The 115,343-nt window shown below is 35.0% G+C and carries 113 protein-coding genes, 3 tRNA genes and 2 pseudogenes (2 of these 118 only partly in view); 80 read left to right on the top strand and 38 right to left on the bottom strand.

Annotated features, from left to right (window positions below):
• The 5 genes and pseudogenes from ACQVD9_RS08685 to ACQVD9_RS08665 form a co-directional block, all read right to left on the bottom strand.
• Positions 1–289, bottom strand: the 5' end (the start) of a protein-coding gene (locus ACQVD9_RS08685) for a RuvC family protein (RefSeq protein ID WP_264745651.1). Its footprint begins 353 nt before the window's first position; 289 of the gene's 642 nt are visible here — the first part of the coding sequence; its start codon is at positions 287–289; the stop codon falls past the left edge of the window.
• On the bottom strand, positions 273–479 hold the full coding sequence (locus ACQVD9_RS08680) for a hypothetical protein (RefSeq protein WP_264745650.1): 207 nt from the start codon (positions 477–479) through the stop codon (positions 273–275). Before ACQVD9_RS08680 ends, ACQVD9_RS08685 begins: the two co-directional genes overlap by 17 nt.
• 32 nt (positions 480–511) lie before the next feature.
• A pseudogene (locus ACQVD9_RS08675) lies at positions 512–768 on the bottom strand (DUF1364 domain-containing protein).
• Positions 765–1,220, bottom strand: coding sequence for a recombination protein NinB (locus ACQVD9_RS08670; RefSeq protein WP_264745649.1), 456 nt, complete (start codon positions 1,218–1,220; stop codon positions 765–767). The pseudogene ACQVD9_RS08675 and the gene ACQVD9_RS08670 overlap by 4 nt, the downstream one beginning before the upstream one ends.
• A gap of 5 nt (positions 1,221–1,225) precedes the next feature.
• Positions 1,226–2,290, bottom strand: coding sequence for a replicative DNA helicase (locus ACQVD9_RS08665; RefSeq protein WP_264745648.1), 1,065 nt, complete (start codon positions 2,288–2,290; stop codon positions 1,226–1,228).
• 263 nt (positions 2,291–2,553) lie between these two features.
• Between ACQVD9_RS08665 and ACQVD9_RS08660 the strand changes: the two genes are divergently transcribed.
• The 7 genes from ACQVD9_RS08660 to ACQVD9_RS08630 all read left to right on the top strand — a co-directional run bounded on the left by ACQVD9_RS08660 (position 2,554) and on the right by ACQVD9_RS08630 (position 6,974).
• Positions 2,554–3,171: a lambda exonuclease family protein gene (locus tag ACQVD9_RS08660; RefSeq protein ID WP_264745647.1), complete on the top strand. Its 618-nt coding sequence runs from the start codon at positions 2,554–2,556 to the stop codon at positions 3,169–3,171.
• A 258-nt stretch (positions 3,172–3,429) separates the two neighbouring features.
• The gene (locus tag ACQVD9_RS08655) at positions 3,430–3,774 is read left to right on the top strand and encodes a hypothetical protein (protein ID WP_264745646.1); all 345 of its coding nucleotides are present in this window, start codon (positions 3,430–3,432) and stop codon (positions 3,772–3,774) included.
• Between the two features lie 322 nt (positions 3,775–4,096).
• On the top strand, positions 4,097–4,975 hold the full coding sequence (locus tag ACQVD9_RS08650; protein WP_264745645.1) for a DNA cytosine methyltransferase: 879 nt from the start codon (positions 4,097–4,099) through the stop codon (positions 4,973–4,975).
• A gap of 12 nt (positions 4,976–4,987) precedes the next feature.
• Positions 4,988–5,278, top strand: coding sequence for a helix-turn-helix transcriptional regulator (locus tag ACQVD9_RS08645; RefSeq protein ID WP_264745644.1), 291 nt, complete (start codon positions 4,988–4,990; stop codon positions 5,276–5,278).
• 137 nt (positions 5,279–5,415) lie between these two features.
• Positions 5,416–5,688: a hypothetical protein gene (locus ACQVD9_RS08640; protein WP_264745643.1), complete on the top strand. Its 273-nt coding sequence runs from the start codon at positions 5,416–5,418 to the stop codon at positions 5,686–5,688.
• Complete coding sequence (locus ACQVD9_RS08635; protein ID WP_264745642.1) at positions 5,681–5,908, top strand: DUF4224 domain-containing protein; 228 nt, start codon at positions 5,681–5,683, stop codon at positions 5,906–5,908. Before ACQVD9_RS08640 ends, ACQVD9_RS08635 begins: the two co-directional genes overlap by 8 nt.
• A gap of 1 nt (position 5,909) precedes the next feature.
• Positions 5,910–6,974: a tyrosine-type recombinase/integrase gene (locus ACQVD9_RS08630; RefSeq protein ID WP_264745641.1), complete on the top strand. Its 1,065-nt coding sequence runs from the start codon at positions 5,910–5,912 to the stop codon at positions 6,972–6,974.
• A gap of 94 nt (positions 6,975–7,068) precedes the next feature.
• Here the strand turns inward: ACQVD9_RS08630 and ACQVD9_RS08625 are convergent.
• The 6 genes from ACQVD9_RS08625 to prmB all read right to left on the bottom strand — a co-directional run bounded on the left by ACQVD9_RS08625 (position 7,069) and on the right by prmB (position 12,717).
• Positions 7,069–7,145: transfer RNA gene (locus tag ACQVD9_RS08625), tRNA-Ile, on the bottom strand.
• Positions 7,146–7,203: 58 nt separating this feature from the next.
• Positions 7,204–9,051 (bottom strand): RNA polymerase sigma factor RpoD, encoded by a 1,848-nt coding sequence (gene rpoD, locus ACQVD9_RS08620; RefSeq protein WP_264745640.1) that lies wholly within the window; start codon positions 9,049–9,051, stop codon positions 7,204–7,206.
• An 84-nt stretch (positions 9,052–9,135) separates the two neighbouring features.
• Positions 9,136–10,926, bottom strand: a complete 1,791-nt coding sequence (gene dnaG, locus ACQVD9_RS08615; RefSeq protein ID WP_264745639.1) for a DNA primase — start codon at positions 10,924–10,926, stop codon at positions 9,136–9,138.
• 115 nt (positions 10,927–11,041) lie between these two features.
• A complete protein-coding gene (gene rpsU / locus ACQVD9_RS08610; protein ID WP_109702367.1) occupies positions 11,042–11,257 on the bottom strand; it encodes a 30S ribosomal protein S21 in 216 nt (71 codons plus the stop codon).
• Between the two features lie 117 nt (positions 11,258–11,374).
• Complete coding sequence (locus ACQVD9_RS08605; protein ID WP_264745638.1) at positions 11,375–11,776, bottom strand: DUF4345 domain-containing protein; 402 nt, start codon at positions 11,774–11,776, stop codon at positions 11,375–11,377.
• A 26-nt stretch (positions 11,777–11,802) separates the two neighbouring features.
• Entirely contained in the window at positions 11,803–12,717 is a 915-nt protein-coding gene (prmB, locus tag ACQVD9_RS08600) for a 50S ribosomal protein L3 N(5)-glutamine methyltransferase (RefSeq protein ID WP_264745637.1), read from the bottom strand.
• Positions 12,718–12,867: 150 nt separating this feature from the next.
• On the opposite strand from prmB, the gene pyrC reads away from it, so the two are divergent.
• Both pyrC and rnt read left to right on the top strand, forming a co-directional pair.
• Positions 12,868–13,923, top strand: a complete 1,056-nt coding sequence (pyrC, locus tag ACQVD9_RS08595; RefSeq protein ID WP_264745636.1) for a dihydroorotase — start codon at positions 12,868–12,870, stop codon at positions 13,921–13,923.
• Positions 13,913–14,581, top strand: a complete 669-nt coding sequence (gene rnt, locus ACQVD9_RS08590) for a ribonuclease T (protein WP_264745635.1) — start codon at positions 13,913–13,915, stop codon at positions 14,579–14,581. The genes pyrC and rnt overlap by 11 nt, the downstream gene beginning before the upstream one ends.
• 60 nt (positions 14,582–14,641) lie before the next feature.
• Here the strand turns inward: rnt and ACQVD9_RS08585 are convergent, their stop codons facing one another.
• Positions 14,642–15,013, bottom strand: coding sequence for a DnaJ family domain-containing protein (locus ACQVD9_RS08585; protein WP_264745634.1), 372 nt, complete (start codon positions 15,011–15,013; stop codon positions 14,642–14,644).
• Between the two features lie 9 nt (positions 15,014–15,022).
• A complete protein-coding gene (locus ACQVD9_RS08580) occupies positions 15,023–15,631 on the bottom strand; it encodes an HAD family hydrolase (RefSeq protein ID WP_264745633.1) in 609 nt (202 codons plus the stop codon).
• Between the two features lie 112 nt (positions 15,632–15,743).
• On the opposite strand from ACQVD9_RS08580, the gene ACQVD9_RS08575 reads away from it, so the two are divergent.
• From ACQVD9_RS08575 to ACQVD9_RS08550, 6 genes are all read left to right on the top strand, one after another.
• Complete coding sequence (locus ACQVD9_RS08575; RefSeq protein ID WP_264745632.1) at positions 15,744–16,604, top strand: carboxylate/amino acid/amine transporter; 861 nt, start codon at positions 15,744–15,746, stop codon at positions 16,602–16,604.
• Positions 16,604–17,518 (top strand): EamA family transporter RarD, encoded by a 915-nt coding sequence (gene rarD / locus ACQVD9_RS08570; RefSeq protein WP_264745631.1) that lies wholly within the window; start codon positions 16,604–16,606, stop codon positions 17,516–17,518. The genes ACQVD9_RS08575 and rarD overlap by 1 nt, the downstream gene beginning before the upstream one ends.
• A 107-nt stretch (positions 17,519–17,625) precedes the next feature.
• The gene (locus tag ACQVD9_RS08565; protein ID WP_264745630.1) at positions 17,626–19,380 is read left to right on the top strand and encodes a penicillin-binding protein activator; all 1,755 of its coding nucleotides are present in this window, start codon (positions 17,626–17,628) and stop codon (positions 19,378–19,380) included.
• Positions 19,380–19,745 carry a YraN family protein gene (locus ACQVD9_RS08560; protein ID WP_264745629.1) on the top strand — a complete coding sequence of 122 codons (366 nt, stop codon included), beginning with the start codon at positions 19,380–19,382 and terminating at the stop codon, positions 19,743–19,745. The genes ACQVD9_RS08565 and ACQVD9_RS08560 overlap by 1 nt, the downstream gene beginning before the upstream one ends.
• An 18-nt stretch (positions 19,746–19,763) precedes the next feature.
• Positions 19,764–20,345 (top strand): SIS domain-containing protein, encoded by a 582-nt coding sequence (locus ACQVD9_RS08555; protein WP_264745628.1) that lies wholly within the window; start codon positions 19,764–19,766, stop codon positions 20,343–20,345.
• The gene (locus ACQVD9_RS08550; protein ID WP_264745627.1) at positions 20,345–20,926 is read left to right on the top strand and encodes a BON domain-containing protein; all 582 of its coding nucleotides are present in this window, start codon (positions 20,345–20,347) and stop codon (positions 20,924–20,926) included. Before ACQVD9_RS08555 ends, ACQVD9_RS08550 begins: the two co-directional genes overlap by 1 nt.
• Before the next feature lie 55 nt (positions 20,927–20,981).
• On the opposite strand, the gene ACQVD9_RS08545 is transcribed toward ACQVD9_RS08550, so the two are convergent.
• The 3 genes from ACQVD9_RS08545 to metH all read right to left on the bottom strand — a co-directional run bounded on the left by ACQVD9_RS08545 (position 20,982) and on the right by metH (position 25,834).
• Positions 20,982–21,260, bottom strand: a complete 279-nt coding sequence (locus ACQVD9_RS08545) for a DksA/TraR family C4-type zinc finger protein (protein ID WP_264745626.1) — start codon at positions 21,258–21,260, stop codon at positions 20,982–20,984.
• A 129-nt stretch (positions 21,261–21,389) separates the two neighbouring features.
• Positions 21,390–21,971 carry a YceI family protein gene (locus tag ACQVD9_RS08540; RefSeq protein ID WP_264745625.1) on the bottom strand — a complete coding sequence of 194 codons (582 nt, stop codon included), beginning with the start codon at positions 21,969–21,971 and terminating at the stop codon, positions 21,390–21,392.
• Between the two features lie 170 nt (positions 21,972–22,141).
• Entirely contained in the window at positions 22,142–25,834 is a 3,693-nt protein-coding gene (gene metH, locus ACQVD9_RS08535) for a methionine synthase (RefSeq protein ID WP_264745624.1), read from the bottom strand.
• Positions 25,835–26,093: 259 nt separating this feature from the next.
• Here metH and ACQVD9_RS08530 point away from each other — a divergent pair, with 259 nt between their 5' ends.
• Positions 26,094–26,393, top strand: coding sequence for a DUF5339 domain-containing protein (locus tag ACQVD9_RS08530; protein ID WP_264745623.1), 300 nt, complete (start codon positions 26,094–26,096; stop codon positions 26,391–26,393).
• A gap of 107 nt (positions 26,394–26,500) precedes the next feature.
• Here the strand turns inward: ACQVD9_RS08530 and ACQVD9_RS08525 are convergent, their stop codons facing one another.
• The gene (locus tag ACQVD9_RS08525) at positions 26,501–27,190 is read right to left on the bottom strand and encodes an LrgB family protein (RefSeq protein ID WP_264745622.1); all 690 of its coding nucleotides are present in this window, start codon (positions 27,188–27,190) and stop codon (positions 26,501–26,503) included.
• The gene (locus ACQVD9_RS08520) at positions 27,180–27,584 is read right to left on the bottom strand and encodes a CidA/LrgA family protein (protein ID WP_264745621.1); all 405 of its coding nucleotides are present in this window, start codon (positions 27,582–27,584) and stop codon (positions 27,180–27,182) included. Before ACQVD9_RS08520 ends, ACQVD9_RS08525 begins: the two co-directional genes overlap by 11 nt.
• Positions 27,585–27,976: 392 nt before the next feature.
• On the opposite strand from ACQVD9_RS08520, the gene gltP reads away from it, so the two are divergent.
• Positions 27,977–29,335: a glutamate/aspartate:proton symporter GltP gene (gene gltP, locus ACQVD9_RS08515; protein ID WP_319804732.1), complete on the top strand. Its 1,359-nt coding sequence runs from the start codon at positions 27,977–27,979 to the stop codon at positions 29,333–29,335.
• A 183-nt stretch (positions 29,336–29,518) separates the two neighbouring features.
• On the opposite strand, the gene ACQVD9_RS08510 is transcribed toward gltP, so the two are convergent.
• The 3 genes from ACQVD9_RS08510 to ACQVD9_RS08500 all read right to left on the bottom strand — a co-directional run bounded on the left by ACQVD9_RS08510 (position 29,519) and on the right by ACQVD9_RS08500 (position 33,142).
• Positions 29,519–30,265: an SAM-dependent methyltransferase gene (locus ACQVD9_RS08510; protein WP_264745620.1), complete on the bottom strand. Its 747-nt coding sequence runs from the start codon at positions 30,263–30,265 to the stop codon at positions 29,519–29,521.
• A gap of 119 nt (positions 30,266–30,384) precedes the next feature.
• A complete protein-coding gene (locus ACQVD9_RS08505; RefSeq protein ID WP_264745619.1) occupies positions 30,385–31,764 on the bottom strand; it encodes a DUF3482 domain-containing protein in 1,380 nt (459 codons plus the stop codon).
• Positions 31,757–33,142: a DUF2868 domain-containing protein gene (locus ACQVD9_RS08500; protein ID WP_264745618.1), complete on the bottom strand. Its 1,386-nt coding sequence runs from the start codon at positions 33,140–33,142 to the stop codon at positions 31,757–31,759. Before ACQVD9_RS08500 ends, ACQVD9_RS08505 begins: the two co-directional genes overlap by 8 nt.
• Positions 33,143–33,385: 243 nt before the next feature.
• Between ACQVD9_RS08500 and ACQVD9_RS08495 the strand changes: the two genes are divergently transcribed.
• A complete protein-coding gene (locus ACQVD9_RS08495) occupies positions 33,386–33,643 on the top strand; it encodes a hypothetical protein (protein WP_264745617.1) in 258 nt (85 codons plus the stop codon).
• 135 nt (positions 33,644–33,778) lie between these two features.
• Here the strand turns inward: ACQVD9_RS08495 and ACQVD9_RS08490 are convergent, their stop codons facing one another.
• Positions 33,779–34,321, bottom strand: a complete 543-nt coding sequence (locus tag ACQVD9_RS08490) for a carboxymuconolactone decarboxylase family protein (protein WP_264745616.1) — start codon at positions 34,319–34,321, stop codon at positions 33,779–33,781.
• Positions 34,322–34,715: 394 nt separating this feature from the next.
• On the opposite strand from ACQVD9_RS08490, the gene ACQVD9_RS08485 reads away from it, so the two are divergent.
• Positions 34,716–34,940, top strand: a complete 225-nt coding sequence (locus ACQVD9_RS08485; protein WP_264745615.1) for a hypothetical protein — start codon at positions 34,716–34,718, stop codon at positions 34,938–34,940.
• 80 nt (positions 34,941–35,020) lie between these two features.
• Here ACQVD9_RS08485 and ACQVD9_RS08480 read toward each other — a convergent pair whose 3' ends face one another.
• Positions 35,021–39,088 carry a calcium-binding protein gene (locus tag ACQVD9_RS08480; protein ID WP_492088763.1) on the bottom strand — a complete coding sequence of 1,356 codons (4,068 nt, stop codon included), beginning with the start codon at positions 39,086–39,088 and terminating at the stop codon, positions 35,021–35,023.
• 588 nt (positions 39,089–39,676) lie between these two features.
• On the opposite strand from ACQVD9_RS08480, the gene ACQVD9_RS08475 reads away from it, so the two are divergent.
• The 6 genes from ACQVD9_RS08475 (at position 39,677) to ACQVD9_RS08450 (ending at position 51,899) form a co-directional block, all read left to right on the top strand.
• Complete coding sequence (locus ACQVD9_RS08475) at positions 39,677–41,782, top strand: SdrD B-like domain-containing protein (RefSeq protein ID WP_264745613.1); 2,106 nt, start codon at positions 39,677–39,679, stop codon at positions 41,780–41,782.
• 14 nt (positions 41,783–41,796) lie between these two features.
• Positions 41,797–42,657 carry a rhodanese-like domain-containing protein gene (locus ACQVD9_RS08470; RefSeq protein ID WP_264745612.1) on the top strand — a complete coding sequence of 287 codons (861 nt, stop codon included), beginning with the start codon at positions 41,797–41,799 and terminating at the stop codon, positions 42,655–42,657.
• A 31-nt stretch (positions 42,658–42,688) separates the two neighbouring features.
• Entirely contained in the window at positions 42,689–46,495 is a 3,807-nt protein-coding gene (locus tag ACQVD9_RS08465; RefSeq protein ID WP_264745611.1) for an Ig-like domain-containing protein, read from the top strand.
• Between the two features lie 15 nt (positions 46,496–46,510).
• Positions 46,511–50,641, top strand: a complete 4,131-nt coding sequence (locus ACQVD9_RS08460; RefSeq protein ID WP_264745610.1) for an RHS repeat-associated core domain-containing protein — start codon at positions 46,511–46,513, stop codon at positions 50,639–50,641.
• Positions 50,642–51,094: 453 nt separating this feature from the next.
• Positions 51,095–51,520, top strand: coding sequence for a hypothetical protein (locus ACQVD9_RS08455; RefSeq protein ID WP_264745609.1), 426 nt, complete (start codon positions 51,095–51,097; stop codon positions 51,518–51,520).
• Positions 51,521–51,680: 160 nt separating this feature from the next.
• Positions 51,681–51,899 carry a hypothetical protein gene (locus tag ACQVD9_RS08450; protein WP_264745608.1) on the top strand — a complete coding sequence of 73 codons (219 nt, stop codon included), beginning with the start codon at positions 51,681–51,683 and terminating at the stop codon, positions 51,897–51,899.
• Between the two features lie 113 nt (positions 51,900–52,012).
• On the opposite strand, the gene ACQVD9_RS08445 is transcribed toward ACQVD9_RS08450, so the two are convergent.
• From ACQVD9_RS08445 to ACQVD9_RS08420, 6 genes are all read right to left on the bottom strand, one after another.
• Positions 52,013–52,753 (bottom strand): class I SAM-dependent methyltransferase, encoded by a 741-nt coding sequence (locus ACQVD9_RS08445; protein WP_264745607.1) that lies wholly within the window; start codon positions 52,751–52,753, stop codon positions 52,013–52,015.
• Positions 52,754–52,846: 93 nt separating this feature from the next.
• A complete protein-coding gene (locus ACQVD9_RS08440; protein WP_264745606.1) occupies positions 52,847–56,497 on the bottom strand; it encodes an autotransporter outer membrane beta-barrel domain-containing protein in 3,651 nt (1,216 codons plus the stop codon).
• Between the two features lie 698 nt (positions 56,498–57,195).
• A complete protein-coding gene (locus tag ACQVD9_RS08435; protein WP_264745605.1) occupies positions 57,196–57,429 on the bottom strand; it encodes a hypothetical protein in 234 nt (77 codons plus the stop codon).
• 1,040 nt (positions 57,430–58,469) lie between these two features.
• Positions 58,470–59,558: a WD40 repeat domain-containing protein gene (locus ACQVD9_RS08430; protein ID WP_264745604.1), complete on the bottom strand. Its 1,089-nt coding sequence runs from the start codon at positions 59,556–59,558 to the stop codon at positions 58,470–58,472.
• Positions 59,559–59,680: 122 nt separating this feature from the next.
• Entirely contained in the window at positions 59,681–61,033 is a 1,353-nt protein-coding gene (locus tag ACQVD9_RS08425) for an SWIM zinc finger family protein (protein ID WP_264745603.1), read from the bottom strand.
• Complete coding sequence (locus ACQVD9_RS08420; protein WP_264745602.1) at positions 61,033–64,197, bottom strand: WGR domain-containing protein; 3,165 nt, start codon at positions 64,195–64,197, stop codon at positions 61,033–61,035. The genes ACQVD9_RS08425 and ACQVD9_RS08420 overlap by 1 nt, the downstream gene beginning before the upstream one ends.
• 327 nt (positions 64,198–64,524) lie before the next feature.
• Here ACQVD9_RS08420 and ACQVD9_RS08415 point away from each other — a divergent pair, with 327 nt between their 5' ends.
• Positions 64,525–64,755, top strand: a complete 231-nt coding sequence (locus ACQVD9_RS08415; RefSeq protein WP_264745601.1) for a thermonuclease family protein — start codon at positions 64,525–64,527, stop codon at positions 64,753–64,755.
• A 34-nt stretch (positions 64,756–64,789) separates the two neighbouring features.
• Here the strand turns inward: ACQVD9_RS08415 and ACQVD9_RS08410 are convergent, their stop codons facing one another.
• On the bottom strand, positions 64,790–64,987 hold the full coding sequence (locus ACQVD9_RS08410; protein ID WP_264745600.1) for a hypothetical protein: 198 nt from the start codon (positions 64,985–64,987) through the stop codon (positions 64,790–64,792).
• An 11-nt stretch (positions 64,988–64,998) separates the two neighbouring features.
• Positions 64,999–65,559 (bottom strand): hypothetical protein, encoded by a 561-nt coding sequence (locus tag ACQVD9_RS08405; RefSeq protein ID WP_264745599.1) that lies wholly within the window; start codon positions 65,557–65,559, stop codon positions 64,999–65,001.
• 127 nt (positions 65,560–65,686) lie between these two features.
• On the opposite strand from ACQVD9_RS08405, the gene ACQVD9_RS08400 reads away from it, so the two are divergent.
• The 5 genes from ACQVD9_RS08400 (at position 65,687) to ACQVD9_RS08380 (ending at position 71,269) form a co-directional block, all read left to right on the top strand.
• Positions 65,687–68,197 carry a type VI secretion system Vgr family protein gene (locus ACQVD9_RS08400; protein WP_492088755.1) on the top strand — a complete coding sequence of 837 codons (2,511 nt, stop codon included), beginning with the start codon at positions 65,687–65,689 and terminating at the stop codon, positions 68,195–68,197.
• A gap of 3 nt (positions 68,198–68,200) precedes the next feature.
• Positions 68,201–69,121, top strand: a complete 921-nt coding sequence (locus ACQVD9_RS08395; RefSeq protein ID WP_264745597.1) for a hypothetical protein — start codon at positions 68,201–68,203, stop codon at positions 69,119–69,121.
• A gap of 69 nt (positions 69,122–69,190) precedes the next feature.
• The gene (locus ACQVD9_RS08390; RefSeq protein WP_264745596.1) at positions 69,191–69,853 is read left to right on the top strand and encodes a hypothetical protein; all 663 of its coding nucleotides are present in this window, start codon (positions 69,191–69,193) and stop codon (positions 69,851–69,853) included.
• A 28-nt stretch (positions 69,854–69,881) separates the two neighbouring features.
• Positions 69,882–70,793: a hypothetical protein gene (locus ACQVD9_RS08385; RefSeq protein ID WP_264745595.1), complete on the top strand. Its 912-nt coding sequence runs from the start codon at positions 69,882–69,884 to the stop codon at positions 70,791–70,793.
• On the top strand, positions 70,793–71,269 hold the full coding sequence (locus ACQVD9_RS08380; protein ID WP_264745594.1) for a DUF943 family protein: 477 nt from the start codon (positions 70,793–70,795) through the stop codon (positions 71,267–71,269). Before ACQVD9_RS08385 ends, ACQVD9_RS08380 begins: the two co-directional genes overlap by 1 nt.
• Positions 71,270–71,480: 211 nt before the next feature.
• Here the strand turns inward: ACQVD9_RS08380 and ACQVD9_RS08375 are convergent, their stop codons facing one another.
• From ACQVD9_RS08375 to ACQVD9_RS08365, 3 genes are all read right to left on the bottom strand, one after another.
• The gene (locus ACQVD9_RS08375; RefSeq protein ID WP_264745593.1) at positions 71,481–71,891 is read right to left on the bottom strand and encodes a hypothetical protein; all 411 of its coding nucleotides are present in this window, start codon (positions 71,889–71,891) and stop codon (positions 71,481–71,483) included.
• Positions 71,892–71,900: 9 nt separating this feature from the next.
• Complete coding sequence (locus ACQVD9_RS08370; protein ID WP_264745592.1) at positions 71,901–72,590, bottom strand: hypothetical protein; 690 nt, start codon at positions 72,588–72,590, stop codon at positions 71,901–71,903.
• Positions 72,591–72,680: 90 nt separating this feature from the next.
• The gene (locus tag ACQVD9_RS08365) at positions 72,681–73,451 is read right to left on the bottom strand and encodes a hypothetical protein (protein WP_264745591.1); all 771 of its coding nucleotides are present in this window, start codon (positions 73,449–73,451) and stop codon (positions 72,681–72,683) included.
• On the opposite strand from ACQVD9_RS08365, the gene ACQVD9_RS08360 reads away from it, so the two are divergent.
• Both ACQVD9_RS08360 and ACQVD9_RS08355 read left to right on the top strand, forming a co-directional pair.
• Entirely contained in the window at positions 73,429–74,031 is a 603-nt protein-coding gene (locus tag ACQVD9_RS08360) for a conjugal transfer nickase/helicase domain-containing protein (RefSeq protein ID WP_264745590.1), read from the top strand. The genes ACQVD9_RS08365 and ACQVD9_RS08360 overlap by 23 nt on opposite strands.
• 430 nt (positions 74,032–74,461) lie before the next feature.
• On the top strand, positions 74,462–75,439 hold the full coding sequence (locus tag ACQVD9_RS08355; protein ID WP_264745589.1) for a tyrosine-type recombinase/integrase: 978 nt from the start codon (positions 74,462–74,464) through the stop codon (positions 75,437–75,439).
• Positions 75,440–75,665: 226 nt separating this feature from the next.
• On the opposite strand, the gene ACQVD9_RS08350 is transcribed toward ACQVD9_RS08355, so the two are convergent.
• Both ACQVD9_RS08350 and ACQVD9_RS08345 read right to left on the bottom strand, forming a co-directional pair.
• Positions 75,666–75,741 (bottom strand) — tRNA-Lys (locus ACQVD9_RS08350).
• A gap of 15 nt (positions 75,742–75,756) precedes the next feature.
• A tRNA-Pro gene (locus ACQVD9_RS08345) sits at positions 75,757–75,832 on the bottom strand.
• Positions 75,833–75,982: 150 nt separating this feature from the next.
• Between ACQVD9_RS08345 and ACQVD9_RS08340 the strand changes: the two genes are divergently transcribed.
• The 35 genes and pseudogenes from ACQVD9_RS08340 to ACQVD9_RS08170 all read left to right on the top strand — a co-directional run bounded on the left by ACQVD9_RS08340 (position 75,983) and on the right by ACQVD9_RS08170 (position 104,136).
• A complete protein-coding gene (locus tag ACQVD9_RS08340) occupies positions 75,983–76,891 on the top strand; it encodes a ParA family protein (RefSeq protein ID WP_264745588.1) in 909 nt (302 codons plus the stop codon).
• A gap of 9 nt (positions 76,892–76,900) precedes the next feature.
• Positions 76,901–77,509 (top strand): hypothetical protein, encoded by a 609-nt coding sequence (locus ACQVD9_RS08335; RefSeq protein WP_264745587.1) that lies wholly within the window; start codon positions 76,901–76,903, stop codon positions 77,507–77,509.
• Complete coding sequence (gene dnaB / locus ACQVD9_RS08330) at positions 77,506–78,948, top strand: replicative DNA helicase (RefSeq protein ID WP_264745586.1); 1,443 nt, start codon at positions 77,506–77,508, stop codon at positions 78,946–78,948. Before ACQVD9_RS08335 ends, dnaB begins: the two co-directional genes overlap by 4 nt.
• On the top strand, positions 78,949–79,146 hold the full coding sequence (locus tag ACQVD9_RS08325) for a hypothetical protein (protein ID WP_264745585.1): 198 nt from the start codon (positions 78,949–78,951) through the stop codon (positions 79,144–79,146). It begins immediately after the preceding gene.
• Complete coding sequence (locus ACQVD9_RS08320; RefSeq protein WP_264745584.1) at positions 79,139–79,375, top strand: hypothetical protein; 237 nt, start codon at positions 79,139–79,141, stop codon at positions 79,373–79,375. The genes ACQVD9_RS08325 and ACQVD9_RS08320 overlap by 8 nt, the downstream gene beginning before the upstream one ends.
• 5 nt (positions 79,376–79,380) lie before the next feature.
• Positions 79,381–79,710, top strand: a complete 330-nt coding sequence (locus ACQVD9_RS08315) for a hypothetical protein (RefSeq protein ID WP_264745583.1) — start codon at positions 79,381–79,383, stop codon at positions 79,708–79,710.
• Positions 79,707–80,108, top strand: coding sequence for a hypothetical protein (locus tag ACQVD9_RS08310; RefSeq protein WP_264745582.1), 402 nt, complete (start codon positions 79,707–79,709; stop codon positions 80,106–80,108). The genes ACQVD9_RS08315 and ACQVD9_RS08310 overlap by 4 nt, the downstream gene beginning before the upstream one ends.
• Positions 80,105–80,842, top strand: a complete 738-nt coding sequence (locus ACQVD9_RS08305; protein WP_264745581.1) for a DUF2786 domain-containing protein — start codon at positions 80,105–80,107, stop codon at positions 80,840–80,842. The genes ACQVD9_RS08310 and ACQVD9_RS08305 overlap by 4 nt, the downstream gene beginning before the upstream one ends.
• Before the next feature lie 22 nt (positions 80,843–80,864).
• A pseudogene (locus ACQVD9_RS08300) lies at positions 80,865–80,972 on the top strand (carbon storage regulator); the annotation flags it as partial.
• Between the two features lie 63 nt (positions 80,973–81,035).
• A complete protein-coding gene (gene csrA, locus ACQVD9_RS08295; RefSeq protein ID WP_264747875.1) occupies positions 81,036–81,218 on the top strand; it encodes a carbon storage regulator CsrA in 183 nt (60 codons plus the stop codon).
• Positions 81,202–81,549: a hypothetical protein gene (locus ACQVD9_RS08290; protein WP_264745580.1), complete on the top strand. Its 348-nt coding sequence runs from the start codon at positions 81,202–81,204 to the stop codon at positions 81,547–81,549. Before csrA ends, ACQVD9_RS08290 begins: the two co-directional genes overlap by 17 nt.
• A 68-nt stretch (positions 81,550–81,617) precedes the next feature.
• On the top strand, positions 81,618–83,372 hold the full coding sequence (locus tag ACQVD9_RS08285) for a ParB family protein (protein WP_264745579.1): 1,755 nt from the start codon (positions 81,618–81,620) through the stop codon (positions 83,370–83,372).
• 14 nt (positions 83,373–83,386) lie between these two features.
• Complete coding sequence (locus ACQVD9_RS08280) at positions 83,387–84,307, top strand: STY4526/YPO1902 family pathogenicity island replication protein (protein ID WP_264745578.1); 921 nt, start codon at positions 83,387–83,389, stop codon at positions 84,305–84,307.
• The gene (locus tag ACQVD9_RS08275) at positions 84,307–85,536 is read left to right on the top strand and encodes an STY4528 family pathogenicity island replication protein (protein WP_264745577.1); all 1,230 of its coding nucleotides are present in this window, start codon (positions 84,307–84,309) and stop codon (positions 85,534–85,536) included. The genes ACQVD9_RS08280 and ACQVD9_RS08275 overlap by 1 nt, the downstream gene beginning before the upstream one ends.
• Before the next feature lie 154 nt (positions 85,537–85,690).
• On the top strand, positions 85,691–86,116 hold the full coding sequence (locus tag ACQVD9_RS08270) for a hypothetical protein (protein ID WP_264745576.1): 426 nt from the start codon (positions 85,691–85,693) through the stop codon (positions 86,114–86,116).
• A gap of 379 nt (positions 86,117–86,495) precedes the next feature.
• Positions 86,496–86,744 carry a hypothetical protein gene (locus ACQVD9_RS08265; RefSeq protein ID WP_264745575.1) on the top strand — a complete coding sequence of 83 codons (249 nt, stop codon included), beginning with the start codon at positions 86,496–86,498 and terminating at the stop codon, positions 86,742–86,744.
• A 161-nt stretch (positions 86,745–86,905) separates the two neighbouring features.
• Complete coding sequence (locus tag ACQVD9_RS08260) at positions 86,906–87,682, top strand: PFL_4669 family integrating conjugative element protein (protein ID WP_264745574.1); 777 nt, start codon at positions 86,906–86,908, stop codon at positions 87,680–87,682.
• 9 nt (positions 87,683–87,691) lie between these two features.
• A complete protein-coding gene (locus tag ACQVD9_RS08255) occupies positions 87,692–88,219 on the top strand; it encodes a DUF3158 family protein (RefSeq protein WP_264745573.1) in 528 nt (175 codons plus the stop codon).
• Between the two features lie 61 nt (positions 88,220–88,280).
• Positions 88,281–88,757: a single-stranded DNA-binding protein gene (locus ACQVD9_RS08250; protein WP_264745572.1), complete on the top strand. Its 477-nt coding sequence runs from the start codon at positions 88,281–88,283 to the stop codon at positions 88,755–88,757.
• A gap of 130 nt (positions 88,758–88,887) precedes the next feature.
• On the top strand, positions 88,888–89,406 hold the full coding sequence (locus tag ACQVD9_RS08245; protein WP_264745571.1) for a hypothetical protein: 519 nt from the start codon (positions 88,888–88,890) through the stop codon (positions 89,404–89,406).
• Positions 89,407–89,523: 117 nt separating this feature from the next.
• Positions 89,524–89,796, top strand: a complete 273-nt coding sequence (locus ACQVD9_RS08240) for a hypothetical protein (protein WP_264745570.1) — start codon at positions 89,524–89,526, stop codon at positions 89,794–89,796.
• 187 nt (positions 89,797–89,983) lie between these two features.
• A complete protein-coding gene (locus tag ACQVD9_RS08235) occupies positions 89,984–92,017 on the top strand; it encodes a DNA topoisomerase III (protein WP_264745569.1) in 2,034 nt (677 codons plus the stop codon).
• Between the two features lie 965 nt (positions 92,018–92,982).
• Positions 92,983–93,558 (top strand): DUF3577 domain-containing protein, encoded by a 576-nt coding sequence (locus ACQVD9_RS08230; RefSeq protein WP_264745568.1) that lies wholly within the window; start codon positions 92,983–92,985, stop codon positions 93,556–93,558.
• 228 nt (positions 93,559–93,786) lie between these two features.
• Positions 93,787–94,305, top strand: a complete 519-nt coding sequence (locus tag ACQVD9_RS08225) for a hypothetical protein (protein WP_264745567.1) — start codon at positions 93,787–93,789, stop codon at positions 94,303–94,305.
• 132 nt (positions 94,306–94,437) lie between these two features.
• Positions 94,438–95,136: a hypothetical protein gene (locus tag ACQVD9_RS08220; RefSeq protein ID WP_264745566.1), complete on the top strand. Its 699-nt coding sequence runs from the start codon at positions 94,438–94,440 to the stop codon at positions 95,134–95,136.
• A gap of 122 nt (positions 95,137–95,258) precedes the next feature.
• The gene (locus tag ACQVD9_RS08215; protein WP_413774147.1) at positions 95,259–95,591 is read left to right on the top strand and encodes a hypothetical protein; all 333 of its coding nucleotides are present in this window, start codon (positions 95,259–95,261) and stop codon (positions 95,589–95,591) included.
• A gap of 133 nt (positions 95,592–95,724) precedes the next feature.
• Complete coding sequence (locus ACQVD9_RS08210; protein ID WP_264745565.1) at positions 95,725–97,680, top strand: PcfJ domain-containing protein; 1,956 nt, start codon at positions 95,725–95,727, stop codon at positions 97,678–97,680.
• 86 nt (positions 97,681–97,766) lie between these two features.
• The gene (gene pilL2 / locus ACQVD9_RS08205) at positions 97,767–98,387 is read left to right on the top strand and encodes a PFGI-1 class ICE element type IV pilus protein PilL2 (RefSeq protein WP_264745564.1); all 621 of its coding nucleotides are present in this window, start codon (positions 97,767–97,769) and stop codon (positions 98,385–98,387) included.
• Positions 98,388–99,134, top strand: a complete 747-nt coding sequence (locus ACQVD9_RS08200; RefSeq protein ID WP_264745563.1) for a hypothetical protein — start codon at positions 98,388–98,390, stop codon at positions 99,132–99,134.
• Between the two features lie 12 nt (positions 99,135–99,146).
• Positions 99,147–99,926: a TIGR03759 family integrating conjugative element protein gene (locus ACQVD9_RS08195; protein WP_264745562.1), complete on the top strand. Its 780-nt coding sequence runs from the start codon at positions 99,147–99,149 to the stop codon at positions 99,924–99,926.
• 122 nt (positions 99,927–100,048) lie between these two features.
• Complete coding sequence (locus ACQVD9_RS08190; protein WP_264745561.1) at positions 100,049–100,519, top strand: integrating conjugative element protein; 471 nt, start codon at positions 100,049–100,051, stop codon at positions 100,517–100,519.
• Positions 100,520–100,548: 29 nt separating this feature from the next.
• The gene (traD, locus tag ACQVD9_RS08185; protein WP_264745560.1) at positions 100,549–102,765 is read left to right on the top strand and encodes a type IV conjugative transfer system coupling protein TraD; all 2,217 of its coding nucleotides are present in this window, start codon (positions 100,549–100,551) and stop codon (positions 102,763–102,765) included.
• Positions 102,766–102,776: 11 nt separating this feature from the next.
• Entirely contained in the window at positions 102,777–103,085 is a 309-nt protein-coding gene (locus ACQVD9_RS08180; RefSeq protein ID WP_264745559.1) for a hypothetical protein, read from the top strand.
• A 9-nt stretch (positions 103,086–103,094) separates the two neighbouring features.
• Complete coding sequence (locus tag ACQVD9_RS08175; RefSeq protein ID WP_264745558.1) at positions 103,095–103,829, top strand: TIGR03747 family integrating conjugative element membrane protein; 735 nt, start codon at positions 103,095–103,097, stop codon at positions 103,827–103,829.
• 10 nt (positions 103,830–103,839) lie between these two features.
• Complete coding sequence (locus tag ACQVD9_RS08170; protein ID WP_264745557.1) at positions 103,840–104,136, top strand: hypothetical protein; 297 nt, start codon at positions 103,840–103,842, stop codon at positions 104,134–104,136.
• On the opposite strand, the gene ACQVD9_RS08165 is transcribed toward ACQVD9_RS08170, so the two are convergent.
• Together ACQVD9_RS08165 and ACQVD9_RS08160 are read right to left on the bottom strand one after the other, a co-directional pair.
• Complete coding sequence (locus tag ACQVD9_RS08165) at positions 104,129–105,046, bottom strand: hypothetical protein (RefSeq protein ID WP_264745556.1); 918 nt, start codon at positions 105,044–105,046, stop codon at positions 104,129–104,131. The genes ACQVD9_RS08170 and ACQVD9_RS08165 overlap by 8 nt on opposite strands.
• 17 nt (positions 105,047–105,063) lie before the next feature.
• On the bottom strand, positions 105,064–106,008 hold the full coding sequence (locus ACQVD9_RS08160) for a hypothetical protein (RefSeq protein ID WP_264745555.1): 945 nt from the start codon (positions 106,006–106,008) through the stop codon (positions 105,064–105,066).
• 176 nt (positions 106,009–106,184) lie between these two features.
• On the opposite strand from ACQVD9_RS08160, the gene ACQVD9_RS08155 reads away from it, so the two are divergent.
• From ACQVD9_RS08155 to ACQVD9_RS08100, 12 genes are all read left to right on the top strand, one after another.
• Complete coding sequence (locus tag ACQVD9_RS08155; RefSeq protein ID WP_264745554.1) at positions 106,185–106,511, top strand: integrative conjugative element protein, RAQPRD family; 327 nt, start codon at positions 106,185–106,187, stop codon at positions 106,509–106,511.
• On the top strand, positions 106,504–106,734 hold the full coding sequence (locus ACQVD9_RS08150) for a TIGR03758 family integrating conjugative element protein (protein WP_264745553.1): 231 nt from the start codon (positions 106,504–106,506) through the stop codon (positions 106,732–106,734). Before ACQVD9_RS08155 ends, ACQVD9_RS08150 begins: the two co-directional genes overlap by 8 nt.
• A 12-nt stretch (positions 106,735–106,746) precedes the next feature.
• The gene (locus tag ACQVD9_RS08145; RefSeq protein WP_264745552.1) at positions 106,747–107,100 is read left to right on the top strand and encodes a TIGR03745 family integrating conjugative element membrane protein; all 354 of its coding nucleotides are present in this window, start codon (positions 106,747–106,749) and stop codon (positions 107,098–107,100) included.
• A gap of 12 nt (positions 107,101–107,112) precedes the next feature.
• Positions 107,113–107,559, top strand: coding sequence for a TIGR03750 family conjugal transfer protein (locus tag ACQVD9_RS08140; protein ID WP_264745551.1), 447 nt, complete (start codon positions 107,113–107,115; stop codon positions 107,557–107,559).
• Positions 107,552–108,190, top strand: a complete 639-nt coding sequence (locus ACQVD9_RS08135) for a PFL_4703 family integrating conjugative element protein (RefSeq protein ID WP_264745550.1) — start codon at positions 107,552–107,554, stop codon at positions 108,188–108,190. Before ACQVD9_RS08140 ends, ACQVD9_RS08135 begins: the two co-directional genes overlap by 8 nt.
• 3 nt (positions 108,191–108,193) lie before the next feature.
• Complete coding sequence (locus ACQVD9_RS08130) at positions 108,194–109,045, top strand: TIGR03749 family integrating conjugative element protein (protein ID WP_413774146.1); 852 nt, start codon at positions 108,194–108,196, stop codon at positions 109,043–109,045.
• A 7-nt stretch (positions 109,046–109,052) separates the two neighbouring features.
• Positions 109,053–110,534: a TIGR03752 family integrating conjugative element protein gene (locus ACQVD9_RS08125; RefSeq protein ID WP_264745549.1), complete on the top strand. Its 1,482-nt coding sequence runs from the start codon at positions 109,053–109,055 to the stop codon at positions 110,532–110,534.
• Positions 110,500–110,898 (top strand): TIGR03751 family conjugal transfer lipoprotein, encoded by a 399-nt coding sequence (locus ACQVD9_RS08120; RefSeq protein ID WP_264745548.1) that lies wholly within the window; start codon positions 110,500–110,502, stop codon positions 110,896–110,898. The genes ACQVD9_RS08125 and ACQVD9_RS08120 overlap by 35 nt, the downstream gene beginning before the upstream one ends.
• Positions 110,899–113,790 (top strand): conjugative transfer ATPase, encoded by a 2,892-nt coding sequence (locus tag ACQVD9_RS08115; RefSeq protein ID WP_264745547.1) that lies wholly within the window; start codon positions 110,899–110,901, stop codon positions 113,788–113,790.
• A gap of 90 nt (positions 113,791–113,880) precedes the next feature.
• On the top strand, positions 113,881–114,600 hold the full coding sequence (locus tag ACQVD9_RS08110) for a hypothetical protein (RefSeq protein WP_264745546.1): 720 nt from the start codon (positions 113,881–113,883) through the stop codon (positions 114,598–114,600).
• Positions 114,601–114,659: 59 nt separating this feature from the next.
• Positions 114,660–114,971 (top strand): HU family DNA-binding protein, encoded by a 312-nt coding sequence (locus tag ACQVD9_RS08105; protein ID WP_264745545.1) that lies wholly within the window; start codon positions 114,660–114,662, stop codon positions 114,969–114,971.
• A gap of 79 nt (positions 114,972–115,050) precedes the next feature.
• On the top strand, positions 115,051–115,343 hold the 5' portion of the coding sequence (locus ACQVD9_RS08100; RefSeq protein ID WP_264745544.1) for a hypothetical protein. Its footprint extends 109 nt past the window's final position; only the first 293 of its 402 coding nucleotides appear in the window; it begins with the start codon at positions 115,051–115,053; the stop codon falls past the right edge of the window.

Genomic DNA, 115,343 nt, shown 5'->3' with positions numbered 1-115,343 from the left:
GTGCAGTTTCTAATTTATCTTTAATTTCATTATACTTTTCTTGCAGTTCATTCTTGTCTTGAATATTTTCTTCCGTAAGATCTCCAATAAGTTTATCTAACTCATTAAAAGCATCATCATATTGATTTAGAAATGAGGCTACTTCTGCACCGTTTACCCTGCTACTCTTACCCGTTTTAAAGGTAGGCATTAGCAGATGACTAACGTAACTAAGATTTTTTTCTAAAACAACAATTGAGCCTGAACAGCTAGGATCAATACCTATTATCTTTCTATCGTTTGTTTGCATTCTCATGTTCCTCGTAGGCTTCTCGTGCTTTTTTATTGCAATCAAATAATGAGCCAATAGGCTGATAATCAATGTCACCTTTTTTTGATGTAAATGCTCTATACTTCCAATCATCACCCGCTTTGAATTTGGCTACTTTGTAGCCTTTATCAGAAACAAGATGATAGTCACTAACTTCAGCCCATTTCATAGTTTTATCAGCCCTTTTTTAATTAACTTGAGCTAAGTACGCATAACGCCTTCAGCGTGATATTGTTTAGCTGTTTGTTGATCTCTATAAAGTGTGTTCTTCTATCTACTTCATCGTGACAAGAGCTACAAGCATAAGCCCCTTGTGTGTCTTTTGGTTTTTTACCCATTCCACAAGTACCAGCAAGCCTATAATGTGCAAATACAGTAGTTTCTGGATTGTGATTGCACACAGCAGGGATTCTAACTAAACATTCTTCTCCGCGTGCTGATTCAGTAATTTTGCTCATGCTGCTTCTTCCCAAAAAATAAAATCAGTTTTAGGTGCTGACCATTTGATATTGTGTTCAGCTCCAAATGCGTGCATTAACTCGATCAGATCAGTCATTTCTTTAACTGACATTTGACTAGTACGTTTACCTAGAAAAACCATACCGCCATTAATTCCTTGAGTTACTTTCATTTCTTGATCTAATGCAGCATTCAATATATCTTTCCATTCAGCAGGCTTTATTGTTTGTAATACGCCATTGATAACCCATTGCTTTTGATTTGCTATATCTGTGAGCATAGCCCACATTTTTGCATTCTGTTCTAATGTCCTTTTTGATTTAGCTGGTCGAACAATTAACTGTACCGCATCATGTTCTGCCAGTTTTTGAGCAAATAAATAAGCCATTGAGAAAATTTTTTTAGCTTTATCTAGTGAGTGAATAACATAGCTTTGCTTTACTTTGTCCATGATTATTATTTCCTGTATCTACTTGAAAAGTTGGCTACATTGCTTTCTTCTGGCTCTGGCTGCCATCCTTTAGCAAGTAAGTCAAAGCGACTCATAGAGCCATTAAAAGCTGTGTATATTGTGCCTGGTTCGCCATTACGTAGCTTTCCAAGAATTACTTCTGCAATTCCTTTGTATTTGCTGTTTTCTTGGTTATATACTTCGTCTCTGTAAAGAAATATGATTGCATCAGCATCTTGTTCAATTGCGCCTGATTCTCTTAAATCGCTCATCACGGGTCGTCTATTTGATCTTTGCTCTAATGCTCTGTTTAATTGAGATAATAGGATTACAGGGATATTTAACTCGCGGGCTAGTAGCTTGCATTCTCTTGACATTTCGCTTACTTCATTTACTCTGTTTTCATTTTTTCCTGACCCCTGCATTAGCTGAAGGTAGTCAACTACTAATAAATCAAGACCATGTTTTAATTTATGCCTGCGAGCAATAGAGCGTAATTGCATAATATTTAAGTTAGGGCGATCAGCCATAAATAGCTTTGATTTATTGATAGCATCAGCAGCACAAGCCAACTGAGAAGGATAATTGCAAGCAACTTGACCTGTTTTTATTTCTGATAGTGGGATACTCCCTACTGAGGCCAGTAATCTATCCATCAGTACACCGTTAGTCATTTCTAAACTAACAACTAGCACAGATTTGTTTTGATTTACTGCATTGTGACTAGCAATGTTCATTGCAAAGGCTGTTTTACCCATTGCAGGCCTTCCAGCTACTACATATAGCTCACCACCTTTTAAACCCATTAAACGCTTATCAATATCTTCATTACCTGTTGAAAGCCCGTCAATTTCTCCACCAAGAGCAAAACGTCTTTGTATTTCTTCTACATGGTTTATGAGTACATCACTAGCATGTACTACATCGTGCATATTTGATGATGAATCAAGTGATAGTGCTTTGCTTTGAATGGCTGCTATTTTGTCAGGTAGCTCTTGTTTTGTTTGAGCTATTTCAATAGCGTCATGACCTAACTTGACTAGCTCTCTGCAAACTGCTTTTTCTCGCACAATTTGAGCATAACCTTTTGCATTGGCTACGCTATATCAGAGTAACTATCTATGTTGATAGCAATGTTAGGTTTGGTCGTGACACTGTAGAAAGTTTAAGAATAAGCCCATTCACACCGAAAAGCCAGAATTAACATCAGCACATACTAATCAATGGGCTAATGCTAAAACTGCTTATAAACGTGATGGCAACCTAGATAAAGTATTATCAAGAGTAACCATGTCAAAACAACATTTAAACCGGCTCATAGAGGAATACAATAGTGAGATGGCACAACGTTCAGCAGAACAGTGAGGAATGGGAAAAACTTCGACTAGGTAAAGCGACAGCTTCTAATTTTGGCTTAATAATGGCTAATGATGGTAATGCTTTTGGTGAACCTGCTAAACGTTATGCATTACAACTTGCACTAGAAATTATTAATAACCAGAAAGCCGAATTTAGTTTTAGTAATCAACACATGGAAAGAGGACACGAGCAGGAACCAATAGCAAGGATGCTATACGAAAACCAATATTTTGTTGATGTTACTAATGGCGGCTTTTTTGATCTTGTCGATTATGGTGATTCACCAGATGGATTAGTAAATGATGATGGTGTCATTGAGGTAAAGTCAGTTATTGCACCTACTCACTACGCCACATTAAAACGTAATTCGTTCGATCCTTCATATCGATGGCAACTCATAGGACACTTGGATTGCACTAATAGAGAGTGGGTAGACTTTATCAGTTACTGTTCAGAATTTCCACCAGATACACAATTAATAGTTCATAGGTTAAATAGAAATGACTATTTAGAAGATATTAACAAATTAAGAAATAGACGAGCTGATTTTATTCAGCTAGTACAAAAGACACTTACAACTATTCAGAGATAGGTAAATGAGAAAAGAACATTTTAAACAGCCTATTACAGAAAGGCTTAAAAGGCACTATAGCATTAATCAAAAAATAGGATGCTGGATGTTAAGTATTGTGTAAAAATGCACCAAGTTTGTATAAGAATATAGTGAACGCACTCAGAATTGCTTTAGATATTGGAAACTATCTGTTTTTTAGGTAAAATAAAACTTTGACTACAAGTTTGTTTGATGGCGGAATAGGACTTAAATAGAGCTATTAAAATGGAAGTGAAAATGAAGAAAATAATTGTACCAATATTTCTTGGTTTAGTATTAGCTGGTTGTGCCGCGCTAAACGAACGAAGGGAAACGTTAAATGATGTGATGCAAGCATGGGTTGGTTCTAATGAGAGTAAGCTAGTCGCTAGATGGGGAGCCCCCTCCTCTTCATATCAAAATCGAGATGGTTCAACAGTGCTGACTTGGAAGTCAATCACTGATGTAGGTGGTATTTGCAGTAAAACATTTGCCGTAAATGCTAGAGGAATTATCACTGGTTGGAGTTATAACGGCTGTTACAAACACACAGGTAGAATGGGAATTCCACTAGGAACACCTATTCCAGAATCGACACTTTAATAAGTTACTAGGTATTGTTGCAGATATTATTAACACTAGTAGTCAAAGCAATATGTCTACTATTATGCAAGAATTTGTACCTATTGAACTTATACCCACTTTGATGGAAATAGGTCTTAAAAGGTTATTAAGAAGAATTAACTAACTATTAGCCCCTTTAATTAGGGGCTTTTACTAGATTAAATTCTAATCTACCTAATATAACCTAGTCATACCCTACGACTAATAGCCTTACTCAACACTTACTAACATTCTTATTCACAGATATTGTGGATAAATACCCTACTCTTTAACTTATCGTTTTAACTAATGAGGAATTATCGTGCATGATATTAATGTATTAAGCCTGTTCGATGGAATTTCAGTCGGTCGTTTAGCATTAGATCGCGCAGGTATTTCCGTTAAAAACTACTATGCTAGCGAGATAGATAAATATGCTATAAAAGTTAGTGAGAATAACTATCCCGATATTATCAGACTTGGCGATATTAATAACTGGCAACAATGGAATGTTGATTGGTCTAGTATTGATTTAATTCTTGCTGGTTCGCCTTGCCAATCATTTTCAATAGCTGGTAAGCAATTAGCCTTTGATGATCCAAGAGGTAAGTTATTTTTTGTTTTTGTAAACATTCTAAATCACGTTAAAAAGTTTAATCAAAGCGTTAAATTCTTACTTGAAAATGTAAGAATGAAAAAAGAGTTTATTAAAGTTATTAGTGACTATTTAAACGTAGACCAGGTAGTCATTGATAGCGCATTATTAAGCGCACAAAGTAGAAAAAGACTATATTGGTGTAACTGGCAAATAACACAACCAGAAGATAAAGGAATATTACTAAAAGATATTATTGAACATGGGTTTGTGGATAGGGATAAATCATACTGCATTGATGCAAACTATCACAAAGGATCAAATTTTAATAATTATTTTGAAAAATCACGTAGGCAGATGGTCTTTTTAGACAAAGAATATAAAGATTTCAGAATATTAACACCTATCGAGTGTGAACGCCTACAAACTCTCCCTGTTGGATTTACTGATGGCATTAGCAATACTCAACGATACCGTTGTTTAGGTAATGGCTGGACAGTTGATGTAATAGCACACATTTTAAAATGTTTAGTAGATCAGCCAGAAATATCAAATCAACCAGTAGTTACTATTCCTAAATCTAATCAATTATCACTTTTTAACTAATGAGGTGTTTATATGCCTTTAAATAACTTATTAAACAAACTAACTAAAAGAGAAAGAGAAATTTGTATTTTGTTAATCAATGGTTATCCAGCAAAACAAGTTGGTTTTGAGTTGGGAATTGCAGAACCAACCGTAAAAAGTCTTACGACAAACATATTTAATAAGCTAGGTATTAACAATAAAACACAGTTAGTCAGCTTTGTATTTACAGATTTTATTAAGAATATCGCTAATAACTCTTTTAGTGATCCAGTAGAAGCAGCTAATCAGTTCTTAATTAGTTTACAGGTAAAGCCTACTTAGGGCGTGGAGTGATTATGAGCATATTTAAAAATATTCAAGAAGAAAATGATTTTTGTAATACTCAATGTGCTAACTGTATGGCAGATATGAGAGAAGATTGTAATATTTTTGATGATGATGAAAAAGCATAAAAAAGAGTGGATGGCAAGGTCATTTGTACAGTATCAGAACCTATACCAGATGGTTTATTGCCTAATCAAGATGATCAAAATACTTTTCCTATGTTCAATAACTGGAAACCAGATATTGAAGTATCAGAATCCACTTTAAAAGAATTTATATTTTTTTGGACTAACAAACCAGATATTAAGAAAACTAATGAACAATGGCTACAAGCATTAGCACAATCTCAACAATATGCAGATAGTAGAAATGAATACTATCGTAGTAAAGGTGGTCAAGATGAGTGAAGTATTAACAGATGAAGAAGTGGCAGAAATCACTGGATTTATAAGGTCCAAACAACAAAAAGAATGGTTAATTAAAAATAATTGGCCTTTCTCAGTTAAAAAGAATGGCAGGCCCTCTGTACATAGACTAGTTATGCGCATGAAGTTAGGTGTGCCTATTGAAAACACACAAACAGATAAAGAAGAAGAATTTATATTAGATTTAACTAAGGTAGGATGATATGCGACCTAAGAGTCCTGAAAATAGAGAATTACCAGTAAGAATGATAAAAAGAGTAAGGACCTTAAAAAACGGGAAAAAACTAACATATTATTTCTATAACGCCAAAGGTACAACATCAAAACAAAAAGAAATCCCACTAGGGCCTGACTTAGATGAAGCAAAAATAAAATGGGCCGAATTTGAACAAACAAAAGAGCCTTTAATATTGAAAAATAGAAACAAATTGGGTTATCTATTTGATAGATATGAAAGAGAAATAGTACCAACCAAAGCACCAAGGACCCAAAAAGATAACTTAGCAGAATTAAAACAACTAAGAAAAGCATTTGAAGATGCACCAACTAATGCTGTAAAACCGCATCATATAGCACAATACAGGGACGCTAGGACCGCGAAAACTAGGGCGAATAGAGAAATGGCCCTACTTTCTCATATCTATAAATATGCTATTGAATGGGGAATTGCAAAAGAAAACCCTGTAGCTGGTGTTCGTAAGAATAAAGAAAAAAGCAGGTCCTACTATGCTGATGATGAAGTATTTTATTCAGTATATAAATATGCGGACCAAGCATTAAAAGATATGATGATGGTTGCTTATTTAACGGGCCAACGCCCTGCTGATGTTCTTAGCATTAGAATGGCTAATATAACTAATGAACATTTACTCATAGGACAGAATAAAACAGGCCATAAATTACGAATTAGGCTTATCAATGATGATGGTCCTACAGGCTTAGGAATGTTAATCAACAACATTATTTCAAGAAAACAAGAAGGTGGGCCTTATTTAATATCTGTTAATGGTAAAGGTATAACCTACTCTATGTTAAGAAACAGGTTTGAAAATGCTAGGATTGATGCAATGAATGAAGCATTATCAAATAAAGATCAGGACCTAGCGGATAGAATTAAACAATTTCAATTTAGAGATACCAGGTCCAAAGCAGCTAGCGACATGAATGATATTAGTGCAGCTAGCAAACTTCTAGGTCATAGCAAAGAGAAAATAACTAGAGACGTTTATATTCGCATTGGTCAAGAGGTGGACCCACTCGAACGCTAATTATTACGGAAATGATATTAATCCATTACGGAAACATACATTTACTATAGGCAATAAAAAAGCCAGCAATCTTTTACAATTACTAGCTTTTAAATGGTGGGCCCAGCAGGACTCGAACCTGCGACCAACGGATTATGAGTCCGCTGCTCTAACCAACTGAGCTATAGGCCCTTAGTGGGGGCAAATTATACAGATAGAAAGTAAATTCGCCAACCTATTTTTAAGAAAATTATTCGTCTAAGAACGAACGCAGATGCTCACTGCGTGTTGGATGACGTAGTTTTCTTAAAGCCTTAGCTTCAATTTGACGTATCCGCTCACGGGTTACATCGAACTGTCTACCAACCTCTTCTAATGTGTGGTCAGTATTCATATCAATACCAAAGCGCATTCTTAGTACTTTTGCTTCACGAGCAGTTAAGCCTGACAATACTTCTCGAGTCGCTTCTTTTAAACTTTCAGAAGTTGCCACATCAACAGGTAATTGCATTGTTGCGTCTTCAATAAAGTCGCCAAGATGTGAATCTTCATCATCGCCAATGGGTGTTTCCATTGAGATAGGTTCTTTGGCAATTTTTAGTACCTTACGGATTTTATCCTCAGGCATATCCATGCGCTCACCTAACTCTTCAGGTGTTGGCTCACGTCCCATTTCTTGTAGCATTTGACGTGAAATACGATTTAGTTTGTTAATCGTTTCAATCATATGCACAGGAATACGAATGGTTCTAGCTTGGTCTGCAATCGAGCGAGTAATCGCTTGACGAATCCACCAAGTAGCATAGGTTGAGAACTTATAACCACGACGATATTCGAACTTATCTACCGCTTTCATTAGGCCGATATTACCTTCTTGAATAAGGTCTAAGAATTGTAAGCCTCGATTAGTATATTTCTTAGCAATAGAAATAACTAAACGTAAGTTTGCTTCCACCATCTCTTTCTTAGCACGACGTGTTTTAGCTTCGCCAATAGAAACACGACGGTTAATATCTTTAACTTCAGAGATTTTTAGGCCTAAGTTTTCTTCAATATCCAATAGCTCTTGTTGTAAAGCTTGAATATTTTCTACCTGCTCAGCCATTGCTTCAGCATATTTACTTTTACCACTAGCAATTTTAGCAGCCCAACTAACATTGGTTTCATTACTAGGGAAATGGCGTAAAAAGTCAGTACGTGGCATTTTGGCATTACGTACACAGGCTTGCATAATTAAACGTTCACGTTTACGCACTTCACTTAATGCCTGACGCACCATACCAATCACAATATCATATTGTTTAGGTACTAGTTTAATAGGCATTAAGATATCAGCTAACGTCTGTAATTGCTCTTGTACTTTGGCTGATTTACGAGAGCTCTTTTTCATTAATTTTTGTACAGCTGCAAATTGCTCTGCTACCGCTGTAAAACGAATCCGCGCCTCTTCTGGATCTGGTCCACTTTCGCCATCACCATCGTCTGAATCTGATGCTTCTTCATCTTCATCATCGTCTAAATCATCATCTTTGGCAGCGACTTCTTTTTCTTTAATTTCTAATGGGATTTCTTCAGCAGATAAGTCACCATTTTCCGCATCAATATAACCAATGAGCAGATCAGATAAACGACCATTCTCTGTAGTAATACGTTCATATTCAGCTAGAACATGTTCTACAGGACCTGGAAAATGCACAATAGCACTCATTACATCGCGAATACCTTCTTCAATACGCTTCGCGATTTCAATTTCACCCTCACGGGTTAACAGATCAACCGTCCCCATTTCTCGCATATACATGCGCACAGGGTCTGTAGTACGACCAATATCACTTTCAACAGCCGCTAATACAGCAGCAGCTTCTTCAGCTGCTACTTCATCAGTATTGGCATCTGATAGTAGTAAAGAATCTTCATCAGGGGCTACTTCGTAAACGTTAATCCCCATATCATTAATCATTCTAATGATATCTTCGACCTGCTCTGGATCTGAAATATCCTCAGGCAAATGATCATTAACATCCGCATAAGTCAAATAGCCTTGTTCACGGCCACGACTAATCAATTCTTTTAAACGGGATTGCTGGTTTTCAGACATAGGACTCTATCCAAGGTAGATCTATAGCAAAAAGAAAATTAGCTGAACAGTATAGCAGAAAATAGCCTACTAAACCAATACTAATCACTTCGTCTTAGCTTTATTAGCAAGTAATTCTGTTAATTGGCTCTTTTCTTCATCTGTTAAAGCACTGCCTTTTTTAAGCAACCTATCTAACTGGGTTTCACTTTGTTGCTTAATTAGCATTAATATGGTGTCTATAAACTCTTTTTCAAGGTTTTCTTCATTGTTAACTAATGGTTCTTCATTTAATAAATTAGCTAATAGCCCCTCTTTATCATAACTAGCTAACTTACCCATCAATTGGAAGTTATTTAAATGAGGCTCTTTAGCTAATAAGGCAATTGTTTTTAACAATAGCTTACCATAACTACCCTCAACCTCTTTAAGATCAATAATATTATCTAATTTAGTTATTAAGATTGGTCGTTGTAATAAGTGGCGTAATGCAAGCATTGCAGGTGCTAATTTAATCTTCTTAGTACCTTTATTAATGGCTATTTCAGGTACAGCACTAACATTATAAGGATTTTTTACAGGTTGTTTTGAAATGGGCTTAATAGCTAATAAATGACTTTGATCTAACCCTGTTAAATCTTCTAGCTTCTGGTACATAAGTGTTTTTAAGCCACTATTGGGCATTTTACTCAATAATGGTGTTACCACAGAGGCAAGGTGAGCCTTTCCCTCCAAGCTATTAGGTGCAGCATCCTCCATTAAATGAGTAAAGAAATAATCCGTCAAGGATTGTGCTTGCTGACTGATACGCGCCCGAAAAGCATCCTCGCCCTCTGCCCGAATTAAACTATCAGGGTCTTCCCCATCAGGTAAAAATAAAAATCTGATCTTTCGACCATCTTGCAAATGAGGCAAGGCAGACTCTAAGGCTCGCCAAGCAGCTTTACGCCCTGCCGTATCACCATCAAAGCAAAATAATATGTTGTTAACAATACGAAATAATCGCTTTACATGCTCCTCTGATGTAGCCGTACCCAGAGTAGCTACGCCATTGGTAAAACCAAACTGAGCCATAGCAATGACATCCATATAGCCTTCTAATACTATAATCTCGTCTAAATGGCGATTATTTTTTCTGACTTCATATAATCCATAAAGCACTTCACTTTTGTGGAAAATAGGTGTTTCTGGGGAGTTAAGGTATTTAGGTTTATCATCTCCTAAAACCCTGCCGCCGAAAGCAATCACCCTACCTTTAGTATCTCGAATAGGGAACATTACCCTATCACGAAAACGATCATAGCGACGACCATTGTCAGCATTTTCTACTACTAAGCCTGCATCTATTAGTAATTTCTGTTGTGCATCATCAGCGTCTAAAGACTTAATAAGATTATTCCACCCTGGCGGCGCAAAACCTAACCCAAAATCACGAGCAATAACTCCAGTTAAGCCTCGTTGTTTAAAATAATCTACAGCTATTTGTTTGGCTGGGTGTGTTCTTAGTGCTTGCTGATAAAACTCGGTAGCTTTTGATAATAAAGAATATAATGGTGAATCAACAGATTGTCGTTGACCTTTGCTTAATGAACTTTCCTCATAAGGAATATCCAGCCCCATCTGCTTAGCTAATACTTCTACTGCTTGAGGAAAATCTAAGTGATCATATTCCATGATAAAACCCAGTGCACTACCAGAAGCACCACAACCAAAACAATAATAAAATTGCTTATCAGGGCTTACAGTAAAGGAAGGTGTTTTTTCATGGTGAAAAGGACAACAAGCTGAGTAGTTTTTACCACTCTTTTTTAGTTGAATACGACTCCCTACCACGTCAACAATATCTGCGCGATTCAATAAGTCATCAATAAAAGATTGTGGTATTAAGCCAGCCATAATGTACTATTTTAACAAATCTGAAAAATAAAAACTCCATCCTAATAGCTAGGATGGAGTTTTTAAGAATTATTAATAAAATTCAAGCTTATAAAGCTTAAATTCTTAATATCAATTAATAATTGTGTTTTGCTGGACGTTGCTCACGCGAAACTTTCTTTGCATGACGCTTAACAGCTGCTGCCTTTTTACGCTTACGTTCAGCCGTAGGTTTTTCATAAAATTCACGACTACGGACATCAGCCAATACACCAGCTTTCTCACAAGCGCGCTTGAAACGACGTAATGCTACATCGAAAGGTTCATTTTCTTTGACTTTAACAGCAGGCATTCAGGTCTTACCTTTAATAAACAGTTAATAATTCGTTGATAAATAGTACTTATAATAAGTACCCAGTTAAATTAAAGTCGCAATACTACTATTTTTTGCTTGGCTAAGCAAGTTTTTCTATATATTTTTTGGCAATGTTTTAAAAAGGAAAAAAATACAGAAACTAAACAATACAATATCTACAAGCAGCATAACTACCGATGACCAATGATGATATCCATCTACCAATAAACTAAAAGATCTTCCTGCAATTAATCCAGTTACAATTACTAGCTCAACATTTAATAAAATATGTATATGTGATTTTGAAAAGCAACCATATATAAATAATGATCCGAGCGCTAAATATACGCCCATAATAGTTCGAAAAATATGTAATTCATTTACATTGACAGAAGCATTGAATAACCTGCTTAAATGTTCTTCTGTGGGTAACCCCACCATTAAACCTGTTACTATAAAAATAATGCCTGATATAACCAAAAAAAACTGAACCGCTTTGTCTTTTATTACAATCATTTACAACTCTATTATTAAATCAAAGGCTATATCAATTCTTCAAAAGCTGATTGATAAGCTGCACATTGCTGTGCTGTTAATAAAAACACTCCATGCCCTCCTTGAGCAAACTCAAACCACATAAAATCTATTTCAGGATATAGCTTTTTAACATGTATTTCACTATTACCAACTTCTACAATCAAAACACCTTGCTCTGTAAGATGATTGGCAGCTTCTGCCAATATTACTTTAACAATATCTAAACCGTCCTCACCAGCCGCTAAACCTAATTCTGGCTCATGCTGAAATTCTGGAGGAATATCTGCCATATCTTCTGCATCAACATAGGGAGGATTACATACAATCAAATCAAAACGTTGATTAGGCAAGCTATCAAAACAATCACCTTGTACGGTATATACCCTATTATCTAAGTGATAGCGCTCAATATTTAAATTAGCTACCTCTAATGCTTCAAATGATAAATCTGCCAATACTACTTCAGCTTTGATAAATTGCTGCGCACAAGCAATACCTATACATCCTGAACCACAGCATAAATCTAAAATACGTTTTGGAGTAGATGTTAGATATGGCTTAAATTGATTTAAGATTAATTCGCCTATAGGGGATCTTGGTATCAACACTCTTTCATCTACATAAAACGGTCGACCGCAAAACCATGCCTCACCTAACAAATAAGCAGTAGGAATTCTTTTTTCAATCCGCTCACTAATTAAACTTCTTAACTCTTCTTGTTCTTCTTGCTCTAAACGACAGTCCAAATAACTATCAGGCAAATCAAACGGTAGACTTAAATAACCTAAAACCAATTGTCGAGCATCATCCCACGCATTATCAGTACCATGCCCAAAAAATAAATCATGTTGGTGAAACTGTGTAACAGACCAACGGATATAATCTCGTATTGTTAACAAATTCGATATTTTAGGTAGCATTTAATACAACCTTTAAATAATAAGCAATGAATAATATAATAGACTAAACCATTCGCTAACACTATTTTTAATAAAAAAATAGCTTTTAATATGCCTTATCAGCTTTTTTACGGTAACATATTCCACCAGTATTGTTATTAGGATTAATTTATGCAAGACCAAATAACCATCATTCGTCCTGATGATTGGCATATTCATCTACGAGATGGTGCTGCATTACAACAAACAGTAAAAGATGCAGCTAACCAATTTGCACGCGCTATTGTAATGCCAAACTTAGTCCCTCCCGTAAAAAATACTCAACAAGCTACAGATTACCAACAACGGATTCTTGCAGCCATCCCTAATGGCAAACACTTTAAACCATTAATGACCCTCTATTTAACAGATAACACTACTATAGAAGATATAAAAACAGCTAAAGCTAGTGGTATTGTCTATGCGGCAAAGCTATATCCAGCTGGCGCCACCACTAATTCCGATTCAGGTGTAACCTCATTAGAAGGTATCTATCCCATATTAGAATGTATGGCTGAACAAGGACTTCCCTTATTATTACATGGTGAAATAACACGTCCCGAAATAGATATATTTGATCGTGAAAAATATTTTATAGATGAACATCTAACTAAATTAGTTAAACAATTTCCTAACCTAAAAATAGTACTAGAGCATATTACTACTCAAGATGCCGTTGAATTTGTAAAACAAACATCCAATAATGTAGCAGCAACTATTACAGCACATCATTTACTTTATAATCGTAATCATATGTTAGTAGGTGGTATTCGACCTCATTATTATTGCTTACCCATTCTAAAACGAAATATACATCAACAAGCACTTATAGCAGCAGCAACCAGTGGTAATCCAAAATTCTTTTTAGGAACAGACTCTGCCCCTCACTCTACTCAAACTAAAGAAGCAACCTGTGGTTGTGCAGGTTGTTATACAGCATTTGCAGCTATTGAGCTTTATACAGAAGCTTTTGATCAAGCAGACGCCCTAGACAAGTTAGAAAACTTTACCAGTTGTTTTGGAGCTAATTTTTACAACTTACCTATTAATAAAGATACAATAACTTTAATACGCAAAAAATGGACTGCACCAAACTCATTACCCTTTGGTGATAACCAACTAACCCCACTACGTGCAGGAGAGGCCATACACTGGCAATATTTGAATGAGAACAACAATGGCAAATGAGTATATGGATAACCATTTCGAGGAAACTAAACAAACAGGGCAAAAACACCCTATGGCACAACGCTTTCGTGGCTATTTGCCGGTTGTAGTTGATGTAGAAACAGGTGGTTTTAATGCTGCAACAGATGCGCTACTCGAAATAGCAGCAACTACCATCAGTATGGATAACAATGGCCTTCTCTATCCAGAACATAGTTATTTCTATCGTATCGAACCTTTTGCAGGGGCCAATATTGAAGCCAGTGCTTTAGAGTTTACCGGTATTAAACTCGACCACCCTCTTCGTATTACCGTAACTGAAGAATTTGCTTTGACTGAAATTTTTCGAGGTATCCGTAAATCATTAAAAGCCAACGATTGTAAACGTGCAATCCTAGTAGGCCATAACAGTAGTTTTGATCTAGGCTTCTTAAATGCAGCGGTTACTCGTACAGATATAAAACGCAATCCTTTTCATCCATTCTCCAGCTTTGATACAGCCACCCTAGCAGGCTTAGCCTATGGCCAAACTGTACTAGCTAAAGCATGTGAGGCTTCTGGTATTGATTTTAATCAAAAAGAAGCCCATTCAGCCCGCTATGATACAGAAAAAACAGCAGAGTTATTCTGTAATATTGTCAATTTATGGAAAGAAATAGGCGGCTGGCAAAATTATTAATTTCTTTACTAAAAAACATATCCTCTAGTGTAAAAACAATAGAGGATTATAAAATCTCACTTATTTTATTGCTTTTAGCACCTTTGCAATAGTGATTTTATATTTACTCTGCAAGAAACTCGTATTAATACCTGCTAATTTCATTTTTAATTCAAGCTTTTCTAACTCTTTAGTTTTTAAAGTAAACGCTTCTGAATCTTCTTCCACTGTTTCCAATAAATCTACTAGCTCTAAAGCACGTTTGCGATCTTCTAGTTCTGGCGGTAAGAAACCTGAATTTTTTAATATACGATAAGCTGCTTTCAGGTGCGGTGGCACATGGCTATCATCATCAATTTCCAAAGGCTTGCCCTGTCCTGGTAAATTATCTAACTCACCTTTTTCAATGGCTTGCAGAATATGCTTTTCTGCCCAATCATCAATAATAGACATAGTGCTTTATTACTGTTGTAAATCCATTAATAAATGCTGGCAATTCGGATAATACCAATCAACCAATTCAGGCCATGCATTGTTAGGATAGTTTACTAAAATAGTATGACTACCTGCATTTTTACCACTGGCCAGATCATGCAGAAAATCGCCTATAATTAACATACTTTCAGGTGCCACTTGCCAAATATCTGCTAACTTCAATAGTCCATCAGGTGATGGTTTTGGTTGTGCTTCATCACGTCCTAGTATAAGTTCTTTAGTAAAATACTTATCTAATCCTATTGCTTGTAGTGTTATATAAGCAAGTTGTTGATCATTTCTGGTTAAAATAGCCAGTTGATAGTCTTGCTCTTTCAAAAACTTAACTAATTCTATAGAGCCCAAAGCAGGCTTAGCATTTTGCGCTAACTCTTTTTCGTGCTCAATTAACCAAGCATTTTTTTCTACTCTTTCTTGCTCAGGCAACATCGCTAGATGAGCAAGAATATCAGCTTCTGGGGGAATACCTAACACTTTGCGAATTGCAGGAAAATCATGAACAGCTTGGGTTAATGTGCCATCCATATCAAATACCCAATATTTGATCACTTTAGGTTTTTTCTGTTTAGTTACCATAAGTATTTCTCTTTTAACAACTTTATTGGTGATAGCTTGTCTATTATCACTTATAATCTGTCGCTCATTGTATCATCACCCTTTTAATAAATAATCGATTTGTTATAACCTTATGTTTTACCTTATTATTGTCACTATCCTATGGGCTTTCTCTTTTAGTCTAATCGGTGAGTATTTAGCAGGCAGTGTCGATAGTTACTTTGCTGTAGTAACTCGTATCTCCTTAGCTGCTTTAGTATTTTTACCTATCACTCAATGGCGTGGTATAGCAAAACCGTTTATTAAAGGCGTAATGATCTGCGGTGCTTTACAGTTTGGCATTACTTACGTCTGTTTATACTTAAGCTTTTCCATGCTCACTGTGCCAGAAGTATTACTATTTACTATTTTAACACCACTGCATATTACATTAATTGATGACTTATTAAATCGCCGCTTTCAACCTTGGGCATTATTAGCTGCTTTAATTGCTGTATTCGGTGCTGGGATTATTCGTTATGATGCCATAAGCCCAAATTTCCTCGTTGGTTTTTTATTATTGCAGATAGCTAATTTTACCTTTGCAGCAGGCCAAGTTTATTATAAATTTTTGATTAACCATTATCCTTCCACAGTGCCTCAATATAAACGTTGGGGCTATTTTTATATTGGTGGTTTTTTTGTCGCCTTCCCTGCCTTTTTATTATTAGGTAATGCCGCTACCATTCCTCAAATAACCCTAGAGCAGTGGAGTATTTTGGCTTGGTTAGGATTTGCCGCCTCTGCATTAGGCATGTATTGGTGGAATAAAGGCGCTTGCCAAGTTGATGCAGGTACATTAGGCATAATGAATAATGCTCTTATTCCAGCAGGTTTAATTGTTAATATTGTTATTTGGAATCATAATGCCGACCTTTTGCGATTAATCCTTGGCGGAATTATTATTGCAAGTTCTCTATGGATTAATAAGTTAGGTAGAAATAGGACTTTATAATGGAACTTTCCAAAAAAGGCATGGCGCTTTCAATACTTGCCTCTGTTTTATTCGCCTGCTTACCTGCTTATTTTTTATGGCTATTACCATTAACTGCAACACAAATCCTCGCACTACGTATTTTTTGGACTTTTTTTGCTTTACTTTTATTATTAGTCATTACTAAACAAACTGCCGTGTTTCAAGCAACAGTTAAGCGATTAACTAGTAATCCTAGGTTAATTCTAGTGTTAGTCCTCTGTGCTGTTATGAGCACAACCCATCAAGGTTTTTTTGTTTGGGGGCCAATTGCTAATATTATGCTTGATGTATCATTAGGCTATTTTTTAGCACCATTAGTATTAGTGATTTGTGGTCGGTTTATTTATAAAGAAACCATGCGTCCTTTGCAACTAATAGCCATTATTTTAGCGGTTATTGGCGTAGCACATCAATTATGGGTGGCACACTCACTGTCTTGGGTAACAGCTATTATCGCTACCACTTATCCATTGTATATTATTTTAAGACGTTGGTTACAAATCCATCCCATTCCAGGCTACTTACTAGAAATGGGCATTATTTTACCTTTGGCTATCGTAACTATTATTTACACAAATCCATTTAGTACTTTACAAGCTAGGCCTGTATTATGGTTACTAGCGCCTGGACTTGGTTTATTAACGGCCATCGCATTAGCCACTTTATTAGCCTCTAGTCGTTTATTGCCTGTAACGCTATTTGGAATACTCAGTTATGTTGAGCCTGCTCTATTATTCGCTTTTGCAATAATTATTTTAAGAGAACCTCTTACCCAAACTGATTTATGGACATATATTCCTATTTGGTTAGCCATTTTATTTGTTATTATAGATAGTTTATTTATATTAAGAAAACAAATGGCTAAAGTTGCAATAACACGCCAGTATACTTAATTATTAATTAATTTAACTCTACTGCTGATATCGTTCATTGCACAAAATAGGATATTAGGTAAAATCAGCAACTATATTTAACAATTGATGGGAAATAAAATATTGTTATGAAAGCTTATTCGCGTTTTTTAGTAGTACTCTTTACTTTACTTTTTTTAACGGCATGTGATCTTTTACCACTTACTAGCCAAAGTATGCCATCTTTTACCAATAATCAAGATACTCCTGAGTACTTAATTGGCCAAGCTAACCAACAATCTAATGCAGAAATAGCTAATCAATACCGATTAATTGCTGCTGATAAATATATAAAAGCGAATAACCTAGAAAAAGCCCAAGCTACTTTAGGGAACTTACAACCTAATCTTAATAAAACCCAGCAAATGATTGCTGATATGCTGAAAGCTAATATTGCTTTAAATAAAAAAGATACTGCAACAGCACTTAATCTGTTAACAAGTAATACTTTCTATCGTTTAGACGAACAAGAAACTTATTTACAAGTGCGTGTGCGCTTATTAAAAGCTACTGCCTTTGAAACGGATGGTAAACCCTTACAAGCTTTACGTGAACGCTCTTATATTTCCTCCTTCTTATCAGGACAAACTGCACAAGACAACCAAGATAATATTTGGCGCTTAGCTATGTCTATACCTTTAGAGGCATTAGAGTCTGCGGCCGATGGTGGTGAAACCGGTGGTTGGTTACAACTGGCTAAAGCAGTGAAAAGTGCTTCGACTTTAGCAGAACAAAAAGAAAATATTAATCAATGGATGGCAGCTAACCCTAATCACCCTGCTGCTAAAAACCCTCCTGCTGAATTAATGACTATCCAAAGCTTAACCACAGAAACCTACACAAAAGTAGCTATTTTACTGCCTCAAAAACAAAAATACGCACAAGCTATTTATAATGGTTTTATCGCTGCATACTACCAAGCAGATAATAAAGATAAGATCACTATTAAAGCTTATGAAAGTAGTGACTTTAAATCTATGGATGCTTTTTATGAACAAGCAAAAAAAGATGGCATGCAGTTAGTTATAGGGCCTATTGAGAAAAACTTTGTTAATGAACTCAGCAAAAAACCTACATTACCTATTACGACATTAGCTTTAAATTATACAGATGGTAATAGCCACCCTCCTCAACTATTCCAATTTGGTTTATTACCAGAAGATGAAGCCAGAGAAGCGGCCATTCGTGCCTTTAGTGATGGACGTAGGCATGCTGTTGCAATAGTTCCTCAAGGGGAATGGGGTAAAAAAGTATTATCTGCTTTCCGTACTCAATGGGAACAATTGGGTGGTGTAATAGATGGTATTCAATATATAGATCGTCCTGTAGATTTAGATGGTCAAATGGTATCCCTTATTGGCAAGTTACCTGGTAATGGCATTAAGAGTACCAGTGAAGATGACAACATGTTATTTATGGTGGCAGAGCCCTCCATTGCACGCCAAATCCGAGCGCTATTAGTTTATCATGATGGTGATAAATTGCCTGTTTATGCCACTTCACATATCTACACAGGTACACCTGATGCAAGCCAAGACAGTGATCTAAATGGTGTATTATTCACCGAAACTCCTTGGTTATTATCAAGCACTGATCCTGTTCAACAAAACATTATTACCCAATGGCCACAAGCTAAAACTAGTTTTGCCAGACTTTATGCACTTGGTGTTGATACATGGCGTTTAACTCCTCGTATTTCAGAATTGAAAGCATTACCTAATAGCCGTGTTGAAGGGCTCTCTGGTGAGTTAACTATTGATAATAATCAACGTGTTACACGCAAACTACCATGGGCAACGTTTAATAAAGGTTTAATTCAACCTGCACCTCAAAATGCCTTATAATGGCCAAACATTTAGTCATTGGCAAAACAGCTGAAGAAATGGCTTTGCAATATTTGCAAAGCCAGCATTTATCGCTTATAACCAAAAATTGGCGATGTAACTATGGTGAAATTGATCTTATTATGACAGATAAACAAACTGTTATATTTATAGAAGTTCGCTATCGTAAACAAGCACTATGGGGAGCGGCAGCTGAAACTATCACCCAAAGTAAACGCCAAAAAGTAATAAAAACGGCTACCTTATTTTTACAGCAAAACAATAGTTTTTCAGCTAAACCTTGTAGATTTGATGTAATTGCCATGACAGGGGAATTAGATAACCCTTCTATTACATGGTTAACTAATGCTTTTTCCTTAACCTAGCATAAAAAGATTTTTAGTATGCAAGAACGTATTCAAGCATTTTTTCAAGAAAGCATTAATACACTTAATCAAGTGGCTAATGTACTTAGTGGCGAAATTGAACAAGCTAGTTTTACTATTGTAAATAGCTTGCTAAATGAAGGAAAAGTATTAAGCTGTGGCAATGGCGAATCAGCTATTAGTGCGCAATACTTTAGCACCAAACTACTCAATCATTTTATCCAAGAACGCCCTAGCCTTCCTTCCATTTCACTAACTAATCATCCAATCACTACAGCTATTGCCAATGATTATGGTTTTTCTGAAATATATTCTAAACAAATTAGAGCATTAGGTAACAATAAAGATATATTATTGGCTATCGCAACTAGCAACAATTCGGCTAATATTATAGAAGCGATACATGCAGCTCATGATAGAGAAATGACAGTTATTGCCTTAACAGGAACTGACTGTACTGCAATTAAAGCCTCGCTATTAGCAAGTGATATTGAGATTTGTGTACCAACCTATAAAATAGTACAAATCCAAGAGGCTCACTTACTGATTATTGATGGTTTGTGCAACCTAATCGATTATCAATTATTTGGAAGCGACTAATGAACAAAAGATACTCTCTACTTACTCTACTAATGTTAGCATTTATAATATCTGGTTGCTCAACAGTAGTTGGCACAACACGTAATAAGCCTGTACAAGATGACTTGGGTACACGTACTTGGGGCGCAAAAATTGATGACTCACTGATTGAAACTAAAGTAGCAGTTAATGTTGCTAAAGCCGACCCTAAGTTAGATGATGATTCACGTATTGTTGTAGTTAGTTTTAATGGTATTGTATTACTCGCAGGGCAAGTACCCAATGCCAATTTAAAACCTATTGCTGTAAAAGCCGCTTCTCAAGGAGTACAAGGAATCAAGCAAGTACATGATGACTTGCAAATAGCTCCTGTAGCTGGTTTCTTAGCCCGTAGCAGCGACTCATGGATAACCAGTAAAGTTAAATCATCCATGACATTTAAAGCTGAAATCCCAGCAAGCCGTATTAAAGTTGTAACTGAAAATGGTATCGTTTATCTATTAGGACTCGTTACCCATAAAGAAGGCAAAGCAGCAGCCGAAGCAGCCAAAGATATTTCTGGTGTACAACGAGTAGTGATGGTTTTTGAGTATATCGATTAGCTAAATATATAAAAGGGGAAAAATTAATTCCCCTTTTATTTTTGTCATTACTCTCTTATCTTAACTGGCTATCTTTACTACCACGTCGATTATATAGGTTTAGCTCTTTAGCTTGTTGTTTATCAAACTCTTGCTGACAGTTAATGCAATATCTAACCCCTAGCAATGCTTTACGCCTTGCTTCAGAAATGGGTTCACCACACTCTTCACAGAACTCTGAACTCTGCTGATTTGGGTTTAAATTTAATTGTTGTTTAGCATGCTCTACTGCATCAGCAATACTACTTTCAATTTGCTCACTCACGGCATCATCAGATGCCCAGCCACTAGCCATAACTATAACCTCCAATTTATTGAGGATACTTATTATATGGTTACTTGTTAGTCACTTTTCAATAATCTAATAATAAAAAAACCGCTATTTCAAAAAAATAGCGGCTATTGGGAAACAAAACCTATTAAATTATTGGCGAACACCTTCAATCGATAAAGTCATTTCTACTGTTTCGCTAGCAGGGCCTAAGTCATAATTAATACCAAAATCTTTTAACTTAAGTGTCGTAGTACCAGAGAAACCTGCGCGGTAGCCACCCCATGGATCTTTACCTTCACCAATAAACTCAGCATTAATCGTAATGGGTTTAGTAACACCATGTAATGTTAGATTACCTTCAATATCAAATTTGTTATCTTGTTTAGGTATTACTTTTGTAGAAACAAAACTTGCTTGTGGGAATTTTGCAACATTTAATAGATCAGCTGAGCTAATGTGCTCATTACGCTTTTCATGGTTAGTATCAACACTTTTAGTATTGATGACCACATTTACTTTATCTGCTGCAGGGTTAGCTTTATCATAAGTAAAAGTACCTGAGAAATCTCTAAAGGTTCCATAGAGCCAGCTATAACCTAAATGATTAATACGGAAGTTAACAAAAGCATGTTGTCCTTCTTGATCAATCTTATAATTAGCTGCATTAACAAATGGTGCTGCAACTGCTAACAAACTGGTGATAGCTGTTGTGATGATGGCTTTCTTAAACATAAATTATCCTTGTAAATATTAATTAATAATAATGGATAGCAGTTTATTTATGATTAGCTAATAAATAAATAGTCAAATAGGTTTAGACTGTTCCAATTATGGAATAATTACTCTAACTGCTCTTTAGGATAAATAAAAAAATGGAGCTAATTAGCTCCATTTTTTATATATTATTTATCATACCCTAGATTGGGTGCTAACCAACGCTCTATATCCTCAATAGGCATATTTTTACGTTTAGCATAGTTCTCTACTTGATCTTGATAAATTTTACCTACCCCAAAGTATTTAGCCTGAGGATTAGCAAAGAACCAACCACTAATAGCAGCCGTAGGCCACATTGCATAGTTTTCAGTAAGTGTTACTTTACTTTGATTATTCTTATCTAATAATTCAAATAAGGTAGCTTTTTCAGTATGATCTGGACAAGCTGGATAACCTGGTGCAGGTCTTATGCCTTGATATTGTTCTTTAATTAACGCTTCATTATCTAATGTTTCATCCGCAGCATAGCCCCAATAGGTTTTACGCACTTGTGCATGTAACCATTCGGTACAAGCTTCTACAAAACGATCAGCTAAGGCTTTAACCATAATGGCATTATAATCATCTTGCTTAGCTTCATAGTGTGCCACTAGTTCATTGACACCAATACCTGCCGTTACAATAAAGCCTCCCATATAATCAGTGATGCCAGTTTCTTTAGGAGCAATAAAATCAGCTAAGGAATAACTTTTAGTGCCTTCTGCTTTAATTTGTTGTTGGCGTAGATGATGTAATATAGTGACCGTTTGGCCATTTTCATCATAAAGTTCAATATCATCATGATTAACTTGATTAGCAGCCCAAAAACCAAAAGTTGCACGTGCTTTAATCAATTTACCATCAACTATCATTTGCAACATTTGCTGAGCATCGTGAAATAATTTTGTGGCCTCTTCCCCTACTACCTCATCAGTGAGTATACGAGGATATTTACCTGCTAAATCCCAAGAAATAAAGAAAGGTGTCCAATCAATATAATCTACCAAAGCAGCTAAATCGATATCCTCTAGCACCTTAGTACCAATAAACTGTGGTTTAGTCGGGGTAAAATCTTGCCAATCAATTTGTGGTTTATTAGCAATAGCTTCGTTATAAGAAAGATATTTAGCCGTTTGACTACGTTTACTCATTCTTTCTCTAATTTGTTGATACTCTTCACGGGTTTTAGCCACTAAATCTGGTTTCATTTCCTTAGACAGTAATTGAGTAGCTACGCCCACCGCACGAGAGGCATCAGAAGTATAAATAGCGATATCATTTTGGTATTGTGGTTCAATTTTTACCCCAGTATGGGCTTTAGAAGTAGTAGCGCCACCAATCATTAACGGTATCTTAAAACCTTGCCGTTGCATTTCTTTGGCTACATGTACCATTTCATCTAATGAGGGAGTAATTAGCCCTGATAAACCAATAATATCAACTTTCTCATCAATAGCGGCTTGCAGGATTTTCTCACAGGGTACCATCACCCCTAAATCAACAATATCATAACCATTACAGCCTAGTACTACACCCACAATATTTTTACCAATATCGTGTACATCACCTTTTACGGTAGCAAGCAGAATTTTACCTTTGGCCTCTTTTTTATCACCCTTTTCTGCTTCAATAAAAGGTACAAGATGAGCCACTGACTGCTTCATTACTCGAGCAGATTTCACAACCTGTGGTAAAAACATCTTACCATCACCAAACAAGTCCCCTACAATATTCATCCCTGCCATTAAGGGGCCTTCAATTACTTCAATGGGGCGCTTACATTGCAAACGGCATTCTTCCGTATCCTCTACAATATAAGTAGTGATTCCTTTTACTAAAGCATATTCAAGACGCTTAGCTACAGGTAAATTACGCCATTCTTCTGTTTCAGTTTCTTTAGTCGCACCATCACCACGATATTTTTCAGCAACTTCTAATAATGCTTCAGTTCCCTGAGTATTACGATTAAGAATAACATCTTCTACTCTATCTCTAAGCTCTTGTGGAATATCATCATAAATGGCTAATTGTCCCGCGTTGACAATCCCCATGGTTAAGCCATTTTTAATGGCATAGTATAAAAATACCGAGTGAATTGCTTCACGTACTGGGTTATTACCACGAAAAGAGAATGAAACGTTAGAAACACCACCAGAAGTTAGAGCATGAGGTAAGTTGTCACGAATATAAGCGCAGGCATTAATAAAATCTACAGCATAATTATTATGTTCTTCTATGCCTGTAGCTACCGCAAAGATATTAGCATCAAAAATAATATCTTCTGCTGGAAAACCTACTTCATTCACTAAAATATCATAGGAACGTTTACAAATTTCTTTCTTACGCGCTTCAGTATCAGCCTGCCCCTGTTCATCAAAGGCCATTACAATAACAGCTGCACCATAACGTTTACAAAGCTTAGCATGGTGTAAGAAAGGCTCTATGCCCTCTTTTAAACTAATCGAATTAACAATTCCTTTACCTTGAATACACTTTAACCCTGCTTCGATTACTTCCCATTTAGAGGAATCAACCATAATGGGTACACGGGAGATATCAGGTTCAGAAGCTACCATATTTAAGAAAGTAACCATTGCGGCTTGTGAATCAAGCATACCTTCATCCATATTAATATCGATGATTTGTGCACCTGACTCTACTTGCTGTTGCGCTACTTCTAAAGCCTCTGCATAGTTACCTTCACGAATTAAGCGAGCAAATTTAGCCGAACCTGTAATATTAGTACGCTCTCCCACATTTACAAATAATGAATCACGGGTAATATTAAAAGGCTCTAACCCTGCTAAACGACAAGCTTTTGGAATTTCAGGAATCTGACGTGGTGCTATATTGCTTACAATTTCAGCAATGGCTTTAATATGTGCAGGGCTGGTACCACAACAACCACCGACAATATTTAAATAGCCTGCTTCAGCAAACTCTTTAATAATAGCTGACATTTGTTCTGGTAATTCATCATACTCACCAAAAGCATTGGGTAAACCAGCATTTGGATGAGCAGAAATATAGGTATCTGCCTTATCTGAAAGCTCTGATAAATAAGGACGTAACTCTTGAGCACCCAATGCACAGTTAAGCCCTACAGAAATAGGGTTAGCATGTCGAATAGAATTCCAGAAAGCCTCTGTTGTTTGACCTGATAAAGTACGACCAGAAGCATCCGTAATAGTCCCTGAGATCATAATAGGTAATGTAACACCTAGCTCTTCAAATACACCTTGTACCGCAAAAATAGCCGCTTTAGCATTTAAGGTATCAAAGATAGTTTCTATTAGAATAAAGTCTGCACCACCTTCAACAAGCCCTTTGGTGGATTCCGTATAGTTTTCTACTAGCTCATCAAAACTAATATTACGAAAACCTGGATTATTTACATCAGGTGAAATAGAACAGGTGCGACTAGTAGGGCCTAATACACCTGCTACAAATCTTGGTTTATCCGGTGTTTCTAATGTCTTTTGATCAGCTACTTGGCGAGCGATACGAGCGCCTTCAAAATTCAACTCATAAACCAAGCTCTCCATACCATAATCAGCTTGAGAAACATTAGTTGAATTAAAGGTATTGGTTTCTAAAATATCAGCGCCAGCATCTAAATACGCTTTTTCAATCTCTGCAATAATATTGGGTTGAGAAAGTAACAATAAATCATTATTGCCTTTTACATCCATGGGCCAATCAGCAAAGCGCTCACCACGATAATCCTTTTCTTCTAACTTATAGCTTTGAATCATGGTTCCCATTCCACCATCAAGAATAAGAATACGATTTTTTAAAGCTTCTTGAAAAGCTACAAGACGGGCTGCACGATCTAACATTACAACAATACCTAATAGGAAACTGGTTAAAACTGTCTATTATAATGAATTATCAATCAGATTAAACAAAACATTGACTATTTATTAGTTATAAACATATATTTAAACAAGTAACCACCCTATCTATTTATTCTTTCTTAATTTTTATCAATGCAAAAATTCTTTTGAAATCATATAATATAGAATCAGGATCAAGAAATTTAAATCTTTTGATTTTGATAACAACAATAAATATCACCCCCACATTTAAGGATATACTATGAAAAAGATTTTATTAGGTTTAATTGTTGCTTCTTTCTCTGCCTCAGTTATGGCTGCTGAATTAGTTACAGAATGCCAAGACTATTTTAAAGAAGCTGATGCTGCGTTAGAAGCTTCATTAGAAGCAATTAAGGCACAGGGTCTAGATCCTGCAACAGTTAAAGCCCAATACGAGGCTTCAAAAACTCAATTCACTGCATTATCAGCAGACCAACAAAAGTCCGTTTGTAAGCAAGCATTAGATGCTTTAGAGCAAGCTAAAAAAGCTCAAGCAGACGCTGCTGCAGCTAAGAAATAAAAATATTACTTTCTTAAAGAAGGGTTTAGTTTAACTCTTCTTTAGGTATTCTCAACAAGATGACAAATCATTAGGCTATTTTGAATAAACTACTTTCAACCAAATAGTTATAGCAAATAATGAATTAATGGTGCTGCAATTAAATTAATTAATCCCATTAACACCATTGCTAAACCAGCTACCGAGCCTTCCCCAACACCCAACTCATTTGCTCTAGTAACCCCACAACCATGTGCACCTACACCAAAAATAGCCCCTCGCGCCAAGGTTGTTTTTAATGGCAGCCATTTCAGTAATATGCCACCTAACAAAGCGCCTAATACCCCCGTGATTAAAACAAAAACAGCAGCTAGCTCAGGCACACCACCTAAACTTTCAGCAACAGGCATCGCAAAGGGTGTGGTGATAGTGCGAGGTACAAGTGACATGGTTACTTTATCATCTAACGCTAATAAATGAGCTAGCCCAAATGAACTGATAATAGATAAAGTGCTACCCACCAGCATTCCTAAAGACAGAGCTAACCAATGTTGCATGATTAGTTTACGCTGTTTCCAAATAGGAATAGCAAAAGCTACTGTTGCAGGGCCTAACATTAATACAAGCCAGTGTGTGTTTTGCGAATATTCTTTATAGGTGGCATGTAATGGTACTGCAAATGCAAACAATACAATAGGAACAAACAATAAAGGCGATAAAATATAATAACGCTTACGTCTATACAACCAACGACTTAAAAAATAACTCAGCAATGTTAGTAATAGCCAAAGCCAAGGTTTCCACCACTCAATGACCATGTTTTTTTCTCCAGCGGCGCATTAAATTCCAACGATAAATAAGCTCTACAGTAATTGCTGTTCCTAACATCACTAGCACTGTACTGAGTAGAATAATTAGAATTATTTTCCATCCTTGATTCATAATCAGCGTACCATAATCAAGCAAACTCATTACTGCTGGTACAAAAAACAACAGCATTTCACCTAATAATAGTGCCGCTCCTCTCTGTAGTTGATCAGGACTCAACCAACCAGAAGCAAATACCATAAGTAATAATGCTAAACCAATAACACCTGGAGGAATCGAAAGATGAAACCAGACTACCAATTGCTTTCCTATAGCATAAAAAGCAATCAACACCGCTAACTCTGCTAACAACCGAGTTAACATAAAAATATACTGACGTTTCATAATAAATAATACATTGATAAGGGATATCACCTTTAACAGATGATATTAAAAAGCAGAATAGAATTAGCATAATTATTAATTATGCCTTTTTATTATAGCCCTAATTTTATAGCTAAAACAGTGAATTAATTAACTGTGAAGAAAAAATCACTTTTTACAAATAAAACTCGCCTAGCAAAATAAAATAACTCTTTATTTATAAATAGCTTATAATATCGAGTTTACTGCCTTCATACATAAGTATCAATAAGTATTAGTATTTTTCAAATAGCAATGGGGAACTAAACATTATAATTTTTGTCTACAGATTAGGCATTTTTTTGCCAATTATCACTCCTATATATAACCAATCTTGGTTAATAAAAATACCCTATAAATAAATTAGGATAATTATGAAAAAAAAGTCATTTAAAATTAGCCTTGCATGGCAAATATTAATAGCATTAATTTTAGGTATTACATTGGGGGCTATTCTTCACAATGTACCAACTGTACAACTTATTAATATCTTTGGATTTGAAAAAACTATTGTAAATCCTAATGTCACTTGGACTATAAATACTATCTTACAGCCTGCTGGTGATTTATTTATTCGTCTTATTAAAATGATTGTAGTACCTATTGTACTATCGTCCATTGTAGTGGGCGTTGCAGGTATAGGGGATTCTAAAAAGCTTGGACGTATAGGGGTTAAGACCATAGTTTATTTTGAAGTAATTACCACCATTGCTATTGTGGTAGGTATTACTTTTGCTAATGTTTTTCACCCTGGTACAGGTATTGATATTTCTACCTTAACACAAACTGATATCTCTCAATATGCTTCTGCTACCGCACAAGTTTCGCATGAAAATCATTTTGTACAAACCTTAATGTCTTTAGTACCTACCAATATCTTTGCCGCATTAATGCGTGGCGATATGTTGGCAATTATTTTCTTTGCAGTACTGTTTGGGGTTGCATTATCCTCTATTCCTGCGGCTAAAAGAGACCCCTTACTAAATATCTTTAGTGGTGTTTCAGAAACCATGTTTAAAGTAACTAATATTATTATGCTCTATGCGCCAGTGGGAGTTTTTGCATTAATTGCGGTTACTGTTAGTCAGTTTGGTTTTAGTTCATTATTGCCATTACTAAAATTAGTTTCCCTGGTTTATGCGGCTATTCTATTTTTCGCTATTGTGATATTTGGTATTGTGGCAAAAATTTGTGGCTTGAATATTTTTAAACTGATTTTAATCCTAAAAGATGAATTAATACTAGCCTACTCCACTTCAAGTTCTGAAACTGTACTTCCTCGTATTATGGAGAAAATGGAGCACTATGGTGCGCCAAGGTCTATCACTAGCTTTGTTATCCCTACAGGTTATTCTTTTAACTTAGATGGTTCGACCCTTTATCAAAGTATTGCTGCTATTTTTATTGCCCAACTATTTGGTTATAACCTGACAATTTGGCATGAAATTACCCTTGTTCTCACCCTAATGATTACCTCTAAGGGAATTGCAGGTGTACCAGGTGTTTCCTTTGTGGTTTTACTTGCCACTTTAGGCAGCGTGATTGATATGAAAGATGCTACCCTTGGTTTAGCCTTTATTGCAGGGGTTGACCGTATTATGGATATGGCACGTACCGCACTTAATGTGGTAGGTAACTCGCTAGCAGCCTTAGTAGTCGCTAAATGGGAAGGTCAGTTTGATGTTGAAAAATCTCTAGCCTACGAAAAACAAATGCTTCATCCTAAAGGCTAAATTCTCTTAGTTCTTTCTAAAAGCAGTATAGGTATTCTATACTGCTTTACAAATATCTTTCACAAATAAACTAAAACAAATTAGATAAGTACTATTGATATTGTCCTTTTATTATTAAGAGTGATTGTTTAGTTAAACACAACTCACACTCTATCAAGTCATTGAATATCCTCTTGCCACATATCAGCGTGCAATCAATGCGAACACACCCCACCCCAAATATTCACGTGTATATGTGACGTAACGTTTTGGTTCTAAAGTCAGTTGAGTTCGCACTTCTTTTGCAAAATCATCGTTCGGATTTGCTTCAAGCCATCGACGCATGGTGAGCCACTTGGCTGCCTCATACCTATCCCATCCTTCTTGGTCAGCCAGAACCATTTCCACAACATCATAATTAAGGTCACCAAAATAAGTAATAAGCTCTGGCAACATAACAAAGTCAGAAATAGACTCAGCACAGCAACCCTTAACAACATCTTCCGTTGGTGGCAACTGACGCCAGTAGGGTTCACCAATAAGGATTGTTCCACCCGTATGGAGACTCTTCGTCAGAAGCTCGATAGTGCCAGCAATCCCCCCACCAATCCACGTAGCACCGACACAGGCTGCTATATCAACCTTTTTATCAGCGATGTAACCAACAGCATTATCATGAATAAACTTAACTTGACCAGTGACTCCAAGTTCTTTAGCTCGAAGTTTTGCTTGCTTACTGAATAACTGGCTCATATCAATGCCAACACCAGTAATTCCATAATCACGCGCCCAAGTACACAGCATTTCGCCTGAACCGCTACCGAGATCCAGTACACTAGCTCCAGCATCTAAACGCAATACTGCACCAAGCGTAGCAAGTTTTTCTGCTGTAAATGGGTTGTGAATACGATGAGCACTCTCAGTAATATTGAAGATACGTGGGATGTCCAATGTAAAAACTCCTTTTACTAAATTGTACAATAACTGGAATATACCCTTAGTACCTATAGTAAACAAGGAGTTTTGATCATATTAAGATCAGCAAAGTTATTTAGTATCCATTTTTATAATTAAACTGCGTCTACTAAAGCTTCTTGTAGATTATTCGCTAATTTAACTATTTGCTCTGCTCTTTCATTATCGGCTGACCGATACCCTTTTAATAGCGAACACCAGTCTTGATGTGCTCGCGCTTTTTGTAAAGGTTTCGGTAATGTTTTCCACAGATGATGGTCTGTCACATTTAACTCAATCGCCTGATTAGCAGCATGACCACGTTTTACTAAAGCAGTTAATAAATAGCACTGACGAATAGCCAAAATCTGTAAAATAGCATCATCAACACCTAAAAATTGCTTACCTGTAAATTTGCCTACTAATTGATCTTTGTAATTAGAGAATGTTTGCCATGCACTGCCTGTAATAGCACCTAACAACGCAGCAGCTCCTAAGGTTAACCCTGCAAACATCAAATCCACACCTACACCTGCAACAGCTCCAGCAGCAGCACCTTTACCAATACTAAGGCTAAACTGTTTAATGGTTTCAGGGTTAAATAAATCATCATCAAAACGACCATCAATTAAGGGTAAGTTACCTGCAAAAGCGTCATCTTTTCTAAACTGATACAATGCTAACAAAGACTCAATACAATGTTGCTCACGCTTTCTTACTTTATCTTGTAAATTTTGCTTAGCCTCATTGATACTTTTTTCATCTGTAGCCACTAAAAAGCTGTAAGCAGCAATATCTATTAATAGCTCAGCAATTATTTTTAATCCTTGCTGATAACGCTCCACAGATTGTTGCTCATGATAACCAATAAGCTCTAATAGTTGTGGTCGAGCTTGTTCTAATAATAAGGCTAGCGTCTCATATAGGCGACGTTCACCATCCTCTGGTGGTGCAACACTATCAAATTGAACTAATGCATGTAACCCTAAACGTGCTAAAGCCCCTCGCCACTCTTCAGTACGATGATTATTATTGGCTACAAAATTCAGTACAGGTAATAATGGTTTACCTGTATCAATTAGAATTTCTAATTCATCTTTATATTTTGCTAGTACAGGCTCTCTTGCATCGATTACATACAATCCTGCATCAGATTGTAATAATTGCCTTAATACCTTAGCTTCTTGCTCAAAACGCAGTTTTGCCTCATTACTTTTTAAAAAACGTTCAATTCTCTCGGGGCCATCAAGTCTATCCCCTTGAGCCAACTGATCACAATAGTCTAGCAAACCAATAGCATCTTCTAAACCAGGGGTATCATATAGTTCTAATAATGGTTTACCTGCAATTAGTAATTTAGCACCCTCAACATGACGGGTAGTACTAGGTCGATGGGAGACCTCGCCAAAATGAGTATCACGAATTAAAGTTCGTAATAGTGAGGTTTTACCCACATTAGTGTGACCAACCAACGCAAGCACTAATGGCTTAGTCATGCTCTGCTCCTAACCATGCCAGTAAACTATCTTTATCTCCATACGCTAACTGCAATTGATCCAATGTTTGTTGCCAATCAGCGAGGCGTTGCGTATCAGTATCTTGCTCGACTAATAAGCATACCCTAGTTTCTGCTGCACAATGGGCTAACTCTGTAATCAATGCCAATGTTCCTCTATCCACAGAACGTCTGGGATCACAAACGATTAATAATTTAGCAACAGGGTTAATGGTTAACTGATCTAATAGCTGCTTACGTTGTTCTCTTGTTTCTATTAGCCCAGCATCCACTATATGTTCAGATAATGTAGCAGGTGGCCAAGGATAATTAGGCTCTAATTCTACCCCTACTAAGACAGCCCCTTTTTCTGACCAAGTAGCTGATGCTGCTGTTGGTTCTGACCAATGTGCTGGTATAGCATCCGTTACACCGATTATTTCAGTATCTGGTAATAACCGTGACTTTAATAAACTATAACTAGGTAACGATAAATCTAAACTAAGGCGTTTATAACCATATTGGCCAAAACTACTACAAAGAAAAAACAATACTAACCGAGGTAATATTCCATATACTACTAAAACACCTACTAACCAAGTGGCCCAAGTTTGTCTAGCAGTATCTGTCATTACCGCCATATCACCACTTTGCCTAACAAGCTCTTCACTAGGAATAGGAAAGCCTAATATATGAGGTAAAGTGCCTAAAACCTGTACTACAGTTACAAAACTATCGGCACTTAAAATAGTAGTTTGCCAAATAAAGCCATAACGTTGTGTAGCCAATAATAATAACAAACTAATTAAAGCAACTATTGAGGCTAATAACCATAACCCATTGGTTAACTTACCTAACCACCAACGCTCTAGTTTTCTTTGATGTAATAAACTAAGTAAGGCCGGCATTAACTGCACAACTTGCTTTTTACCTGTTAATTTACTGGTTAGCCACAAACTAAAACGACCTAATTGATTAACTGATTGCCCACCAACAAATGTGCCTGCTAACCAAATAATAAGCATTAATATATTTAGGCCCAGCAAACAACCAAGGGCGCTAAAAATATTAATAGTATGTTCTGCCGCTGAAAAGGTAGGTAATACTAGCCCTATACCAACAAAAATAGCTAATACACACAAAATACGCACAGACCAATGCATAGCAGTTAAAGCGCTTTGCTGTGCCAATAATAAATCTGTTTTATTGGCTAACCAGTGAGCACGTGCCACAATACGTGTTTGTAAGTCACCACCCGCTTTACGTGCTTGGCGCACAGCTTCACTATCTGCTAGTACTCCTTGTTGCTCTTCTTGCAAACGAATAGTTTCAGCTAACCATAGCTCATTAAAATGTTGTTGATTAGTTAGTTTAGCCACAATATTTATAAATAGCCTTTGCTAGACACATTAACTTATATTCTACTGCATCTGACTGAAAATATTGTGGATAAATATTTAAATTTTGTTTAAATATAATAAAAGAAATTTAAAGACATATATCTATTCTAGATAATTAATAAAGAAGGCGTATAGTTAAACTGTTAGAAATTTATAGGGTTAACTTATCTCCACTAACCAATGGGCATATAACCTATAAAGTTAATATAGAAGGTAAATACTATGAAATATGTCACTGTCACATTACACAATGCATTAGAACTATTAAACAGTAGTAAAGATTTAGTAGATATAAATGATATTGTGGAAGAAGTAGCAGACTTAACGCACTCTACTATTAAAGATAATACTAGCTTTGAATATAATGCAAATTACTTAGAAAAAATAAAAGGCAATGAATTTATGATCAAAGTATTAAGATTAGCTGAATACCGTATGGCACAAGTGAAAGCTTTATGGACAGAGTTTAAGCGAACCTAATTTACTTAGCATATAAACACGCTAACGCTCTAATTAGCTTTTGAGCTATGTGTGGTTGTAAAGGTTTTATTTTGCTTATATAACACAGTTAAAAAAAGGAGATTAATCTCCTTTTTTATATTTTGAATATTCGCATTATTGAGGTGTGACCTTTGGAAAATCTACCTCTGTTTCAGCCACATTATTCATATAATTCGTCCAAATATTAAGTGCCACATTTTGAACAATTTCTATAATTTCGGCATCGCTATAACCATGTTCATGGATATTTTGTAAATCTTGTGCTGAAACCTTGCCTTTCTTTTCTGCTACCTTCACCGCAAACTCAATAGCAGCTTTAGTTTTCTCATCATTAGAACTACCTTTACGGTTTGCTGCAATTTCAGCATCATCTACTTTCATTAAATTTTTGCTAATATAACTGTGAGCAGATAAACAATAAGAACAACCATTAATCTCAGCTAATGCTAATGAAATACCTTCACGAGTTTTTGCATGTAATTTACCCTTAGCTAAAGCTCCTGAAAGATTGACATAACCTTTTAATGCTACTGGGCTTAACGCTACTAAGCGATATAAATTAGGTACTTTACCTAGTTGTTTATTAACCGCTTCTAGCATCTCACGGGATTCTTCAGGTGCTGCATTAATATCAGCTGGAATATTAAATCTTGACATGTAATCTCCACAATATAGTTCATAATATGCTTAAATAAGACTAACTAATTAATACTTACCCCTTACCTCATCATATAATGAGATAAGAGGTATTAAAGCCCATTGCCTGTTATAACTATTAATCACTACACCTACTATAATCCTCTCTCACATTACAGCTAGCTATCAGCAAAAAGTCTAACAATACGATATAGAACTATCAGTTCATTTTCTCTCTAGACTTAGTGACAAAATAACAACATAACGTATTTTTATTGCTTTTAGCGGTTATAAAAATGCATGATTTAATTGTTACAAAACTTACTAAAATAGGAAAAGAACGCCCTATAAGACTACTAGATGTAATAGAGAGTGCTAATAGCGCTTGAGGCCTCTCCTCTACGAAGAACAAACTATGCATAATTTCCAAGGTATTGTAAAAAAGGACACTGCTAATGAAGTTTTACTAAGTAGTATTTCTAAATCTATCCCTTTACAAGATTACTTATCTTTTAATAAAGATGGTTACAGTGCCTATTGCAAAAAATATAACTCATATTGGTACTTGGTAGAAATTGGAGAACAACCAGAAGGGTATACAAATTTTATCGAAAGGTTAAAAAACTTATTAGATAATTAGCACTATCTCCCCTTTTAATAATATTTATAAAAAAGCCCTAGATTAATTTCTAGGGCTTTGTAAAAGATTAACTACGAATTTTACTTGCTTATAATTCCTGTTTTATATTGCTCAAGTTGGCGGATATCTGGCCAAACTGTCTTATCTGCAAACTCAAAGTGACGGTAGCTTTGGCCCGCCATGCCATTATTGCCTTCTGTTTTAAAGAAGTTAATAAAATGCATTTCATCACCTTGATCACCCACTACTACAATAAGTACATCTCCATCTCGGCGAAAACTAATCATCTCTGGTGTAACATCTTTGCCAAATATAATCTTATCTTTATAACTATCGCTATTAGCATATTGATCAAAACTATCAATAGTATCTTTACCATCGCCTAGGTTAAAATGGATAATATCGCCTGCTGAACTATTGATTCTATTAATAATATGGTCATTACCTAAACCACCTATTAACTCTCCTCGGCCTGTAATAGTATCATCTCCTGCCTCACCATATAGATAATTATAACCAACAGTATCTGTAATAGTATCATTTCCTCCGCCTGCATAGATGGCATCATGATAACTAGTGCCTACAATAGTATCGTCTTCATCACCATAATAATATGTCCATACTAAATTATTTAAGGTTGGACGAATATCTGTCCAAACTGTACCATCTGCAAATTCAAAGTGACGATAACTTTGACCACCCATCCCTAAGTTACCCGCTCCGTTAAAGAAGTTAATAAAGTGCATTTCATCTCCTTGATCACCCACTACTACAATAAGTACATCTCCATCTCGGCGAAAACTAATCATCTCAGGAGTGACATCTTTACCAAATATAATTTTATCTTTATAACTATCGCTATTAGCATATTGATCAAAACTATCAATAGTATCTTTACCATCCCCTAGATTAAAATGGATAATATCGCCTGTTGAATAATTTACTCTATTGATAATATGATCATTACCTTTGCCGCCTCTAAATTCACCACGTCCTGTGATAGTATCATTTCCAGCTCCTCCATCTAGGTAGTTATAACCTGCAGTATCAGTAATGGTGTCATCACCTGCTCCTGCATAAATAGCATCGTCCCATGGTGTTCCTACGATTTCCTTATTGTAGTTATCAGGATAATATTGTTTTAATACCATTTTACGAATATCCTCCCAAACTGTACCATCTGCAAATTCAAAGTGACGGTAACTTTGGCCCCCCATCCCTGAGTTACCCGCTGCGTTAAAGAAGTTAATAAAGTGCATTTCATCTCCTTGATCACCCACTACTACAATAAGTACATCTCCATCTCGGCGAAAACTAATCATCTCAGGAGTGACATCTTTACCAAATATAATTTTATCTTTATAACTATCGCTATTAGCATATTGATCAAAACTATCAATAGTATCTTTACCATCCCCTAGATTAAAATGGATAATATCGCCTGTTGAATAATTTACTCTATTGATAATATGATCATTACCAATACCGCCTCTAAATTCACCACGTCCTGTGATAGTATCATTTCCAGCTCCTCCATCTAGGTAGTTATAACCTGCAGTATCAGTAATGGTGTCATCACCTGCTCCTGCATAAATAGCATCGTCCCATGGTGTTCCTACGATTTCCTTATTGTAGTTATCAGGATAATATTGTTTTAATACCATTTTACGAATATCCTCCCAAACTGTACCATCTGCAAATTCAAAGTGACGGTAACTTTGGCCCCCCATCCCTGAGTTACCATCTCCTTTAAAGAAGTTAATAAAGTGCATTTCATCTCCTTGATTACCTACCACTACCACTAATACATTACCCTCGCGACGGAAGCTAATCATCTCAGGAGTGACATCTTTGCCAAATATAATTTTATCTTTATAACTATCGCTATTAGCATATTGATCAAAACCATCAATAGTATCTTTACCATCCTCTAGATTAAAATGAATAATATCCCCTGCTGAGTTATTGATTCGGTTCATAATATAATCATTACCTTTGCCGCCTCTAAACTCCCCTCTGCCATAGATAAAGTCATCTCCATCTCCCCCATCTAGGTAGTTATAACCTACAAGATCTTTGATATGATCATTACCACTACCTGCATAGATCGCATCATCCCAAGGCGTTCCTAAAATATTATTTTGATTATCTGCATAATATTGAGTTAGTTTTGTTTTGCGAATATCTGGCCAAATAGTGCCATCTGTAAACTCAAAGTGACGATAAGTTTGACCACCAACTCCATCGGCTAAGCTAAAGAAGTTAATAAAGTGCATTTCATCACCTTGGTCACCCACTACTACTATTAAACTTTCCCCATCTCGACGAAAACTGACCATATCAGGGGTGACATCTTTGCCAAATATAATCTTATCCTTATAGGCGTCACTACCAGCATTACTATCAAAGCTTTCAATAATATCTTTACCATCGCCCAAATTAAAATGAATAATATCTCCTGGTGAGTTAGTTAGTCTATTATTAATATGATCATTACCAATGCCTCCTCTAAACTCGCCTCTTCCCAAAATAACATCATCACCTGCACCACCATCTAAGTAGTTATAACCCACATAATCCCTAATATAATCATTCTCAGCACCTGCATAGATCACATCATCCCATGGTGTACCTAAAATATTATTTTGATTATCTGCATAGTATTGGGTTAATTTTATTTTACGAATATCTGGCCATACTGTACCATCTGCAAATTCAAATTGACGATAGCTTTGACCTGTTGCATTAGAATTACTTTCATCACCAAAAAATCTAACAAAATTCATTTCATCGCCATGATCACCTACTACCACAACTAAAGAAGTTCCCTCACGACGAAAGCTAATCATATCAGGCGTTACATCTTCACCAAACACTACTTTATCTTTATAGTTATCACTACTAGCGTTGCTATCATAACTTTCAATAATATCTTTACCATCACCTAGATTAAAGTGAATGATTTCTCCTGCTGAGCTATCAAATCTACTAACAATACGATCATTACCTTTACCACCTCTAAACTCACCTCTCCCCATGATTACATCGTTACCAGCACCACCATCTAAGTAGTTATAGCCTGTATAACTTTTAATAACATCATCACCTGAACCTGCATAGATAACATCTGTCCATGGGGTACCTATAATTTGGTTATAATCATCAGGGTAATATTGTTTGAGGGGTAGTTTTCGAATATCTTCCCATACTGTTCCATCTGCAAATTCAAATTGGTGATAGGTTTGACCTGCTGCATTGTAAACCGACTCATCACCAAAGAATCTAACAAACCACATTTCATCACCTTGATCGCCTACCACCACAACTAAAGCTGCGCCCTCTCGACGAAATGTGATCATATCAGGGGTAACATCTTCACCAAAAATAACTCTATCTTTATAGCCATTACTATCATAACTATCGATAATATCTTTACCATCACCTAGGTTAAAACGAATAATCTCTCCAGCTGAATTACTGACTATATTCATAATATGGTCATTACCAATACCCCCTATCATTTCTCCTCTTCCTACAATGACATCATCACCAGCACCACCATCTAGATAGTTATAACCTGTATAATCCATAATGACATCATTGCCTGAACCACCTATTAAGGTATCATTACCATTGGTTCCAAAAAGTATCATAGGATCATCAGGAAAGGTTAGTTCTCGGATATCTGCCCAAAAACCACCATTGGCAAACTCAAAACGATTAAAAGTTTGGTAATCAGTGTGTTTATAATAGTTAGTGAAGGTTATTTGATCAGTTTTATCACCTACTTTAACAATTAAGTCATCATTATTTTGACTGAAGCTAATCATTGCTTTGGTAATACCTTCACCAAAGATGACTTTATCTCGCTTACCATAATTTTCATCTTGTAAATCATCGAAAGCATTAACAATATAGTTACCTGCACCACTATTAAAAATCAAGGTATCATGAATACCTGGCTCTTGAGCATTTACTATAAGATCAGTATCCAACCTATCACTTGCTATAGTCTCTTGTTCAGAGCTTGCAACAGCTTGATTATGCGTATTGATATTTTGTGCATGTATTATCTTAAAAGGCGATATAGAGAGCACCATAAAAAGCAAGGTGAATATACGCCGATAGTGTTTTTTAAATTTTTTCATTATGAAATCCTTAGAGCCTCACCAGAAATAGATAAATTCCTATGAAGCTCCTATGTACTATTTATCTTATTAACTGTTTGATATATCTGTTGTTTCTCTATTACGGCTAGAGATGAAGGCATGGTAGGTTGTTTATAGAGGCAATTCTTTTGGCTTAAGCAAAAATTAATTAAAAGTGTATTAAAAAAATTAGCTAAGTTTTGCTATAGCAGATTTCAGATAAAGATTATGAAAATAATTTGATAATTCTAAGGTTTATCTTTTTATTAATAACTAATTACTCATAGAAACTATCCATTGATTAAATAATTTAGAGGTGTAGTAACTATTATTAATTAAATAGCAAATCACTATTTGATATATACAGCATATAAACCTCATTTAATTAATGGTTGAAATAAGGCATTTATTATTCTTATAAAATTTTTGTTTAAGCCAAAAGAATTGCCTCTATAAACAACCTACCATGCCTTCATCTCTAGCCGTAATAGAGAAACAACAGATATATCAAACAGTTAATAAGATAAATAGTACATAGGAGCTTCATAGGAATTTATCTATTTCTGGTGAGGCTCTAAGGATTTCATAATGAAAAAATTTAAAAAACACTATCGGCGTATATTCACCTTGCTCTTTATGGTGCTCTCTATATCGCCTTTTAAAGTAGTTCTCGCCCAAGATGCAGAGTGTGCTGAAGTTAAAGTGATTATTGAGCAAAAACTATCATTTGAACGGCAAGCGTTTGACGCAAAAATGCTGATTAATAATGGTTTAACTTCTGCAAAATTAGAAAATATTCGTATTGAACTGCTATTTGAGGATCAAAACAATCAACCTGTCTCAGTGACTGAAGATGCTAATGAAACAGATGCACTGTTTTTTTACAAAGTAGATTCACTTTCTGGTATCGAAAATATTTCAGGTACAGGTGAGATTGCCAGTAAGTCTTCAGCTGAAATCCACTGGTTAATTATTCCTGCCTATGGAGCGGCAGATGAACGGGATCAATTATATTATGTGGGTGCAAAAGTAAGTTATACCTTAAATGGGGAAGAAACAAGCGTTGATGTTACACCAGATTATATTACGGTAAGACCTTTACCTAAATTAGTTTTAGATTACTTTTTTCCTGAAGATGTTTATGGTGATGATGCTTTTACTACAGAGATAGAACCTTCTATTCCCTTCACTTTAGGTGTGAGAGTTAAAAATACAGGATATGGTATTGCTAATAATACAGCCATTGAATCTGCTCAACCAAAGATTGTAGATAATGCTCAAAACTTATTAGTTAATTTTGAGATTATTGGTGGTTATGTAGCCGATCAACTTATTGGCAAAAGCTTACTACTTAATTTAGGAGATATACAGCCTAATACTTCACAAGTAGGTCGTTGGAATGTTATTACTTCACTGTCTGGCAAGTTTACTGAGTTTACAGCAAGCTATTCTCATGCAGATGGTTTAGGCGGTAAATTAACCTCTTTAATTGACAGTGTGAATACGCATACATTAGTGCATGATGTTAAAGTTGACCTTGCTAATCGAGATAATGTTCGTGACTTTCTTGCATTTGACCAAGACACCTTAAGAGTATATGAATCAGAGGGTATTGATTCAGAAGTCAGTGATCTATCTTCACAAAGTTTACTGCAAGCTAATAATGGTAAATATGATGTTAGCTTTCCTGCCACAATGGGGCTAGTTTACACCAAGCTAGCTGATCCATTTAATGGCACTAGAACACCTATCAATATGCAGCGCTCTGATGGCAAAGTGATTGCTCATGAGAACGTTTGGCTATCAAAAGAGCGTAATGAAGATTTATCTTGGTCTTACTTTATTCATTTATTTGATACAAATTCAACAGGCCAATATCAGTTTACATTTACTGAAATAACCAATAAAGCATCATTAGCAGGCATTGTGTATAACGATACTAATGATAACGGTATATTTGATGAGTCAGAAAAAGGTATTGGCGTTGCAGGTATTCAGTTAACAGGAACAGATCAAGATGGTATAAAAATATCTGCACAGGCTTATACAGATAACCAAGGTCATTTTAATTTCGTAGGATTAAATCCCGGTAATTACTCTCTACAAGCCTTGCCACTTAATGGCCTAAATGATGGTCAAGCAACCACTACAGCAGCAAATGCAATAACCCAAATAAGCAAAATTTCTGATATTCAATTAGCTGCTGGTATACAAGTGGATGGCAATCTGTTTGCCAAAGTAAGTAGCGAAATAGCACTACCCCAAACCAATACAGCAGATCTTGATATTGGCATAGTTACCTCAACCAATTCCGCTAACGTTGATGATACCGTTAAATACACGGTTACTTTAACTAATCATGGCCCTAGTGATGCGATAGACACAAGCGTAGATTTATCTATTCCTAAAAACTTAAGAGTTTATCTTATTAGCAGCACTGCTGGTCAAGTTATCAATAGTAATGGTCGTTGGGTTATCAATAAAATTCCGTCAGGTGCGTCATATACCTTACAGATAAATACAAGAGTTATGCAAGCAACTGGTAATGTCCCTGTAACAGCTACTATTAAAAGCCAAACAGAGGATAAAAATCCAACCAATAATACAGCAACTGTTACTTTGCTAACCACAGCAACTGCAAAATTAAAGCTTGGATTTGAACAATTTATTACTCAAGTTGCATCAAACTATTAATAGGTAAGGATACCATGATGAGTTTTTTAGGAAACAAACAGTTTAGTAACAAGGGTGGGCTTTATCTAGGTCTGTTATTAATTATTACACAATGCCTACAGAGTTATGCTGGCTGTCCAAATAATACATTAGCTAATGAACAAACAGATCAACATAACCAGATTAACTTTGTAAGTCACCAACACAGTTTAGACAATAGTTGTTGGATTAAAGATTCTGAAATAACGGTATTAGCTCAAAAAGAAACAATAACATTGGTTGATGTAAGGTCTAAAACTGAGCAAAAAGCATTACCATTAAATGGTTTATTAGATATTCCTCTCTCTGCTTTACCTAACAAACAGTTTCTAAAGCAACAACCTATTGTATTAGTTGGCACGGGCTTTGATCAGGTTATGCTAAATAAAGCCTGCATACAACTAAAGCAAGCAGGTTTTACAGCAGTTTATGCTTTAGAAGGTGGTGCTTATGTTTTGGATAAAAGCCAACAGCAACATTACGAAATAACACCTGAGCAATATTGGTCTGGCTCAATGGCTAGCCCATGGAAAACCATTGTTATTGATATTGCCGAAGATGATTTACAGGCATTACCCATAAAACCATTTAAACAACTGGTATCCACAACAGATAACGTTGTTTTGGCCATTCACCAAACGTTATCTCAATTCAACCAATTAACCCCTATTCAGCTTGTACTTATTACTCAAGATCAAGCGACAACAAAGCATTGGCAACAGACATTAAATAACCTTACAGATTCTAAACAAATCGTGTGGTTACAGGGAGGCGTACAAAATTATAACGATTATATCAATCAGCAACAAAGCATTCGAAATAACGCAGCAAAAGCATCTATTCGCTCCTGTCGTTAATTCCTATAAACGCATTATAAGGTAATAATATATGAACATATTGCAACACTATAATCGAACCTTGTTTTTACTTTACCTAATTAAAAAACAAAGTTATCGATTACTCACATTAACATTAAAGAGAATAACCAGCTTAATTGCTTTTTGTAGTCTTATCGCAATAAGCAATTTAACAATAGCAGCCACGGATACAGGTTTAACAGGTGATGATCAAGTTAAAGGCCCTTTCCCTATTGGGTTTAACTTTAAATTCTACCAACAGGAATTTAAGGATTTTTATGCTTCAACCAATGGGCTACTACAATTTACCAATCCATCAACAGCCTATTCTAATAACTGTTTACCTAGCAGTCTAAATAATACACTTTATGTATTTTGGGATGATTTAAGAACCAATGTAACAGGCCAACCTAATGGTACCGTTTATTATGAAACCATTGGTGAAGCACCAGATCGCCAATTAATTGTGCAATGGACTAATCAATATTTTTATGGTTCTAATTTACCTATGGGCACCTTCCAAGCCATTCTATTTGAAGGCTCTAATGAAATAAAATTCCAGTACCGTAATCTATTTGATGATCGTAGTAAAGGTAACAGTGCAACCATTGGTATTCAAGGAGAAAACAAACTAGCACAACAAATTAGCTGTAATCAAAGCAATGCTTTGTCCTCTGAACAAGCTATTGTATTTACACCTAATGAATCACTAACAGGCTATACGGTTAACACAAAAGCTGAATATGACTTTATCGATATTTCAGGACTTAGTGTTAGACCACCAGTAGCAGCTAGTCGCTATACAAAAACAAATTTACATTGGACATGGAGCCAACTTGCTACACTGACCTCCTACGAAATAGAAATTCAGGATCAACAAGGTAATACTGTTTTACAACAGGTTGTAGGTAATGTAGGTGAGTTTACCTATAACACCAACCTAACCAATGGCAAAAGCTACAAAGCTAGAGTAAGAGGCAGTATTAACAATGGTGGCACATGGGAATTTTGGTCAGGTTTTTCTTTACCTATCACAGTAGATACAGGCAAACCCCAAGTACAGGTTGATAGCTTCTCCCGCTTAAACGATGAAACTCTTAAAATTACCTATCAAGCAAGTGATGATATCAGTGGCCTTGCCGTAGTTAATCTACAAATAGCCAGTGATGAAGCATTTGATACTATCCTAGTGACAGAGCAACTTTCTATTGAAAACACTTCTGCCACTATTACAAGTATCAACCATAGAGGATCACTCTATGCACGCATAAATGCCGTTGACCAAATTGGTAATATTTCAGATTTTTCTAATATTAAATCAATAGAGCTTTTAGCGCCTACCATTATAACTCCTGTTACCAATAGTAAGCTTAATCAAGCATCTGTAATGGTGTCTGGCAAAGGTGAAGCAGGCGGTTTAGTACAACTCTTTCTCAATGCTCAAGCAATAGGTTCTGAGCTTGAAGTTGATCAACAAAATAACTTTAGCACCACTATTACTTTACCTACTGAAGGTAACTATCAACTAAGTGCAACTATTAAAACTGATTCAGGAACAAGCGAGCTAAGCAACCTTATTAGTGTTGAATATAAACTACCTATTCCTACAGCCAGTTTTGTTACACCAACAGAAGGTTTAACCCTAGTAGCACCCACTCAAATTGAAATCAGTGCTATTGATGAACTAGCGATTAAACAAGTTGAAATCTATATCAACAACAGCAAAAAAGCCACATTAACCAAAATTCCCTATCAATACCAATGGGATGTTACTCAACTTAAAAATGGTGATTACACTATTAAAGTTAATGTCATTAATAGCAGTAATAAAATAGTTACATTAACCCGTCAAGTAAAAGTGGATATACAGCAACCTGAAATACCACAAACTATCTATACAGGAGAAATAACCGATATTTCACCTAAAACAAGTTATGGGCCACAGCCTATTACATTTACAGGGCATGCTATTTATCGAACAGATGCTGAAAAAGCAGCTAATCTGCCTTTAACACTGTTACTGACTACCAATGGCTTTGATAAAACAATTAATGTAGTTACTGATGCAACAGGTGCATTCTCCTATACCTTTCAACCAGCGGCGCATGATGCTGGGCTTTATACCGCAATGGCTATTCACCCGAAAGAATCAAAAACCTATGCACAAGGTAACTTTGCCATCAATCGCATTAAATTTGATATAACAGGTTACAACCTAACCACTGCTAGACACTTAGCAACCCCCATCAAAGTAACAGCTACTACCAGTGCTGGAGCAACCAATCTGCATTGGGAATTAAGAGCAGAAGATCAGCCTACAGGTACTTTACCTAAAGGCATTGAAATTGATACCAGTGCCACAGTTAACATAGCAGCAGGCAAAAGTGCGCCCCTTATTATTAACTTCAAAGCAGATGATACAGCACCCGAAACAGGCACATTATTTTTAACAGCCTTCGCTACAGATTCAGGCAATTTAGAGCGTGGTAAATTCCAAATTAACTACCGTTTAACACCTGCCACACCTGCACTTACTGTTACACCAACCTATATAGAAACAGGTGTCCAACAAGCAAGCAGTATTGTTGAAAGTGTCAAACTTACCAATAAAGGCTTAATTGCTGCTGAAAATGTACAAATTAAACTGCTAGATCAAAACAACAACCCAGCACCTAATTGGGTATTTATTAGTAGCAATCAATTAGGCTCACTAGAAGTAGGTGAAACAGTAGATTTACAGCTTACTGCACAACCAGATAGCAACTTAGCAGATGGTATTTATAAATTTAATATTATCGTAACAGCAAGCAATGGTAACGGCGGCACTATTCCTGTTTCTGTATCTGTCACACAACATGGACAAGGCTCTGTCATGTTTGATGTAGCCGATATCTACACGGCAACATTGGATGAAAATGGCTTACCTATTCAAGGTGTAGCTAACGTCACTATTAAACTACAAAACGAGAATGTACTTACACAACAATACCAATTAAAAACTAATCAACAAGGTCTTGCTGAGCTTAATGATATTCCTCCAGGCATTTATCGCTATCGTGCCAGCGCAACAGATCATGTGGATACAAGTGGCATGTTAGTAATACGTCCCAATGTAACAACCAATGAACATATTTTTATGGAATATCAGCTCATTAATATTGAATTCAATGTTACAGAAACTACTGTTCAAGATGAATATGAAATTGAACTAGAAGCAAGCTTTAATACCCAAGTGCCCGCTCCTGTTATGGTATTTGAACCTATGTCTATCAGCCTAAATGGCATGCAAGCAGGTGATATAAAAACGGGTGAATTAGTATTAACAAATTACGGTTTAGTACAGGCAGAAAATGTTAAATTTTTCCCACCCACTTCAGATACTAAATTCCATTACGAATTCTTAGCTGAAGTACCTACTACTATCGCCCCTAAAACAAGAATTGTTATCCCTTATAAAGTCACAGCCTTAGCAAAACCTGCTTTCAGAATGGCTAGTGCCTTTAGCACAGAGACCACAAACGAAGATTGTGACTCTTATGTTAAATACTTCTCAGAAGAACACACTAGCGAATGCGCCAATGGCGACACCTCAAATGGAAGAAGCCAAGGTAATTACAACAAAGTAGCAGGTAAAAGCTGTAATACAGCCTCTGTTGGTGGTAGTAACAATATCGGCGGATGGGGTTCAGGAGGTTTTGGTGGTGGTACTTCAGGCGGCGCATCAGGCGGCTGGACAGGTGGTGGTTTAGTTACACCAAACCCTATGCCTTTAACACCTGCATGTATCCCAGATTGTGAAGATGGTTGTGGTGGCACAGGCTCATCACCAGTTAATTAATTTAAGGAATTATCTATGTCAATTATTAAACGAAAAAAACACAAAAGAAAACATGTAAAAAAATCATTTACAGATTATTTAATACCTATTGGTTTAATGATTATAATGATCATTATATCCATACCTAAAACAGTATTAGCACAAGCATTATTTAACTTTGATGGTTCAGAACAAAGTATAACCAATGTACCCAATGCAAAAATAAAATTACCTAATACAGAATATACTGAAAGCACTGTTGACTTAAGTGTTAAAGCATTAGGTGGCAATATACAAATAAATCGTACTTGGGAAAATGGTCGCTGGTATGTTAATCCAGCATGGACTAATTTACGCTTTATCCATAATCCACTTGATAACAGCATACAATATATAGACCGTGCCAATATCATTTTTGAACGTACAGGTGATATTAATCTCTATCGATTTGATCAAGTTTATATTAAAAAAACTGATACAGGCTGGCAATGGTACGATCGTCAAGGCAATTGGATTAACTATGATGATAAAGGCCGTATAACAGAATACGGTAATCCTAATAATGTTAAAGTATCTTTTGTGCTAGATAATCAAGGAGCTCGTACAGCAGTAAAAGATCATCATGGAGAATTAGTTTATAGCTTCACCTATGATACTAATGATCGCCTAACACAAGTAAAAGATCGTGAGAACCGAACAGTTACTTATCATTGGCAAGGTAATCTTTTAGTTAAGGTAACGGATGTACTTGGTAATGATTGGCACTATGGCTATGATAGTAAAGGCCAACTTAACCAAAAAACTGAACCAGATGGCGGTATTATAAAAATTGAATATACTGATAGTGTTATTGCTCCACAAACAGCAATGACAAGTGGTAAGGCCATTATTCAAACTTCACCAACCAATGTAATTAAAAAAAATAAATATCGTACAGACCTAAAAGAAGTTAAAACATCACGTGTGGCTAAAGTTATTGATAAAACTGAGGCTGTTACTGCCTATAGCACACAATATAACAGTACAAACAAAGAATACACTATTACTATAATAGATCCTTTAGGCAAGAAAACTGTTACTTCTTTTAATAAAGAAGGTAAAAAGAAATCTACTGCTGTCAATGGTGCAGTAACCGAAACATTTACTAGAGATGGTGACTATCTTTTAAAAGTAACTAATCAAAGAGGATTAACAACTACCATCTCTTATAGTCAAACTAAACAACCTATAAAAATTATTTATCCAGATGGCTCATTTGAACAATTTGAATATAATAATTTAGATCAAAAAACCCGCCATATTAACCAACTAGGTAATATAACTACTTGGCAATATGATCCTGTAGGTAATTTAATTAAACAGGTTGAAGCGCAAGGTAAACCTGAACAAAAAGTTACTACATGGACTCAAGATATTTATGGCCAAACTACTATCAATACTACAGGCGAAAACGACAAAGCTATTACTTTAAATTACTCTTATGATCAATATGGTAATGTAAAAAAATATACTGATGGTAATGGTAATAGCTATACTTATACATATAATATTCAAGGCCAAATTATAAGTAAAACAAATCCTCTAAATAACACATGGAAAACTGATTACAACTTAGCAGGATACCCTCTACAATCTATCGATCCACTTAATAATATAACCAAATACTCAACAGACTTCATAGGGCGAGTAACAGAAGTTATTGATCCTTTAGGCTATAAAAGAAATTATAATTATAATTTTGATAGTAATGGGTTAAAAGTTGAACAAATTAATGAACTAAGTCAAACCACCACTGATTACTATGATACCTTAGCTCGCCCAATAAAAACTATTTCACCATCTGGACTAGAAACTATACAATTGTACGATAATGATGGAAATTTAAAACAACTAACTGAACCGACAGGTAATAGTATACTTATAGAGTACGGAGCCATAGGCAGTGGTTTAGAAGGCCTAGAAACCAGGGTATTTTATCCAACTTATAGTGAAGCCTTTAAATATGATGAGTTAAATCGGCCTGCTCAGATTAGTCAAACTCTAGATAGTAATACTAGCCTAGTTAGTCATATTAGTTACAATAAATTAGATGAGGTTACTCATATAATAAAACCTAACAATAGCAGCCTAATTTTTGAATATGATGCATTAGGTAATATAATAAAACAAATAAAACCATTAGGAGGAGAAACCAAACAAGCTTGGGATATTTTTGGCAATATTACTCAAGTACTTGATGCTAAAGGCAACATATACACTTTTGATTATGATAAAAATAATAATCTAACTAAAGAAACATATGCATTAGGTAGCATTATTGAAAATACGTATGACACAGCAAATCAACTTATTCAACAAAAATATGCTGATGGTAATACTATTACCTATCAATATGATAAAGCTGGGCGTAAAATAAAGGACATCTTTACAGCTAAAAATCAAACAATACCAAGCCAAACCATCACTTATATTTATAATAAAATTAATCAACTTACTGAAATAATACAAAGTGGTGATAGTAATACACATTTTGTTTATACTCTAGATCCTTTAGGTCGTAAAACAAAAGAAACTATTACTTATGGCATAGGTATTCACAAAGTTACATCCGTTCTTAAATACACTTATGATGAAGATGATGCCTTAACTAGTATAACCTACCCTGATAATACAACAGTAAACTATACATATGAAAAGGGCCTATTAAAACAAATACTATTACCTAATAAAGAAACTATTAATTGGACTAATTATAAACAAAGCAAACCAACAAAAATTCTATTTCCTAGTGCCTTACAAACTTATCAATATGATAATTTATTACGACCATTAGATATCAAAGTCATAACCAAAAATAATGATGTATTGATGAGCCGTCGATATACCTATGACTTAATAGGTAATATTCAACATATTGAAACAGAAAATGGAAAGCGAAACTATACATACGACTTACTGGATCAATTGATACTTAGTCAACCATCCCAACAGTTACAACAAAAGGGTTTACCAATTGAATCTTACAGTTATGATCAAATAGGTAATCGTATTGGTAGTACTCACCAGATCGGTAACTGGCTATATAATGATAAAAACCAGTTAATCGAATGGGGAGAAAACCAGCAAAAAACTATTTTAACCTATACTGAAAATGGGCATCTTGCTAGCGAAACAAATGTAAATAAACAACTAAATTATATTTATAATGTAGCTAATAGATTAGTAGCTATAAACAATGCAGATAATACAGAAATAGCTAGTTATCAGTATGATCCTTTTGGCCGTCGCATTAGCAAAACCGTTAATGGCGCTACCACTTATTTTATCTATTCAGATAACGGCCTAATCGCGGAGCTAAATGATCAAGGTTTAATGCAAATTGCCTATGGTTGGGAACCTAATACAGATTGGGGAACCGCTCCATTATGGCAAGCTAATATCATTACTAATAATTCATTAACCACCGCTCAATATCATTATTTACATAGTGACCACTTGGGTACACCTCAAATAGCCACAAACTCTAATGGTAAAGTAACATGGCAAAGTGTATCAGAAAGCTTTGGAAAAACGGTTACTAATCCAAATAACCAAATTACAATGAACTTACGTTTTCCTGGCCAGTATTTTGATCAGGAATCTGGCTTACATTATAATTACTTCAGAGATTATAATTCTAATATAGGCCGTTATATTCAAAGTGATCCTATTGGATTAGAAGGAGGTATTAACCTATATGAATATGTAGAAAATAATCCATTAAATAAATTTGATAATAATGGCTTATATCCAACAACAGTAGACGCAGCTTGTAGGCAAAACCCTACTCTTTGTGCTGCAGTTGGGGGTGCTAGAACTAAACCTTCAACATCACCTGTAGTTGATACTATGCCCCCTTTGTTTCCTCCTGAAAAAAGAGGTAGTGACTGGGGTTGTAAAGCTAGAGCAGAATGTGATGATAATAAACCAGGTAATTGTCCAAAAGATCCGAAGCAACGAGCCAAATTTGCAACATGGTATGATCCCAATTTTCATGTAGCAAGGTCAACCGCTAGCACCTTAGCAACACAAAGATTAGGTTGCAAACCTAAGCATAATGCATGCGTTTGTGTTAAAAAAGGCAAGCAAATATATAGAGGTGGATGCGGAAATAAACAAGGAAATTAGTATTTTATAAAATATAGATATGTAACTTATAACTCATCGCATTAAAGTGGGTTATAAGTTATAAAAATTAATTATTAGCACTTACAATACAGATATTTTAATATTTTTTCTTTTTCTAAGTTCTACTATCAATATGCCTATAATAAGATAAACTTAATAAATTTACTCAACTCTCACTATAAAACCTAAAAAACTCATACTATTATTTGCTTAAAATCATTATTAAAAATAAAACCTTTTTGTTATATTAATCAACCGAATTAAAACTGATTAAAAGGAACGTTTACTTAAAAAATAGTATTAGTTATTTTGATTGGTAATTTACTGGAAAATAGTTTTAAAATGACTTTCAAAAGTCAGAAAATAAAAACTATTTACAAAGAAGAATCAATTAGAATAAAGAATTTATACTAACATTTCCCTCCACTTTAGGTTGCTACAAATGGTGAATATATGACTTTTCGCTATCTATTAGTTTTAGCTGTACCTATTTTCTGTACGGCTTGTTCCAAAAATGTTGAAGTTATTAGTACTAATATAGTAAATAAACCTGACTCTATTATCCCCTTGGAAATATGCTTTAATCAGCAATTTTCAAATCGTTTAAAAGCAAAAATAACCGTTGTTACTAAAGATAATTTAATTTTTTCTAGGCAAGATATAGCCTTATCTTTTGACCACAAAAATAAAACAAATTGCTTATCTCTAAATGCTGGAAAGTCTTTATTACCTAAAAGAGCCCCAAAAGAATTACGCATGCAAGCAAGAAATAGCTTAAAAAATGAAAATATTAAATCAATAGATATTAAATTATCCCAAAATAGTGGACCCTTTTATAACTCAGAAAACCAAATTACTGAATATTTAAAAACCTTCTAGCTTTAATAATACTTTAATCATTTTCTAAAAGATTATATGAATACTTGCAAATTTAAAAAAAATTCTGGTATATTAAAAATATTGAAATATAAAAACAAAATTTTATAGTATTAACTTACAGTAAAAAATAATTACTAATTAATGAGTTATCGGGAGGCTTATGACTAAAGAAGAGCAATTAATACTTGGCCAAGCTTACACAGCTAAAGATCATCCAATTGAAGAGTTTAGATGTGTAGAAGTAACTAAAGACTCTAACCATTACCATGCAGCTAGTAATCTTGTTGCTAAAGGTTATCTTACAACATTATTTACCGAAAACTTTTTTATTATCACGGATAATGGTATTAAGTGTTGGGGAACACAAAGTTTATCCTAAATACTAGGAAAACCTTTTAAAACAATTCTCTAACCAAGAAGCCCCAATTAAGGGGTTTCTTATCAAGATTTAATTTTATCTTGAATCGCTATTTTGTTAGTACTGTAACTATCTTACTGATTTTCCCAAATAAGGATGGTAGATTGTTTTGGTACTTTTAGATAAAAGTCTAGTCCATCTTGTATTGAGTTTGAATATAGATGTTCACCCATAGCTAACCTACGGGTATCATTTATATCCCAACCAAGTTGGTTAGCCATATGCGTTGCAACTATATCAATATCTCTAGTTATGTAAGTAAATGTCCAATCTACTGTTAGTGTATGATTCGGATAGTCTGACTCTGATAATTGTGACATTACTCTTTCATAGCCTGTCTCATTACCTTCTTGTACCCATTCATTTGGTAAACAGCCTGATAAGCAAAGCCCCTTTGGACCACGTTGTGAAGGTACTATCCACACAATAGCATTCCTTGTCCAAGAACGACAACGTTCTAGAAAATTAATAGCATCTGCTTGCGGTGCAATCATATTTGCAGCCAACACGGTATCAAAAGACTGGCTAGATAGATTATGTACTTCTTTCCAACCAGTGGGAATAACACGTGTACAATTTGGATAGGAATGTAAACGATCACACATATACGGGTCTGGCTCTATAGCAACCCAATGATTATTTTGAGCCTGTAATGATGAACCCAATTGACCACCCCCTGCTCCTACATCAAGCAAGTCCCCAATATTAACCAATGTCTGAATAATCAGAGGAGCGACAGAATCTATATAATCTGAAGAGTCAACACCTTCTGCATAAATAGCCATGGGGTTTAGTTGACAGTCAATCTGCGTCATAATTTTTAGCCACCCTCAATAATATTAATAATCAATATACATCTAACTTCATCACATCATGCTCTTACTAATAAAAGATTAACAGCAGTTCTATTAGAAGTGATAATTTACATTAATCTGAGTTTGATAAGACTTATACCTATTTTCTCCCCATACACCACCTACTTCCCCAGACAGACTCCATCTATTATTGATATTTCCCTGTACACCTATCTTAGCCTCATAACGGTTACGAGGTAGCCCATCACGCTCATTCTCACCATTAAACTTTAATTGATTCTTAGCCGTTGAGTTGATCCAATTCGCTTCTAAAAAGGGTTCCAACATAGATTTTTGGGTACCGCGACCATGTAAGCGTATACCAGTACGACTAACTAAACCACTGGCTTTATTAGCAGTAACAATTAAACCATTTTTATCACGTTGATTATCTGCATCATATAAATTATAAATAAACTGTTGTTGTGGCGTAATTAACCATTCATATTGGTTATTATTGGCAATAGAAATACCATACCCTGCTTCAACAGAGCTACTCCAAACATTACTATTATAATGATGAGTTCCAAGCTGTCCCTTGCCCTCAACCTTATTACGGAACCAGTTCATTTCAGTCCACGTATCAATATATAAGCCTGTTTGGGTATCTCTATTGGCAAAATAGGTAGCATAACCGCCCACGTTATAACCTTTTACATTACCTTCCGCTTTAGTACGGGTATTTCTAGAGGTACTGGTATTTTTATGATCGCCGTAACCCGCCATCACACCTAAATGTAAATAACCTGAATTTAACTTTAACACAGCGAGGTCACCCCCCATCTGCGCCATATAAGTACGAGAGCGATTACTTAAGGCATTGCTGGCACTACGATACCCCTCATGAGTCATCTTAGTACGAAACCATAAGAATTGTTGTTCAGCATCATCACTCGCACCCTTAGTTGCAATCAATCTGTCAAAAAGTGACATCTTAAACATTTCTGTAGCCACCGTTTGATTGCTTAGATAAGCGCCTATCGATGGGTTTAGGTTATAAGAGCTTGCATCCCAACCTGCTTTAGCCTTATTACTTAAATACCAATTATAATTAGTAAGATCATCTTCAGGTTGACTTAAAATATACTCATATCTTCCTGCTAATACAGGACTATTCAATACAAAAGCATCATTTGAACTGATACCATTCACTTCAACAATCTTAATACCATGATCAGGGTTAGTAATAAGCGCATTAATGCTATCTTGTGTCGGACGTATAGTCACCAACGTTGCACCACCTGCACCCGTCGAAACATCACCATTAATAATCAATTGATCACTTTTACCATCAACACTATCATCCTTACCTATTAATGTATTAACAATCAGCTCACCACCATCAGAAACATAATTACCATTAATAGTCAGTGTGTTACCAATATAATTACTATGTACAGCTGTATTAGCTCTAGCTGAACTATTAGTAGTTAAGTCTATAATACCTGCATTATTAAAAGTACCTACCTCAATAACTGCATGGCTTGCTGTATCGATATTGCTACCTATAAAGTTTTTATCACCAAATGCAACAGTACCTCTATTATTAAATACACCTTTACCATCAGTACCTATCGTTGAGGTTGATATTCCTTTACTGTTACCATCTGCACCAAAATCTTGTAAAGAAAATAAGCCACCTTGCTCATTATTAACCGTCACGTTACCACCGTTTAACGTAACATAACCTATAATTTTGCCTGTATTTAAAATATCAGTAGAGTTTCTGGTAGCATCACCATTAGTAATCACCGCAAGGTCATTATCAGAAGTAATGGTGCCTCCAAGGTTATTAACAGCTATATTACCTGTTGAACTGGTCAAATTAATACCTGCACCATTACTACCTCTCCCCCCCTGTATAGTAGTATCGCCCATTAGTGAAACAGTATTATCACCTGAAGCACTCACTGCCTTAATAGCTATGCCATCTGTTGAATCAGCCCTTACTAATTTTGTATTCATAATTGTTGCTGATGTTCCGCCACTATCAGCAGATACAAGATTAATGGCCGTCGCCTTACCTTGTGTTGAGCTAGCTTTAACCTCAGAGCTATTCATAACCATCACAGTAGCCGCACCATTACCATAACCTGTTGCTTGTGCAGAAATAGCGGTGGCATCACCTTTTGTAGAAGTAGCTGAGATAGCATTAGTTTGAGAGACACTCACTATAACAGAACTACTCTTTGCTCCATTAGCTGAAATAGTAGTGGTTTCACCCTCGCCAGATACTTTCAATGTATCAGCATAGTTTACTTGAATAAATGAAGTATTTGCTTGCCCATTAGATTGGGTCAGTAAGCCAATTAACTTGTTACTATCTGAACTACCTAACGACTCTATATTTAATGAAGAACGTTGAACATTATTCACATTTCCAAAATTAATAGTGGCCGCACCGCTATCAGTCACAGCCGAAGAAACACCTATTGCACTATTTGAATAAATATTGATATTTCCCTTTACATTAATCATAGAGGTAGCGGCTGTTGTGGTGGAGTCTATGCCTATATTTGATGACAAGCTAGGAGTGCTCGAGCCAGTGATAGTCATATTACCGGCATAATCAATGATAGCATCTCCTTTTGTATTACTATTAGTTGTTTTAATGCCAACTGTATTACCACCAGCGATATTAATATCACCTGTTGCTTTTACTTGAATATTACCTGTATCACCACCTTTGGCATCAGCAATAATGGCAGCACTGTTATCACCAAACACATCAATACTCTTCATAATGGCATTGATATAGTTACGGCCTCCCCCAGTATTAATACTATAGATCCCAGCTGATAATGATGTAGGATAGGCTGAGTTTGAGCCTGAATTAATACGGATACTATTTTGTTGATCATTATAAGTGACCGTTCCACCATTTTTATTGGTAGTTGATAAAGAAATACCTTTAGATCCACTAGCACCGTTGACAATAGCACCCGCTGTATCTTTTCCTATGGTAATTTGACCTGATGCTCTAATGATAGGCGCTTCAACACCATCAGCACCTGTTGCATTAACACTGATACCCGTATTACTTAATCCATTCGTTGTAATATTGCCTGAAGACTCAACATATGCAGTTGCTGCTGTTGCACTAATAACTACCCCATAATCACCATTTAATGTAACATTTCCTTGATTAATTATTTTAGCGTTATCTTTTGCAGAAATACCAACCCCTATCGCACCGTTTCCCGTCAGTGTAATATCACTATCTTGTGTTAAATCAATCTGACCACTACCACCTTTGTTTTCTACCCATACGCCTTGAGGGAAAGATGATGTATTAGTTAGCTTTATAGTAGCGCCTGATGTCACTTTGGCTAAAGAATCGGCTGTATCCGTCCTTACATAAATACCTACAATATTAGAAGATGCAGTAGCGGTAATAGACGTATTTTTATCAACCTCTACTTCAAGATTGCCATAATTATTATTGTACCTATCTGCACCATTGACCCCACCTAGACTGATAACAGCACCTTTACTTAGAGAGGTACTGCCATTAACAACTTCAGTTCCCTGAACTACTAGTTTTTTAATATTACCATCTTGGACAAGCGCTCCATTAACGGTTCCACCCTTATACGTAACCGTAGAGTTATCATCACTCACTGTAATAGTTGGTGGGGCTGCATAAATTGCAACAGAAGATGTAGCTAAAAACAAACCAGATATAAAAAAACTATACTTTTGCATAACATAACAACCAAAAATGGAATTTAATGAACACAAAGAAAACATCAGAAAAACAGGGAGGAATATAACTATTTCAACTAGTTAACGAACATTAATCTTCAAATTAAGTATCACATAAGACTTATTGCTAATACAAAAATATTCTTTACTTATTCATAAACTATTCATCATCTTAAATAGCATTTTCTAAAACTTTTCAACAAAGTATAGCGTTTAGCTTTAAGTTAAAAGATGATTTTTCCAAAAATTATGATAAAGCTAATTAGTAGAACCACTTAATTAATAATAAGCATCTTTATTTTTCTTATCTATAATTGATATTTGTATATTCTGTAATGTTATTTCCCTGCCATACAGACAGATTTTAATTAACTTATACTCTCTATTTGATAGGAACTATTACATGGTAGAAGTCATGTTTTTACAAAAAAAATATTGGGCTGAATTCTATGTGTATTCAGCACTATTATCTCCATAATAGCTTTAAGTCAAGCTTATACTCATGCTGTCTATTTGGGTGATAATAATCATATTATGACTGTTTGTAATGTCTCTGTATCCTTAAGCAAGACATTAAAAGGAATTTATTAAGTAAAAGATATACAACAAAAGATTTTAGACGATTATTTATTTTGCTTTGAACAAGATATTGTGCCTACAAAGAGGCCACAAAATGCGACCTCTTTTTTTACTGTTAATTAGTTCTTAATAACTGGACATGCCATATTACTAGGAACTACTTTAGTAAATTGTGCAATTAAATAATCAAATTTAAATTTTTGATAATTGCAGAATTTCTTACCATAATGGCCTTGAGTTTCACTCACCAAAACAACTTTGATAGGTGAGTATCCACCTTGTGAACCATATTGATATGCAGAAACTTGTGTTGATAATAATCCCACTACCATGATTAAAAGTAATTTTTTCATTACTATATCCTTTTAAATATTAAATTTATTTCATTTCGACTCCAAATAGAGTCAACGGCATTCTATGTGAATAATAATATTTATAAATCAATACCTTGGTCTTATTTACAAAGATACACCCATCAACACTTATAAATAATTTTAGCTAATAGACTACAGTCTTAATCAAATTTGATAACCACTAAGCATTTAAAAAACTCATATTTTAAAAAACCTCTAATTATACTGTTATTGGTATTTCATTAGATCATTATCAAGTACTTAATGATTATGATAAGCTAACTTTATTTCCAAATGATGTTTCCAAAATAATTGATCATGATACTCTTTCAGATTGAGTCACAATAAATGGCTTATAGCTTTTTCTATAATCCTTCTCTTATATGTTTGGTCATATAGGATTGTGCCTATGATCAACTGTTAAAAGCCAGCTGCTCTATTGACTGAGCTATACTGAACCCGAACAAGGGACTCAATGATTAACCGACACTTAATCTGCGAAGTCATTTGTTATTTTTTACCTAAAAGACCTAGTGCTTATTACTTTTGTAATATAAACAACGTATCAGCCTTAAAATTGGGTAGAAAAATTATTGTTATAATTGGCTATTTATTAATATACAAATAAATATTTGCATTTCTGCGAGTTTCCTTAATTAACTTTTATTACACTAAACATATAGATAGCATTAAAATTTAATAACATTAAAACATAATAAAAATCATATTCTTAACTACTTGATCGTATTTAAGCTCATACTATTATCATCAGTCAATACAAGACTGACGGCTTTAACAAACAGTTTCACTTATTCAATACTAGTAGCACTAAATAGTACTGTCACTGCTTTTTTTGCTATTAACCAAGCTAATACTATCTCCATAGGTATTACTTCATGCTGTTTAGCAATTTTATCTATTGCAACAAGAATAGCAAATCCACGTTCATTTAAATATTTCTCTACTCTCTGTCCACGTTTACTGTTCTTTAAATCAGCCTCACTTCTATATTTCCCTTATAAAAAGCCTGATGAACGATATTAGAATTCATCTGGCATCAACGTTTCTAGTAGATGCATTCGATCTGTAGGCAAAAGTAAATTATATTCTGCAGCGATAATTGTCCAATTGTGGGGTGTAAAGTAGATAAAATTTTCTTCTAAACCTCCACATTGAATTGTTTCTATAACTTCTAATGTTTTAGCATCAATCACATACACCTCACCGCCACAAAAGAACATAATAATTTTATTGCCCTCATAATGCCAATAGGAGTCACATAAAAGAGTAGAACGGTCTTCTAATGTATTTCTTTCTGTTAAGACATTACCACTTTTATCCAATAATTGAAAAATACACTGACGGTTTCTTCGCCCAACTAAATAGATTTTTTCACCATCAGGAGATAAAGAACTAACACAATATCTGAGATCTGTGGTAAGCGTAATAGGACCATTAGTTGTCCAGTAAAATAAAATATCCTGCAGTTCAGAAAAATAGTTTCCTGGGGCATTAAAAGTTAATAATACGGTATCTGTTGTTTGTGCTGTAGTCATACTTCTGACATCAAAACCTTTGGGAGCCTCATACCAATGCAGTAATTGTGCTGTTTCAATATCCCATATAGCTAACCCACTATTTCCTAACCAAGGAGTCTGTTGAGTTTTTAGCCATTGTTCTAATTTTTCATCAAAGAAAAGTTGATATGCTTCTTTTGCAACAAATAAGAAACTCCCCGTTTCGTCAAAAGCAATACTGTTTGTACTAAAGAAAGGACACACTATAGTTTGTAAAATATCACCCGTTGCTGTGCTCATAATCAGTATTTCAGCTTGTGCAAAACCGAATCCCTCATAATCAACCTCTACTGAATAATAAACTGCTAGTTTTTTACCATCATCTGTTAAGGCAATACTATATATAAACTCTTCCTTTTTTTTACACTCCACATTTTTATAAAGAAAAATTTGCTTTTGTGTTAATACATCCCAGACAACAACATCCGTATTGTCAATAACTAATGCAAAAAAAAGTCCATTGCGGGTAACAGCTAAATGAGTACTTCTTTTGTGATTTAATAATATGCCTCCTTGTTCTTTAATTTTACGCTCTAACTCTTTTTTACTCATCTTAGCTTCCCTTATATAACCACTTTTTAATTTATAAATCTTTTTCTAAAGAATAAAATTGCGTACTATCCAACTTATCTGTCTAGTAAGCATTTTCATATAGCCTACTATCCCATCCACACCTATCTATTAGAAAGCATTTTTACAGCTAAAACGTGTTTGCACACCCCTCTTTTCCCCTGATATTTGGAATACCATAGGCAGGTACAGCGTTCTGCTGATTGATCAATTGTTACTCGATAACTTAATTCATTATGCCTAACTTCTGCTATCACTTTATCTGGCTCTTTGCTAATAAAGGTAACGTGATTATCGTCAACTAATTGCTTAGCGTTTTTTAAACGAGGATTAAAGGCTAAAATATTTTCCATTTTAAAAGGTAATCGACGGAAATAATGCTGTTCTTGATACAAGTCGTAACCTAATAATCCCATGCTTGATAACGATTGAGTTAAGCCATCAGGATTATCTAGTGGTAATTTGATAGGTTCTAATAAACTGGGGATAAACGCTTGATTTGGACTTAATAAGGTATGAGCTTGCTCAAGCCAATCTAAAATATCAGCGCTTTCTAACAAAGGATCATTTATTAGACTATCTAATACCTTTCCCTCACCAGAAAAGCCACGGTATAAATCAGGCGAGTAAGCCAAAGTAAAGCGCATACACCCTAAGTCAGCAACAAAACAAGCACTTTGAGCGTCATCATTACTTTGAAAAATCCTTAACTCATCACAAAAAGGTAGTAATGTTGCCAATAGTTGTAAACGTTGTATGCCTCCAATACGTATTCCCTGTGCAGAGGCAATGGGAGTAAAGACAAATTTATTGGCACGGTTAATAATATAAAACTCCCCCTTCACTTGTCCCTTGGGCAAAGCTTGTAACAACTGCATACTCTGTAGTTTATTTAGCACAAAAACTGGTTTCATTTCAGCCAAACTGAGCTGTACGGTCGTCAACCCTTTAATCCAGCGGACAGGCAGTTTTACTTTTTTCTCAGTCACCTGCTCTTGTCCTGTTTCTAAAGTTACTTCATCACGACCGATACCTAAAGCGACTTTTTCATTTTTTTGAATACGGCTTAACGCATTTAAAATGGGATCATTAAAATCAACATTGGTGGTACCCTCTGCAACAAAATGCCCTTCCACGGCTGACTCCAATAAATCTAAGCGCGCATAAACACCATTACAGGAAGAAAAAGCTTCAAATCTTAATTGATCGCTACCCGCAGATACAATGGGATCTCTCAAACTCGGTGCTATAGGTAAAAAGCTAGTCCTAACTACTTTAGAAAGTAACATTAAGCATTTTGCTGTAGTGGCTGGATCAATTAAATAACCTTTAAAAAAGCTCGGTATTCTGTCTATCTCTGGCAGCTCGGCTTGGTGGGACAAGGCAATATCTGTTTGGTTATCACTATAACTAATGCGTGACGGTGTAGGGTAATTTATATGAGTATCAGTAATCATTATACCGTCCCATTTAACTGGCTAATTTTTTTGAGTAAGCTACTGAGTGACTTATGCTCTTGCCATTGTTTTAAAATAGGCAATAATTCATCACTGGGTGAAGTCTGTAAGCGTACTAGTAGATCAAAATATAGTTCTAATAGTTTTTTAAAATTATTCGGAAGCTCTGCTTTCTTTGCCATTCTCTTAAATATGATTTCAAGCCATTGCAACAACGCACTATTATGCAAAGCAGAAATATCTTTAAGTGCAGTTAATGCTTCTACTAAACGTCCTAATGGGGCATAGCCACCTCGAATAAGCATCACTAACCGTTTCGTTAGCTCCTCTAATGGAAGGCGTTGCTCTTGAATAGATTGAATAACTAACTCAATAGCCAATAAGCGAACTTCTTTTTGCTTCTTTAATAATCCACAAGCCAATACCCATAATCCATTACTACGATAAATAACTGTTAAATTAAAAGATGCTTCTAAAAACTCTCTTAAGGTATAGCCATTATAGTCAGCTTTTTCACCATTATATCTCATAATAAATAATGCAATAGATTCTTGATATTGAGGCATTAGGCTACAATAGTAACGTACATCACCAGGACTACCTAAATCAGTATAGGTTCTATCTTGATGAAATTCACCATCATAGCCTATCGCATACAAAAAACTATCCACAGCTTTTTGATAAGCAGGCAGTTTAAAAACTAATCTAATAACTTCATCTGTTATCTCTCCCTGAAAATAGCCACTAGCTTCTTTAATTAAGTTAAAGTTTGGTTGCCAAGGTTCTTGAACAAAAGGTATAGCTGATAATGCACCATTATTAAATACATCAAAAATGTGCTCAGGATAAAAAGTTCTAGCAGCGGTAGCCCAAACGCCTTCCATTAGCTGTATTTCTTTTCTATTAACTATTTCAGTCAATAAATCTACGGACTTTCTCTGCTTAATAGCTGAACTATCAGCTAGGCAAAAACGTATTAATAAAGCAAGTTCTGCACTAAGTTGCTCTGCTAAGATTAATGCTTCTTGAGTGTTTTCTCGAACCATTCTACTAATAGCAATACTTAAATCTATCTTATCAATGGGTTGTTGTTTTTCATAGGCAATTAACCGCTCCACTAATACTTTCGGATCAATCCAGTAGGGTTGATGTGTTGGTAAAGATAACAGTGGTAAGCAGTATTCTTTGTTAATACCACGACGTACATATTCCATTTGATTAAGTATAATATGAGCTGATCCCATACAATAAATATTAGTAAAATCTTTAGTAGGGTCCTCCAAGAGTGAAGCAAAACACATCCCAAAAATGTGACGAAAATAAAGCATACCTTGGATATTACCAAGCTGCTTGATATAAGGTTTAAGTTGTTTATCAGCATCCTCTGGAAAAAGGTGACGACAACACAGTAAAGTATATATTAATAACTCTGAATCAATAGGGTCGGTTGACTGAATAAAATGGCCAAATAAATAAAGTATCTCATCCCAACTAGTGGGCAAAGCAATTGTATTATCTGGCTGTAAACACTGCACATAAGGTATTTGATATTGATAGTGGCACACATCACGCGACGAAATATCATCAGGTATTGCCGATGCTAAAGAAACTAAATAATCAGCCAATTGCATTTTTAATGTACCTAATAACTGCTCCCGATACAGTTGAATTTTTTCAACAAGTGCAGTGTTTTTTACATCGCCATATTTTATAATAAATTTAGCGGCTCTTTCTTGCAGAGCAAGCTGTGGGATAACAAAAACATCAGCCACCAACAAGCATAAAATATGATGTTGACTTTGATCTTTTTTAGCTAACTTATCGAGTTCTATTATTAAAGTTTTGATGCTTCCCTTACAGTCATCACGCATCATTACCGCTGGTAGTTCATCTAAAAACGCGCTTAACTTAAAGCCTTTTTCCCATAACACTGGTTTTAATAAATCAACTGTAAAATTAATTACCGCACTTTGGTCAGACCTTAATAAACTAAATAAAATCTCTTGTAGTGTTAATGTTTCTTCTACTGTTATTTCATGTAGTTTAATTTGTTGTCGTATAAAGGTTTTTAATGTCCCATCCCAATTTTTATTTTGGATTAATAAGGTTTGTTCAAAAAAAACTATTCGCTCAATCAGTTGTTTATTCAGCATATAATTAAATACATACTGCCAAAAACTAAAATACTTCTCATCATATTTATAAATAAAAGCAATAGTGTACTCCCTATCATCATCACTGTCTTTTGAACAGAAAACGCTAGCCTGCATCTTAGTTTCATAAATAAACAATAACGGAATATCACGGCTTAACGCATATTGATCTGATAACAACCAATCAATATACTTCATATGTCTCTTTATATTCGTACTCCAACCATAATACTCGGCCACAGTGAGTGCAAATAGTTCTGGTTGATACTGTATTAACCCCTTATCCTCTAATGATCGCAATTTACGATAATTAAGCGGGGCTGTCGCCCATGGATTTCTCTTACGTATATCTAACAAATAATCATTCAACCACTGAGGTTTACGCCATTGTAAAACAGATAATGTATCTGGATCATTATGGTTAGCTAGATAATCCATCATGAGTTCCCATGATTTGGCTTCCGAAGCATCTAACAACGCTAAGGCCGTTAAATAAAGAATTTTTTCAGTAACTTCATTACCTCTTGTTCCCCACCTACTTTCAAGCGATGTATCAAATAATTTTCTAGGTTGTGCTGAAACAGGCTCTAACTGAATAACGTCCAACCAATACTTTCTGGCTTTTTTTAGATGCTTTTTAAGCTCAGTTACATGGCCTTTACTATAGGTTTGTAAAAAATCTAATAAACCTAGCAGATTATCGGTTTCTAAAATTTGATCATATAACCTAATAACTTCCTTTTTATCAACTACCTGTTTTTTATTCTCTATAGTCTGATTTGTAGTTTCTACTAAAGTTACTTCCCCAGATTCTGAATAGCCTTTTTTAATTTTTTCAGCAATCAACTTTTCTGCTTCTTTTAAACACAGTGCCTCACTAGCAAACTGCTTTGTTTTAGAAACACCTTGAGTTCCTATTTTTCCATAGGTTACAGTAAAACTATCTGCTTTCGTCTCAATGTTCCAAAACTTGCTGGAACTACCTTCCATGTATTTTAATTGTTTAATCATAATAATTTTTTTAGCAACCTATATGCTCATGAGTCAAGTTTAAATATATCTATTTTATTCATTGAGCTAGATAAAAATGGAACTGCTTCTAAGAAGCGAATGAAGAAAAGCTGTAGCAAAAACATTAACAAGGGATAAATACTCTACAAAATCAAGATAAAATAGCTTACCCCTGAATTATAATCTATAAGGAAGGGATCACAAGAAAAATTGATAAGAATTTTTAACACATAACACATACCATTTTTTTACACTAAATACCTATTTTTAATACAGTTATATAGTAAAAAAGATCAAAACCTTAGAATAAAAATTACAGAAATACCTATGTACATTCATATTCCCTCTAATTGCCCTGATTCCCCTCATATTGGAAGTTGTATAAGGTTAACTAATATTAACTTAAATATGATTCAACAAGGGATGGCTTGGTATTATCCATTTGCTAAGAAAAATGGCGGCTATGATAAAGAACAGGCTATAGCCAAACATAATAAAGTTGGTCTATGGTCTCAAAAAACCCTAGTTCCTTGGGAATATAGAAAGAGTAAAAAATAAACGAGCTTATATGGACCCTATTTATTTCAATTATTTATGGGGTTTCAGCAAGTATTTGTCGTACTTTGTCCAAGTCTTGTACATAACTAATAACTGATGGTGTTGTATTATAAGTTTGTTGTAATGTCTGACATTTAGAAACTATTTCAGACTGAACAATATCTAGCACTGTGACAGGCTCTTTTAAATTAATAACTTCAAGTACAGGTAAAGTTTTTTCTTTATCTTCCATAATTACTTCTCTTAATTAGTTTCTGCATTATATTTAAATCGTTCTAAACATGATCTTAGTAAGCTCGAACATGTATCAAAGTTTTCTTTTTGATCCATTCCTGAAGGCCATTTAGTACCATGAAGCAAGTTATTTCTAAAACGTAATATAATATATAACAATGCAGTAAGTATATCTTTAGGAGCATTACTCTCTCCTGATAAAACCTTTTTAACATATGTCTTATAATACTCAGAACTAAGTTGTAATTTTCTAAAATAGTCTGTAGTTCCACCATTTGTCTTAATATATCTATTTTTAAAATAAAGAAGTTCTGTAGTCCAAAAATTATCTATCAATGGATTACTACTACTCCATTTCTTCACTATATTCGTAATTTGATCAGATTGACTTGTGTGGGGTGGAGGATTTTTATCGAAAAAGTACTGTTCAAAGATCATCCATAAAATTGTAAAGCTATTAATAGCACGCTGAACTTCATTTTCTTCACTAAACTTAGGCTCATATTTTGCAAGAAAGTTAAATGTTTCATCATCTATTGCTTTTACTTTATGTATAACAGCTACTTTCATATTGATTCCTCTCAGTCATCCAATTAACACATAAAATACATCATTTTTTTACACTAAATACATATTTTTAATATATTTGTGTAGTATAATGGGTCAACAGTTTAGGATAAGAATTACAGGAGTACCTATGTTTGAACCTGCAAACACGAGTCATTTTAATTTCGATGTACAAGGCCTTGATTCGAGTGCAAACTTGCAAGTTTTATCGTTTGATGGCATAGAAGCGATCTCTAGTGATTATGCTGTTGAGATAATTTTAGTCTGTGATCATTTACGTTTTGATATTACTCAGTTATTAAGTAAACCTGCTTTTTTATCCTTTGATAGCAGTAAAAACACTGGTATTCATGGCATTATTCAAAACGTCAAACGAGCCGCTGTAGGTAATCATTATACTACGTTTAAAGTTGTACTTACGCCTACCCTCTCCCACCTTAAGAAACGTGTTAATCAACGGGTATTTCGTGATAAGACAGTACCAGAGATTATTAGTGTTGTTCTTTCTGAATATGGGTTAGCTGAAGGACACGATTTTTCTTTTAAGCTGAAAGAAACTTATCCTACCCTTGAGTATTGTACGCAGTACGATCAATCAGATTATGAGTTTATTAATCATTTAGCCGAATCTGTAGGGATCTTTTATTTCTTTTCTCATTCGTTATCGGGTCATCAATTAACCTTTGCTGATGCTAATCCATTCTTTTCTAGTTTGTCACAAGCAATTAAGTATGCCAGTGATACGGGGTTTGTTGCTAATGAACGGGTGATTAAGACTTTTGATATAGCTTTATCCAGTTGTACTACGGAAGTGTCTTTTAGAAATTATAATTTTGCTAATATGAAGACTCCTGAAGGTAACTCTCAAGGTATACTAAGTGATAAAGCCAATAAAGCCTTAGAACCCTTATTAGAGAGTTATGATTATCCCAGTAGACACTTAGATAAGAATAGAGCCGATCAGCTTGCTAAGATCGAAATAGAGCGTCTAAGAGCTACTCAGGTATTAGCCGAAGCCTATGGCGATGTGATTGGTTTACATGCAGGGTTATTTATTTCTATTGTTGATCATCCCCTAAAAGATACTGAACAGCCCTGGCTAATTCGTGAGATCCGTCATGCAGGTAAGCAACCTAGCGTTTTAGAAGCCTTTGGTGATGTAGGTACAGCTAATAATACTTCAGCCAGTCAATTAGATAAGTACTTTAACTACCCTGCTTCAGAATCATTACAATTTCCTTTGGAAGATTTTTCACAAGGCTATCGTAATGTCATGGTGCTTTCTCCGCGTGATGTACCTTACCGCCCTGCTAAACTTTATCCAAAACCTAAAGTATTAGGCACTCAAACAGCGATTGTGACGGGTGCAGCAGGTGAGGAGATTTATTGCGATGAATATGGTCGAGTTAAAATTCAGTGCCATTGGGACAGAGAAGGCAATTATGATGAACACTCGTCTCATTGGGTAAGGGTCGCTTCTAACTGGGCGCATAAGGGATATGGCAGCGTTATCATACCTCGTGTGGGCATGGAGGTTTTAGTGGAGTATGAGGAAGGAGACCCTGATTTTCCTATTGTGGTGGGAGCACTACATAATGGCGTGAATAAAGTCCCTTATGAGTTACCTGCTCACAAAACCCGATCGGTATTTAAAACCAGTTCGTCTCAAGGTGGTGTTGGTTCTAATGAATTTAGGATAGAAGATAAAGCTGGTGAAGAACAAATCTTTGTGCAAGCTCAGAAAGATTTTGATCAGCTGACTAAAAATAACCACACTGTACAAGTTAATAATAACTCACACCTTCAAGTAAATAATGAACATAGCGAAACGATTAAAAAGAATCGTTATACCAAGAATGAAAGTGAAGAACATCATTTAACTCAATTAGATCGTAAAACACAGATTCTAATGAATGATTATAAGACGGTAGAACAAACAGAACATACCACGATTGGGACGATATTAACGACTGAAGCAGGTCAGGAAATTCACCTGAAAGCGGGTATGCAGTGTGTCATTGATGGTGGCTTATCCTTAACACTAAAAGCAGGTGGTCAACATATAGTATTAAATCCAGCAGGTATATGGATGACTACCCCACAGTGGACAGGGGGTGTACCTATGGAAGGTTCCCCTGCTGTACCTTTAGCTCCGTTAAATAAAACCAAAGCTGTAGAAATGGTATCGGCTCCCCCTGTTTCATTACTGCCTTATGTTCAGAACTCTAATAATCTTAGATTTCAATTTAAAGATAATATGCAGAAACCTTATGCTAATACACCATACATTGCTTATTTACCTGATGGTAATACAACTCAAGGTGTCACTGATAAAGATGGATACACCAAAGTTTTTTATAGTGGGGAGGCTGATGATGTAGATGTTCATCTTATATTAGACGATAATCAAGATACAGAAGAAACAATGTTGACTAATCCTGAGATAGAACAAAAAAATAATGTTCGTTTTCAATTTTTGGATGATGAACAAAAACCTTATGCAAGTACAGAATATATCGCTTATTTTGAAGATGGTACTAGCCTAGAAGGTCTCACAGACAAAGAAGGTTGTACTAGAATATTTTATTCGGCTACAAACGAAATTGTTGATGTACATCTATGTATTGAAAAGGAAGTTTAAACAATGCAAAAAGACAATCAAAAAGGAAAAGTATCAAGCGCTCAAACAACAGTATCCTCCATAAAAAATGGAGTTAATAATGTTGTTGTTAATATTTCTAGAAATAATTCAAAAAAATTGAAGCTTATACTGCTTTTTTGGGTAGCAGAAAAAGACAATATACCTATTCCAAGATATAAAGATAAGGCTTGGTTTTCAGAGTCTGCACAAACTAGACTACAGAATATAAAGAAAGCCACCTGGTATGATGAAAAAATCCATAAAATACACTCTATACCTATTTATGCTGTTCACGAAATAGGACCCATTATAAAAAATTGGACAGAAAAGTATGGTGGTAAAGAAAAAGTAGAAACCTTAGAAATTGGCGTCTTTTCTCATTGTGGATTAGATGGTCCAATAACTTATCTTACAAAAGTAACTCCACCAAACAATGATGTATTTCCTCATCAAATGGCTATCAAAGATGGTTGGGATAGCATTGACTATAATTGGGTAAAAGTAGGAGGACGTTATGTCTTTTATGGATGTAACTCTGGAACAGATGCGAATAATGGTTTTGCTAAAAGACTAGCAACTTTAGATAATTGTGAAGGTGTAGCTATTTGGGGACAATCCACAGCATCTTATCCATCATTTTATCCAACTTACAGAGTTTCTAATGTTATCAGAGCTTCTGAGATACAAGTACCCTATGCGTTTGATATAGGACATACATATATGGTAGGGTGTGATGGCGGTAAAGGTTGGGATGCAATGAAGTTTTCTTCTAAATTGACTGGCTATTTCTTTTTATCAGACAAAGATTTAGAAAAGAATCAATATCCTAAAGCTAACCCTATGAGATGCTTCGTAAAAGGAAATATCGCAATGACTACGCACCAAGGATTTTTTAACGATCACAGACAACCTAGTATCAACTAACTTATGAAACAGATTAACAAATTTATTATTTTAGCAATTACTCTAATCTTTCTTAATGGATGTGATTTTATGAATGAAAATTCAGAACCTAGCTTTAATGTGATTGGTGATAAGCAACTTGTCGAAAAAATAACAATTAATATTCGCACTATTCAGATGGGTAAAAATTACCCTGCTTATACAGATTCTAAAACTCAAACTTTATTAAAAGATAATAAACAGTATAAAGTAAAAAACGAAGCTGATTTCTATGAAGTTTATTTCTCTTATGGTGATCAAGTTGGAATGATGCAATTTGAAAATCTATTTAAACCTCTTAATGGCAGCATGAGTGATCGAATTAATGATTTACACATTTTAGTAAAGGATAACCAAATCTATTTAAAACACTTTGCTACGACACGTTATAAAAATGAAAATAGTGGTTTTGAAACTAATAAAGGCATCACATTAGAAGAGTTTTTCGAGCAACATCCAGAAATATCAGATGACGAAAAAGAAACCTATAAAGCAAGATTTTTTAATAATTTTCCTGCTGATAAACAAGAGTTTAAAAGAGACTCTATCACTAAGGAAACTGTAGATTACTTCAAATCCAAACCGTTAAACCAAAAAAAGACCTATGGCATTTTTCCCGATGACTTAAAGAAAATGGGCTTACCACCTGAAGAATTAAAGGAAATCCTAGAATATTATGATAAAGAAAAACCTATATTCCTCAATTCAAACTAAGTTTAAGGTTTACAAGGGAGGCTAGCTTATGGGAAATGATAAAGCAAAAGACAAAAGCCAGAGTCAAGGCAAAGGGAAAATATCCACAAATCAAACAGCACCTCCACCAACTCCAAATGGAGTAAATGATGTTGTTGTAAATATTACAAGAGAAAAGCTACAACTTATTCTATTATTTTGGGTCAAAGAACGAGATCAAGGTACTATTCGTTATACAGGCAATAGTCTGTTTTCTGAGACAGTACAAACCAGGCTTAATAACATTTATAATTCAAGTTGGTATAATAAAAACAAACACAAAGTACACTGCCCTCCTATTCAAGCAATCCATGAAATAGGAACTATTGTAAAAAACTGGATAACTAAATATGGTGGTCCTGATAAAGTTGAAACATTAGAGATTGGTGTCTGTTCTCATTCAGGATTAGATGGTCCTATAAGCTATCAAACTGCTGTTAATCCACCTGCTTCAAAAGAATGGCCTCATCAGATGGCTATCACGGATGGTTGGGATGCAATTGATTTTAACTGGAAACCTTCAGGAGCTAGGTGTGTTTTTTATGGTTGTAAGTCAGGAACAGACTCAGTAGATGGTTTTGCTATCCGACTATCTAAATTGAATAATTTTAAGAATGTAGCTGTATGGGGACAAACCACATATTCTTATCCATCATTCTATCCTGATTATCGAGTAACGACCTATGCTAGAGTGGCTTCTGCACCTGGCAGTTGGAGTGTAGGGCCAACATATATGATAGCAGCTAATCGACAAGAAGCATTAAAAGCACTACAAGGTCAAGATGGAGGAGTTTTGGAGTTAACTCCCGAACAGTTAAAATCCTATCCAGCAGCAAACCCTATGAAAAGCTATAAGTCAGGTACAACTATACAAACAACGCATCAAGGTGTATTTAACGATCATAGAAAAAATAAATCTTGATGAAACGTAAAATATTAACACTTATCCTATTACTCTTTTTACTAGTATTTTGGGGTGTTCGTTATGTGATAGCAGAACCACAAATTATTACTGTCTATAAAGAAGTGGATTTACGAGAAGATTCCGTAGTAGTTATTTTGCAGAATGCTCCAACAAATCATAAAAGCATGTATGATTATTGGTTAAAAATTCAGCCTGTACTAAAAGAAAAATATCATATTGAGCTAGTTGAGGAAGCAAACTCAATTGTATTTATGGAACCAACCTATAAAGAGCCACGCCATTTTGAAAATGAATATTGCTTTAGTAAAGACATTAAAGCTGAAGCTAAATGTATAGATAAAGATCAGCTTATACTGGGTGTTAGCTATTATACTTCTAAAGATTATTTTATATTATCTTTTCATAATCCCTTTTGTATGGCTCATCATTATAAAGATACTATTCTATCACCAGACGATGATTGCTTTAAATAGAAAAACCCTCTAATAAGAGGGCTTTCTAACTTTAAGTAAAACGCCTTAAATATATCTATTTGCTTTTTACTCAGTTTCTTTGGTTGTGTAATAGGTACATCATACTTTCTTACATCCATTATGAAATCCCCATATGTATAGGAGAGATCCCTACCTACTAGGTAAGAACTTCTCCTAGTAGGTAAGTTGAATGTTTTATGTTGGTTAATAGTTATAGTGTTCGCTCAAACTCATTGATTGTTCTACATAATGCTTCAATGTTTTCAACCGTTGGGCTATAACCTTTACCTTGAAAAAATATACAAAACCGATCTTCACTAGGATGATTCACATTCGTGTATTCATCATAAACTAATGCCTCCCTAAGTGCTTCTCTGTTTTCTACTTGGACTAAATGACATTCGATGTATGTCTTTAGTCTTTCTCTTTGGTCTACATTCATAAATGCTGCCATTTCATTAGTAGTCATTTTACCTTCAACACTTGAATAAGCATCAAACATTAACTCTAATGTATCTTCAACATCAGGAATAAGACCTGTATCTACCAAAAATGGATAGAGTCTTTGTGCAATATGAGCACCATCTAGTTGACACAGTGTGTAGTAGAGTTTATTTTTCATAAACACCCCCTAATCTGCATAGGATACATAAAGTACTATGAAATCAGGCTTATGCTCCTTAATCACCATAAAGTTTGGAATATAATCACTGATTATCTTCCAAATAGCTTCATAGTACTTAAGGGCATGATCACCTAATGTTTCAGCACTTTCTCGTAGATACCCTGTCTCAATAATATGAGTACTGGATACACCACAACTGTAATCAACTAACTGCTCACAAATACAATCGGTATCAATTTCTTTTATCCTATTTACTACTTCAATAGGAACTGACAAAGTATAAGTATTAGCTACTACATTGCCTTGTAAGTAATTAAGATTATAATTACTAATGGTTTCATTAAGATCTTCTAATTCTTCAGTAGAAGGATCTAAATAGGTTATTCCTGCAAAGCTAATGTTAAACCTATCATTACTAGAATCTTCCTTAGAGAAGTTTTCCTCTATTCTTAGAAGTTTTTTAGCTTGCTCATAGTTGAGTGTAGGAATGCTATTTAATAAAATTTTTCGTACACGCTCTATAAACACCCTATTTAGCTTGTGACCATATTCTGATAAGTTACCTGCATTATCTTTAAATAACGCTATAACTTCATCTTCTTCAGGTAAACTACCCTCAAGTTGAATATACTCATAAAGACTATCTGCAATAGGTGAATAGCCAGTCTCTGTTAATGCCACAATGACACGACTCATAATTAAATCTCCAAATAAATACTAGTTAATTTGGAGAAACACCATTCCCACTGAGGAATGATGCTTCCCCAATGGGTGGTGTTTTAGGACTTAGTTAGCTTTTACGTTAATCACAATAAATTCAGCATTAAAAGGATGTGTCACAGAATCCTCTCTTAATCTCCCCATATAAGGGCGTATTAAGCTATGAAGCTGAGACAGCTTTTCAAAACTTATTTGTTGTGACTTCCATAATTGTCTAATGAGTCCTTGGTGCAATATATACGTTTCATATTCCCTCTTATCCGTTGGTTCAACTGCTGTTTGATAAAGGAAGGTATTTAATCCCTCTATTGCTAACAATGAATCAATCAACTGATTAGGAGCTTTTAATGAAAACGTTACTTTTCTCGTAAGGTTATTAGCTAAATAATCTCGCTCATAGTTTTGTAATGAATGAAAAAAGTCATCTAATACAGCATGATCTACATAGTCTAAACTTCTATCTAAAAATCGAATAACAAACTGATCTTGAGTAGAGTCCTCTTGTAGATCCTCCTGTAGTATTAGCATGGCACGTATTTTTTCTCTGTTTTCCTGAGATACCGCATTTAATAAGGCTTCTCTGGTACATTCTAAGAATACGTGATTTAGCTGATTACCTATTTCATTAAAATCATTTACTGCAAAGAAAGCTAATAAAGCAGTAACCAATAAAAAAGTTGAAGATGATGTTAATTTTGATGAGTTAGATAATGCAAATAATACCGCTACTGTAGATGCCCTATCCCCCGCCCCATTGAATTTGTCTATAACTGATGCAGATAATGATACTGATGATATTTTATCATTGTTTGATATGGATACTAATGAAGTAACCATTGATGATCCTGTAATAGAAAGTGGTTCTATTCAAGATACAGAGGAAAATACAGCAGAAGTTAGTTTATTTAATAATACCTATGCTGAAGTATTTGAATTAAGTGTAGCTAATCAATCTGCACCAGTTATAGATATAAACTCATCTAAACTGACCTTTAGTTTTGATACTCCCCTTTCTAAAACAGCATTAGGTGAGAAGTTTATTGAATGGTTAAAACACCGTATTAGTCAGCATAAACTTAAAATCAATGATAAAGATGCTAAATTGCATATTATTCAAGGTAAATTATTTATTGTCTCCCCTAGTATCTTTCAACGTTTCTATAACGAATACCCTGAATTAGCAAAAGTCATTGATAACACTAAAAAAGAGCATTGGAAAGTGATTCAGAGTAGTTTTGAAAAGCTTAAATTACATAGTAAAAAGAAGAATGATTTAAATATATGGCAATGTACTGTATCAGCCCCCCGTAAGAAAGGACAGATCATTAAGGGATATTTATTAGAACCTTCTCTATTCTTTAAGGAATTTACACCCCATGAGAATCCTTTTATTGAACTTGAAAAGGAGGATGAATAGGTGAAATGTTCTTGTAAAGGAGGTAAAAATAGAGCTATAAGTCTTTTGATAATATACAAAAATCACTTTTACAATCAAGTAGAATATTTTCATTTACATGTAATATTTTTCTTACATTACAGGTATAAAAATAGTATAGTAAATCCATCAAAAAAGCTGGTAGTCAATCAACATCAAGGAGGGCAATATGATCAAGAAGAACGATGCTCCCTATCTCTATTTATTCAAAATAGAATTTTCACAGACAAACTATACCCTGTAGATACATGGTTGGATAAAGCAGGTAGTAGGCTATCTCTTTTTAATGGAAGTATGCAACGAGACAGGCCAAGGAAAACGGGTAAGGATACCAAACGTCAGCTACTCAAGAAATACTGCCTTATCTGTCAATCCACCGATTTGACATGGTCGTTAAATTGGAGGCATTGCTATGACTTTTTCTAACATTTTAACCTATCAAACACTGCTTGAAAGCTATCTTGCTACTCGTATTATTAGGTCTACTACTGAGAATAGTTACAGAGCAAGTATTAGAAAGCTTGAAAGTGGTTTAGCGAGTTATTGTGCTGATCACTGGATTGAGTTTGACTCTGATGCAAACAGTCTTAGCCCATCATTAGTAGCGAAATGGCGAACGTATGAGCTAGTCAATGGGCTATCTGCTAACAGTGGGAATACACATGTTAGGCATTTAAAAGCTATTTTTAATCATGCCATTGATACGGGTATATTAACAATGGATCGCAATCCCTTTTATAAGATGGCGATTACTTCGCCTAGCAAAAGGAAAAAGACTCTTTCATTACACCAAGTAACACAAGCTAGACTATTTTTAGCAGGTGCCCAACTGGATGAGGAGAAAGGCAAAGATATAGGAAAACTGCATCCTGTATGGTTCTGGCAAACAGTATTTGAAACTTTTTACTATACGGGTATGAGACGTAATCAACTGATCCATTTGAGAGTGGGCGACGTTCATTTGAAGAAACAGTTGATCAAGATCCGTATTGAGGGTTCTAAAACATGGCGTGAGTATGAGATACCCATTAGTGATCAATTACTGCCCCATTTAGGAAAACTGTTATGGCGAGCAAGCTTGTTGCACTTTAAAGCAGAGGATCAGCTGTTTAATGTGAATCGCTTTAGTGATCACAAAAACTCTCGTATGAGCAAAGTGATGCAAGCAGATCGGGTTTCTAATGTGTTTGAGTATATATCAAAGCGAATTGGTATACAGATAACACCTCATCGCTTTCGACATACGCTAGGTACAGATTTAATGAAGGAGCCTGAACGTAATTTACATTTAGTAAAAGAATTATTAGGTCACACTAATATCAAGACAACACTTGAATATGTGGAAGCTGACTTAAATTCTATTAAAACATTACTTGATCACAGAGGTTAGCATAAGACCGATTAATAGGAGGATTGAGAAGATTGAAATAGCATTATTAACGAGACATGTTTAATAACTTATTAATTAAATAAACACTGTAAAAAGAAAAACGCCTACAGAAATATCTTGATAAATTTCTGTAGGCGTTATATTCTGAAAGAGTATGTAACCAAATTGAGATACTTTACATACAGTTTCGCTAAACATAATGGACGGCAATCCATAATGTTAAAAGTGGTGGGTCGTATAGGATTCGAACCTATGACCAACTGGTTAAAAGCCAGCTGCTCTACCGACTGAGCTAACGACCCAAATTCTTTTGAATTTGGTCGGAGTAGAGAGACTCGAACTCCCGACATCCTGCTCCCAAAGCAGGCGCGCTACCAACTGCGCTATACTCCGATAAATTTGGCTCCGCGACCTGGGCTCGAACCAGGGACCCAATGATTAACAGTCATTTGATCTGGGAAGTCATTTGGTCTAGGAGTTAGAAAAAATTGTACAAGTCTTTGTATTTAATATTTTTTATTTATTAATACAGAGACACGAGCCATGAACAACTCAGCAAATTCAAGCACTCATAGTGCAAAAGTTATATCTATTGTTTCAACAAAAGGTGGGGTAGGTAAAACTACTACTGCTGCCAATCTCGGAGCATTTATTGCTGACTCAGGTAAAAAAGTTTTACTTGTTGATCTTGATACCCAACCTACCCTATCAAGTTATTTCAACCTAGAACTAACAAAAGACAAAGGTACCATTGAGTTTATAGGTCAAAACAATCGCAATCTTGATGAAATTGTTTCTAAAACAACATTGCCTAACTTAGATATTATTATCTCCAATGATCACCAAAACTTATTAAATAAGTTACTCTCTGATGCCCCTGGTGGTGAGCTTAAATTATATAATCTATTACCTATTTTTCGTCCCCACTATGATGTCATACTTTTTGATACTCAAGGTGCGAGATCAACCACTTTAAAAATGAGTATTATTGCCTCTGATCTAGCTATCTCCCCTGTTCCACCAGAAATGTTAGCAGCTAGAGAGTTTAGTCGTGGCACTATCCAACTTTTCATAGAGCTAATTGAAGCCTATTCATTATTAGGTATTCATATTCCTCAAGTACAACTTCTTATCAATCGTGCTGATTATGGCTCTAACGACTCTAAAATCATTGCTGAAGGCTTGAGATCCACTTTCAAAACTAATCCTTTAGTTAAAGTATTAGAAACCTATATACCTGCCATCGCTACCTATCGCAAAGCAGCTACTGTACAAGAACCTGCCCACCGCTATGAGACTAAACGTCCTCAAGGTAGAGTTGCCCCTGCTGCTTTGGATAGTTTAAAAAACCTTGCTTGTGAAGTGTTTCCAGAGTGGCAAGAAGATTTTAATAAATTAACACCAGATATGTTAGAAACTATCTTCCAAAAAAGGATAGCGCAATCAGTTTAGGAGAATGGTATGAAAGATTTAACTTTCTGTGATGCCATTTTCATCGGTTATAGCAAAACTGACAGTGGCTACGATATAGTTTTCTTGAGAGATGGTTCAGAACTTCAACTCCCATCCACTTATAAAGAAAGAACTAAAAGTGATGAAGTATGGGATAAAAGGACTGGGCTATTAAAAAAATATGGCTCTATTCAACAAGCTCCCTTAAATCAAGGTTACTATTTTGAAATCTATCAAGATCAGAGTTTAAGACGTGCTCCAGAATTGGATATAACAACAAATTATCATAATTCACCTTATGATCTAATTGGTTGGAGAAATGAAAAACACTCTGGAGGTTTTCTAGCTCCTAATGGCATTATTCCTGATTTTGGTGGGAAGTATATTTCAGATAACACCAAAGTCTTGAGTCTACTCATTCCTAAAGAAATGGAGGAAGTTTGTAAGGAATATAACACAAGCCCTGAAACTTTATTCTGTGATATCACTAATAATTTAACAGGTTCAACTCCTTTTCATAAAGGATCCGTATTAAATTATTCTGGTATAGCGTGGTCTTCACTTGTAAAAGCTTATTTACAGGCAAGTTACGGTAGAAGAAGGGGATGTGAGTCATGAAAAAACTTAACATACCCTACTCCACTGAAGCAGAACAAGCGGTACTAGGTGGCTTAATGCTTGATAACACCACCTTTGATGACTTGATTGAAATAATTGAACAACAGGATTTTTATCGCCATGATCATCGGGTTATTTTTAATGCAATACAGCGTTTACATAGTGAAAGCCAACCGTTTGATGTAGTGACATTAGCCGATAAAATATCCTCTACTAAACAACTATCCAATGTAGATAATATATTAGGTTATGTGGCAGAACTTGCCCGTAACATTCCTTCAGTTGCCAATATAAAAAACTATGCAAAAATTGTTAAAGAACGTTCTGCCTTACGCCAAATTATCCAGTATTCTGATGAAATAAAGACAGCAGCAGTCACTAAAGAAGCTAAGAGTCAGACTGTTGTTGCGTTGGCTGATCAAAAACTGTTTGATATTACTCAAAAACAAACAGGGCAAAAAGACTTCGCTAATATAAATCTAGTGTTAGCAGGTATTGTTGACAAAATTGATACCCACTTTAATAGTGGTAATCCTGTTACAGGTGTATCAACAGGTTTAACGGATCTTGATTATCAAACATCAGGGCTACAAAAATCTGACTTAATTATTTTGGCAGGTAGACCTTCAATGGGCAAAACGACACTTGCTCTCCAGTTTGCCCTATCTGCTGTTGATAGCATTATCAAAGAACAGGAAGAATATAAAAAGTTAGAAGCCAAAAATAAAGCTAAAGATATTGGGCAACAAGAATCTATCGCTCCACCTGATAAAAAACATATTTTAGTATTCTCCTTGGAAATGCCCACTGAACAGCTAATTATGCGCTGTATCGCCAATTTAGGAGGTCTTAACCTAAAATCTATTATGACAGGACAATTAAGTCCTGATAATAATGGTATCAATGAGTTTGATCAACTAGCACTGGCGATTAATAAAATAAATAGCTATGAAAATGTATTGATTATTGATGACAGTGCAAGCCTGACTACTACCATGATACGTTCTAAAGCCAAACGTGCTGCACGCAAATATGGTTCTCCACTCCTTATTTTAATTGATTATCTACAACTCATTAGCAGCACAGGCAATTCAGAAAATCGAAATAATGAAGTGTCTGCCATAACTAGGGCACTAAAAGCATTGGCAAAGGATTTTAATTGTCCAGTGGTGGCATTATCCCAGCTTAATCGTGATCTTGAAAAACGAGGCAATAAACGACCTGTTAATGCGGATTTACGTGACTCTGGAGCAATTGAACAAGATGCTGATGTCATTATGTTTATCTATCGAGATGAAGTCTATCACCCTGACAGCATAGATGCAGGTACTGCGGAGATCATACTAGGTAAACACCGTAATGGACCTATAGGCACAGTAAAAACTTCTTTTATTGCAAGCCAAACCAGTTTTAAAAATTTAGCTACAGGGAGTTATTAAATGACATTTATTAAAGAATATGAAAAAAGCTTATTTGAATGCTGTGAGTGTGGATGGACAGGTGAGCATGATGAAAAAGCCACAAGAGAAGAAGAATATTGTGGCGTAGACAGCGTAGTAGATATTTGTCCCAAGTGTGACTGTGAAGATTTTTATCGAATCGCACCTACAACATTATCAGGAGACAACAATGACTAGAATTGTTATTGATAGAGCCAAAAAACAGGTGTTAGCTTGTCCTGTTTGTTATTGCACAGAATATTTTACAACCTTTAGATTTAAAGGAAAAGCAACGCAACTTTTTGACTACCAAGGAAATAAAACTCATACATACGATTTATATCCTCTAGCAAAAATTAAAGAGGATAAATGGGCCGTTTGCTATTACTGCAATACTATCGTTGGCAAAGTTAAGGATAACAAGTGATAGCCATGACAACCAAAGAAAATCAGCTTTATCTCTGTGATTTTTATGGGTTTGAAACCTTGCAATGGCAAAAAGGTGCCAGTTTGGTTATAGACTTTATTAATACAGAGATCCCACTCATTATAAAAGTTGAAGGTATTTTTCCATCACTTATCTATCTTGAAGCTGTTGAAAAACTACTGAGAAAAAAAGTTGCAAGGCGTGATTTAGAACCACATGAACGCTATAGAGTTGAAGTAATAAATACAAGCAATAGTGCACATACAATCTTAACGAGCTTTAAATTCAAATCTATTCAAAAAATAGCATCTAACGTCTTGGAGAAAAATAGATGAACCTAAATATCCCCAAATTAGAAACAAGACAACTGTTTGAGCTTATCTTAAAAGTACAATATTTAGTGAGTGTACCTACTGAACACTTATTAATTACATCTGAAGAACTCCCTATCTGGAGAACACTGGGTGATGTTGTCATCATTACTGATATTAATGTTAGCAGACCCTTCATTTATACACACAAAGTATTTATTAATACTCAACATAAATTAGCAGCTGAAGAACTTATCTTTAGAATATTTAATGAATTTCTACCCTTCTACTACCTTGATCGTATCAATCAATACAAAGCCATAGTTGATGCCAAATATGGAATAGAAGAAATTACAGTACCCCTACTTAAAAAACCATTTAATGCAAATGAACAACCTACTAAGCACAGGGAGGGTTTATGAGCAATAAGGATAAAAGAGATAGAGATTGGGCATTAGATAAAATCAAAAAATGCTTGGCATTATTTGCTAAAAGCACTGGTAATGAAGCAGATACAGCATTACGTCAAGCTAAAGCATTAATGCAAAAGTATGGTATTGATGAAGCAGATCCAAAACTTAACAATATTTCTGAAAGCTTTGTCATTATCGGCAAAGGCTCTAAAAACCCACCTCAGTGGCAAAGTCACCTTGCAGGTGTCTGTGCTAGAGCATTTGACTGTCGAACTATCATGTTTAATAAATACGATTACACTCGTAAGGGTAATCTGGAAAATATTAAACGTATTCGTTTTATTGGCATTGAACCATCCTCAGAGTTAGCTAGTTATACTTTTGAAGTTTTAGAAAGACAGCTTAAGAGTGCTAGAAAAAAATACCTAAAAACACTCCATCCTAATTGTAGCTTAACTACCCGTCGTAGAAGAGCCGACTTATTTGCTGATAACTGGGTCAATGCAGTGATTGGTTTAGTGATGGATTTTGCTCAGAACCACCAAGCACTCAATATGATTGATGCCTATGTGGAAAAGTATTACGACACTACACCCATAAAATATGCTGAAAAGACCAAAGACAAACGTTATGACTCGGCAAAGATTGCAGGGTATGTAGCAGGTAACAATGCTCATTTATCCCATGCAATGAAACACACGAGCGAAGAACAACTTAGCTTGTCTTTTGAAGGACAACACTAATGAATAATCAAGGAGAAAAACTATGCTAATACTTACCCGTAGAGTAGGTGAATCATTAATAGTTGCTGATGATGTAAAAATCACTATAAGGATTATTCATAAGAACAAGGTTAAGTTAAGGATTAAAGCACCTAATAAGGTACTTAATCGAATTTTAAATAATCAGTCATTACTGCCAAAAGCTATAAACAATATAGAGTTAAATAGAAATATAGATGAAACACTGGCGATAAGTAATGATGTAAAAATCATTGTATTTGGTGTTCAAGGTAATCAAGTTCGTATTGGTGTGAATGCTCCTAAAAATATACCTGTACATAGAGAGGAGATTTACCAGAGGATTCAGAAGGAAAAGCACAATGGCAATAACAATTGAACAATTAAAGGCATTAAAACCTAATGATGTTATTTATCAAGTAACAGAAGGATATTGTGTAGATGATATTTATTGCGTTGGTGATATTTTAATTAAATCCCTGCCAAACAGAGTAGAAAAGGTGTTTTTTAGTAGCAGCAGTTATCAAATAATTAGAGTCAGTGCAACTACTGCTGATAAAAACTATTTTCTTACTGAGAAAGAGGCTTTAGAGACAGCTATAGCACTTGCTAAGCATAATCTAAAAAAATGTTATCAATTTGATAAAGGATGGCTAGCACATTTAAAGGACAAGCTAAAAGCTTTAGAAAGAAGGGAACAAGGAAAATGAAGCTACTACAACCTAATGAAAGTTAATCCTGTATTAGATACTAGAATGGTTTTTAAGGAATTATATCAATGAACAAGAAAAAGCCAACGGCCCAAGATATTTCAAAACAAATGTTAGCCAGTGGTTTTAAATCACCTAACAATATTACTCAGTTAGCAGATCCCATCAGTGATACGCCCATTGAGCTAACATTAGATCAATTAAGAACTTACGAACATAACCCTCGTAAGAGTATTAATCCTCTTTTTAATCAGATTAAGGAGTCCATTCGCTCAAGAGGGCTAGATCACCCCCCTACAGTAACAAAACGACCAGGAGAAAAACATTATATTATTAGAAGTGGTGGTAATACTAGGCTTAAAGCATTAAAAGAACTCTATGATGAAACAGGCGATGAACGATTTTACCGTATTAAATGCCTATTCAAGCCTTGGGCTGGTGAAATCACCTCTATGGTAGGACACCTTGTTGAGAATGAGCTTCATGGTGAACTCATGTTTATTGATAAGGCTATTGCTATCAATACGATGAGGGATTTTTATACAAAAGAATCCTCTAAAGAGTCAGGTAGAAGACTATCACTGCGTGATATTGCTGATTATTTGAAAAGAGATGGCTACCCTATCTCCCACTCCCTTGTAGGGAGAATGCTTGAGTGTGTGGATAATCTGTTACCTGCTATTCCTGATCTATTATATGGTGGTCTTGGAAAGCCAAGAATTGAAGAACTGTTAACCCTCAAAAACGCTTTCAAAAAGATTTGGAATAAATATATTCAAGACAATGAACCGCTTGATGCTGAGCTATCACCCGATAATGAAATGTTTTTAGGTTTTTGGACTGCTGCCTTATCTAAATTTAATGATATAGATGCTGCCGATTTTAATTTAATCAGAATTAAAGATGAAATTTTGCAAGAACTTACATTCTATACTTCACAGGACTATACAACCCTTGAGTTAGACTTAGTTGAAGCAACTAAATCCAATAAGTCTACTACTCAAAATAATAACGAGTTTGTAACATCCCCAGTTGAAACCCATACCACAACAGTAACTAATCAATTAGGAAGTTCTGTTAGCCACTCTCAACCGCAGACAAAAGAGCCTATAGCTGAACCAAGTAAGCCAACTGATAAAATACCTTCAGTTGATACTATCACAATCGAAAAATCTACTCTTTCTCCAGTAGTATCATCCACTCCTATTCATAGTCCTGTTAAATTATCGGATGAAGATAAACAGCAACAAGTTCAAGATAATATTATTGAACCTGTTAGCCTCTCCCCTAAAGTACAAAAAATCAATCAGGATATTGATAAGCAGTTAGGTGGAGATCCGCTTGCTTATGATGATGCTATTACAAAGTCTATTCCTATCCAAGCAGGTGGTGGCTTAAATGAAGTAACCGATATTTGGTATATTCCCAAACAAATAGACTCCCCTGAAGCAATAAGAGAGGAGTTATACCAATTAGCCTATGATCTAGCAACTTATGGCAACTATCAGGATAAGTTAATTCGAACCAATGAAGGTCTTGGCTTTGGAGTAAATGGGCAAACGATAACTGACAAAAATGAGCATACTGAAGCAATAGCCATGCTCATTATGACACTCCTTAGATTACATCCAGATCAGGCTCAAGCTGACATCTCATTGGCTATTTTCAACCAATTATTGATGGGTGGTTATGATATTGCCATTGGTAATAATCCTGCGACATCCATTGGTATTAAGCCTTTGCCTGATGTTCTTTTAATTAAGCTATTTCGACTTATCCGCCTTACTAGACGTTTAATCGAATTAATTAACCATAATGAGTAAATAATGAGGTTCTTATGGACGATTCTTCTCTTAAAGATCTATTTAATAGTAACACTCTTATTAATCAAGCATTGTTAAGTCAGATCATTACTGAGATCAAACAAGGTAATTACTATCGCTGTAAAGCAATGGGATTAAGTGATGATATTCTTCAGGTTATTGACTCATTACCCCCTCTTGCACTCTCAGAGCTAATGGCAAGCCCTGTAGTGTGGGCAAAAATAACGATAAATACCAATGCCTTTATGAGAATAATCGACTTAAATCATGATAAAAATAAACTTAGGACACTGATTAATAAGGCTATTATTTTAAATGCCTCTAATAAAATGCTTGCTGATTACTTTGGTATTTCAAGCAATGTTGCCGCACATAAACGCAAACTACTCAATGTAGAAGCTGCTAGAGGTAGACTGGTTCAACTTACAGAAGAACAAAAGAAAACGGTATGGAATGAGTGGAAAGCTTTTCTTAATGAAGAACCTACTATGGATCGGTTTAAGAAGTTAGAAAAGCAGATAGCGATTGCTGAAAAATATAATCTTAATCTCTGTGTTCTTAATCAAGAGATTGAAAGCCACAATATCAAGACTCAAGATGATCATAAGTTATATGAGCAACTTATTGAATTGAGGGCATCTAAACAAATCATTAGTAACTTCTTTAATGCACCTCAAAACAAAATAATTATTACTCAAAGACTTATTTCTTCTACCAAGTCAGCAAATGAACTGTTATTTACCGATTGTAATAAACGAACAAAAGATAAAGTTATTAGAGAATGGAATTATTTACTTAAAAGAACCTATACCCAATCTATTCATGACTTAACCCATGAACACCTACATAAATTAATTAGTTTTTCAAAGAAATACCATATTGAATTTAATTCATTATGGGTGAACCTAACTAAAGGTATAGAAGGTGCAAATTGATGGTTGATAATAAGTGGTCTACCATTTTAGATGAGTGCATTAGTAAAGTTGGAGAAAAGTGGCCTGATCCCCCTGCCCTAGAAAAACCTATCCCTGGTGGCAAAGCAGAAGGATCTTCTACTATTTCAGGCATACTTTACAGCGGTAATATTCATGAGACTGTACCAAAGCAACTATTTTTGGACAATCGACTAACACCTGTTGAACGTAACGGGTGGCAAGTCTTTAAGCTGCTACTAGATAAACAAGGTTTCGCTGCACCAAGATATGAAGATCTACAACCCTATTTGTCTATGACACCTTATGCTGAGAAGGCCTCTAAGGAAACAGTCGCTAAAGTTATTCATATTTTACGATTAACACGTTGGTTAAGTTTAATTAATAAAGGTAGAGATAAGCACACTGGTCAATTACTTGGCTCAATTTATATACTTCATGATGAACCAATAACCCCTGCTGAAGCACTACAACTTGATAGCAACTATCTTAATTTTGTTGTTAATTGTTGCAAACATGCCAATAAAAACGTATCAATTGTTGCCAAGGGTGCTTTTGATGATCTACATGAGTCAGATAACCAATCAGTTCAAACCAGACTCTCATTATTAGCGCAGCGTATTCAAAAACAGATTTCAAACGAACCCGATAAATTAAATGAACATGCAAAACCAAAACAAAATAATCACTTAGTTCGGAATAGTATTGACCCTAGTTCGGAATCCGAACCGAGTAAAAATAGCCTAGTTCGGAATAGATTTAGCCCTAGTTCGGAATCCGAACCAAGCCTACACCCTCCTATTTCCAACTTAGTTCGGAATCCGAACTCATATAGTACTAGTACTGTATATATACATAATAGTACTAGTACTGTACTAGATCACCCTCGATTAAAAAGTATTAACAAACAACAACAATTAAAACTTGTTGAGCTAGTTAATGAATTAGATGCTGATCTAGTTACACAAGTATTTGATGAGTTTAATAAACGCTGTAATGACACGATTAATAACCCTATTGGCTATCTTTTTGGTTTATTGAAGAAAGCCAAAAATAATGAGTTCAAGCCTTGGTTGAGCTCTAGTAATACAAGCATACACCATAATCAGCCTAATGCTTCAACTAAACCACCTCCTAGAACTTATTGCAGAGATACTACTAAGCCGATTCCCAACGAAGTTAAGCAGCAAATGATGGATCTTAAAAAACTATTTAGCACTAATAAAACTTAAGGATATACACATGACACCACTGATAACAATGACCTCTATCTTTGTATTCTTATCAGTCATCATATTGATACAAATGTATAGATAAACCACTTTATTTAACTATCTTTGGTGAACCACAACCTTATTAACAATTATATGTTTGGAGAAAACAAATATGTTTGAACTTAAAAATCTTAATGATAAAGATATTAAAAAAATTCAGTGCGCTAATAATACTCTTATCATAACAATTAATGCTGAAAGCATCTTAGATACAGTAGATGATGAGGGAGTAAGTACAATTTACTTGTTCGAGAATGAAGTTAGATACTTGCTACCTTATTTCACTAGACAACCTATAACATTGTCTAATTCTATTTTGATAGGTATCAAACGTATTGATGGATTTAGATCTAAAAATCTACGATATGCTTTATTTTTAAAAGCAAGTGAAGTATCAAAAATAGTAAAAAATGGCATTGCAAAACTTACTATGCCACCTTCAATATTATTTGAAATCTATGATTTAGCTGAAGAAGAACATGAAACAAATAGAAAAATGGAAATGTTAAAACCTTTATTACAGCTATATATACATTAAATTAAACATTAAAGTGAGGTTTAACTTTTGTATCTACTGATTTTGTGTACAGTGTACACAAAAAAACAAATACGCCTTGAGGATATATTATGTTATTCAAATCCAATAGTTATTTAAACCTATTAGTTTCAACTATAACTTTATTATTAAAATTCTGTTTTACAACTTTTGTGTTTATTTCATTGGTCATATTTTTATTTAACTGGCCAACACCCTATTACCTTGAAACTTTCAAGATAATCAGTGTTTTTTATACATTTTTAGCGTTATATTTCATCTGCCCAGTGCTGATTATATTTTTAATAGAAAGTGTATTAAAAAAGGTTAAACATATTAAACCTACTATTAACTAATTTTGTTCCCATAAAGGATAAAACTTATGACAAAAGAGACATTTGATCGCATTAAAGCTGAACTAGATGCTATGAATGCTGAGTTAGACGAAATTGAAGATAAAATAATTCGAGGTCAAATTGCATACGAACGATTAGCAGCAAAACTTAAAGAACCTATTATAACGTCAATTTTAGAATTTACAGAACAACTATCACAGTCAAAGAACCATCATTATTTTTGTAAACAGTGTTTACAAAAATATCGTTATAAATTAAATGCAGTAATAAATTAGTTTGGTTATTAGCGTTTTGTAAACAGTGTTTACAAAATCTCAGGCCATCTTTTTCATAAACTAAATAAATTTGACCAATTTTTATTTGGATACTGTTTATTCTAAGAATATATAGAGAATTTTAACCCTAGTTTGTTATTAATTGCACTAAAGGTATAGCTATGACTACGGTTGAAAAAGAAAACAGCGAAAGAATTGGTCCACTTCAGAGCCAAGTAATCGTAACAATTCATACGATTCAAGCCATGAAGTTATGGCAAGGCAGAAAAGCGACTGATCCAAAATTACGTAATTCGATTATGGGATTACCTGGCTTTATTAGTCGTTTAAATGCCATTCATTTTACATCTAGTTTTGATGACCCTTATGCAGACTGGGCATTAATTATAGTCGAGGATAAATACAATTCATCACAAAAAGAGATCGCTGAAATAACAAAAACAATTGATAAAATATTTCAGAAAGTACCTAAACAAATATCTATCTCAGATAATTTAAATATTAACCCCATAGATTTAACACTGATTAGTAAGTCCCCCCTTGGTTTTAGTGGTGTGTATTTACTTACTGAATATGATGAGCTTATTAGAAAGATTTTACAGCTACGCCATATTGGTCTAATAGGTAGAACTAATGCAGATAACTTTATCAGAGATGCCTCAAGAGTCATGAGAAGCTTTTATAGTGTCATTCAATACTATAAAAATGCAGGTGTAGCTCGTGATGATATAGCTGCTAATAATGCAAGAGCGAGACAAGCTATTGAAAAATTAGGCTTACCACCAAAAGATATTTTAGAAGGTACAAAACGATCTGAATATGCACCTGTTATTCATAAAAGAAAATTGGCCAATACTGAACCTGTTATTAGTGATGAAAAGACTGAGCATTTTGTTCCTAACCAGGAAGAAAATGCTCAGTCTGATTTAGAAGATTAAGGTAAAAGTATGAATAGCTCAGAACAAAACGCCTTCAAAGCTACCGAACAAATTATCTCCAGAGCTTCCGAACAAATCGCTTCCCTAAAAGGCCTTTTAAAAGGTAAGGGAGAGGTTGAAGATTCCCTTATGGTTATTAACCATGCGAAAGCGTTAATACCTCAAATTAAAAAGTGCATGGAGCATTTCTCCGAAATTGTAAACATGCCCCCTTATACTTTTTTTGAAATCAGAATGCGTATCCAGAATTCAAAAGATAATTCTTTTTTAAGATGGAGAGAAAATAAGAATGAATTGATGGGTGTACAAGTATGGGAAAAAGCTATGTTAAATCCACCTAAAGCCAGTGTCGAGAATGTCACTACTTGGCTAGAGGATTTAGCTTGTTTTGAAGAAGCACGATTAAATTTAAATAAATATATGAGTTATCTATCTTTTTTAATTAAACAACATAAGGAGTACTTAAAAAATAGAGAATATACAAGTTCAATGTTAATTAAAGCAAAGCAATCTATTTCAACTAGAGACAACATTTAGTAGTTATAGATTTTGTAAACAGTGTTTACAAAAATATCTTAGATACTTTGAGGAATTAAATATGGGAACAAGATTTTTAGGTGAAGGTAATATCGGTAACATTGACTCACGTACTATTAATAATGGTAACGATACTCCAAGAATTGTAGTATCCATTAATGTACATTTTGATAATCTAGTAAAAAATAAAAAAACGGATGAGTTAGAAGATCAAGGTGGTTTTTGGGCACCTGTCGAATTTTGGCCACAAAACATAGAAACAGCCCAACATCTTATTAAAAATGTTTTTAAGAAAGGTATGCGTATCAAAGTAGAAGGTAATCTAGTTAATGAAAAATTTGAAGATAAGGATACAGGTGACGCACGCTCTATTATGAAAGTACGCACGTTCCAGTCAGGTATTAGTATTTGCTTACAAAGGCTTCAATCAACAGAATTAGTACCTAAGAAAATAAATACTGAAGAAAGCAACAATAGTTCTCAGGAACAATCTGAAGCTAATAATCAATCAGAGTATCAAGATGACATGGACTTTTGAAAAATACCTATTAATTAAGTTTAAAATATATAATCAATCTGAATAATATTGTCTCATTAGAGACAATATTATTTAATAGACAAGTTAGTAACTGTGTACAGTGTACACAAAAAACAAGGAAGCTCTAAAAATGAAATTAAACAACAGAATTACTTGCTTTGGTATATTGACTCTAACCATTACTTTATTAAATGGTTGTGCTGGAATGTCAGGTAAACAAGCAGGTGGACTTATTTGTATTAACTGTGAAGCTGAAAATAAAAGCACTGCTGTAATTTTAGCCCCTGCTATTGGCAAGTGTGACGATGTAATTTCAAGATTAAGCGTTGATGAAGCAGCTAGTCGTATTAAGCGTAAATTCAATTTTATGACTACTGATGAAATGAGATCATCTCCTAATGGGAACTTACTTTTATCATCGTCTGATTATGGTTGGTCAGCCACGCCTGGTACTCACTATATGATGAAACAGGCTATAAATGGTGGGTTTATACAAGCAGAAGTAAGTAAGAAAGGATCTGGATCTGTCATTAATATAAAGACAGCTGTACATGTTAAAAAAGGTGATAATTTAGAAACAGCTAGAAATAGTGCTAACTCTCTTGCAGCTGAATTTAGAAAAAGAATTATCACTACACTGGGAAAATAGTAAAAAATTTATCTAAAAAAGTAACGCGTTACTTTTTTAGTATAAAGCTATAGCCATTAAAGTTTTGTAAACAGTGTTTACAAAAATGGAGCATCTTATATTGGTTAGGTTTGGATAATGGAAAAAAGCAAAAAACCATTAACCCCTGCTGAACGCATGAAAGCAAAAAGAGTAAGGGATAAGCGATTGCATCAAAAAATAGGGGGAAAGGAGAAACGAATACATATTTTCAATTATACTGTTCAGCATATTGATGTACTCATGCAGCAAGGAAAATACACTGATGAAGATGAAGCCATTATTGATGGATTAGCCGTAGCAGCTATGTTAATTCAAAGCAATACCCATAACTTTAATGAGTTATTAATAAAAGCTCGGCAATTAAAATAAAGAATAAGCGTTCTCTATTTCCAAATCTAAACTAATACCTGTTTTACATAAAGCCAGAAAATAGCCAATATGATTTTTGTAAACACTGTTTACAAAACTTTAAATCAATTTGATCAATTTTTTATTAAGCCTTGTTTATCCCCTCTATAAGTCTGAATCTACTGTTATTTAATAGGAGTAGATTGTTATGCGTGTTATTTTGTGTGAAAAACCCGATCAAGGAAAAGCAGTCGCTAAAACATTAGGTATTACCCAGTCTAAAAAAGGCTATATTGAAGGCAATGGTATTGTTGTAACTTGGTGCATTGGGCACATATTGGAATTAGCTATGCCCGATAGTTATGATGAAAAGTATAAAAATTGGTCGATTGAACATTTACCTATCATACCTAATCATTGGAAGTATAATGTTTCATCTAGAACAGCTAGCCAATTTAAAGTAGTCAAGCAGTTATTACAAAAAGCCTCTGAAGTTATTATTGGCACAGATGCTGATCGTGAAGGAGAATTAATCGCTCGTGAAGTTATGGTATTTTGTAGCTATAAAGGTCCTGTTAAAAGACTCTGGTACAGTGCTTTAAATACTACTGCTATTAAAAAAGCATGGAATGATATACAAGAGGGTGAAAAAACTTATCCGCTCTATCTATCTGCCCTAGCTCGTAGTAAGGCCGATTGGTTGGTTGGATTAAACCTATCTCGTCTATTCACATTATTAGCACAACAATCTGGTTATAAAAATAAGTTACCTGTTGGTCGGGTGCAGACTCCTACTTTGAAACTTGTGGTGGATAGGGAGTTAGCCCATAAAAATTTTGTACCTATACCCTATTGGTTATTAGGTATTCAATTAAGCAGTAATGGTCAAGCTTTCAATGCCTCATGGGATGTACCCAAACAATTTGCAGATGAAGCAGGACGTTGTATTAGGCAAGAAGCAGCAATGCAAGCAACAAAGTTATTTCAAACAATAGGCCAAGCAACGGTTACTTCCATTAATACTGAACGAAAAACTAGCAATCATCCCCTACCCTTTGATTTAGCAGCATTACAATTAGCTTGTTGTAATAAATTTGGTTTTGGTGTGGATGAAACCCTTGAAATTGCACAGTCACTTTATGAAAAATATAAAGCAACTTCTTATCCTAGAACTGAATGTGGCTATTTACCTACCAGTATGCTTGGTGAAGTTCCTACAGTATTTAACGCATTAGCTAAAACAGATCCTAGTATTAGTAATTTACTTACCAAGCTAAATACCAATATGAAATCAAAATCATGGAATGATAAACAGGTGGAAAAATCATCCCATCATGGCATTATTCCAACTGATGAAGTACTTGATTTATCAACTATGTCAGAGAAAGAATTACAAGTCTATAAATTGATTAGAAGTTATTATCTTGCCCAGTTCTTACCCTTGCATGAATATGATCATACAGAAGTAATACTAAACTGTAAGGGACAAACACTCGTAGCAGTAGGTAAAAAAATAGTTGTTAATGGTTGGAAAGCATTATTATCAGGTGATTCATTAGATGATAATGAATCCGAAGAAGATACCGAACAATCAGAGAATAAAGGGCAAACACAGATATTACCACCCTTACAAGAAGGCTTAGTTTGTAAAATTAATACGGTAGATTGTCAATCTAAAAAAACCACTGCACCCCCTTTATATAATGAAGGTACGCTTGTTATGGCGATGAAGTCTGTGGCTAAATTAATTGATGATCCTAAGATCAAACAAAAACTAAGAGAAACTACAGGTATTGGAACACAGGCAACTAGATCAAATATTATTAAAAAACTAAAAGATCAGAAGTTAATCACTAAGCAAAAAGGTAAGCTCATTGCTACTGAAGCTGGACATTCGCTTATTAAAGCAGTACCTGCTGCTATATCTCATCCTGGTACAACAGGTATTTGGGAGCAAGCATTAGATATGATTGAGAAAGGCGAACTCACAATAGATAGCTTTATTCAAAAGCAATCACAATGGATCTCCACTATTGTCCAAAAGTATGGAAATACAGAGCTATCCATTAAACAAGCACCTATACCTACTGGAGATCCTTGTCCTAAATGTGGTAAACCTACCTTAAAACATAAAGGGAAAACTGTCTCATTTTGGGGATGTCCAGACTATCCAAACTGTGATGGAGTAATATTTCCAAAGACTAGAAAGAAAAATAAAAACTTTTCAAACCCAAAGAAGTAATATTAAAACTGTAAACACTGTTTACATAAATAGGGTTAATAATCTGATTAAATTAAAACTTATCTTGTCTTTATGAAAGATTTTAAACATAATATAGACTTAACCCGTTGACTACTGACGTTACAGTGGTAAACCCAGAATTATCAGCTTAGCGATGGCTCGTGTCGGCTGATATATTCGAACCAATAAGGCCGATAAAGCTCCAGGAGGGTCGGTCATTCTTTATGTAAATAGAGATTGGGGCTTTCTACTCTGAGGGTATTTTGGTTAATACCCATTTCTTATTTAAAATGCTTAGATGGATGACCTTTGACTCTTATTAGTAGGAGCTAAAGTTCATCCATTTAGGATGCTTTTTTCTGATCCAGACCCAACTGGATAAAAATTTGGGAGCCTTTTGTGCCAATTGAGGTGCCAGCTGAATAGTCATTCAGATGATTGATCTAGCTACACATAGAGATCAAGGGTTAAATTACTACTAGTGAAGATAACTGAATAATTAAATACGAGGAATTATTTAGTGTATTTGAGCTAATCAAGTAACTAACTTATGTAGCTTACTTTTCTAAAAACTTAACTATTTTACTTCATTTTTTATTTAGTTAAGTTCATTGATTGGCAAGGCTTGTACATTATTAGCCAAGCCAATAAAAAATTATTTATAAAAATACTTGACAAGTATTTTTTAATAGTTATTAATATTAGGCATGGTTGGTTAGCGTTGCTAACACCTGCCCAGTGAACCTAGACCTTTAAGGTTCAGATACAACGTTGTTGTATGGTCTTAAGCTGATTAAAGCTCTCGGAAGCATCAGCGGTCACATTAAGTGATGAGGGTTTCCTAAAGACAAATATATTTTGTAAACAGTGTTTACAAAATTATCAAAACACCCACATGGGGAAATATTTTTCCCATTGGGTAAAAGTATTTCTCCATTTTTTATTTTTAAATTTGGAGAAATATCATGACTAATACTAATCAAGCTAATACTAATACTCAATCAACTGGTGGTTTAGTTTCTGAAGGCATCGGCTATGTAAACAACATTGAATGGAGAACCAAAGATGATGGCCAATCCTTTTTAGTGTGTAAAGTAGCTGCCATTACTGGTTCACAACAATACGTTTTTACAAGTTGTGTTGTGAATGGTGAACAAGCTAAACAATTGATTGCTCAATGTATAGAAGCGTCTCAGGCTGAGAATAAAATTCTAATTCGTTTTAAAATGAGTATAAATAATCTTTATGCTTATCAAACAAACGAAGGCGACCTTGGTGCTGTTATTAATGGTTCTTTATTTGATGTTTCATACATCAAAATTGAGAATCAAGTGGTGTACCAAAGATCTGCTGAGAATGGAACTCAACAACCTGAACAAGCCCCTGCTCCTCAACCCAATGCTAATAAAGGCAATAAGTCTTATCAAGCAAAAGGTAAAGGTCAGCAAAAAGGCAAGAATAACCAAGCTAGCAATAAACAACCTGCAAAACCTCAACAACAAGGTAATGCAAGTTATGGTAGCTTCGGCCAATTCGCGTAATTTGTATTCCCCATAACATCAAGGCCTCTATTGAGGCCTTTTTTATAAAGGTAGTTGTTGATGATGGTGTTAGATATGCCACTATGCAATCCTGTATAAATGCAGGTATTGAAGCATGGGAAATCTAAATCATTTATAAATTCTACTGCTTATTATTTAAACTCCTTGGGGAAATACCTACTCCTCATGGAAATTGGTGTTTCTCCTTTAATATTTTGGAGAAATACTATGTCTGTTTTAACCATCTCACAAAAGCAACAACCTATCAAGGTTTGTACTGAGGAAACAAAAACTCAAAGTTTAGAGGAAAAGTTACGCAAGTTATTGGTGTATAAAAGGCTCTATCATAATAGAGCTGAAGCAAAAATAAAGCATGATTTAGCTTTATTTAAGCAGTTTAATATAAACTCAATAGATATATTTTACTTAGATATACCTGAGACATTAATTCAATATCCTAATCTGTTTAAACAGTATGGATTATTAACGTTTCATAACTACTCTGAGTTTAATAAATTAACTGTCTTAGAGATAGAGACTGGCTTTGTTATAGGTACAGTGAATTTTTTACCAGCATTAAAAGATAGACTACGATTATTACGTGAATCTACTGAAACTTTTAATACCTATGATGAAGCAAAACAGGCTTTAGAAAGTTCTAATTGGACACAATGGATACTACTTCATAATTATGAAGAATCAATTATTGATACAGAGAATTATGATTGGTCACTTTTAAGAAGATAGTTATTTTTTAGTCAGCATATACAATCAAGCTAAACCAATAATACTTAGCTAATCATCAACCCAATGGGGGAATACTTCCCCTTGGGCATGGTGTTTCTCCAGTATTTAATTTCATTTTATTGGAGAAATATTATGCTCATAGAAGCTATAGCGTATGAAGCGATTGATAAACAACAAGGTTTTGGTGATACTGTAGATAGTGATATTTTAAATGGTATTGCATATTTTCAAGATCAACTTAAAGGAATCTATTTTCCACCTGAATATGATGGGCCAGTTTATAGGTCAAATATAATAGTTGACAAAGTAAAACCTAAATTTGTTGAACTTAAAACACAAATTAATCTTAAACCTGTTATGGAGGGAGTTTATCCAGTTTTGTCGGTAACTCTTGTAACAGGTAAAGTGTTAGAAAATGGTGACATACAATGGATGGTTCCGATTACTAATGGACCTATCGATGATGATGAAATATTTGCAGCTGAGGAGTTTATTAGCGCAAAAATTGATGAGTTAAAAGATAAAGATAATCCTGATACTAAAATGTTAGATGAACTGATGTATTTACAAGGATTTTATGAACCACACTTTCGTTTTAGTGGGCTTGTCCGAGAAGCTCTACATCAGCTCAATCAACCATTATTAGTGCTTGATATTGATAAATCAGGTAACTATGAGATTAAACTAACTAAAATTGAGTATAACACTTGTCATGACTGCGGAATTACTGACGAGACCGTAAAATTAGATGGTGATTATTATAAATGCGAGGATTGTATTCATTTTTTTTGCGGTTATTGGTATGGTGGTGAAGAAGATGAATGGGATTAGTATTTCTCCATTATCTATTTACCAGTTATTTTATTATTAAACTTTACCCATTGGGGAAATATGATTTCCCTATGGGAAAGTATTTCTCCAGTAACTACTTTATTTATTGGAGAAATATTATTATGTCTAACAAAGAACGACGTAAAGGAAATAATGATTCACAAGTTTTAGCACAGTTCCCTAATTTAAATATATCTGAGCTAATTAATTTATCAGCAATTGAATTAGCAGACAAATATCCAGAAATATTTAAATGTTATGGTGCTTTATCTTTTGCTTGTGATAAAGACTTTTATCCTTTATCAGTATCAGAGAGTGCAGCAGGTTTCTATATAGGTACGTGGAGTGATGATGGTCCTCAAAGAGAATCTGAACATTACTATGAAACTAAAGAAATAGCTGAGCAAGCTTTACAGGAAGGCAACTGGTCACAATGGTTTCCTTGGTATTGCTAATTAGAACGATATAAGACCTCATCATATGAGGTCTTTTTTATCTAAATAAACAAAGCGAATTTTTATTTAGATAATGTATTTAAATTATTAATATCCAAAATATTCATTATCTTCACTCACATTGATAATGAATATGTCCGAATCTCAACTACTAACAATATATTCTGAAGCCCAAATAGCTAATGCTAAAAAATGGGGCAATCGTTTTATTAAACTAACTGAACACATTGATCTCTTTCAAAAAAAATTTCTAATAGATTATCTGAGAATAACTAATCAACGCTTATTTTGGATCTTTCAAATTAATGAGCATGAGGTAGTTGCAAGATTTTATAATCATTATTTGTACTTTGATGGAAAGCTTGTCTGGTATCATACGGATTGTAACAGTAAAATATATAACCATAACAATCCATTCTCTAAGGCTCAATATATTAATCGTAGACTGGCTACTAAATATCGAGATTTAATACTGAAAAATGGTACTACAAAAGATATCCTCTTATTTGCAACAAGTTTTAGTTCAGACTCTTATTTATTTACTAAAAATATCGCTGAGCAAGTATTTAGTAAGCTAGCTAAGAAATATTTCCCTTATGTACATGAGCAGCATAATGCTCAAACAGTTAATTTATCAGAAATCCCACGTGCTAACCTCTATATAGCTCATTTTAGAAGGTTTGTCTTGGGTAAACAAAAATACTATATCTCTTTATTAGGCGCTCAATTAAAATCGTTTAACGCACTATTAGACCAACAAATATTAAAACTCATTAGAGGGGTACGTTGCCCAGATTATCGACTATATAATTGGTTAGCATCAGGTAACTCTCTATACAGATGCCAAGCATTAAAAGCCCAACCCCTTTTAATTAGTTATAGCCTTCTTTGTAATGAGGGATATCCTGAATACATGTATTCATTAGGGTTGTATTTTTTGGTATCAAATAAAAAAACACTCCTTCCTTGGTCTGAAATAGAGGCTATTCCAAAACCAAAAATTGTTAGAGGCAAGCATATAAGTAAAAAATACCCACTTCATGAAAGATATCATGTAGTCGGCAGTATTAAAGACTATGTTTATAATATTATTTCAACCACTGTTGATACAGGTCTCCCACTAAATGAAGTATTAGCAATGCTTTTTGCAAGTTCTTTAAAATCAATTAAAGCAATTGGTAAAGTTAGGATATATGACTTTGGAAGTGCGTTAAACTTTTTATATAATGATGAGCAATGGTCTTGGCTATTTACAGGTGTTACTCTTAATAATTTAACCCCAAAAAATAAAAATGAGTGGGATACTTGGAAAACTGTTTATAGCTTTTTTGAACACTATGAAATAAAAAACTGGTCTGTTTTATTGAAAGGGATAAAACAGCCCTTCTCAAAAGAAAGAATTGCTGAGTATAATGGTATTAAAGCAGATCTATCTGAAATACTCTCTAAAATCACCAATCATGGGGATTATCCAAATAGATGTAATAAGCTTCTCTCATTCATTAAACATCATGCTACCTTATCACAAATTAAAAATATAATTAATGAATACCATGATATATCAGTCACTATAAGAGATGAGCTATTAGCTAATCATGAAACCATGAGTAAAAATACTCAATGGGTAGGTATGTTAGTCTCAAACAATATTAAAACACCCAATGGATTAATAATTAAAGAGCTATTAACACCTTTTGAACTAAAAGAAGAAGCTAATAATCTTTCTCATTGTGTAGATGGTTACTATTATGAAACCTTCTCAGGTGAGTCAAGAATTTTATCTATACAAGATAATGGTCTCTCATTAGCCACTGCTGAAATGTGTTTAGAAACAGATATTAGAAAAAAAAGCTTTAAAGTCATTATTAAATGTTGGCAATTTCGTGGTTATGATAACAAGCAGCCCCCACAAAAAGCACAAGAAGCCTTTAATTGGTTTCTAAAACAGATGCAAAGCAATAGATTAGAAGTTAACTCTTATTGGCCTGATGAAAGATATAAAATAAAAAATATAGAACACGTTCATCATGAACTATCCAAAAGAATAGCTCAATGGATTAACAAAAGAATTGCACACTTAGCTAAATAAAAACGACCAATTTTTATTTAGCTGCTTTAAAAGTATTGTTCCTATGTAACAGTTAGCTTAATGGTTTTTCACATGGAGCTAACTTAATGCAAAAAATATTATTCGTTTTATTATCTTCTCTTACCCTATTTGGATGTACTTCTACTACGTCTAAAAAAGCACCTTCTTCAGCCGTTCAACATGAAGCAACGATTATCAATCATAATTCAAGCAGTAATCGTAACCCTGAAGCATTAACCCCTGATCTCTACCCTGAAGGTGCACAGCCCACTCCAGAACCTGTTATTCGCTATGGTCGATATAATCTCACCACAGCCAAGCCAACGGCTGAACAACAGGATTTAATGGCTCAGATTATCACGACTAACATACCAAGTAATGTCAATAATCCAACGGTTAAAGATGCGATGAGTTATGTGATGACCCGATCAGGATATGATCTGTGCCCTATCACTACCAGTAAAGAGGTGCGTATTCTCTATACACGTTCCTTACCTGCTGCACATTATAAGTTAGGTCCTATTACCCTTAGAAATGCCTTACAAATCCTTGCAGGACCTGCCTATAAGGTTCAGATAGATGAAGTAAATAGACGTGTTTGCTTTACTGTAAGGGATGATTATCAACTCACTCAAATAGCCTCACCAAAAGTAACCCAAGCTGTTAAAGCTCCTGAAGTAAAGAAAGACCCCACAGGAGCAAAATAAATGAAAGACATATTAAATAAGCTCTGTAATTTTTTAGATAGTAAGCCTTTTATTTACACTTCCATCGCTTTGCTATGGCTTTTTATTGCCTACCAAACATATTCCAGAGATAACTTATCTGATCAAATTAAGGTACAACAAAATCAGCTTACTGAATTAAATGAACGTATTTCCAATGATAAAGAGCAGATTAATGTATTAGTCCGTGATGGCCAAAGTACTTATAAGACTGTTAAAGAAATGGAAAAAACAGTGGTAAGTTTATCTAGACGGACGGATGAAGTTCAGCAGTATCAATTAGATCAAGCCTTAAACCAAAAACGAGAAGATGATAATAGACCTAGCTTTGAGGATTTAAGTACCCTGCAAAACCAAATGAGTACCTTACAATTTCAGTTAAAAGACTTAAATCAGAGAGTCTATGAGTTAAATAAAACTAATATTACAGCTGCTATTAATAAACAACATCAAACAAGTCCACTAAGTATTACCGTTGACTCCCCTGCTATAGCACAACAAAAAAAGCCTGTAGTAAAAACCTTAGTTCCTCCTTTCTCAGTGCTAGGTATTGAGTCTCGTGGTGGAGAGTTGTTTGTCTCTGTTGCTCCTTCTAAGTCATATAGTCTGAATCAAATTAAATTATTACGCACAGGTGATAGTTACCGTAGTTGGCAACTGAAAAGCATTAGAACAAATGCAGTTGTATTTAATGTAGGTACTCGCCAACAAGTTATTACTATTCGTTAATGGAGTTTAATCATGTTCAACAAAAAAATAGTGTCTATCGTTTTATTAAGTATTACCACCTCTTATACGTACGCTAAATTGCCTACGCCCAATTCTCCTACAATGCAAACACAACAAACTGAACAAAAGCTTGGTAGTGTTAATCAAAGCTATTCCTCTATTACAGAGAGTACCCAAAAAAAATACCAAGAAGAACAAGCTGCTCGGTGGGGAGTCACTGAGCAAGAGTGGCAAAAGTTTGAGGAGATTAAGAAGGGACCTCGTGGATATTGGTCGCCTAACCTAGATCCCTTAACAACACTAGGTATTGAAGCTGAAACAGATGCAGAACGTCAAAAATACGCTGAACTACAAGTAAAGATGGAGTTTGAACGTGTCGAAAAAGAATTAGCTTATCAAAGAGCTTATACAGCAGCATTTAAACGCCTTTACCCTAATAGATTACCTGTAGAAAATTTAGGTAAAGCTAAAGTCACTAATGACTCTATGTCTGTAGCAACAAGCCAACGTCTCTCGGTATTTATCAAACAAAATTGTGCTACGTGTGATAAGCAAGTCAAAGACCTTCAAAAAACCAATGTAAACTTTGATATTTATATGATTGACAGTAATAACGATGACAGTGTTATTAGGAAATGGGCAACTAAAACAGGCATTACACCTCAGAAAGTTCTTAGTAAATCAATCACCCTTAATCATGGTTCTAAGCTCTGGAAAACAGTAGGTAATGACAGTATTCCCTTACCTGCCACATTCCAAGAGGTCAACGGACAATTAGTTCGTAGTAAGTAATTAACTGTTTCGGCTCATAGACAGGGATGTCATTTTTTTATTAGGTAATCTCTATGTTAAATATAAATAGTATAAATACTTTTTTTATCAGTATATGTCTTGTTTGTTCTAGTGCAATTACAATGGCTAATCCAGATAAGCAGCTTACTGTAGTAGTTGATCGTAGTAATAGTTCAGCTCTTAAATACTACCAATCTTTGAATGTGCAAGATAATTCAAAACCTATCAAAAAAATACCTGCTCTAAACATTAAGCCAGTCAATGAAGCTGCCATGTTACCCATTATTAGTGACAAACTTTCTCCTGGTAAAGTTGAACCAAGAGTTATCAATGCTAATGGACTTATCAGGCCTTTTTTTATGATAGGTGATGATGACCTATCAGTAGCTTGGTTAAAAGAACGTGTCGTGGCATTAGAAAAGCTACAAGCAGTCGGTTTAGTGGTTAATGTAAAAACTAATAGCAGCTTAAATCAGTTAAAAAAACTAGCTCCTAATTTAATGATATTACCTGTTTCTGGTGATGATATTGCTGATCGTTTAGCACTCTCCCACTACCCTGTATTAATTACTGCCACAGCCATTGAGCAGTAACCAAAAGGCTTTTTACGAGGGAAAAGGCTATGGCAAAAAAGCATATACTTGAAACTAAACTAAGACCACCTGTTGAACTCTATACAGCTGCTGTATGTTTTAGTTCGGCAGGTTTATGTTTATATTCTCCTTGGGCTTTTGCCCTCACCCCACAAATTGGGATTTACACTGCGTTAGGCTTTGGTGCGTTTGGTGCAGTGCGAGCTAAAGAAGGCTACGAGGTGTTACGTTATCAACGTAATATTAAACGTTTACCTCGTTATGAAATGACCTCTAAACAAGTACCTGTTAGCAAACAATACCTTTTTATGGGTAAAGGTTTTAAATGGACTAGAGAGCATACTCAACGTTTATTGGATGCAGAAGATCCTAATGTTCAGAAGTATATTACGCCTTCGGGTTTATTTAATTTTGCTCGTTATTTAGAAAAGAAACTTGAAAATACCCCGTTATCCTCTATTGCTAAGTTTACCCAAAAAGATGCCTGGTATAACCCAGTGCGACCATTACCCCCTGTTGGTGGTAAATCCACTATACATGGTGTAGAACCGAATGAAGCAGATGCTTATTTACCTTTGGGCGAGCGTGTTGGTCATACCGTTGTTTTTGGTACGACTCGTGTGGGTAAAACTAGGCTTTGCGAGCTCTATGTAACCCAAGACATTCATCGTGGTGATGTGGTTATTGTATTTGACCCGAAAGGTGACGCTGATCTTCTTAAACGTGTCTATGCAGAATGTAAACGTGCAGGTCGTTTAAATGAGTTTTATATGTTCCATCTAGGCCACCCTGAATTATCAGCTCGTTATAACGCGGTAGGACGTTTTGGACGTGTTTCTGAGGTAGCTTCTAGGGTAGCAGGTCAATTAAGTGGATCGGGTAATAGTGCAGCATTTAAAGAGTTTGCTTGGCGATTTGTGAATATTATTGCTAGAGCCTTAGTAGGCCTTGGTAAACGCCCTGATTATGCACAAATTGCCCGTTATGTGATCAATATGGATGAGTTATTTGTTGAGTATGCCATGACGTATTTCAATAAACATCAACCTAATGCTGCTGAAATAATTGTAAAAATTGAAGGCAGTATAGATGAAAGAAATCTACCTTTTAATATGAAAGGCAGGGAAAGACGGGTTATTGCTATTGATCAGTATATTTCGGCCTCTAAAACCTATGAGCCCGTGTTGGATGGTTTACGTTCAGCAATACGTTATGATAAAACTTACTTTGATAAGATTGTGGCTTCCCTACTGCCTTTACTTGAGAAGCTCACCTCTGGTAAGACCGCTGAATTATTAGCTCCTAATTATTCAGATTTAACGGATGATCGCCCAATCTTTGATTGGATGCAGGTTATTCGTAAACGTGGTGTGGTGTATGTTGGCCTTGATGCAATGTCGGATACAGAAGTTGCTGCTGCTGTGGGGAACTCGATGTTTGCTGATTTAGTATCCGTAGCAGGTTGGATTTATAAGCATGGTATAAATGAAGGTTTACCAGGCGCAGCTGATACTAAAAAAATACCTATTAATATTCATGCGGATGAGTTCAATGAGTTAATGGGCGATGAGTTTATTCCTTTAATCAATAAAGGGGGGGGTGCAGGTATTCAAGTGACTGCTTATACGCAAACCCTAAGTGATATTGAAGCACGTATAGGCAATGCGGCTAAAGCAGGTCAGGTAATAGGTAACTTTAATAATCTGCAAATGCTTAGAGTACGTGAACCTAAAACGGGGGAGTTACTCACTAACCAATTACCTAAAGTAAATATTTTAACCAATACCCTCGTATCGGGTGCTACGGATGTAGCAGATCCAACAGCCAATACAGAGTTTACATCCTCATCACAAGATCGTGTTAGTCAAACCAGTGTACCTATGCTAGAACCTGCCATTATGACTAAGCTACCTAAAGGTCAGATGTTTTCATTGCAAGAAGGTGGAGAATTATGGAAAGTAAGAATGCCATTACCTAAACCCGATCCTGATGACATTCTTCCTGAAAACCTTCAGGACATTGTTAATGATATGCGTAATACCTATAACGCCAGTGCAGGTGAATGGTGGAAATCATCAATAACAGGTCCTACTACCATTGATGGCTTTAATGAGCTAATACAATCCTATACTGATATACCTGCAACAATACCTGATGAGGTGATTGATCAGGATTTTTTAAATGATATTTCTATGACTAATCAAGTACAAGAGCCTATAGCGCAATATGATTATTTGGATGAATAGTAATGTTTCCTATGACTAATATAAACAATACCAAAACTGTTATCGAATCTATCACCCTTTTTAACTGTGAAGATCAAAGCTCTCCTTCGGAGTTGTTACAACAAACGGTGAGTAAAGAAAGCCTATTTAAATTGGACTCTGAAGAAATGCTAATAGATGAATTACAGAAACTTGGTTTTTTACCAAGAAAGGTGGATGTGCAGTTAGGCAACAAGTATACCAATGAATTAGAGTCACCTAAAGAAGCATTAATGGTAGAAGATCCCTGTGTAGGCTCTGTTTTACTGTATTTAAATATAGATATTTCTAGTATTCATTAAGGAATCACTATGTCTAGCTCAGTCAGTGCCGCAGAAAATGTACAAAATAAACGTCAGGGAATGTTAGGTAAACTCATTAGTTTATTGATACGTATTTTTATGATTTTACTATTTTCTTTATTCTTATCGGTTATTTTTGAATGGATGGGCATCTATTTCTTCTGGAATAACGAGGGATGGCACCACAGTGAGCAGATGTTTAAAGTGGAGTTAGGATGGCTTAATGATAGTTTCAAGCAATCGCTATTAATGGCTGAACCTGTCACTACTGCCCATTGGTTATTAGATCAAGCTTATACATGGGGATTTGAGAAAACTGGCTTTGTTGAGTTTACCCAAAAAGCGCGCTATAACAGTATGTATGGTAGTGATATAAGTAGCACCTTATCTTCAATCTATATAACCATTGAAGATTATCTAATGGCCATTATTTATGTCACATTAACATTTATTGTTAGATTAAGTGTTCTAATCTTATCTATTCCATTATTTGCATTGGCTTCCCTAACAGGTATTACAGAAGGTTTAGTAAGACGGGATCTACGTCGCTTTGGTGCAGGTCGTGAGTCTAGCTTTATCTATCATCGAGCTAAACGGTATATTCCAACATTAACTGTTGCGCCCTGGTTAATTTATTTATCTTGCCCTATTTCTGTAAACCCATTGTTAATACTGATGCCTTGTGCTTTTGCACTTGGTTTAGCAATTACTATTACTGCTGCAACGTTTAAAAAATATTTATAAGGAGTTCTTTATGGCCATTCAACACACTTCTAGTTATTTAGTTGTACCTCACACTATTGAACAAAAATCAGGATTTATAAATAAACTGTTTAAGAACAAAGAACAGCCTAAAACACCTGAGACACTGTTATTTAATAATCAAATCCAAGAACACATGAAACATTATGAAGAACAAGGCTATGAATTAGTGAGTACTCAAGCCCTACTCCGCGCAATAGATTTATTGCCAACGGAGCAAGGTATTACTACTGGATCTGCTTACAATATTACGGATGGGATAGTGTTTTTTTGGAAAAGAATTAAATAACCCAATCATTAGCATTTTTTCGGGGTACTTTACGGTGTGACAACAAGACTGGTTCACCCCAATTAAAAAGGGATACAGATACTCTTTGCTTTTTCCCAAAAAACAAAGTATTAAAAAAAGCTTTAACACTTCCCCAGATAGGCAGTTCCAAATCTGCCATTAATGGATAACCTTTAGGGTATTTCTTTTTTTCAAACCAGTAAGTTAGTCTTGAATAAATAAACAAAAGCCACATTATTACGCCTGTGGAAACTGAACTTAATAAATAACTAGGTATTTTATCCATATCATTTATCAGCATATCAAATCCATAATTTACATAGATAAACCCTAATGCTATAAAACAAACAGGCATTGCATTAAAAATCAATATGAGCATAAAAAAAGCAATAAATCTCTCTGATAAAGAAGCTTTAGCTTCTAAGGCTGTCTGATCTATTGGCTCCTCCTGTCCTGAAAAACGCCCACAAATATTAACAGGTACATAAGGATCGCTAGTTACAAATAACTGAATAACAACATATTCTTGAGGATTAAGAAAATCAAATCTTAACCTTAACTTATTTGTTTCAATCTTTTCTAAACTACAGCTTATCTCCTCATATACTGGAATTACATCATAACCTGCTAGTTCAGTATTTTTATCTATTTCTATAATTAATGGATTTTTTTTAGGGAAATCTTTTTTGGTAATCGCCTGATTGCCTGTATTCCAGATTAAAAGACCAATTACATAAATACCTTTATATTGATCCCCTGCTTCATTTACTATTTTAAAAGGAATTACTTCAGGCAACTCCGCTACAATACACCTATTAATAATCTTTGCCTCTAATTTTTTAAAAGGATGAGATTTCTTTTTCCCAAAAAAAGCAGGAAATAATCTGGCAATTTTTAATAAAGGTGACAATAATTCTGAAAAAAACATCATTTTTTCTTCTCCTTTCGGGATTTCAGTATAATTTGCACCTCTCTATCATTTTTTAACTGCTGAAAAAGTTCATCAACTTCTTCGTAAGGGTAAGGTTCTGCTCCATGAAGAAATCTCTTAGCAGACAACTCATAATAATATTTCATGTTTTTTATTTTATTTTTGGCATCATTCCTAATAGTTTTAATAGGAGTTAAATTTGAAGAAGATAAGTTATCTTTCAGTTCACTAGTCAGATACTCTTTAAAATCATTTCTACTTTTGCGTTCTTTAAGTGAATATAGCAAATGAGACATAAAAATTATACATAACTGTTGACTTATAAAAGACTTAAATTCGGATGCAATACTCTCCATTGCCCTTGATATATCATTTGTATAAAACAAAATATTATAAAAGTCCATAAACTGCTTAATATAAATATCTGCAACCTCTTTGTCAGTTGCTATTAGAAAACCAAAAGGACTTCCCATAGGTATTTCTACAGATTCTAGAATACCTAGACCATTGCAACTTGCTAATACCACACCAAAATTATTTTTAGTATATTTATTAATGTCTATAAAATATGGAATAAGCTCATCCCATTTCACAAGTTTATTAGTGGATGAAATCATTAAGCCTAAATTACTCTTATGACCATGACACTCGAAGTGTAAAATAGGGAATTCTCCTTCTTTTTTAACATTCTCGTTTATCTTTTCTAATAAATTTTCCAACATTGGTTTATTATGGATTTTACAATACTTAAGGGTAAATGATCCGTTATTGCCAGTAAGATTTTTAAGAAGAAGCTCTGCTGTATTTATCCTATCTTTACAATCTTCCACAGCCTCTTGAGGTAGTTCAATAATTTTATCCTCACCACCAAGCATATCTATAATATAAAGATGCGAGAATTTAAATTTTATCTCACCTAGCTTTTTTACTCCTTTGTCCATAATTATAACTCCTTTATAAAAGCCATTCATAATACAATTAAAATTAATCAAGTACTTAAGAATTAAATATATCCTTTCTAAATAAAAATGACCAATTTTTATTTAGACACTGTTTTTGTTCTGTTTTTATTAGATCCTCATTAAGCACTGAAACATCATTTATTGGAGTTTGTTTAATGAGCATTTTTATAAGATCTTTCATTATTATTTTTAGTTTATTTAGTTTTAATGCAATGGCAGGTTCAGATTATGAACGTGAGCAACTGCGTTTAATGTTAATTCAATTAGATAATATTGATGTCTTAGCAAGTCAGAGTAAGGCTAATTCAACTACTTCTGTAAATGATCGTTTTAGTTTTGATTACCCTGGACTAAAAAAAGATATACAAGCTATTCGTCAAGGTCTTTTACATTACCTTGAACCATCACGTGCTCAACCGAGACAGTTATTTGAACTTAATACAGATTATCGTATTGATAACAAGGGATCTGCTCATGAATGATGCACAAAGCAGCGCATTCCAAAATGCTGCGGGTTTTTCGATTGATCGGTTAAGTCTCTTAAATTCAGCCTTTATCGCAACTATTGCTTTCTTATGGGCAGCATGGACTGTTGTTACTTTATATAGAGGGTGGGCTTCAGGAAACTTAACTTTTGCCAAACTCAGTGGTGGTGTAATTCGTATAGCCTGTGGTCTAGGGATCTTCTTTTATGTTGTGCTTTAGGAGACTCAATGCATGTTAAAACGATTTAAACAAATGAAAAAAGAGCATTTAGCTTTAATTATGTGTGCCCTAGCTTATGGTAATGCACATGCCAAATTACCTGCGGTGCAAAATCCTAACGATTCAGGTGGCTTACTGGATCAGATTTTTGAATGGATTAAAGCAGGTTCTAATATCATCGGTATTGGTATCTGTGTCATTGCTTTTATCGCTGTAGCTTGGTATGGCGTAGCTGTTTACTCTGATGTACAAAAAGGTAAAAAAACTTGGGCAGAACTGGGCATGTGTATCTTAGTGGGTGCTGTGCTAATTGTGATTGCTATTTGGCTTCTTAACCAAGCTAATGAAGCAGCTTCAAGTCGATAAGGGGTTCTGTTTATGGAAGAACGTGACTTCTACAATCATGAAGGGACTGTTACTTTCATACCTGAGCGTCTCAACAAGTTCCCCGTAGTATTACGGGGACTCACCTCTGATGAGTTAATAGTGACCTTTGTTGCAGGGTTAATCGTAGGTACTGTGATCGGTATTATGGTTTTTATCATTGTAGGTAAGGCCTTTTTAATACCTACCTCTATGATGCTTGTTACTGCCATTGCCTTATGGATTACCTCAACTACTTTAAGACGCGCTAAACGTAATAAGCCAGACACCTGGTTTTATCGAAAAATCCAGTGGACTGCCCAGTTTGGGTGGGGGTACCAATTGGGTAAGGCACTCATTATTCGTTCGGGTCATTGGTCTATCAGACGTACAGAACCTTTTCGTGAAAAACTTATTAATAAATTAAATCATTTAGACGAGGAAGAACAAGTCGATGAGTAAATTTAAAAATGCTTCTGATGCTAAAGACTCTCATATTAAGACACTTAGAATAGTTATTTTAGCTCTATTTATTCTATGTTTGTATTTAGGTTATGGGTGGTCTAAATCTCCAGAAAAGCTAACCGTACATGTACCTCCAGATCTTAGAGCAGGTAGTACACGTTTATGGTGGGATATTCCACCTGAAAATGTGTATGGTTTTGCATTGTATTTATTTACCCAAATCAATCGTTGGCCGAGCAATGGCGAGGTTGATTACAAAAATAATATTAATGCTTATCAGCATTTTATAACGCCTAAGTGTAAGGCAGTGCTTGAAGATGATTACGAAACACGTAGTTATGCAGGTGAGCTCCGTAATCGGGTGCGTGGCGTGTATGAAATTCTAGGGCGTGGCTATGCAGATAATCCCACTCATCGAGTTAAGCAACTGGATAGGAATACTTGGCAAGTCAATCTCGATTTAAATGCTGATGAATACTATCTCTCTGAGCCAGTAAAAAGAGCAGTTGCCCGTTATCCACTGCGGATTATTCGGTTTGATACAGATCCTGAAAGAAATCCGTATGGCTTAATGCTTGATTGCTTTATCACCACACCTCAGAAACTCGAAATACCAGAGGGGAAATAGATAATGTTTAGATATGTAAAACATTTAAGATATATAAACTATGTAAAAAAGTGGTTAATGTTAGGCTTATTCACAATATTACCAATAACAGCTTCAGCTGTAGAGATATTAAAGTGGGAACGTTTACCCCTTGCAGTCCCTTTAGTATTAGGTCAAGAGCGGGTTATTTTTTTAGATAAGAATGTTCGTGTTGGTGTTGATGGTTCTCTTAGAAATAAGCTTAGAGTGCAATCTACAGGTGGAGCATTGTACTTATTGGCCAATGATCAGATCGCCCCTTCTCGTCTGCAAGTACAAGTAGTGGAAACAGGTGAAATTATCCTGATAGATATTGCTACTATTGAGGGTGATCGAGCACTTGAACCTGTGCGTATCATTGACGCTAAAGATGCACAGCTAAGTCTTACAGATGATGAGCAACAATACCATGATGCACAAGTAGCAAAGTCAATTAAAACCCCTGCCCCTATCGCTTTAACTCGTTATGCTGCTCAATCTTTGTATGCACCACTACGCACTATTGAACCCATACCAGGTATTAGTCGAGTACCTATTAGAGTTACGCAAGCACAATTAAAAACATTACTACCCACCTATCCTATAGAAGCTAACGCATTAATTGCATGGCGATTAGGTGATCATTATGTAACGGCTATTAAGCTTGTTAATAAAGGATTTACTAAGATCAATTTAGATCCTCGTAAGCTTCAGGGTAATTTTTATGCAGCTACTTTTCAACACAGTTACTTAGGTGAGATTAAAACTGCTGAAGATACCACCACACTCTACCTAGTGACTCAAGGTGCAGGGCTTGAGCGATTTCTATTTACTTCAATAAGTAAGACAAAGGAGTAATAGCACCATGAAAAGCAATGCTATTTTAAAGTTTATTGTAGTAGGTGTGATCGCTTTTATATTAGTTCTGGTATTAGTTCCTAGTGGTAAAAAAAGTGGCTCTTTTGCTGATGATCCCTCATTACATCTGTCAGCCGATGAAGCCAAAGCATTAGGTATCGAAGGAGATACTGCAAAAGATACATTAGCTACGCTATTAGGTCAGATGAAACAAACCCGTCGGGAAATTCAGGATGTAAAGAATAAGAATGATGAGTTGTTAAAAGAGAATGATCGCTTAAGAGCAAGAGAATCTGACTTTACTGGTCGAATTAATAAGGCAGTTTCTGATGCAACAGCCAATGCACGTGAGGAAATTCTTAAAGCACAAGAAAATGCCAATAAGGAGTTTAATACCAAAACCAAGGGCATTATGGATAAGTTTAATTTCCTTCAGGGCAAGATCGGTGATTTAACAAGTAATCAAAACGCTCAGCTACCTATTGGTGGCTCTAACTTAGCCAATGAGGATAATGAGCCTAAAGGTATTATTTGGGTTGAACCAGATGATGCTATTGTTGTTGACCCTAGAAATAATCAAAAGAATACTGGCTTTGCTTTTCCTAATGCCTTTGGTAGTACTGTATCAGAAAAGAACAAAAGCTTTAATGACAGTTTAGATCAAGTAAAAAAGCCACTTGAGCTACGTAAAGTACATTACTCAGATGAAGATCGTTTAAAGGATGAGAAACCTGTGTATACGATTGCACAAAACTCTACTTTTGTGGGTTCCACTGCGATGACTGCATTGATCGGTAGAGTACCTGTTAACGGTACAGTATCAGATCCCTACCCTTTTAAGGTGTTAGTAGGTAAAGATAATCTAGCAGCCAATGGCTTTGATTTACCTGAAGTGCATAGTGCAGTGATGTCAGGCACTGCTACAGGTGATTGGACATTATCCTGTGTACGAGGTCAGATTGACTCCATTACCTTTGTATTTGAGGATGGCACTATTCGCACGGTGCCAGAACCTGTTAAAGCTTCACGTTCCAATGGTAATAATAACACCAGTAATACCAATACTAGCAAAATCAGAGGTGGTTTAGGGTATATCTCTGATCCTGTGGGTATTCCTTGTGTCAGTGGTGAACGCAAATCCAATGCTAAAGAGTACATTGGTACTCAATCATTAATTACTGCGGCAGGTGCAGGTTTAGCTTCTGTATTAAGTAAAGATGATAAAGGCAGTAATGGCGGTTATTACAGCAGTAATAACAGTACTTCTAGTGATCGTAATGGTGCACTTAATACTATTTTATCGGGTGGTGTTGAGGATGTACGTAACTGGGTTAATAAACTCTATGGTGAGGCCTTTGCAGCTATCTATGTACCGCCTCATGCTGAGATTGCAGTGCATATTGACCAAGAAATTATGATTGATTATGAACCTAATGGTAGAAAGGTAAGACACAATGCATACACTACAAAAAACAGTTCTCTTGATTAGTTTAGCTTTGGTATTAACGGGTTGTTATACCTCTAAGGATAAGATGTTTCCTAATGATGGTAAAACCATGATGGAAGTCTTTAATAGTTCAGGAACGGGTACTAATCAACAACTATTAGATACCCGATCAACATTAAGACGCTCTGTAGATATTCCCCATGAGCTACAAGAGCCTTATACCCGTACAGCCATTAATGAAATTAATAGCCAATTTCAACGTTTGCCCAACCCTGACTTGGTGATGTATGTATACCCTCACTTAGCAGGTGCAGAGCAAGTGCCCGTACCAGGATACTCTACTGTTTTTCCCCTTTATAGCAAAGTGCAATATGCCATGCCTGGTGAACGTAAAGAGGATTATTAAATGTTAGATAAAGTAAAACAGTTTTTATTTACTAAAAAACAGGTAGCAGCGCAGCAAACTGAAACGACTGAAAACTCTAGCACTAACGCTAATCAATCAATATCATCATGGCGTAATCCCAAGCAACCAAGAGCTACTAAATTAGATGAACAAGAGAAAATCTATTCCCATCAACCAGGGTTCTCTGATTTTTTACCTTGGGTGGAGTACCTAGAAGATGGGCAATGTTTTTTATTAGAGGATGGTAAGTCCGTAGGTGCGATCTTTGATTTAGTGCCTATAGGCACTGAAGGAAGAACCTCGGATTGGTTACAAAATGCCAGAGACATTGTTGAAGATGCGCTACAAGACAGCTTTGATGAGCTAGACACAGAACCTTGGGTGGTGCAGTTCTTTTGCCAAGATGATAATAATTTTACTCCTTATTTAGACCAATTAGCTGATTATATAAAGCCTCAAGCCAAAGGCTCTACTTATAGTGATTATTATTTAGCATTGACAGAACTCCATACTCAGTCAATCACTAAATCAGGTGGTTTATTTGTTGATAACAAAATTACTAAATTGCCTTGGCGTGGTCAAAATAGATGTACTCGTTTAGTCATCTATCGTTGGTTACTACCTAATCATAAGGTAAAAGAAGGTCAACAGTCTCCAGAACAATTACTTAATCAAACCTGTGAAAAAGTCACTGTAGGTTTAGCAGGTGCTTCTATTAAAGCCAATCGGATGGATGCTAAAGGTTTTTATCAATGGTTAATGCCTTGGTTTAACCCCAGTCCTAAATTAACCGATGATGACCCTATTCAGTTTTACCGTAAAGTACCTTACTTAAACCGTAAAGCCAATGATCCTGATGATAATGAGTTATTAGACTTACCTTTTGATCATGATTTTGCTGAACGTTTATTTTTTAATGAGCCACGTTCTGATATTGAAAAAGGTTTATGGTACTTTGATGATGTGCCACATAAGATTGTAGTGGTCGATCAACTGAGAGACCCACCCAAAGTAGGACAACTCACAGGGGAAATTCAGGTAGGTGATCAGTTAAATGCAATGTTTGATAGACTACCTGAAAACACTATTTTATCTATGACAATGTTAGTTACACCACAGGATGTATTAGAGGATCATCTTAATTTACTCTTTAAAAAAGCCATTGGCGATAATATCGCTTCTACCACCACCCGTAGTGATGTAAACAATGCTAGAAGCCTTATTGCGTCCAAGCATAAGTTGTATAAAGGTACCATTGCTTTTTATGTGAGAGCAGACGATGAAAAGCACCTTAGAAAACGTATTATTCAGCTGACTAATATCATCACCAATGCAGGACTACAGCCTGTGCGTGATGGTGAAGAAGTAGCAGCTTGTAATTCGTATATTAGATGGCTACCAATGGTGTTTAATCCTAATGAGGATCGTAAAAATTGGTATACAAGGTATATCTTTGCTCAACATATTGCTAATTTAGCTCCTTTATGGGGCAGATCAGTGGGTACGGGGCATCCCTGTATCTCATTTTTTAATCGGGGTGGCTCTCCAGTCACTCTTGATCCATTATCCCAATTAGATCGAGCCATGAATGCTCATATGCTTATCTTTGGTCCTACAGGTGCAGGTAAGTCAGCTACCTTAGTAGCCATTATTATGCAAGCAATGGCTGTGTACCGCCCTCGTATTTTTATTGTTGAGGCAGGTAATTCTTTTGGTCTGTTAGGTCAGTTCTTTAAATTACAAGACTTAAGTGTCAACCAGGTTTCCTTAAAACAAGGCTCTGGTATTACTTTAGCACCTTTTAATGATGCTAAGTTATTAATTGAAAAACCTGATGTAGTGGCTACTTTTGAAGTAGATTCCGACAAGCCTGAAGATGATTTACCCACTAGTGAGGAAGAAGATGAAGCAGACTCGCAGCGTGATATCTTAGGTGAACTAGAAATCATTGCAAGACTGATGATTACTGGGGGTGAACCTAAAGAAGAACACCGTCTTACTCGTGCTGATCGCTCCCTAATACGTCAATGTATTTTAGATGCAGCAGCACTTTGTGTAAAAGAAAACAGGGCTGTGTTAACAGAGGATATTTATAAGGCCTTAAAACTAGCCTCCCAAGACCCTACTCTACGGGAAATTCGCAGCGAACGCATTAATGAGATGGCTGAGTCTATGCTACTGTTTACGCAAGGCATGGATGGGGAGATATTTAATCGTGAGGGTGTGACATGGCCTGAGTCAGATGTAACGGTTGTGGACCTTGCTACTTATGCTCGTGAAGGTTACGAAGCACAGATGGCCATTAGTTATATTTCCTTAATGAATACCGTTAATAATATTGCTGAACGTGACCAATATTCAGGTCGTCCGATTATTATGATCACCGATGAAGGGCATATTATTACTAAAAATCCCCTGGTAGCTCCTTATGCAGTCAAAATTACTAAGATGTGGCGTAAATTGGGTGCATGGTTTTGGCTCGCTACACAAAACTTAGCTGACTTTCCTGATGCAGCTGAAACCATGTTGAACATGATCGAATGGTGGTGCTGTTTAAATATGCCACCTGATGAGATCAATGCTATTGCTCGATTTAAGAGCTTAAATGAACCACAAAGGCAATTACTACTTTCAGCCTCTAAAGAACCCCGTAAATATACTGAAGGCGTCATTTTATCTAAGCGTAATGAGCTTATGTTTAGAGCTGTACCACCTAGCTTAGTATTAGCACTTGCAGAAACTGAGCCAGAGGAGAAGAAAGAACGTCATGATTTAATGAAACAACATAACTGTTCTGAGCTTGAGGCAGTATTTATTAAGGCTGAAATATTAGACAAGGCAAGAGGTGTAGCAACACTACCTTGGAAACATTTTTTTGAAACTAAGGAATAAAATAACTTAGATTTATATGATTTTATCATTGATACGCTAAATATTTTTTTATAAACGATTTACTTTAATAAATAATGGAAAAAATTATATATGACTGATTTTACAAAAAAGCTTTATGACAGGATTGCTCCAGATATTAACTTAGATAAAGCACGAGAAAGTTTAGCAGTAATAAAGGACGAACATGATAAGCTTTTAGCAGAATCAGGTGTGGATACAATGCTGCTTAATGAAATGATAGAGAACGATTTACAAGGGTCAATAGAAAATATATGCTCGGGGGTACTAGTTGATACGGTAGGTATTTTAACAGTTAGTCGTTTAATGGTAGATTATAAGCAGCCTTATGGTACTAGAAAGGATGGGTGTGAGTTATTAGCACTACTGGCAGCTTTTGATCCTGATCTGGGCTATTGGTATCTACATATAAGACCTTTACCTAATCAAAAAAATATTGAAAGACCAAAGTATGCCGCTTCACTTATCTGTTTAAGTGTTTATTTGGATGGTTATAGTGATTATTTTTTTGATAAATTTTATCACTGGATAAAGCAACCTAATGTCCTTAAACAAGAGATGAAAGTAAATAAAAAAGGAAATCTAAAAGATTTCATTCAACATAATGCATACAAAGAGTACGATAATTTCACTAGTGTATTGGCTGAGTTTGAATTAACTATGGAGGAGTTTTATTTTAATAGGCAGGATTCACGTTTTGAGTGCTTATTTGAAGGAGATGAGGAGGTTGGCTACTCAATTTTACCACTTAATGAGAAAATAAAATCACTCTATCTTAGTGGCAATGAATAGGTGGCTTCATTCGATGTGGTATAATTCTTTTACAATTATATATTTTATAGGAATAAGTAATGAACAAAGCAGAACTGGTTAAAGCAATAAGTGAAAAAGCAGACATTCCTAATACGCAAGCAACTAAAGTACTAAATGCTTTTTTAGAAACGGTAACTGAAACCTTACAGCAAGGTGACTCATTAGTTTTAGTAGGTTTTGGCACATTTACTGTAAAAGAAAGATCGGCACGTATGGCACGTAACCTACAAACTGGCAAGCCAATTAAAGTACCTGCTAAAAAAGCCCCTCTATTCAAACCTGGCAAGACTTTAAAAGACACTGTTAATACTGCTTCAGCTAAAAAGTCTAAAAAGTCTAAAAAGAAATAATTTTATAATAGGCCCAGTTTTAACTGGGTTTATTTTTTAACTTTCCTACCTCATGATACTTAAAATAACTGGGTATTTTTTGAAATTTAAATATATCTATCTAAATAGATTCTCTATTTTTCTTTATATTATCTTTTTTATGCTAAGTGCATGGTCATTATATTATCCTGATAAAGCCATCGACTGTATTCCATTATTAATCGCTGTTTTTGGCATGATACGCTATGTATCTTATATAAAAGACTTTAAACTACGGCTTAATTTTAACAGTTCATTAAAATCAGAAATTGAGAAAACTATTAATAAGTACGTTTCTAATAATATTGATTGTGCTGTTATTAAAGAACAACTCTGCTTGAAAAAAACCTATAA

The sequence above is a fragment of the Entomomonas sp. E7T21 genome, from assembly GCF_058693955.1.
This window is presented reverse-complemented; position numbering and strand designations above follow the sequence as displayed.

Bases quoted from the DNA above. Each gene is read 5' to 3' on its own strand.
- ACQVD9_RS08680 (WP_264745650.1), bottom strand. From the start codon at position 479: ATGAAATGGGCTGAAGTTAGTGACTATCATCTTGTTTCTGATAAAGGC.
- ACQVD9_RS08670 (WP_264745649.1), bottom strand. From the start codon at position 1,220: ATGGACAAAGTAAAGCAAAGCTATGTTATTCACTCACTAGATAAAGCT.
- ACQVD9_RS08655 (WP_264745646.1), top strand. From the start codon at position 3,430: ATGAAGAAAATAATTGTACCAATATTTCTTGGTTTAGTATTAGCTGGT.
- ACQVD9_RS08645 (WP_264745644.1), top strand. From the start codon at position 4,988: ATGCCTTTAAATAACTTATTAAACAAACTAACTAAAAGAGAAAGAGAA.
- ACQVD9_RS08635 (WP_264745642.1), top strand. From the start codon at position 5,681: ATGAGTGAAGTATTAACAGATGAAGAAGTGGCAGAAATCACTGGATTT.
- ACQVD9_RS08630 (WP_264745641.1), top strand. From the start codon at position 5,910: ATGCGACCTAAGAGTCCTGAAAATAGAGAATTACCAGTAAGAATGATA.
- rpoD (WP_264745640.1), bottom strand. From the start codon at position 9,051: ATGTCTGAAAACCAGCAATCCCGTTTAAAAGAATTGATTAGTCGTGGC.
- dnaG (WP_264745639.1), bottom strand. From the start codon at position 10,926: ATGGCTGGCTTAATACCACAATCTTTTATTGATGACTTATTGAATCGC.
- rpsU (WP_109702367.1), bottom strand. From the start codon at position 11,257: ATGCCTGCTGTTAAAGTCAAAGAAAATGAACCTTTCGATGTAGCATTA.
- ACQVD9_RS08605 (WP_264745638.1), bottom strand. From the start codon at position 11,776: ATGATTGTAATAAAAGACAAAGCGGTTCAGTTTTTTTTGGTTATATCA.
- prmB (WP_264745637.1), bottom strand. From the start codon at position 12,717: ATGCTACCTAAAATATCGAATTTGTTAACAATACGAGATTATATCCGT.
- pyrC (WP_264745636.1), top strand. From the start codon at position 12,868: ATGCAAGACCAAATAACCATCATTCGTCCTGATGATTGGCATATTCAT.
- rnt (WP_264745635.1), top strand. From the start codon at position 13,913: ATGGCAAATGAGTATATGGATAACCATTTCGAGGAAACTAAACAAACA.
- ACQVD9_RS08585 (WP_264745634.1), bottom strand. From the start codon at position 15,013: ATGTCTATTATTGATGATTGGGCAGAAAAGCATATTCTGCAAGCCATT.
- ACQVD9_RS08580 (WP_264745633.1), bottom strand. From the start codon at position 15,631: ATGGTAACTAAACAGAAAAAACCTAAAGTGATCAAATATTGGGTATTT.
- ACQVD9_RS08575 (WP_264745632.1), top strand. From the start codon at position 15,744: ATGTTTTACCTTATTATTGTCACTATCCTATGGGCTTTCTCTTTTAGT.
- rarD (WP_264745631.1), top strand. From the start codon at position 16,604: ATGGAACTTTCCAAAAAAGGCATGGCGCTTTCAATACTTGCCTCTGTT.
- ACQVD9_RS08565 (WP_264745630.1), top strand. From the start codon at position 17,626: ATGAAAGCTTATTCGCGTTTTTTAGTAGTACTCTTTACTTTACTTTTT.
- ACQVD9_RS08560 (WP_264745629.1), top strand. From the start codon at position 19,380: ATGGCCAAACATTTAGTCATTGGCAAAACAGCTGAAGAAATGGCTTTG.
- ACQVD9_RS08555 (WP_264745628.1), top strand. From the start codon at position 19,764: ATGCAAGAACGTATTCAAGCATTTTTTCAAGAAAGCATTAATACACTT.
- ACQVD9_RS08550 (WP_264745627.1), top strand. From the start codon at position 20,345: ATGAACAAAAGATACTCTCTACTTACTCTACTAATGTTAGCATTTATA.
- ACQVD9_RS08545 (WP_264745626.1), bottom strand. From the start codon at position 21,260: ATGGCTAGTGGCTGGGCATCTGATGATGCCGTGAGTGAGCAAATTGAA.
- ACQVD9_RS08540 (WP_264745625.1), bottom strand. From the start codon at position 21,971: ATGTTTAAGAAAGCCATCATCACAACAGCTATCACCAGTTTGTTAGCA.
- metH (WP_264745624.1), bottom strand. From the start codon at position 25,834: ATGTTAGATCGTGCAGCCCGTCTTGTAGCTTTTCAAGAAGCTTTAAAA.
- ACQVD9_RS08530 (WP_264745623.1), top strand. From the start codon at position 26,094: ATGAAAAAGATTTTATTAGGTTTAATTGTTGCTTCTTTCTCTGCCTCA.
- ACQVD9_RS08525 (WP_264745622.1), bottom strand. From the start codon at position 27,190: ATGGTCATTGAGTGGTGGAAACCTTGGCTTTGGCTATTACTAACATTG.
- ACQVD9_RS08520 (WP_264745621.1), bottom strand. From the start codon at position 27,584: ATGAAACGTCAGTATATTTTTATGTTAACTCGGTTGTTAGCAGAGTTA.
- gltP (WP_319804732.1), top strand. From the start codon at position 27,977: ATGAAAAAAAAGTCATTTAAAATTAGCCTTGCATGGCAAATATTAATA.
- ACQVD9_RS08505 (WP_264745619.1), bottom strand. From the start codon at position 31,764: ATGACTAAGCCATTAGTGCTTGCGTTGGTTGGTCACACTAATGTGGGT.
- ACQVD9_RS08495 (WP_264745617.1), top strand. From the start codon at position 33,386: ATGAAATATGTCACTGTCACATTACACAATGCATTAGAACTATTAAAC.
- ACQVD9_RS08490 (WP_264745616.1), bottom strand. From the start codon at position 34,321: ATGTCAAGATTTAATATTCCAGCTGATATTAATGCAGCACCTGAAGAA.
- ACQVD9_RS08485 (WP_264745615.1), top strand. From the start codon at position 34,716: ATGCATAATTTCCAAGGTATTGTAAAAAAGGACACTGCTAATGAAGTT.
- ACQVD9_RS08480 (WP_492088763.1), bottom strand. From the start codon at position 39,088: ATGAAAAAATTTAAAAAACACTATCGGCGTATATTCACCTTGCTTTTT.
- ACQVD9_RS08475 (WP_264745613.1), top strand. From the start codon at position 39,677: ATGAAAAAATTTAAAAAACACTATCGGCGTATATTCACCTTGCTCTTT.
- ACQVD9_RS08470 (WP_264745612.1), top strand. From the start codon at position 41,797: ATGATGAGTTTTTTAGGAAACAAACAGTTTAGTAACAAGGGTGGGCTT.
- ACQVD9_RS08465 (WP_264745611.1), top strand. From the start codon at position 42,689: ATGAACATATTGCAACACTATAATCGAACCTTGTTTTTACTTTACCTA.
- ACQVD9_RS08460 (WP_264745610.1), top strand. From the start codon at position 46,511: ATGTCAATTATTAAACGAAAAAAACACAAAAGAAAACATGTAAAAAAA.
- ACQVD9_RS08455 (WP_264745609.1), top strand. From the start codon at position 51,095: ATGACTTTTCGCTATCTATTAGTTTTAGCTGTACCTATTTTCTGTACG.
- ACQVD9_RS08450 (WP_264745608.1), top strand. From the start codon at position 51,681: ATGACTAAAGAAGAGCAATTAATACTTGGCCAAGCTTACACAGCTAAA.
- ACQVD9_RS08445 (WP_264745607.1), bottom strand. From the start codon at position 52,753: ATGACGCAGATTGACTGTCAACTAAACCCCATGGCTATTTATGCAGAA.
- ACQVD9_RS08440 (WP_264745606.1), bottom strand. From the start codon at position 56,497: ATGCAAAAGTATAGTTTTTTTATATCTGGTTTGTTTTTAGCTACATCT.
- ACQVD9_RS08435 (WP_264745605.1), bottom strand. From the start codon at position 57,429: ATGAAAAAATTACTTTTAATCATGGTAGTGGGATTATTATCAACACAA.
- ACQVD9_RS08430 (WP_264745604.1), bottom strand. From the start codon at position 59,558: ATGAGTAAAAAAGAGTTAGAGCGTAAAATTAAAGAACAAGGAGGCATA.
- ACQVD9_RS08425 (WP_264745603.1), bottom strand. From the start codon at position 61,033: ATGATTACTGATACTCATATAAATTACCCTACACCGTCACGCATTAGT.
- ACQVD9_RS08420 (WP_264745602.1), bottom strand. From the start codon at position 64,197: ATGATTAAACAATTAAAATACATGGAAGGTAGTTCCAGCAAGTTTTGG.
- ACQVD9_RS08415 (WP_264745601.1), top strand. From the start codon at position 64,525: ATGTACATTCATATTCCCTCTAATTGCCCTGATTCCCCTCATATTGGA.
- ACQVD9_RS08410 (WP_264745600.1), bottom strand. From the start codon at position 64,987: ATGGAAGATAAAGAAAAAACTTTACCTGTACTTGAAGTTATTAATTTA.
- ACQVD9_RS08405 (WP_264745599.1), bottom strand. From the start codon at position 65,559: ATGAAAGTAGCTGTTATACATAAAGTAAAAGCAATAGATGATGAAACA.
- ACQVD9_RS08400 (WP_492088755.1), top strand. From the start codon at position 65,687: ATGTTTGAACCTGCAAACACGAGTCATTTTAATTTCGATGTACAAGGC.
- ACQVD9_RS08395 (WP_264745597.1), top strand. From the start codon at position 68,201: ATGCAAAAAGACAATCAAAAAGGAAAAGTATCAAGCGCTCAAACAACA.
- ACQVD9_RS08390 (WP_264745596.1), top strand. From the start codon at position 69,191: ATGAATGAAAATTCAGAACCTAGCTTTAATGTGATTGGTGATAAGCAA.
- ACQVD9_RS08385 (WP_264745595.1), top strand. From the start codon at position 69,882: ATGGGAAATGATAAAGCAAAAGACAAAAGCCAGAGTCAAGGCAAAGGG.
- ACQVD9_RS08380 (WP_264745594.1), top strand. From the start codon at position 70,793: ATGAAACGTAAAATATTAACACTTATCCTATTACTCTTTTTACTAGTA.
- ACQVD9_RS08375 (WP_264745593.1), bottom strand. From the start codon at position 71,891: ATGAAAAATAAACTCTACTACACACTGTGTCAACTAGATGGTGCTCAT.
- ACQVD9_RS08370 (WP_264745592.1), bottom strand. From the start codon at position 72,590: ATGAGTCGTGTCATTGTGGCATTAACAGAGACTGGCTATTCACCTATT.
- ACQVD9_RS08360 (WP_264745590.1), top strand. From the start codon at position 73,429: ATGGATACTAATGAAGTAACCATTGATGATCCTGTAATAGAAAGTGGT.
- ACQVD9_RS08365 (WP_264745591.1), bottom strand. From the start codon at position 73,451: ATGGTTACTTCATTAGTATCCATATCAAACAATGATAAAATATCATCA.
- ACQVD9_RS08355 (WP_264745589.1), top strand. From the start codon at position 74,462: ATGACTTTTTCTAACATTTTAACCTATCAAACACTGCTTGAAAGCTAT.
- ACQVD9_RS08340 (WP_264745588.1), top strand. From the start codon at position 75,983: ATGAACAACTCAGCAAATTCAAGCACTCATAGTGCAAAAGTTATATCT.
- ACQVD9_RS08335 (WP_264745587.1), top strand. From the start codon at position 76,901: ATGAAAGATTTAACTTTCTGTGATGCCATTTTCATCGGTTATAGCAAA.
- dnaB (WP_264745586.1), top strand. From the start codon at position 77,506: ATGAAAAAACTTAACATACCCTACTCCACTGAAGCAGAACAAGCGGTA.
- ACQVD9_RS08325 (WP_264745585.1), top strand. From the start codon at position 78,949: ATGACATTTATTAAAGAATATGAAAAAAGCTTATTTGAATGCTGTGAG.
- ACQVD9_RS08320 (WP_264745584.1), top strand. From the start codon at position 79,139: ATGACTAGAATTGTTATTGATAGAGCCAAAAAACAGGTGTTAGCTTGT.
- ACQVD9_RS08315 (WP_264745583.1), top strand. From the start codon at position 79,381: ATGACAACCAAAGAAAATCAGCTTTATCTCTGTGATTTTTATGGGTTT.
- ACQVD9_RS08310 (WP_264745582.1), top strand. From the start codon at position 79,707: ATGAACCTAAATATCCCCAAATTAGAAACAAGACAACTGTTTGAGCTT.
- ACQVD9_RS08305 (WP_264745581.1), top strand. From the start codon at position 80,105: ATGAGCAATAAGGATAAAAGAGATAGAGATTGGGCATTAGATAAAATC.
- ACQVD9_RS08290 (WP_264745580.1), top strand. From the start codon at position 81,202: ATGGCAATAACAATTGAACAATTAAAGGCATTAAAACCTAATGATGTT.
- ACQVD9_RS08285 (WP_264745579.1), top strand. From the start codon at position 81,618: ATGAACAAGAAAAAGCCAACGGCCCAAGATATTTCAAAACAAATGTTA.
- ACQVD9_RS08280 (WP_264745578.1), top strand. From the start codon at position 83,387: ATGGACGATTCTTCTCTTAAAGATCTATTTAATAGTAACACTCTTATT.
- ACQVD9_RS08275 (WP_264745577.1), top strand. From the start codon at position 84,307: ATGGTTGATAATAAGTGGTCTACCATTTTAGATGAGTGCATTAGTAAA.
- ACQVD9_RS08270 (WP_264745576.1), top strand. From the start codon at position 85,691: ATGTTTGAACTTAAAAATCTTAATGATAAAGATATTAAAAAAATTCAG.
- ACQVD9_RS08265 (WP_264745575.1), top strand. From the start codon at position 86,496: ATGACAAAAGAGACATTTGATCGCATTAAAGCTGAACTAGATGCTATG.
- ACQVD9_RS08260 (WP_264745574.1), top strand. From the start codon at position 86,906: ATGACTACGGTTGAAAAAGAAAACAGCGAAAGAATTGGTCCACTTCAG.
- ACQVD9_RS08255 (WP_264745573.1), top strand. From the start codon at position 87,692: ATGAATAGCTCAGAACAAAACGCCTTCAAAGCTACCGAACAAATTATC.
- ACQVD9_RS08250 (WP_264745572.1), top strand. From the start codon at position 88,281: ATGGGAACAAGATTTTTAGGTGAAGGTAATATCGGTAACATTGACTCA.
- ACQVD9_RS08245 (WP_264745571.1), top strand. From the start codon at position 88,888: ATGAAATTAAACAACAGAATTACTTGCTTTGGTATATTGACTCTAACC.
- ACQVD9_RS08240 (WP_264745570.1), top strand. From the start codon at position 89,524: ATGGAAAAAAGCAAAAAACCATTAACCCCTGCTGAACGCATGAAAGCA.
- ACQVD9_RS08235 (WP_264745569.1), top strand. From the start codon at position 89,984: ATGCGTGTTATTTTGTGTGAAAAACCCGATCAAGGAAAAGCAGTCGCT.
- ACQVD9_RS08230 (WP_264745568.1), top strand. From the start codon at position 92,983: ATGACTAATACTAATCAAGCTAATACTAATACTCAATCAACTGGTGGT.
- ACQVD9_RS08225 (WP_264745567.1), top strand. From the start codon at position 93,787: ATGTCTGTTTTAACCATCTCACAAAAGCAACAACCTATCAAGGTTTGT.
- ACQVD9_RS08220 (WP_264745566.1), top strand. From the start codon at position 94,438: ATGCTCATAGAAGCTATAGCGTATGAAGCGATTGATAAACAACAAGGT.
- ACQVD9_RS08215 (WP_413774147.1), top strand. From the start codon at position 95,259: ATGTCTAACAAAGAACGACGTAAAGGAAATAATGATTCACAAGTTTTA.
- ACQVD9_RS08210 (WP_264745565.1), top strand. From the start codon at position 95,725: ATGTCCGAATCTCAACTACTAACAATATATTCTGAAGCCCAAATAGCT.
- pilL2 (WP_264745564.1), top strand. From the start codon at position 97,767: ATGCAAAAAATATTATTCGTTTTATTATCTTCTCTTACCCTATTTGGA.
- ACQVD9_RS08200 (WP_264745563.1), top strand. From the start codon at position 98,388: ATGAAAGACATATTAAATAAGCTCTGTAATTTTTTAGATAGTAAGCCT.
- ACQVD9_RS08195 (WP_264745562.1), top strand. From the start codon at position 99,147: ATGTTCAACAAAAAAATAGTGTCTATCGTTTTATTAAGTATTACCACC.
- ACQVD9_RS08190 (WP_264745561.1), top strand. From the start codon at position 100,049: ATGGCTAATCCAGATAAGCAGCTTACTGTAGTAGTTGATCGTAGTAAT.
- traD (WP_264745560.1), top strand. From the start codon at position 100,549: ATGGCAAAAAAGCATATACTTGAAACTAAACTAAGACCACCTGTTGAA.
- ACQVD9_RS08180 (WP_264745559.1), top strand. From the start codon at position 102,777: ATGACTAATATAAACAATACCAAAACTGTTATCGAATCTATCACCCTT.
- ACQVD9_RS08175 (WP_264745558.1), top strand. From the start codon at position 103,095: ATGTCTAGCTCAGTCAGTGCCGCAGAAAATGTACAAAATAAACGTCAG.
- ACQVD9_RS08170 (WP_264745557.1), top strand. From the start codon at position 103,840: ATGGCCATTCAACACACTTCTAGTTATTTAGTTGTACCTCACACTATT.
- ACQVD9_RS08160 (WP_264745555.1), bottom strand. From the start codon at position 106,008: ATGGACAAAGGAGTAAAAAAGCTAGGTGAGATAAAATTTAAATTCTCG.
- ACQVD9_RS08155 (WP_264745554.1), top strand. From the start codon at position 106,185: ATGAGCATTTTTATAAGATCTTTCATTATTATTTTTAGTTTATTTAGT.
- ACQVD9_RS08150 (WP_264745553.1), top strand. From the start codon at position 106,504: ATGAATGATGCACAAAGCAGCGCATTCCAAAATGCTGCGGGTTTTTCG.
- ACQVD9_RS08145 (WP_264745552.1), top strand. From the start codon at position 106,747: ATGTTAAAACGATTTAAACAAATGAAAAAAGAGCATTTAGCTTTAATT.
- ACQVD9_RS08140 (WP_264745551.1), top strand. From the start codon at position 107,113: ATGGAAGAACGTGACTTCTACAATCATGAAGGGACTGTTACTTTCATA.
- ACQVD9_RS08135 (WP_264745550.1), top strand. From the start codon at position 107,552: ATGAGTAAATTTAAAAATGCTTCTGATGCTAAAGACTCTCATATTAAG.
- ACQVD9_RS08130 (WP_413774146.1), top strand. From the start codon at position 108,194: ATGTTTAGATATGTAAAACATTTAAGATATATAAACTATGTAAAAAAG.
- ACQVD9_RS08125 (WP_264745549.1), top strand. From the start codon at position 109,053: ATGAAAAGCAATGCTATTTTAAAGTTTATTGTAGTAGGTGTGATCGCT.
- ACQVD9_RS08120 (WP_264745548.1), top strand. From the start codon at position 110,500: ATGCATACACTACAAAAAACAGTTCTCTTGATTAGTTTAGCTTTGGTA.
- ACQVD9_RS08115 (WP_264745547.1), top strand. From the start codon at position 110,899: ATGTTAGATAAAGTAAAACAGTTTTTATTTACTAAAAAACAGGTAGCA.
- ACQVD9_RS08110 (WP_264745546.1), top strand. From the start codon at position 113,881: ATGACTGATTTTACAAAAAAGCTTTATGACAGGATTGCTCCAGATATT.
- ACQVD9_RS08105 (WP_264745545.1), top strand. From the start codon at position 114,660: ATGAACAAAGCAGAACTGGTTAAAGCAATAAGTGAAAAAGCAGACATT.